This is a genomic window from Psychrobacter sp. CX21, from assembly GCF_057396255.1.
Window position 1 is genome coordinate 1 of the sequence record NZ_JBXYJG010000015.1, and the last position, 83710, is coordinate 83710.

General features: G+C 40.1%; 63 protein-coding genes, 1 tRNA gene, 1 rRNA gene and 1 pseudogene. 31 read left to right on the forward strand and 35 right to left on the reverse strand.

The annotated features are described in order from the left end of the window. Positions 1-52: 52 nt before the first annotated feature. The 3 genes from AC2SLP_RS09160 to AC2SLP_RS09170 all read right to left on the reverse strand — a co-directional run bounded on the left by AC2SLP_RS09160 (position 53) and on the right by AC2SLP_RS09170 (position 4042). Positions 53-1590: ribosomal RNA gene (locus AC2SLP_RS09160) — 16S ribosomal RNA — on the reverse strand. Between the two features lie 615 nt (positions 1591-2205). Next, positions 2206-3060, reverse strand: a complete 855-nt coding sequence (gene pssA / locus AC2SLP_RS09165; protein ID WP_486536367.1) for a CDP-diacylglycerol--serine O-phosphatidyltransferase — start codon at positions 3058-3060, stop codon at positions 2206-2208. A 106-nt stretch (positions 3061-3166) separates the two neighbouring features. Beyond that, on the reverse strand, positions 3167-4042 hold the full coding sequence (locus AC2SLP_RS09170; protein WP_486536368.1) for a 23S rRNA (adenine(2030)-N(6))-methyltransferase RlmJ: 876 nt from the start codon (positions 4040-4042) through the stop codon (positions 3167-3169). 116 nt (positions 4043-4158) lie between these two features. On the opposite strand from AC2SLP_RS09170, the gene AC2SLP_RS09175 reads away from it, so the two are divergent. The 3 genes from AC2SLP_RS09175 to AC2SLP_RS09185 all read left to right on the forward strand — a co-directional run bounded on the left by AC2SLP_RS09175 (position 4159) and on the right by AC2SLP_RS09185 (position 6960). Further along, positions 4159-4995, forward strand: a complete 837-nt coding sequence (locus AC2SLP_RS09175) for a 2OG-Fe(II) oxygenase (RefSeq protein ID WP_486536369.1) — start codon at positions 4159-4161, stop codon at positions 4993-4995. Positions 4996-5133: 138 nt separating this feature from the next. After that, the gene (gene dapE, locus AC2SLP_RS09180) at positions 5134-6339 is read left to right on the forward strand and encodes a succinyl-diaminopimelate desuccinylase (RefSeq protein WP_486536370.1); all 1206 of its coding nucleotides are present in this window, start codon (positions 5134-5136) and stop codon (positions 6337-6339) included. Positions 6340-6531: 192 nt separating this feature from the next. Beyond that, positions 6532-6960 carry a hypothetical protein gene (locus tag AC2SLP_RS09185; protein WP_486536371.1) on the forward strand — a complete coding sequence of 143 codons (429 nt, stop codon included), beginning with the start codon at positions 6532-6534 and terminating at the stop codon, positions 6958-6960. A 99-nt stretch (positions 6961-7059) separates the two neighbouring features. On the opposite strand, the gene iscX is transcribed toward AC2SLP_RS09185, so the two are convergent. Together iscX and AC2SLP_RS09195 are read right to left on the reverse strand one after the other, a co-directional pair. Next, positions 7060-7266: a Fe-S cluster assembly protein IscX gene (gene iscX, locus AC2SLP_RS09190; RefSeq protein WP_486536372.1), complete on the reverse strand. Its 207-nt coding sequence runs from the start codon at positions 7264-7266 to the stop codon at positions 7060-7062. Between the two features lie 315 nt (positions 7267-7581). After that, positions 7582-8193, reverse strand: a complete 612-nt coding sequence (locus AC2SLP_RS09195; RefSeq protein WP_486536373.1) for an acyl-CoA thioesterase — start codon at positions 8191-8193, stop codon at positions 7582-7584. A 346-nt stretch (positions 8194-8539) separates the two neighbouring features. Between AC2SLP_RS09195 and AC2SLP_RS09200 the strand changes: the two genes are divergently transcribed. Continuing rightward, a complete protein-coding gene (locus AC2SLP_RS09200; protein ID WP_486536374.1) occupies positions 8540-8830 on the forward strand; it encodes a co-chaperone GroES in 291 nt (96 codons plus the stop codon). A 115-nt stretch (positions 8831-8945) separates the two neighbouring features. Continuing rightward, positions 8946-10595: a chaperonin GroEL gene (gene groL / locus AC2SLP_RS09205; RefSeq protein WP_486536375.1), complete on the forward strand. Its 1650-nt coding sequence runs from the start codon at positions 8946-8948 to the stop codon at positions 10593-10595. A 252-nt stretch (positions 10596-10847) separates the two neighbouring features. Here groL and yaaA read toward each other — a convergent pair whose 3' ends face one another. Next, on the reverse strand, positions 10848-11651 hold the full coding sequence (gene yaaA / locus AC2SLP_RS09210; RefSeq protein ID WP_486536376.1) for a peroxide stress protein YaaA: 804 nt from the start codon (positions 11649-11651) through the stop codon (positions 10848-10850). 605 nt (positions 11652-12256) lie between these two features. On the opposite strand from yaaA, the gene AC2SLP_RS09215 reads away from it, so the two are divergent. The 4 genes from AC2SLP_RS09215 (at position 12257) to AC2SLP_RS09230 (ending at position 16607) form a co-directional block, all read left to right on the forward strand. Continuing rightward, positions 12257-13390 (forward strand): Re/Si-specific NAD(P)(+) transhydrogenase subunit alpha, encoded by a 1134-nt coding sequence (locus AC2SLP_RS09215; protein ID WP_486536377.1) that lies wholly within the window; start codon positions 12257-12259, stop codon positions 13388-13390. A 225-nt stretch (positions 13391-13615) separates the two neighbouring features. Next, entirely contained in the window at positions 13616-13957 is a 342-nt protein-coding gene (locus AC2SLP_RS09220; protein ID WP_486536428.1) for a proton-translocating transhydrogenase family protein, read from the forward strand. 17 nt (positions 13958-13974) lie between these two features. After that, positions 13975-15363, forward strand: a complete 1389-nt coding sequence (locus AC2SLP_RS09225; RefSeq protein WP_486536430.1) for an NAD(P)(+) transhydrogenase (Re/Si-specific) subunit beta — start codon at positions 13975-13977, stop codon at positions 15361-15363. Positions 15364-15893: 530 nt separating this feature from the next. Further along, positions 15894-16607, forward strand: a complete 714-nt coding sequence (locus tag AC2SLP_RS09230; RefSeq protein ID WP_486536378.1) for a DUF3108 domain-containing protein — start codon at positions 15894-15896, stop codon at positions 16605-16607. 373 nt (positions 16608-16980) lie between these two features. Here the strand turns inward: AC2SLP_RS09230 and AC2SLP_RS09235 are convergent, their stop codons facing one another. The 4 genes from AC2SLP_RS09235 to wrbA form a co-directional block, all read right to left on the reverse strand. Beyond that, entirely contained in the window at positions 16981-19104 is a 2124-nt protein-coding gene (locus AC2SLP_RS09235) for a TRAP transporter permease (protein ID WP_486536379.1), read from the reverse strand. An 89-nt stretch (positions 19105-19193) separates the two neighbouring features. Continuing rightward, positions 19194-20198, reverse strand: a complete 1005-nt coding sequence (locus tag AC2SLP_RS09240) for a TAXI family TRAP transporter solute-binding subunit (RefSeq protein ID WP_486536380.1) — start codon at positions 20196-20198, stop codon at positions 19194-19196. A 172-nt stretch (positions 20199-20370) separates the two neighbouring features. Then, positions 20371-20826 (reverse strand): hypothetical protein, encoded by a 456-nt coding sequence (locus AC2SLP_RS09245; RefSeq protein WP_486536381.1) that lies wholly within the window; start codon positions 20824-20826, stop codon positions 20371-20373. Position 20827: 1 nt separating this feature from the next. Beyond that, positions 20828-21439: an NAD(P)H:quinone oxidoreductase gene (gene wrbA, locus AC2SLP_RS09250; RefSeq protein ID WP_486536431.1), complete on the reverse strand. Its 612-nt coding sequence runs from the start codon at positions 21437-21439 to the stop codon at positions 20828-20830. A gap of 435 nt (positions 21440-21874) precedes the next feature. On the opposite strand from wrbA, the gene AC2SLP_RS09255 reads away from it, so the two are divergent. The 3 genes from AC2SLP_RS09255 to AC2SLP_RS09265 all read left to right on the forward strand — a co-directional run bounded on the left by AC2SLP_RS09255 (position 21875) and on the right by AC2SLP_RS09265 (position 25676). Next, positions 21875-23497, forward strand: a complete 1623-nt coding sequence (locus tag AC2SLP_RS09255; RefSeq protein WP_486536382.1) for a YihY/virulence factor BrkB family protein — start codon at positions 21875-21877, stop codon at positions 23495-23497. A 108-nt stretch (positions 23498-23605) separates the two neighbouring features. After that, the gene (locus tag AC2SLP_RS09260) at positions 23606-24868 is read left to right on the forward strand and encodes a cation:proton antiporter (RefSeq protein ID WP_486536384.1); all 1263 of its coding nucleotides are present in this window, start codon (positions 23606-23608) and stop codon (positions 24866-24868) included. Positions 24869-24962: 94 nt separating this feature from the next. Further along, positions 24963-25676 (forward strand): hypothetical protein, encoded by a 714-nt coding sequence (locus tag AC2SLP_RS09265; protein WP_486536385.1) that lies wholly within the window; start codon positions 24963-24965, stop codon positions 25674-25676. An 82-nt stretch (positions 25677-25758) separates the two neighbouring features. On the opposite strand, the gene AC2SLP_RS09270 is transcribed toward AC2SLP_RS09265, so the two are convergent. Continuing rightward, the gene (locus AC2SLP_RS09270) at positions 25759-26304 is read right to left on the reverse strand and encodes a GNAT family N-acetyltransferase (protein WP_486536386.1); all 546 of its coding nucleotides are present in this window, start codon (positions 26302-26304) and stop codon (positions 25759-25761) included. 342 nt (positions 26305-26646) lie between these two features. Between AC2SLP_RS09270 and ribF the strand changes: the two genes are divergently transcribed. Then, complete coding sequence (gene ribF, locus AC2SLP_RS09275; RefSeq protein WP_486536388.1) at positions 26647-27708, forward strand: riboflavin biosynthesis protein RibF; 1062 nt, start codon at positions 26647-26649, stop codon at positions 27706-27708. Positions 27709-27799: 91 nt separating this feature from the next. Here ribF and AC2SLP_RS09280 read toward each other — a convergent pair whose 3' ends face one another. Both AC2SLP_RS09280 and acs read right to left on the reverse strand, forming a co-directional pair. Then, positions 27800-29092: an NAD(P)/FAD-dependent oxidoreductase gene (locus AC2SLP_RS09280; protein ID WP_486536389.1), complete on the reverse strand. Its 1293-nt coding sequence runs from the start codon at positions 29090-29092 to the stop codon at positions 27800-27802. A gap of 204 nt (positions 29093-29296) precedes the next feature. After that, a complete protein-coding gene (gene acs, locus AC2SLP_RS09285) occupies positions 29297-31237 on the reverse strand; it encodes an acetate--CoA ligase (RefSeq protein ID WP_486536390.1) in 1941 nt (646 codons plus the stop codon). An 847-nt stretch (positions 31238-32084) separates the two neighbouring features. Between acs and AC2SLP_RS09290 the strand changes: the two genes are divergently transcribed. The 3 genes from AC2SLP_RS09290 (at position 32085) to AC2SLP_RS09300 (ending at position 34495) form a co-directional block, all read left to right on the forward strand. Further along, positions 32085-33287 carry a BaiN/RdsA family NAD(P)/FAD-dependent oxidoreductase gene (locus AC2SLP_RS09290; protein WP_486536432.1) on the forward strand — a complete coding sequence of 401 codons (1203 nt, stop codon included), beginning with the start codon at positions 32085-32087 and terminating at the stop codon, positions 33285-33287. Between the two features lie 48 nt (positions 33288-33335). Further along, the gene (locus AC2SLP_RS09295) at positions 33336-33734 is read left to right on the forward strand and encodes a DUF6559 family protein (protein ID WP_486536391.1); all 399 of its coding nucleotides are present in this window, start codon (positions 33336-33338) and stop codon (positions 33732-33734) included. Between the two features lie 137 nt (positions 33735-33871). Continuing rightward, a complete protein-coding gene (locus AC2SLP_RS09300) occupies positions 33872-34495 on the forward strand; it encodes a hypothetical protein (RefSeq protein ID WP_486536392.1) in 624 nt (207 codons plus the stop codon). Between the two features lie 34 nt (positions 34496-34529). Here AC2SLP_RS09300 and rtcR read toward each other — a convergent pair whose 3' ends face one another. Further along, positions 34530-36275 carry an RNA repair transcriptional activator RtcR gene (gene rtcR, locus AC2SLP_RS09305; protein ID WP_486536393.1) on the reverse strand — a complete coding sequence of 582 codons (1746 nt, stop codon included), beginning with the start codon at positions 36273-36275 and terminating at the stop codon, positions 34530-34532. 299 nt (positions 36276-36574) lie between these two features. Here rtcR and AC2SLP_RS09310 point away from each other — a divergent pair, with 299 nt between their 5' ends. The 6 genes from AC2SLP_RS09310 to rtcA all read left to right on the forward strand — a co-directional run bounded on the left by AC2SLP_RS09310 (position 36575) and on the right by rtcA (position 42816). Then, complete coding sequence (locus AC2SLP_RS09310; protein WP_486536394.1) at positions 36575-37807, forward strand: RtcB family protein; 1233 nt, start codon at positions 36575-36577, stop codon at positions 37805-37807. Positions 37808-37881: 74 nt separating this feature from the next. After that, complete coding sequence (locus AC2SLP_RS09315; RefSeq protein WP_486536396.1) at positions 37882-38370, forward strand: hypothetical protein; 489 nt, start codon at positions 37882-37884, stop codon at positions 38368-38370. A gap of 10 nt (positions 38371-38380) precedes the next feature. Then, on the forward strand, positions 38381-38824 hold the full coding sequence (locus tag AC2SLP_RS09320; RefSeq protein WP_486536398.1) for a hypothetical protein: 444 nt from the start codon (positions 38381-38383) through the stop codon (positions 38822-38824). A 404-nt stretch (positions 38825-39228) separates the two neighbouring features. Then, positions 39229-39687 (forward strand): DIP1984 family protein, encoded by a 459-nt coding sequence (locus tag AC2SLP_RS09325; RefSeq protein ID WP_486536399.1) that lies wholly within the window; start codon positions 39229-39231, stop codon positions 39685-39687. Between the two features lie 358 nt (positions 39688-40045). Further along, positions 40046-41404 (forward strand): AAA family ATPase, encoded by a 1359-nt coding sequence (locus tag AC2SLP_RS09330; protein WP_486536400.1) that lies wholly within the window; start codon positions 40046-40048, stop codon positions 41402-41404. Between the two features lie 245 nt (positions 41405-41649). Then, positions 41650-42816: an RNA 3'-terminal phosphate cyclase gene (gene rtcA / locus AC2SLP_RS09335; RefSeq protein WP_486536401.1), complete on the forward strand. Its 1167-nt coding sequence runs from the start codon at positions 41650-41652 to the stop codon at positions 42814-42816. Between the two features lie 71 nt (positions 42817-42887). On the opposite strand, the gene AC2SLP_RS09340 is transcribed toward rtcA, so the two are convergent. The 3 genes from AC2SLP_RS09340 to AC2SLP_RS09350 form a co-directional block, all read right to left on the reverse strand. Next, positions 42888-44378, reverse strand: coding sequence for an amidase (locus AC2SLP_RS09340; protein WP_486536402.1), 1491 nt, complete (start codon positions 44376-44378; stop codon positions 42888-42890). 579 nt (positions 44379-44957) lie between these two features. Beyond that, the gene (locus AC2SLP_RS09345) at positions 44958-45668 is read right to left on the reverse strand and encodes a pirin family protein (RefSeq protein WP_486536403.1); all 711 of its coding nucleotides are present in this window, start codon (positions 45666-45668) and stop codon (positions 44958-44960) included. A gap of 250 nt (positions 45669-45918) precedes the next feature. Then, a complete protein-coding gene (locus AC2SLP_RS09350; RefSeq protein WP_486536404.1) occupies positions 45919-49461 on the reverse strand; it encodes a DNA translocase FtsK in 3543 nt (1180 codons plus the stop codon). 283 nt (positions 49462-49744) lie between these two features. Here AC2SLP_RS09350 and trxB point away from each other — a divergent pair, with 283 nt between their 5' ends. The 3 genes from trxB (at position 49745) to AC2SLP_RS09365 (ending at position 52729) form a co-directional block, all read left to right on the forward strand. Continuing rightward, positions 49745-50767 (forward strand): thioredoxin-disulfide reductase, encoded by a 1023-nt coding sequence (gene trxB, locus AC2SLP_RS09355; protein WP_486536405.1) that lies wholly within the window; start codon positions 49745-49747, stop codon positions 50765-50767. Between the two features lie 319 nt (positions 50768-51086). Beyond that, positions 51087-51872, forward strand: coding sequence for a leucyl/phenylalanyl-tRNA--protein transferase (aat, locus tag AC2SLP_RS09360; protein WP_486536406.1), 786 nt, complete (start codon positions 51087-51089; stop codon positions 51870-51872). Continuing rightward, the gene (locus AC2SLP_RS09365) at positions 51869-52729 is read left to right on the forward strand and encodes an arginyltransferase (RefSeq protein ID WP_486536407.1); all 861 of its coding nucleotides are present in this window, start codon (positions 51869-51871) and stop codon (positions 52727-52729) included. Before aat ends, AC2SLP_RS09365 begins: the two co-directional genes overlap by 4 nt. 159 nt (positions 52730-52888) lie before the next feature. Here AC2SLP_RS09365 and rimI read toward each other — a convergent pair whose 3' ends face one another. The 12 genes from rimI to AC2SLP_RS09425 all read right to left on the reverse strand — a co-directional run bounded on the left by rimI (position 52889) and on the right by AC2SLP_RS09425 (position 65843). Then, complete coding sequence (rimI, locus tag AC2SLP_RS09370) at positions 52889-53521, reverse strand: ribosomal protein S18-alanine N-acetyltransferase (protein ID WP_486536408.1); 633 nt, start codon at positions 53519-53521, stop codon at positions 52889-52891. A gap of 263 nt (positions 53522-53784) precedes the next feature. Further along, positions 53785-54717, reverse strand: a complete 933-nt coding sequence (locus AC2SLP_RS09375) for an electron transfer flavoprotein subunit alpha/FixB family protein (RefSeq protein WP_486536409.1) — start codon at positions 54715-54717, stop codon at positions 53785-53787. 67 nt (positions 54718-54784) lie between these two features. Continuing rightward, positions 54785-55534, reverse strand: coding sequence for an electron transfer flavoprotein subunit beta/FixA family protein (locus tag AC2SLP_RS09380; RefSeq protein WP_486536410.1), 750 nt, complete (start codon positions 55532-55534; stop codon positions 54785-54787). 536 nt (positions 55535-56070) lie between these two features. After that, complete coding sequence (locus tag AC2SLP_RS09385) at positions 56071-56283, reverse strand: cold-shock protein (protein WP_486536411.1); 213 nt, start codon at positions 56281-56283, stop codon at positions 56071-56073. 346 nt (positions 56284-56629) lie between these two features. Further along, complete coding sequence (locus AC2SLP_RS09390; protein ID WP_486536412.1) at positions 56630-57055, reverse strand: hypothetical protein; 426 nt, start codon at positions 57053-57055, stop codon at positions 56630-56632. Positions 57056-57247: 192 nt separating this feature from the next. Next, positions 57248-58264 carry a ketol-acid reductoisomerase gene (gene ilvC / locus AC2SLP_RS09395; protein WP_486536413.1) on the reverse strand — a complete coding sequence of 339 codons (1017 nt, stop codon included), beginning with the start codon at positions 58262-58264 and terminating at the stop codon, positions 57248-57250. A gap of 241 nt (positions 58265-58505) precedes the next feature. Next, complete coding sequence (gene ilvN / locus AC2SLP_RS09400; RefSeq protein WP_486536414.1) at positions 58506-59000, reverse strand: acetolactate synthase small subunit; 495 nt, start codon at positions 58998-59000, stop codon at positions 58506-58508. After that, on the reverse strand, positions 59000-60715 hold the full coding sequence (locus AC2SLP_RS09405; protein WP_486536433.1) for an acetolactate synthase 3 large subunit: 1716 nt from the start codon (positions 60713-60715) through the stop codon (positions 59000-59002). The genes ilvN and AC2SLP_RS09405 overlap by 1 nt, the downstream gene beginning before the upstream one ends. Before the next feature lie 883 nt (positions 60716-61598). Then, positions 61599-62468, reverse strand: a complete 870-nt coding sequence (gene queF / locus AC2SLP_RS09410; protein WP_486536415.1) for an NADPH-dependent 7-cyano-7-deazaguanine reductase QueF — start codon at positions 62466-62468, stop codon at positions 61599-61601. Positions 62469-62827: 359 nt separating this feature from the next. Further along, the gene (locus tag AC2SLP_RS09415; protein WP_486536434.1) at positions 62828-63601 is read right to left on the reverse strand and encodes an ABC transporter permease; all 774 of its coding nucleotides are present in this window, start codon (positions 63599-63601) and stop codon (positions 62828-62830) included. 107 nt (positions 63602-63708) lie between these two features. Beyond that, a complete protein-coding gene (locus tag AC2SLP_RS09420) occupies positions 63709-64674 on the reverse strand; it encodes an ABC transporter ATP-binding protein (protein WP_486536416.1) in 966 nt (321 codons plus the stop codon). 524 nt (positions 64675-65198) lie between these two features. Beyond that, complete coding sequence (locus tag AC2SLP_RS09425) at positions 65199-65843, reverse strand: c-type cytochrome (protein ID WP_486536417.1); 645 nt, start codon at positions 65841-65843, stop codon at positions 65199-65201. 420 nt (positions 65844-66263) lie between these two features. On the opposite strand from AC2SLP_RS09425, the gene AC2SLP_RS09430 reads away from it, so the two are divergent. Further along, positions 66264-66340: transfer RNA gene (locus AC2SLP_RS09430), tRNA-Arg, on the forward strand. 569 nt (positions 66341-66909) lie between these two features. On the opposite strand, the pseudogene AC2SLP_RS09435 reads toward AC2SLP_RS09430, so the two are convergent. Next, positions 66910-67068: pseudogene (locus tag AC2SLP_RS09435) on the reverse strand (enoyl-CoA hydratase/isomerase family protein); the annotation flags it as partial. A gap of 73 nt (positions 67069-67141) precedes the next feature. On the opposite strand from AC2SLP_RS09435, the gene AC2SLP_RS09440 reads away from it, so the two are divergent. Continuing rightward, entirely contained in the window at positions 67142-67360 is a 219-nt protein-coding gene (locus AC2SLP_RS09440; protein ID WP_486536418.1) for a hypothetical protein, read from the forward strand. Positions 67361-67831: 471 nt separating this feature from the next. On the opposite strand, the gene AC2SLP_RS09445 is transcribed toward AC2SLP_RS09440, so the two are convergent. Continuing rightward, positions 67832-68278: a hypothetical protein gene (locus tag AC2SLP_RS09445; RefSeq protein WP_486536419.1), complete on the reverse strand. Its 447-nt coding sequence runs from the start codon at positions 68276-68278 to the stop codon at positions 67832-67834. 111 nt (positions 68279-68389) lie between these two features. On the opposite strand from AC2SLP_RS09445, the gene AC2SLP_RS09450 reads away from it, so the two are divergent. After that, positions 68390-69136 (forward strand): NAD-dependent deacylase, encoded by a 747-nt coding sequence (locus AC2SLP_RS09450; protein ID WP_486536420.1) that lies wholly within the window; start codon positions 68390-68392, stop codon positions 69134-69136. A gap of 113 nt (positions 69137-69249) precedes the next feature. On the opposite strand, the gene AC2SLP_RS09455 is transcribed toward AC2SLP_RS09450, so the two are convergent. From AC2SLP_RS09455 to AC2SLP_RS09465, 3 genes are all read right to left on the reverse strand, one after another. Beyond that, positions 69250-69852: a TPM domain-containing protein gene (locus AC2SLP_RS09455; RefSeq protein WP_486536422.1), complete on the reverse strand. Its 603-nt coding sequence runs from the start codon at positions 69850-69852 to the stop codon at positions 69250-69252. A gap of 182 nt (positions 69853-70034) precedes the next feature. After that, the gene (locus AC2SLP_RS09460) at positions 70035-71261 is read right to left on the reverse strand and encodes a TPM domain-containing protein (protein ID WP_486536423.1); all 1227 of its coding nucleotides are present in this window, start codon (positions 71259-71261) and stop codon (positions 70035-70037) included. A 357-nt stretch (positions 71262-71618) separates the two neighbouring features. Beyond that, positions 71619-72230 (reverse strand): LemA family protein, encoded by a 612-nt coding sequence (locus AC2SLP_RS09465; RefSeq protein ID WP_486536424.1) that lies wholly within the window; start codon positions 72228-72230, stop codon positions 71619-71621. A gap of 494 nt (positions 72231-72724) precedes the next feature. On the opposite strand from AC2SLP_RS09465, the gene AC2SLP_RS09470 reads away from it, so the two are divergent. The 3 genes from AC2SLP_RS09470 to AC2SLP_RS09480 all read left to right on the forward strand — a co-directional run bounded on the left by AC2SLP_RS09470 (position 72725) and on the right by AC2SLP_RS09480 (position 82330). After that, positions 72725-74269, forward strand: a complete 1545-nt coding sequence (locus AC2SLP_RS09470) for an alanine/glycine:cation symporter family protein (RefSeq protein ID WP_486536425.1) — start codon at positions 72725-72727, stop codon at positions 74267-74269. Between the two features lie 308 nt (positions 74270-74577). After that, a complete protein-coding gene (gene metH / locus AC2SLP_RS09475) occupies positions 74578-78393 on the forward strand; it encodes a methionine synthase (RefSeq protein ID WP_486536426.1) in 3816 nt (1271 codons plus the stop codon). 532 nt (positions 78394-78925) lie between these two features. Continuing rightward, entirely contained in the window at positions 78926-82330 is a 3405-nt protein-coding gene (locus AC2SLP_RS09480; RefSeq protein ID WP_486536427.1) for a restriction endonuclease subunit S, read from the forward strand. A 108-nt stretch (positions 82331-82438) separates the two neighbouring features. Here the strand turns inward: AC2SLP_RS09480 and AC2SLP_RS09485 are convergent, their stop codons facing one another. Beyond that, a complete protein-coding gene (locus AC2SLP_RS09485; protein ID WP_486535535.1) occupies positions 82439-83653 on the reverse strand; it encodes an IS256 family transposase in 1215 nt (404 codons plus the stop codon). Between the last annotated feature and the right edge of the window lie 57 nt (positions 83654-83710).

Here is an 83710-nt window from a genome sequence, read left to right on the forward strand (position 1 = left end):
CTAAAACTAAAGAACAACTTGTTGTGAATTCTTGCTGACCGAATGCCGTTTATAAGGAGGTGATCCAGCCGCAGGTTCCCCTACGGCTACCTTGTTACGACTTCACCCCAGTCATCGACCACACCGTGGTGAGCGCCATCCTAAAAGGTTAGGCTACCCACTTCTGGTGCAATCAACTCCCATGGTGTGACGGGCGGTGTGTACAAGGCCCGGGAACGTATTCACCGCGGCATTCTGATCCGCGATTACTAGCGATTCCGACTTCATGGAGTCGAGTTGCAGACTCCAATCTGGACTACGATAGGCTTTTTGAGATTCGCATCACATCGCTGTGTAGCTGCCCTCTGTACCTACCATTGTAGCACGTGTGTAGCCCTGGTCGTAAGGGCCATGATGACTTGACGTCGTCCCCGCCTTCCTCCAGTTTGTCACTGGCAGTATCCTTAGAGTCCCCGGCATAACCCGCTGGTAACTAAGGAAAAGGGTTGCGCTCGTTGCGGGACTTAACCCAACATCTCACGACACGAGCTGACGACAGCCATGCAGCACCTGTATTCTAATTCCCGAAGGCACTCTCGTATCTCTACAAGATTCTAGATATGTCAAGACCAGGTAAGGTTCTTCGCGTTGCATCGAATTAAACCACATGCTCCACCGCTTGTGCGGGCCCCCGTCAATTCATTTGAGTTTTAACCTTGCGGCCGTACTCCCCAGGCGGTCTACTTAGTGCGTTAGCTGCGTCACTAAGGGATCAAGTCCCCCAACGACTAGTAGACATCGTTTACGGCGTGGACTACCAGGGTATCTAATCCTGTTTGCTACCCACGCTTTCGAACCTCAGTGTCAGTATGATGCCAGGAGGCTGCCTTCGCCATCGGTATTCCTTCAGATCTCTACGCATTTCACCGCTACACCTGAAATTCTACCTCCCTCTCACCTACTCTAGCCTAACAGTATCAGATGCAGTTCCCAGGTTAAGCCCGGGGATTTCACATCTGACTTATTAAGCCACCTACGCTCGCTTTACGCCCAGTAATTCCGATTAACGCTTGCACCCTCTGTATTACCGCGGCTGCTGGCACAGAGTTAGCCGGTGCTTATTCTGCAGCTAATGTCATCGCTTATGGGTATTAACCATAAGGTCTTCTTCACTGCTTAAAGTGCTTTACAACCAAAAGGCCTTCTTCACACACGCGGCATGGCTGGATCAGGGTTGCCCCCATTGTCCAATATTCCCCACTGCTGCCTCCCGTAGGAGTCCGGGCCGTGTCTCAGTCCCGGTGTGGCTGATCATCCTCTCAGACCAGCTACAGATCGTCGCCTTGGTAGGCCTTTACCCCACCAACTAGCTAATCCGACTTAGGCTCATCCAATAGCGAGAGCGCAAGCGCCCCCTTTTCCCCGTAGGGTGTATGCGGTATTAATACGAGTTTCCCCGTGCTATCCCCCACTACTGGGCAGATTCCTAAGTATTACTCACCCGTCCGCCGCTCGACGCCTGATAGCAAGCTATCATCGTTTCCGCTCGACTTGCATGTGTTAAGCCTGCCGCCAGCGTTCAATCTGAGCCATGATCAAACTCTTCAGTTTAATCTTGCTTGTAACCTTTCACTTAATTAAAAGTAAGATAGATTACTAATCTTGGCTCATTTAATACTAGCAAATTGCTTTTCGTATGTTTCATATAATGAATTAACTTCGAGTTTTTCTGCTGTATTAAATGATAATTTTTTATAGTTAGTCATTATCCATACCTATTAATAGATACAAACAATCCCAACTTCATTTTTAGCATTCTTAATCAGCAAAAATCCACACAAGTTGTTCTTTAGTTCTAGCTTTTAAATAATGACTAGCTTGTCGTCCAAGACTAGTGTATTTCTTGCTTAACACCTCTGAGATCATCTCTCTTCGTGCCGAGCAGGCTGACTATTATATAGATTTAAATATCGTTGTCAACATTTTATTTTTAATTCTTTCTAAGAAGATTTGCTTCAAAACTTTTAAGTTTATGTTGGCAGTCCGTCTTAACGAGGGCGTATTATAAAGGGTTTAGTTTTTGAGTCAACTAGTTTTTACTTTTTAATCGTTTCATTCTAAGAGTGAGAGTTTTATAAGTATTTAACATATATGAATTAACTTATATACATTTTCTGACTTATACAACCAGTACAAATCTATACGTTGTATGGAGTAGCTATTATATTATGTATGCTTAACCGTAGCTTTAATAGTGGACACGATTCCAGATAATGCATAGATAATACCAATTGCCAAAATTCCAAGAGGAATATCAGATAGCACAATCGCCATGATTAGCACTCCAATAATTAACGCGACAAAAGGTACTTTCTTTTTATCGAATTCTTTAAAACTGTAGTATTTGAGATTGCTTACCATCAACAATCCGCAAATCGCTACCCAAGCTGCACACAAATACATAATTTGAGTGTCGTAGATGCCTACCCAGCTATTATGATCAATAGCCACCATGACTGAACTTGTAACAAGAATTGCAGCTAAAGGACTTGCCAAACCAACAAAAAACTTTTTATCCACTTCACCAATTTGCACATTAAAACGCGCTAAACGAAAAGCTGCACAGGCTGTAAATATAAACGCACATCCGATACCTATCCTTCCTAATGGCTGTAAAGCGAAACTATAGATAAGAATTGCAGGCGCCACACCAAAGGCTAACATATCCGCTAATGAATCGTACTGCTCTCCAAAAGGGCTTTGTGCATTAAGCATACGGGCGACTCGACCATCAGCCCCATCTAATATGCCTGATAGAAAAATAGCCAACGAAGCTTTATAAAACTCGCCTTGCATACTCGATAATATAGAGAAGAATCCAGATAACAACGACAAGGTAGTAATTAAGTTTGGGGCTAAATAAACACCACGGCTGACCACAGGATTACCGTCTGCTACTTCTTGCTCAATAACTTCAAACGTTAAAGCATCGAAACCTTCACCGATTAAATCATTCGGATGTACAGATGATGGTAAATCAGACGTTTGGCTTTCGGTATGTGAGTGATGTGGGTTCTTCATACTAAATCCTTTATTGATAAATAACCAAAGTACTCACTTTGTATAAATTTATAATAATGTAAGCAGCTACTATTTATCTATTGTCTATTCAACTAACGACTACTCGTTACTCACCAACTAGCCAGCGAACATTGACAGCTTGGCTTTTAGGCAATTCTGGTGCATCCTCAGGGCGCATCAGTGGCTGAATGAAATTTAAAATCTCGCGTGCATGTTTTTCGAACTGCCAAGGTGGATTAATAATTAACATACCCGTACCGTTAAGCCCAGCAGCAACATCATTGGGATAAATATTCAATTCACATAAAAGCTGTCTACGTATATCTGTACGCTTCATTTTTTTATAAAATAGTTCTACAGCATCAATATTCTTAATCGGAAACCATAACGCATACACACCTTGCGGCCATTTTTGCATTGAGAAGGTCAATAGATCAATCAGCTGAGAGAAATCTTTATGCTCTTGTTCATAGGGAGGATCTATTAAAATAAGACCTCGACGCTCCTCTGGCGGTATTACTGCTGGTATACCTTCAAATGCATTGCGATTGTGGATACCTATGGGCAGCTGATAAAGCTGATAATTAAGCGCATCATATTCTGAATTCTTGTATTCAAAAGCTTCAGCTCTAATCTTAAGGTCTGGATTTTTTTCAACATGATGGGCTATCCACCAAGGTGACCCTGGATACACATGCTTGTCATAGGTTTGACGAGCTTGATGGATATCATCAATATATTGACGTACTGCATCTGGCGCATCAGCCAAATCTGCGCCAAGAATTCTTTGGACGCCAGACTTAGCTTCTTCTGTTTTTCGTGCTTCATCACTACTTAAAGAATAAAGACCTCGCCCACCGTAAGCGTCTAAGGCATAAAAAGGCTTGCCTTTCTTACTCAATTGATTAAGTAGTTGAATAAGTAGAATATGTTTTGCGACATCGGCAAAATTGCCGGCGTGATAAGCGTGTTGGTAGTTCATAAGATTGCTTGTATTATAAAGAATGTTTGGGTATCTAAATTTCGTTATATGGTAGCATAAGCGGTTATAAAATAAGTATATTAAAAGTTAATACTATTATTTTAAGGTATCGGTTCATGACTACAGTCGGTAAGACGCTTATTGATAGTAACATAGCGCCCATTGATAAGGGATTGCAAGACCCCATTACTGTCGCTATTCCACCGCCTTTAACCCCTGAGGAGGTTGACACCTCAAGAGAAACAGCTGAATATATTATGCAAGTGCTAACCACTGAGGATAGTGTAGTAGATTTGGGCGTCATTGACTTATCATTGACCCAGCAAGCATTGTCACAATCTGACTTTGAGGCTAACTGGGCGCAGCGTCTAACAGACGACATTATAGATAGCTTTGTCGGTTCCGGTTTTATTGTGCTGGATGAAGTGTACTCGACTAAAGCCCTGTTAGCGCTGCAAACAGAAAGCGGATTTGTTGATTATCGAGAGGCGTTACTTACTGAGGGCATACGTAAAACAGATATCCGTGGTGACCGTATACGCTGGATTACCAAAAACTTTTATGCCGGTTTTTATTATTTACAAAGCATCAATGAATTGGCGCAACTGTTTAATCGCACCTTATTCGCTGGTATCCGCCACAGTGAAGCACACTATGCTTGCTATCCTGCTGGTTTTGGTTATAAATGGCATGCTGATAATCCTGCTGGGCGTGATGAGCGGGTCATTTCTGCGGTATTTTATTTAAATGATGAGTGGCGTGAGGTGGATGGCGGTCAGCTGTCTATTATCGACTCGAACAACCAGCAGCATCAGTTGTTGCCTAAAGCCAACCGTTTGGTTATCTTTGATAGCGATCTGCAACATCAAGTCGAAATTGCCCATCGCCAGCGCTACTCTATTGCCACTTGGCTACGCCGTGATGACGCATCAATCGTTGCAGAGCCTTTATAAGGCTATTATTTTTCAACCTTAATGTCTACTGATAATGTATTCTATACAGCCCTTAAACTTTAAGAACTCACAACGACAACCTATACTCTGACAGCCTATTGCTATCAGTATTTATATTTTATACCTCTAAGGGAAATTATGAGCGCTAAAGACACTATTGACCAATCAACCCATCAACAACAAACCTTAGCATTAAGTATTGAGCTCATGCGCCGTGACTCCGTCACCCCTGATGATAAAGGCGCTCAGGATGTGTTGGTAGAGCGATTAAGCCCATTAGGATTTAACAGCGAATTTATGTACTTTGGTGATAAGCAAGCTACTGGTCTTAATGCCGAGGTCAAAAACTTATGGTCAAGACGTGGTAACCAGGACCCTGTGGTTTGTTTTGCCGGTCATACTGACGTCGTGCCCACAGGCAACCCTGATAACTGGAAAATACCACCTTTTGAACCAACCGTTAAAGACGGCTATCTTTGGGGTCGTGGTGCCGCTGATATGAAAACAGGTATCGCTGCTTTTACCATTGCCGCTGAAAACTTTGTCAAAAATCACCCTGACCATAACGGCTCGATTGCGATGTTAATCACCTCAGATGAGGAAGGCCCTTCTATAAACGGTACGGTAAAGGTGATGGAGGCGCTAGAAGCACGTCATGAAAAAATCACTTATTGTCTTGTCGGCGAGCCATCGAGTACGGACACGCTAGGTGATATTATTAAAAACGGTCGCCGTGGTTCGTTGGGCGGTATTTTGACTGTAACAGGTAAGCAAGGTCATGTCGCCTATCCGCATCTGGCAGTTAACCCCATTCACGCCCTTTTGCCAGCACTGACCGAGTTTGAAAATGCCGTGTGGGATAAGGGCAACGACCACTTCCCTGCCACGACCATGCAAATTTCTAACCTTAATGGCGGTACAGGTGCTAATAATGTCATTCCAGAAACAGTTGACGTGGTGTTTAATTTTAGGTTCTCAACAGAGACGACAGAACATGAGCTTCGTGCCAAAACACATGCCATCTTTGACAAGCACTTTAATAACAGTGACGCCACCTACGACATTCAGTGGAAGTTATCAGGCAATCCCTTTTTAACTGCTGAGGGTAAATTAGTGGATGCGTGTAAAGTCGCTATTAAAGAAGTCACTGGTACCGATACTCAGCTATCGACCTCAGGCGGGACCTCTGACGGCCGATTTATTGCGCCTACTGGCGCCCAAGTGGTTGAGCTTGGTGTGCGTAATGCCACCATTCATCAGGTCGATGAGAAAGTTGAAGTAGACGATCTGGGTAAATTGGCGCAAATATATGAGCGTATGTTAGAGGAGTTGCTGTTGGGTTAAGTTGAATATGTGTCAACTACTTCGATTAACCAACCCTAACCCCTGCTCGTCATTCGCAAATAGAAAATGAGCTAAAAAAACTAACTGGAGATAATATTGAAGTTAGAAGAACAGGAAGGCTTATTTTTTAGTGCGCTTTATCAGCTTCAAAACTTACAAACCAACCAATAAATCTAAACTAAAAAAATTAGTATGAACGGTATTTCAAAATCTTTACCTCATCTATTGATAAACGTTATATTGACGATAAAAATCTGTCAATCCATAGCAGAACGTTCTAATTTTTCATCATATAATACAAATAAAGTAGAAGCTATAACGGTTTACAACACTTCTATATTAGAAGATGAGGCGACTGCCATTGTATCTATTATTGAGAAATATAATGCTGATATGGTATTTATAACTCCTAAACCACATGAACCAAAAATTGAAGTTGGTGTTTGCTTTTATAACAAATTACCCACTGATTTAAAAAGCTGTATTGAGAGTGAGTTAAGTCAAGCCATAGGTAAAAACGTTGTTATAACACCTACGGCGCATTTAGTCCTTCCTATCGGCGGTTTAGATGAGTCTACTTATAAAAACAGTCCTTATGTTTATCAAAATCTCAATGCTTAATATTTAGGAATAATAGCATGGCCTAAAAAAGCCAGTCTCTTTTAAAGAAACTGGCTTATAATTACTTTATTTTATATACCTAGATTTTATACAGCTAAACTAATCCGCTTCATCGATCCAATTCATTTGAATCGCTTCTAAGATACCTTCGTTTGACTTTTGCGGGTCGTCATCAAAGTTTTCGAGTTCTGTTACCCAGCGATGTAAGTCAGTAAAGCGGATGTATTGCGGGTCGGTCTCTGGAAATTTCTCAACAAGTTCAATGGCGATGTCTAGGCTGTCTGTCCATTTTAGTTTTTGGTTCATGGTTATGTCCTTTTATAAGCTATTCATTGTGAATTTGAGTATTAAATATCTAATTGGTGCGGTAGTCTTTAATAACCCCACCCTACCATCTATTTGACTATGTGTTTTATTTTAGCATTCATTTTCAAGTTTTGCGCCAAGGCGACAACGAAGGTGCGGTTTAGCCTCGATTGTAGCGGATATACTTGGTGCAGCATCGTGGTACGGGCGCTTGAAAAGTGGCGGTATCGTGGTAGCAGGAACGACACGTTTCATTAGCGCCCGCCACGATGCAAGTCAAGATAGTAGCGAAAGCGAGATTGGCTCAAATTTACTCTATTGACGTTTTATAGCCATTTGATTGGTGTTCCATGTGGTTATAATCTCCGTTAAATACTCATCTTTCATGCCAAAGTCTTCTGGCTTTAAGACGTGATCGTTTTCTTTTAATACAAATTTAGTTAATCCAACTGCCATTAAATTGTTTTTGACATAGAAATGATGCTGGAAATATATGTATTTTTTATCCCACCCTTCTAAGGTGCTGGTCACAGTCATTTTGTCCAACAGTTTGATTTCTTTAAGATAAACCATTTCTTGCATCGAGATTATCCACTCAAGATCTCCCAAACTTTCTTTATTGACCAGCGTCATTAACCAGCCTGTTATATTTAATTCTATAAAAGAAAGATATCGGTAATTTGGTAGGTGTTTACGAAATCCCATGTCGTGCGGTAGCACTCTGTACTTTCTTATAAATGGATCAAACCACGCTTTTGTATCTTCAGATAATTCTGGTACTTGTGCCAATGTTTCTGTGTGGTTGCTCTGCGTGTGCTGGCTTTGTGTGTTAGTTGATGGGTCTTGTACTTCGGTGTGCTTCTGCGCATCTGCAAGCTCTCGCGCTAACAATTTTTTTAAAACAAAGAAACGGATGAGCATGTTCATGATCGAAAATCCTTACGACTTTTAGGTTGATGTCTTTTGTGGTTTGTCGTGTACTGATTGTTATGTACTGTTTATTGAGGACGTGTTTGAGTCATATGGTGGCTGCTAAGTCTATACCGCCTTTTTGAAATTGTCAGCTTTGATTTGTGGTCTTTAAAAAAGTTATCAATTATTTAAATCATTTTAGGTTGAAAATTATGTCACTAAACCCCATTTTTAATACAGCCCCATAGCTCAATCCCAAGGTTAATGTTGTTTAGTTAACATTTAATCAATAATAATAGATTTGGGCGGTATGGGTACCTTATCAATTATTAACGTAATCAAATTTTTTATGGAGAGACACATGAATATTCGCCCTTTGCATGACCGCATTGTCGTACGCCGCGTTGAAGAAGAACAAAAAACTGCCGGTGGTATTTTATTGCCTGGCTCTGCGCAAGAAAAACCGTCTGAAGGTGAAATCTTAGCGGTTGGAAATGGTCAAATTCGCGATAACGGTGACGTTCGCGCTTTGGATGTGAAAGTTGGTGATAAGGTTTTATTCGGTCAATATGCGGGTCAAACTGTTAAAGTTGACGGTGAGGAGCTGTTGATTATGAAAGAATCTGATGTACTTGGTGTATTGGAAGGCTAATTGCATTTATCTCAGATAAATTATTTCAATATACCTAATTCTATCTGTGAAAACTTATTATATTTAAAACTAAAATACTTACTAATTAACGATAATAAATTGGAGAATAATTCTCATGGCAAAAGACGTAAAATTCGGTTTAGACGCACGCAATCAAATGATGGACGGCGTAAATATTCTTGCCAATGCGGTTAAAGTGACCCTTGGCCCTAAAGGTCGTAACGTTGTTATCGATAAGTCTTTTGGTGCGCCTAGCATCACTAAAGATGGTGTTTCGGTAGCCAAAGAGATTGAACTTGAAGATAAGTTTGAAAACATGGGCGCGCAGCTTGTGCGTGAAGTGGCAAGCAAAACTAATGATGTCGCCGGTGACGGTACAACAACGGCGACGGTATTGGCTCAATCTATCTTAGTTGAGGGTATGAAGTCGGTTGCTGCTGGCATGAACCCAATGGATCTTAAACGTGGTATCGATAAGGCGGTACGTGAGTCTGTGGCAAAAATCCATGAACTATCTACCCCTGCCGATGATGAAAATGCGATTGCTCAAGTAGGTTCAATTTCTGCAAACTCTGATCCTAAGATTGGTCAGCTTATCTCTGAAGCAATGAGTAAAGTTGGCAAAAAAGGTGTTATTACTGTTGAAGAAGGGTCAAGCTTTGAAGATACGCTTGAAGTGGTTGAGGGTATGCAATTTGACCGTGGTTATATTAGCCCGTACTTTGCCAACAACCAAGACAGCTTAACCGCTGAGTTTGAAAACCCTTATATCTTATTAGTCGATAAAAAAATCAGCAACATTCGTGAAATCGTACCATTACTTGAGCAAGTCATGCAGCAAAGCAAGCCGCTATTAATTATTGCCGAAGACGTTGAAAACGAAGCGCTAGCTACGTTAGTGGTTAACAACATGCGTGGTGGCTTGAAGACCTGTGCGGTAAAAGCACCTGGGTTTGGTGATCGCCGTAAAGCGATGTTAGAAGACATTGCAACCCTAACAGGCGCTACGGTTATCTCTGAAGAGATTGGCTTGAGCTTAGAGACTGCAACGATTGAGCAACTGGGTACTGCTAAGAAAGTTACTGTTGGTAAAGAGAATACCATTATCGTTGATGGCGCTGGTCAGAAGACGGATATCAATGCGCGTGTTGAGTCTATAAACCGTCAGATCGAAGAATCTACTTCTGATTATGACAAAGAGAAGCTTCAAGAGCGTGTGGCTAAATTGTCTGGCGGTGTTGCGGTTATTAAAGTTGGCGCAGCAACTGAAACTGAAATGAAAGAGAAGAAAGACCGTGTTGACGATGCCCTGCATGCAACTCGTGCTGCGGTTGAAGAAGGTGTGGTTCCTGGTGGCGGTGTTGCATTAGTACGTGCTATGGCTGCGATTAGCGACCTAACCGGTGATAATGACGACCAGAATGCTGGTATCAACATCTTACGCCGTGCGATGGAATCGCCTTTACGTCAGATCGTTACTAACGCTGGTGATGAAGCATCTGTTGTGGTTAACGAAGTTAAAGCGGGTTCTGGTAACTATGGTTACAATGCGGCAACTGGCGAATATGGCGATATGTTAGATATGGGTATCCTTGACCCTGCCAAAGTTGCACGCTCTGCCCTTGAACATGCAGCTTCTGTGGCAGGTTTAATGCTGACTACTGAAGCAATGATTACTGACAAGCCTGAAGCTGCTGATCCTATGGCTGGCATGGGCGGTGCTGGTGGTATGGGCGGCATGGGTGGTATGGGCGGCATGATGTAAGTTATGCATATTTGCTGCATAACGATTCCTCTTTGTTTGACGAGCTTAATGTACTATCTTCGCTCGTCATCTTCGATAAATCGTTTATAGCTACAATATGAATTAAATTAAATTGTAGTTATTATACACAGCTGTTTATACGCTTAATCGCGTTAATAAGACCCCAATAAGCAATTGCTTATTGGGGTTTTTATATTGGGTACTATGATAGATTTATTGACAGCGTTATAAGCATCGTTACCAACACTTTTATCAACGCTCATCCCGTCTAAACATCAACGTCTTATCATCAGACGCTTCATCCACGTAATAATAACCATCTAAGTTAAAGCCTTTTAAATCTTCTACCTTGGTGATTTTATTTTCCGCAGCATATCTCATCATTAGTCCGCGTGCTTTTTTGGCGTAAAAAGCGATGACCTTAAACTTACCATTTTTTTCATCTTCAAAACGTGGGGTAATAATAGGTGCATTCAATGCTTTTTTCTTAATGGATTTAAAATATTCATTAGAGGCAAGATTAACAAGCACATTGTCTTCATCTTTAGCCGTATCTTGCATATATTGATTAATGATAATGGCAATATGCTCGCCCCAAAACTCATATAAGTTGTTGCCACGTTCGTTTTTAAGCTTTGTACCCATCTCTAGCCGGTATGGTTGGATTAAGTCGAGGGGTCTTATTATGCCGTATAATCCGGATAAGATGCCTAAATGCTTATCGGTATAAATAACAGCGTCTTTATCCATGTTATAGATATCTAGACCTGTATAGACATCTCCATCGAACAAAAATCCTGCTGGCTTTGCATTGTCATCTGTAAAAGGTTTTTGTTTACTCCACGCCCACTCTTGATTTCTTTGAGCATTCAATTGTGCTAGGTCATCAGAGATGCCCATCAATTCTTGCAAATCTGTTGGTTCTTTAGACTTTAAAATCTTCATTAAAGATTGAGCGTGTTCAATCAGTGCTGGTTGACTGTAATAATTACCAACTTTTACTGGAACTGCATCACTTTCATTTAAGCTCTTCGCAGGCGATAAAACAAAGTACATAGATATGTCCTTAATTAAACAATTTGATAAGTTATAAACGTGATTTATAGTTTTTATAAATATGTCTGTAGATTATCATAACTATGTGTTTCTATACAGGTAGAGACTTAAGACTTAATTTAGAGAGTTATGTACAAGGTTATTAATAGGGGGCTTTGAATAAAGAGAGAAAAAGATTATATGAGTTAAAACTCATATTTGAGTTGAATTTTAAATAAATACCTTTTAGTTTATTATAGGATATAAAAGAACCTATAAATTTGTATTTAAATTAATCTATGTAGATTCATAAAATAATTTAAATGTTAAATCTATTAAATTAAGTTGTGCAGATTGTTATCAAATGTAACTCACCGGTCATAATTCTTGAATGAAATTTATAGGTTTATGTTCTTATAATAAATATCAGTGATATATATTTAATACTCATTTATTTAATTTATAACCTTTGGTTTTACTCACGTAAACCAGAGGTTTTTTAACCGTTAGTTTATTTTAATTATTAGTTTTTTTAGTGAAGGGTTTTTACCCACTAATAAAAACGTATAATACTTGAATGTTAATAGATCAAAAGATTTATAACCATTATTTAGCTAGGAGCGAACATGATAATAGGCACTATCCAAGCAAAACAGGCCCACGAAGGCCGAGTTGCCATAACTCCCGATGCAGTGAAAAAACTTATTAAGCTTGGACACGATGTCATTATTGAATCTGGTGCTGGGCATCATGCGTATTACGATGATGGCGCATATTCAGCTGCAGGCGCTAAAGTGGTTAGTGAGTCTGACGTCTTAAAAGATGCTAATATTGTGTGTGTGGTTCAAGATTTAACACCCGAGCAAATCTCTCAACTATCGAGCGGAAGTATAGTAGTTGGTATGTTAGATCCATACCGTAACGAACATCTTGACGCGTATGCAAAACAGGGTGCGACTACCTTTGCCATGGAATTACTACCTCGTACCCTATCTCGTGCTCAAAATATGGATGTACTGTCTTCTCAAGCCAACCTTGCTGGGTACAAAGCAGTACTAATGGCAGCGAATGAATACGCCCGCCCCTTCCCCATGTTTATGACCTCAGCGGGTACAGTTAAACCAGCAAAATTGATTGTGCTGGGTGTTGGCGTTGCAGGTCTTCAAGCCATTGCAACTGCGAAGCGTTTAGGCGCAGTCGTAGAAGCGAGTGACTTACGCCCCTCTGTCAAGGAACAAGTAGAGTCACTTGGCGGCAAATGGCTGGATGTACCGATGAGCGATGAAGAAAAAGAGAAAGCGAAATCTACGGGTGGGTATGCATGGACACCGTCTGAGCAATATATGAAAGATCAAGCAGCAGTTGTCGATAAAGCGGCATCGAACGCCGATATCATTATTACTACGGCGCAGATACCTGGCCGCAATGCGCCTCGTCTTATTCACAAAGCCACGTTGGATAAAATGAAGCCAGGCTCTGTATTGATTGATATGGCGGCAAGTTCAGGTGGTAATGTTGAAGGTACGGTATCCGGTGACACTATTGTGACAGATAATGGCGTACGTATCGTTGGTGCTGCCAATATTCCAGCCTTATTGGCTGCGCAGTCTTCAGATCTGTATGCAAACAATTTAGTAAACTTTATCACCACCCTTTTTGATAAAGAGAATGACAATGCATTGGCCATTAATCTTGAAGATGAAATTCAAGGTGCATTGGCAGTGACTCATAATGGTGAGGTGCGATTAAAGCGTAAATAGATAGATAGCTTGGTAACTTGGTAACTAAATAGCTATCTAGCTTGAGGCCATGTTCAAATGTTTGGTTCATATGTTTTATTACTAAATGCTTGAGGGCTCAAAGTACGCGTTTTTAAGACGCTTACATTTATAAGAACACGGTATGCTTACGTAAAAAATTTAGAAAAATTTTAGGAGAAGACTATGCTTGCTACGGTATTAGCAACCGCACCATTGGGGGCAGCCATAACTGGTGGCACCCCATTTGTCGCGATATTTACCATTTTCGTACTTGCAATATTTGTGGGCTATTATGTAGTTTGGGGCGTGACCCCGGCGCTTCATACCCCGCTCATGGCTGTTACTAATGCCTTGTCTAGTATCGTTATCGTTGGTGCTATGCTCCAAACCATTTATATTGGTGGTAGTGCATTATCCATAACCAGCATACTTGGCGCATTCGCCGTATTCTTAGCAAGTATTAATATTTTTGGTGGTTTTGCTGTCACTGAACGTATGCTCGCTATGTTTAAACCCAAACCTAAAAAAATTAAACCTGTAGCGGACACTAAGGGAGGTGATGCATGAGTCAGGATTTATCTCACATGAATTGGATCGCCGCCAACGCTGATTGGTTCTATCTCATCGGTGCTATACTTTTTGTTTTAACTTTACGGGGTCTATCCAGTCCAAAAACTGCCATTCGTGGTAACCGATTTGGTATGGCAGCGATGGCAATTGCGGTACTAACCACATTTTTCTTAGCTGAAGGTCCTGTTCTATGGCTTATCATTGGTGCTATGATTTTGGGCGCTATCGTTGGTATGTGGAAAGCTAAAACAGTTGCGATGACACAAATGCCTGAGACTGTGGCGTTGATGCACTCTTTTGTTGGTCTTGCAGCAGTTGCTATTGCTTTAGCCACTGTGTTAAATACGACACTAGAACATAGTACTATTGCTCGCATTGAATTATTCATTGGCTGCTTTATCGGTGCGATTACTTTTTCAGCGTCTGTATTTGCGTTTGGTAAGCTCGCTGCTAAAAAATGGGCGAAAACAATCAGCGGTGCATGGGTCAAGCCAGTTCAACTTATCTTGTTTGTGGCCATGCTAGCGTTCGGCGGCATTTATTTTGTTACTGAATCAATGCCTGCCTTCTATGCCATGACTGTCTTAGCTGTTATATTTGGCTGGATGTGGATTGCCCCAATCGGTGGTGGCGATATGCCAGTCGTTGTATCACTATTGAACTCTTTTTCTGGTTGGGCAGCTGCGGGTATTGGTTTTACGCTTGGCAACTCAATGCTTATAATTGCAGGCTCACTAGTAGGGTCGTCTGGCGCTATTTTGTCATACATTATGTGTAAGGCTATGAACCGCTCTTTAGTGAATGTATTGTTTGGTGGTATCAGTACAGCTGCCGTGACTGGCGGTGATGATGACGGTGCTCCCAAAACATATAAGTCAGGCTCAGCTGAAGATGCTGGATTCTTAATGAGTAATGCAAGCGACGTTATTATTGTTCCAGGTTATGGTATGGCGCAGGGTAGAGCACAAAACGCCGTTAAAGAGCTGTATGAGCTATTAAAAGAAGAAGGTGTCAACGTACGCTTTGCGATACACCCTGTTGCGGGTCGTATGCCCGGTCATATGAACGTACTATTGGCAGAAGCTGATGTGCCTTATGATGATATCTTAGAGATGGATGAGATTAACTCAGACTTCCCAAGTACAGATGTGGTATTAGTAATTGGTGCAAACGATGTTGTAAACCCATCTGCTAAAGACGATCCAAACTCACCAATCTTCGGTATGCCAATTCTTGAAGCTTCTAAAGCGCAGACTGTGATGGTTATTAAGCGTTCGATGAGTACAGGTTACGCAGGTCTTGATAACCCACTATTCTATCTTGATAAAACCATGATGATCTTTGGTGATGCTAAGAAAATGGTGGAAGAGATGGTTCGTACAATTAATGGTAGCGGACACTAGTATCTAATTGCACTTATTAGTAAATTAAGACAGCTTTGGCTGTCTTTTTTATAATCTAAAGTTTAGAAAATGTGGAATTATAGGGTTATTAAAGTAATGCCGATACCTATAAAACGATATTTAGTTACTTAACTTAATGAACCTACCAAATTGGTAAGGATTGCTTACAAAATACCCTAAATGCAGACGTTGTAAATGTAACAAGGTATGACCATATATAAGGTATAGTCTACAATCAAAGTGTGTAGATATCTATGTTAAGAGATATAATTCATGAATAAATATCTAATTCTTTTTTTATATCAAACTCATGTTTATATAGTCAAAGAAATCTAACTTGATGACAAGGCAGGCGAATGCAAGTACTACCTTAGTAAGGCGAGAGAGGTTAACACTCTAAACGTTTGGTATTTCGCTGACTACAGTGTTAGATTTTTATGCATATTTACTAATTTCGATTCAATTACTCTAACTACACGATACAATTTTGATTTTACACATATTCAAATAATTATTTCGAGGTCATTTAAATGTTTAATAAATTAAATAATAAAAAAGTTACTAAACTTGTGGCTGGTATGGGTCTAGCAACTGCTGCAGCTGTAACGTCAACTGCTGCTATTGCCGGCACATTAGCGCCCGCTACTGCTGAATATAACTTTACGGTTGATAACAAATATAAAGGTACAGCAACGCGTAGCTTGACTAAATCTGGCAACTCATGGAATTACAAAGTAAATGCTAGAGTGGCTGGTGTTGCTACCGCAAATCAATCTAGTAACTTTACCTTAAGTGGTAACAACGTCATACCAAATAGTGCAAGTACATCTTATAGGCTATTTGGTGTAGGTCGAACCCATAAGATGAACTTCAGTAATGCGGGTAAACGTGTGACCAGTACCTATCGCGGTAAGTCTCACAACTTATCAGCGCCTTCTACAGCTTATGATGACTTAAGCTTAGAGGCTCAAATTAGACAAGACTTGTTATCAGGTAACTTCTCTGGTAACTATTACATGGTCAAAAAAGACAAGGTTGAGAGAACCCCGTTTAGAAAGTTAGGCAATACCACTGTGACTGTACCTGCAGGTACATATAATACGGTTCGAGTTGATCGTATACACGATGATAACTCTCGATCAACCAGCTTTTGGCTAGCGCCTAGTTTGGATTATTTACCAGTCAAAGTTACGCAAATTAATGACGGTAAGAAGATGGAAATGGAATTGACTAAAGTTCGCTAAACTTGGTTGAAGTAACTTAAATCTATTGCCTTTATAAACTACAAACACTTATTTAAATATAAAAAAGGAACTCTTTATAGAGTTCCTTTTTTATTTGTACCGGCTATTTTATCAATATAAGATTCGACTTTATAAATACATCTATAGTCAAAGAAGTCTAAAATGGTTACAAGTCAACCGAGTGCAAGTACTATTCATGTAGGCCTAGCTAGGTTAACGCTGTGACCGTTTAGTAGTTCTTTGACTATATTAAAAAACCATTAATTTAAAGTCATCTATTTACAGACATTTATCAATGACAACTGCTAGTCATTGATAGATTACATATAAACGTTAGACTTAACAACATACTAAAACAGCTAATTAATGGGTTTTAAACGGCTTTTAAATGGTTATGTTGGTTTTTAAAACGCTGTGATTGTAGCCAATATATAACAGCATATAAGACCACACCTATAGCATAGCTGACATATTCATGAGGTAAGCTTAATACCTCTTGAACCACATTAGGTATCATAAGTAGCAAACTGATCATTATTAATAAGATAACTTCCAGCAAATTGGTTTTGACTCGTATCCAGCGCTGAGTCGCTGAAGAAAATGCCAACATACCCAGTACCGCCATACCGAAGATAAGAGCAATTTCGAGGGGATTTGTAATCCATTCCCAACCTGAAGGATCTCTTGGATTAGCTGGATCAACACCTTCTATTAATAATAACTTAGGGTTAAAAAAGAACATAAACGGTAAAATTGCGGTGCGTATATCATAAGCAAAGCCTTGTATCCCTGTTTTGATAGGGTCAGATTTTGCGATACCTGCAGCTGCATAAGCCGCCATCCCAACCGGCGGTGTATCATCAGCAAGGATACCGAAGTAAAATACAAATAAATGGGCAGCAATAGCCGGTACCATATATCCTAAATCACTACTTAATCCTAGGATAACTGGCGCGGTTAAAGAGGCCATTACGATATAGTTTGCGGTGGTTGGCAAGCCCATACCCAGTACAAGACAAACAACGGCAGTTAGTGCGAGTACTGCTAGAATATACCCTCCAGACAATACTTCAATAACATCCGCTAATATGAGGCCAACTCCTGTAATCGTCACTGAACCCACAACAATACCCGCTACTGCAGTAGCAATCGCAATCGGTACCATGTTTTTAGCGCCATTGACCATACCAGAAGTGATGTCATGAACCGCTATTTTAAAATTCTCAACAAGATTTAAACCATTCTTAGCCCATAGAGATTTAACAAAAGGCTGCACAACCATGATTGCCATTAATACTAAAATGCCGTTAAATGCTGCACGCTGTGGTGACATACGCAGGACAACAAGCGTGTACATGAGATAGAAGACAGGTAATAAGAAATGCAGACCACTGACAAACACGCCCCAAACTTTAGGCAAGCGATCTTTAGCCTCGCCTTTAATTCCTAACTTTTTTGCCTCTAAATGCACGATATAAAACAAGGCAATATAGCTCACAAAAGCTGGAATGGCGGCGGCCATAATAACGCCTGCATAGTCCATGCCCAAGAACTCAGCGATAATGAATGCCGCTGCCCCCATAATTGGTGGCATTAGCTGACCATTGGTTGAGGCGGCAACCTCTACAGAAGCAGCTTTGTGACTTGGAAAACCCAGGCGCTTCATGAGCGGAATGGTAAAGGTTCCTGTTGTCACTGTATTGGCAATAGAAGACCCAGATATGATACCCATCATACCAGACGCTGCTACTGACGCTTTGGCAGGACCACCATCAAAGCGGCCCAAAGCCGCGTAAGCTAAATCGATAAAATACTTGCCCGCCCCTGCGCGCTCGAGTAAAGCACCAAATAACACAAATAAGAACACATAACTTGCACTAACCCCTAGAGGAACACCGAAAATACCTTCTGTGGTCAGGAACATTTGTCCCATCATTTTATTAATGCTGGCCCCTTTATGCGAAATCATATCTGGCATAAATTGACCAAATTTAACATAGGCTAAGAATACTATGGCAATAATAGCCAATGCAGGGCCCAGTGCACGACGTGAAGCCATCAGTAGCAATAACGTACCCGCTAAAGCAATCCACACATCCATTGGTAGCCAAGCACCAGAGCGCGCATTTAACGCATCATAAAATATAAATATGTAAAGTGATGTTGCCGCTGCAATAAAACCTAACGCGTAGTTCCATATTGGTATGCTAGACATGGTTCTTTTGGTACGAAACATCGGATACATCAAAAATGTCATCAGCAATGCAAACGCCAAATGGATTGATCTAACAAACACATCATTAAATGGAATTAAAACTACATACAGCTGAAAAAATGACCACAAAAAAGCAATCACACCAATAAAGATATAGCCAAACGAATTGGTAGGTAATACACGCTTACCTTCTAACACATCAGCAGTGTCTGTATGAGCATCATCCAAGCTATTCAAAGAGGCGTTATCATTCATGCTAGCCTCAGAGGTATTATTATTCATGACATTCTCCAAGAATAATTTTCAAAAAAATAAGCACAGACCAAATGATCTGTGCCTATTCATTAATTAACGCATAATAACAATATACCTTACTGAGCGTTAGCTGACATAATACCTTCTTTTTCAAATACCGCTGCTGCTGCAGGATGTTGAGGTACAGCTAAGCCTTCTAGTAACGACTCTTTAGTAATGTTTTTATAAGCAGGATGCGACTGTTTGAATTCATCAAAGTTGTCAAGTATCGCTTGTGTGATCGTAGCGACCGCATCTTCTGCCATATCTTCGCGAGTTACCAATACCGCTTTAACACCGATACTTGGTGTGTCCGCTTCTACCCCTTCATAGTATTCAGCAAGGATAGTGCCTTTCGCGTAATATGGGTTTTCTGCAACCAGCTTATCAACACCTTCACCATCAATGGGCACTAGGTCGATATCTACTGAGTTTGATGCATCTTTGATGTTAGCAGTTGGGTGACCTACCATGTAAAAATAACCATCAACTTTATTGTCTTTAAGCATGGTTGGGCCTTCTGAGGCTTTAAGCTCATTAGCAAAAGCTAGGTCATCAATACTAATACCACTAGCATCAAACACAGCTTCAGCCGTCATGCGGTTACCACTACCTGGTACATCAACGTTAATCTTTTTACCTTTAACGTCCATTAATGTTTTAATACCAGAATCTTTACGTACTACTAATGATAGTAACTCAGGATAAATGGCTAATACGCTGCGTAGCTCTTCAACAGGTGCATCGGCGAACTTACCCTCACCATTTAAAGCTTGAAAAGCTGTATCACTTTGAGCGATACCAAAATCTAGCTCGCCGGCTTTGATGGTGTTTACGTTATATACTGAACCACCTGTTGACTCAACAGAGCAGCGTATTGGGGTTTCGGCAGCTTTTACCATACGGCAAATTGCGCCGCCCGTAGGATAATATGTACCTGTAACACCACCCGTACCAATAGTGATGAACTTAGTATCGGCTGTAGATGCATCCGCGCCAGCTGTATCAGTGGCTGATTCGGTGCAACCTGTCACCATAAGCATACTTAGAGTAATCGCTGATAACGATGTTAATAGTTTCATATTAATTATCCTGTAATATAGACTTCAATTAAGTTTGTAATACTAATATACATATCAATTACATTTAGTATCAATCGCTAAATAATATTACACTTTTATGAGTAAGTCTACTTTAGATTTTCCAAAATAGAATTTAACAATTAACAAAACAATGTCATTACAGCATTGAAGTCTAACTAGGTGTTCGTTTATTCATCGAAGGAAGACGTTTTAATAATTTAAACATCCAAATATTAATCAGCAATATCAATACCGTATCAATTAGATATACCCATAAGACGTTAATACCACTATCATAAAATCTTGAAAACGTCGTCACTCCACTTGCGCCCAAATATACTAAGGTGAACATACTACCTAAGAGTAGCGCATAAGCAGACTTACCCTTAACTATCCAAGGAGTTAGAATAAATGCAGGCACTAACCATAGCAGTTGCCATGCAATACCTCCTATTAAGTCCGGTTGCGTTATTAATAGTAGGTTTAGCATGAGCGGCAAACCAATGGCACGATATAACAGCCATGTCATCCAAGTAACAAATAACCAGCGCTGATATTTAGTAACCTCATTTGTAGTACTCGATTTCATTTCTTTTGAACCATTATCTGGATTTACATCAGTTCCCATATTAAGACCAGCTTGCATTGATTAACGCTCGGCTAGAATTGGCCAAACGTTTACCTTGGGATATTGCAAGAGCACGCTCATCTTTTGTGACAGGCTCGTTATGCTGTGACCCACTTACGTGACTGGCACCATAAGGGGTACCGCCTCTATTAGTACGACCAAGCTCTGGATTTGAGTATGGTAATCCTAAAACCATCATACCGTGATGTAATAATGGCATCATCATGGTTAACAATGTCGTTTCTTGACCGCCATGCATTGATCCTGTACTGGTAAACACAGTCGCAGGCTTATTTTGTAAATTGCCAGCCAACCATAATGTCACCGTACTGTCCCAAAAATGCTTCATTGCGCCTGCCATATTACCAAAGTGCGTAGGGCTACCTAAAGCCAATCCCGAACACTCGCGTAAATCTTCCATCGTGCAGTACAAATCGCCGTCTTCTGGTATAGCGGGTTTAATTTCTGTGGTTTCGGTGGCCACTTTTGGCACCGTGCGAATACGCGCCGTCATACCCGCATCTTCGATACCTTGCGCTATGGCGTAAGCTAATTCTTTGGTAGTGCCATATTGAGAATAATATAATACCAATACATAATTAGATTGCTGCATTCTTGTACCTGCATGGTTTGAGTTAGAATGTTCTGATTGAGTTGTTGTAGTGTTTTGAGTTGTCGTAGTGTTTTGAGTGCTCATAGTGTTTTGATTGGACATAGTGTGTAGTGCCTTTAAAGAATGATAGGAATAGATATATAGAAATAGATATATAAAATTCGTTTGATATTCTAAAACTTAATAGTACTGATACTCTTTTATCAACGAATCTATTAATCAACGACACTGTTATTATACGAAACTATTAATTGATAAAAATGATGATGAATCAAATATTGATTAATGAAACGATTGCATGCGTTTTCAGACCGCCTAATGTGTCATATATTTTGATTATTATGCCACAAACATGACTGAAATTTAGAAACTTACTAACGCTTATTGATTTTTTTGATAAACTACCCACAACTTCCATGAAGAAATATTACTGACATGACTAACTTGTTAAAAAAACTTCCATTTTATGATCATACTTGGTTTAGCTTTGTTAGATTTTTGGTACGTCATTATCTAGAAGATAATTGCCAACAAAAAGCGGCGTCGCTTACTTACACCACCATGTTATCTATCGTACCGATTATTACGGTACTATTAATGATCTTATCTTCTGTACCAGCTTTAGAGTCAGTACGGGAGCAGATCTCTCAACTCATCTACAGCAATTTATTGCCTCAATCGAGTATTCAAGTCAGTGAATATATCAATAATTTTGCAGAAAAATCGAGTAATCTAACTGCCATTGGCGCCATGGTGTTATTCGTCACGACGATCATGACATTAACTACGATAGAACGCGCGTTTAATCAAATTTGGCGGGTAGAAAATCGTTCAGGTGGCTTTAAAAGTGTGATTCGCTACTGGACAATCATAACCTTAGGCCCACTGGTTTTAGGTACTGCCTTTATTGTCTCCAGCACACTACAAAGTTTAAATTTTTTAAATCAACAAATTGCAGGCTATGGAATTGATTGGACCTTTTGGGTTCAAGCTGTATCATACTTGATCACTATCGCCGGCTTTATTGGCATGTATTGGTTTATTCCTAAAGCGAAAGTACCGTTTAAGAGTGCCGCTATAGCGGGTTTGATTGTTGCCATTTTATTTGAATTAATCAAATATTTCTTTGGTACGGTCATGTCGAACTTTACCAGTTACGAAGCCATTTATGGTGCATTTGCAGCGTTACCAATTTTTTTACTATGGATTTATTTGTCATGGAATCTCATTTTACTTGGGGTAGAGATTAGTTATACCTTAACTATTTATGCCACGGGTGAAGTGTATCCGCGTCATCCCTTATTAAGCTTACTCGATATGCTAAACCTTACCTATGATCGTTATAAAGAAGGTGAGTCGGTAGGTGAAGAAGAATTAAGAAATGTATTGGGACGCAAAGAGCTACCTAAATGGTTCACTTATCTAAACTACCTGCAAGACAGCAACCTAATTACCATTACTCAAAATGGCGATTACGTTCTTAAAAAGGATTTAAAAGGTATTACCCTTTGGGATTTTTACCGCACTCTACCCTACCCTTTACCTATTAAAGATGAGCTTGACTCCATGGATCCTAGTCGTGATGACCCTTGGATAAACTTATTAACCCAGCGCCTGATTAATACTGAGCGCTGTGCTAAGCAGGAATTAGATCTATCTTTACATCAAATATTTGAAAACAGTGAACCGCGCAAAAAAGTCCCCGCCCATAAGCAGAAATTCGATTCTCAATATGCCGATAGCAAAAAAGACTTAAAGAATTATCGCTCTGCTATTTCACAGGCGAGATCTAAAGATAATAATTCCGAACCTAAGTATGAACCCGAGGCCTTTGAGGCGGATGCGCCTGTTGTAGAGGACAATACTCACACAGAAGCGGTGATACCAAAAGACGGTACAGACATAGACAAAGCAAACCGCTTAGAAAATACCAATAATAGCGTCCAATCAGATGCCTACTCAAGTGTTTGGTCTAGCAAACGCCATGGGCTACTAGGTGTACTAAATTCACCAAAAGATGCCCCCATTATTACCGAAGATGACAACCCAGACAGATAGCACAATCAAAGCATCCGTTGATGCTAAAAAATACAAAAATTCGTGTTCAGCATTAAGCAATAAATTTAATCAACAGACCTTAATATATAAAGAAAGTAGATAAATCATATGACGCAAAATTCTGGACTCAGCATACTTGATATTAGTGCTATATTTTTGAGCATCTCTGCCCTTCTCGCTTACGTTAATAAGCGCTTTATTGGTCTACCTACCACCATAGGTGTGATGGTTATCTCTCTACTGGTGTCAATCTTTGCTATTTTTTTAGGGCTCCTAGGCTTTGATGAGCTTGTTGATTATGAAAAAAGCCTACTATCACAGTTAGATTTTACCGAAGTTTTATTGGATGGTATGCTCTCAATGTTGCTGTTTGCAGGCGCTTTACACGTTAATATTAGGGACTTACGTGCTTACAAACTGCCCATTGGTTTATTGGCCGTATTGGGAACATTAATTTCATCATTTTTGATTGCCAGCGCCATCTATTTGACCATGCCACTTTTAGGGTTTGAGCTTGAGTTTATATGGTGCTTATTGTTTGGCGCGCTCATTTCACCCACTGACCCAATTGCAGTAATGGGCATATTAGCCTCGGCAGGTGCGCCAAAAAGCTTAGAGACTGTGATTGCTGGCGAGTCTTTATTTAATGATGGTATCGGCGTCGTTATCTTCGTATTACTTTTGGGTATTTTGACCAGTGGCGACATACCAACAGGATCTTATATCGCCCATGCGTTGGCCGTAGAAGCTGGCGGCGGTATTCTTTTTGGTCTTGTATTAGGAAGTATTATCTATTACTTATTACAAAGTATTGACAGCTATCAAGAAGAGGTACTTATTACTTTAGCAGGTGTTTTAGGCGGTTATGCATTGGCCAGCCACTTCCATCTATCTGGCCCTTTAGCTATGGTGATGATGGGTTTAATGCTTGGTAATCATGGCCGTGCTTATGCGATGAGTGATGAGACCCGCCATTATGTTGATTTGTTTTGGGAACTTATTGATGAGATTTTAAATGCGATCTTATTTGTGCTCATTGGTTTGGAGGTCGTGGTAATTGCGTATTCTGGTAATTTATTTATAGCTGCTGGGCTTGCAATCATTATTGCTTTACTTGCCCGATTCATTGTCGTAGGCATGACCACCAAATCCTTAAGTAAACAGCTTGATCTACCTGAAGGGGCTTGGAAGGTTTTGACTTGGGGAGGACTGCGCGGCGGGATTTCAGTTGCTTTGGTACTACAACTGCCTATAGGACCAGAAAGAGATGTTTTATTAACCTTAACCTATGCCATCGTCATCTTCTCAATTTTGGTTCAAGGCTTAAGTATCGGCAAAGTTGCAAAAAGTGTTAGCGCTAGTGAAACATAATTCGCTAGTGAAAATCAGACGGCCAATGAAACTTAGTCTTAAATGGGTTTTCGTCTAGGATTTTTAAGCTTAGGTCTTTAATTAAGGAAATTGTATGCTAAATTCTACTAAACAACGTCATCTTAAACGTATGAATAAAATGGTAATTAATACGCTACTCATTGGTTTGAGCAGTCTGACTGTTTTAGGCATTGTTAGCGTTGTTGGCTGCGACCGTAATGACTCAAAGCCTGATGATGTCGTTAATGCAGAAGACAGCACGCTTGAGCCCACGACATTAAGTGAAGATTCAGACAATTTTGACAATAACAATAATAGTGCCGGTGATGGCTCTATGACTACAGAAACGACGAGCGAAACTAATACGACAAACAGTCTAGAAACCTCTAATTCTGATGTCACCGCTTCTAACGCTGCAAATGATGCTATGTCTGAGGCGAATCAATTAGATATGAATGACTTGATGTTAAATAAGCCTAGTATTGTTATAAGCATGGTGTCCAACTTTCAGGCAGGATCGCCAGAAGCTACATTAAAAAAAGCGCTTAATACGATATATTATGGTAATGCAAAAGATGCGGTTCAATATTACGAGACCGATATTGAAGATTTTGCCAACGAGCTTGAACAGACTCAGATATTCTTTCAAAAAACCGTCCAACAAGTGGTTATCGAAGACGTGACATTTAACGAGGACAGAACTCAAGCCGTTATCACTGGCAAAATCTCATTAGTCGGTGTTGATAAACCTGATGTTGCGGAGTTTAGCTTAAAAAAAGTTGACGGCGTGTGGAGGTTGTTAGGCTAACGGCTTATTTACTTAAGTCTATTATTGTTGTATGGCTATATTCGATAACGTTTTTATATCAAATTTAGCGTTATAAACATACTTAAACAACTTTACCTAGGGTTATAACGTCAGCAGTAAAGTCACCCATATCACAAATATCAGGCATAAGCCCCCATCGTTTAAATCCATGCTTCGTAAATAAATCAATACTCGGCGTATTGTGCGCAAATATGAGCGCTACGATATTTATGATGCCAAGTGTTGGGGCTTGTTTTATCATCCACGTTAATAAGCTATCCGCAATGCCCATGCGCTGAAAATGATTGTTGACATAAATACTGATTTCACTACTGATATGATATGCAGCACGGCTTTTTAAATCACTAAAGCTGCCCCATGCTACCATCTCATTTGATGCCGTTTTGACCACATATATCGGTCTTTTTGCATTACTTAAGTGAGCATCAAACCACCCTTGCTTATCTAAAATACTGATTGTCTTCAAATCCGCCGTTGACTTTTTTGAAGCTATACTTTGGTTATATATTTCAACAACTTGTGGTAGGTCATCAGGCTGTGCTAATGATATAAAGACGTTGGGTTGGGTATTATTATTCAAAAATAACGGGATTTCGGTAATTTGCAAGCGTTATACTCCTAAATTAAGCACGCACAAGTAATGAGTTTGTAGAGTTAATAGACTCTTTAACAGGCGCTTTAAAAATTCTTTATCAGGCCCTTTATCATATACTCTAAACCATCTCATATTCAGCAAACCACTAAATGGTTACGATATCAACCTCGCTAAGTCTGCATGAGACGTACGTGAACACGATTGCTTTTATGATCATTTTAGACTTCGTTGACTATAACCATAGTTTTGTTTTATTTTAAACTTCGTTCATTCTTATTTTACATTATAATAGGCATCAACTATCTTATTTTGAATAGAAACTGATACTAAACTGACGCTAACCGCAAAGGCTTTATGAAAACAATTTTTTTAGACTTGGCTAAACTTGACCAAATAGATAGCGATACGCTACCCGTTAAAAATATCATGACAATTGGCAACTTTGATGGTGTCCATCTTGGTCATCAGGCGATGCTAACTAAGCTTAAACAAACCGCTCAGCAAAGCCAATCTGCAACCATGGTTATGATATTTGAACCTCAGCCTCGTGAATACTTTGCGACACTAACAAATGATCTTAGCGCCGCACCTGCCCGTTTGACCTCACTACATGAGAAGCTGCACCTACTGGAAGCGGTTGGCATAGATACAGTTGTGGTTGCAAAGTTTGATGAGGCGTTTCGCTCATTATCGGCTACTGCTTACACAAATATATTAACGCAAAATTTAAATGTCACCGCTTTAGTATTGGGGGATGACTTTAAGTTTGGTCAAGACCGCAGTGGCGACAGTCAATTTTTGCGTGACTATGGTCTTATAGTTACGAACCTAAATACGATTACAGATTCTAAGATAGACAGTGACGGTCAAAACATTCAACTAGATGACGACCGTATAAGCTCAACAAGAATACGTGATCTGTTAAACCAAGGTGATTTAACAACTGCCAATCATTTGCTAAACCGCGATTACAGCATCACTGGAATGGTGGTTGGCGGCGATAAAATTGGGCGTACGCTTGATTTTCCTACTGCAAATATAGCGCTGAATCGTATTCGTCCTGCTTTACATGGCGTATACGGTGTGGATGTCACGGTTGTAAATGAATCAGGGGACTGCGTACCCAATGCATTTGAAACCTTTGCAAAACCGAGTCAACAAGGCATCCAAGGCTTACGCCCACACAGCTTATTTGGTACAGCGAATATTGGCATTCGACCTTCTGTCGATCGTCCGCGCGATTGGCGTCTTGAAGTGTTCTTTCCCGAATTTTCTGGCGATCTATACGGAAGTATATTGAATGTACGTTTTCTGCATTTTTTACATGGGGAGCGTGAGTATGAAGGTTTGGATGCCCTTAAAGCGGGTATTCAACAAGATGTTGTAAATCTTATTAACTGGAGACACAGCCATTGAGATTAAGAAGTCAATCGTATTAATAAATCTCTAGTCGCAATAAAGCAAATTTTAAAGCTTATTTGGCTAAACATTTATTTAAAGATATTTATTAAAGTCGATGCGTTTTAATCCATTCGATTTGATGTATTCCTAGTATTGACTTAGTGGCAGCTAAAGCAGCATGGTAGCAGCTTTCAACACGCCCTTCATCGCACCAATCACCCGTGACTATCCATCGTTTGTCTGTATCAACATACGCCAATTGGTTTGAATTTTGAATATTTAGTTCAGTTGCAGCATAGCGCCAACGATGACAGTCGATATGTACTGGTTTTTGATGTTGTGTCCAGCCCATTATCTTTTGAGTCTCTTGCAATAGAGTGTCGATTATACTGTCCATATCCTCGTTGACATGTTTTTGCGCCCACTCATTACCTGAGTAAACAGTCATACTTGGCAATATATGCTCGCGTCCTGGCTTGCGGTTCTCTATAAATATTTTACTTAACACTGGTGAGTCTTCACGACTATTTCTCATTTCAAGTACATCCCATTCGATGTCATTCAAAATTGATTGAGCACCATCTTGAGAATCTTGCCATCCAAGCATTAATACATAACTTGCAAGCATGCTGTGCTGTTTGACCTCCTGTTTAAATTTAAAAGAGGTCTGATCAATAAGTTCATAAGCCTGCGCTTGCGGAGCAGTACAAACTACCCAATCAAACCTTCCCAAGTCCTTTCCAGTCTCATCGAATAGCTGGGTAGTTGTCGACTCAGTACAAGCGTGCTCAGCATTTGTATATCGAGTACTGGTAGACTGAATACGAGTAGATTCATTTATATTAGAACTATCTAAACCATCTTTTAAAGGTACCACTCGAGTCTTAAAACATAGCGTCGTGTGCTTAAGCTTATTTGCAATTTGTCGTCCTAATGTAGTCATTTTTGGGCAACTGATATATCTAGGATGATTCAAGCTCCATTGATCCGATGGCTTTATAGAAGCGTCAGTATGAGCATCATTTTCTAAATTTATTGGGTTTAGTGTTGCAGTCTTTGCAAGCCACGGGGTAATAGCGCCCTGTTTTAACCAAGGTTTAAGATAAGTTTGAAACGCATCGGACTTAGCGGTAAAAAACTGCGCACCAAAATCAAACTGCCACTTGCCAGACAGATTAGACGTCTGTTCAAGGCTTTTATAGCGTGTAGCAAGGCGACCAACCCCTGCTGATTTTTCAAAGATTTTAATGACTATAGGAACGTTAGACTGTTGAGCGTATTGCTCTATTAAATCGGCAGTAATAAGCCCGGTTAATCCTCCGCCTATAATAGCGATTCTACAAGGCTTACTGGGAGTATTATCTAAAAACTGTGACTTGTAATTAACTGAAGATGTCATAAGAACAACGCTGATTAAAGTATAGAATAAAAGGAAGGATTTAAATTAAGTATTCGAAGTTATAACTATAGCTATTCAAGAACTGCTAGTTTAAAAAAAGCCGTATCTATTTCAGCATAAATAAACCCTCCATTCAATTCAAATTTATTGAATAAAATGGAGGGTTTATGGTTTTTACTTTATTGTATTTATCGACTAAGCGATTTATTGACCCGACTTAACTGTATTTATTAAATCATCAATTACTGTCGCATCTGCTAAAGTCGATAAATCTCCTAAGCCCTCATACTCGCCTGCTGCTAGTTTGCGTAGAATACGGCGCATTATTTTACCCGAACGGGTCTTAGGTAAGGCATCCACAATGTAAATGGCATCTAAGTTTGCAATAGGACCAATCTCGGTGCGAACGTGTCGATTAATCTCGTTACGTAAGCGCTCACTATCCTCTTCGCCATGTCTTAGAATAACGTATGCACAAACCCCTTGACCTTTTAGGTCATGCGGCATACCTACAATAGCAGACTCTGCTGCAGCCGGATGCGAGACCAGCGCACTTTCAATTTCAGCAGTACCTAAACGGTGACCTGATACGTTAAGTACATCGTCGACACGGCCTGTAATCCAGTAATGTCCATCTTCATCACGTAATGCGCCATCACCTGTAAAATAGCTACCCGGATAGGTACTATAATAAGTCTCTAAGAAACGGTCATGATCGCCATAGATAGTGCGCATTTGTCCCGGCCAGCCACCTTTGATGATTAAATTACCTTCTGCTGGCCCGTCAAGTTCAGTGCCTTCTGAGTCAACAATAGCCGGTTCGATACCGTAAAGCGGATTCATGGCCGAACCTGGCTTCATATCAACAGTATTAGGAATAGGAGACATCAAGATACCACCGGTTTCTGTTTGCCACCATGTATCAACAATAGGGCAACGGCTCTCACCTACCACACTGTAGTACCAGTTCCATGCTTCAGGATTGATGGGCTCTCCTACTGAACCTAAAAGCCTTAGACTTGAACGATCAGACTCTCTGACATACGCATCACCCTCTTTCATCATCGCCCGAATGGCGGTGGGTGCAGTGTATAAAATACTGACATCATGCTTGTCAATAATATGACCAATACGCGCCCATGTTGGATACTGCGGTACCCCCTCGAACATGACAGACGTTGTACCGTTTGCTAGAGGCGCATACGTCACATAACTATGTCCTGTAATCCAGCCCACATCCGCTGTACACCAAAACACATCATCGGGTTTGACATCAAATACATCTCTAAATGTTGATACTGCATAGGTCAGATAACCACCAGTCGTATGAACGACTCCTTTAGGCTTGCCAGTAGATCCAGAGGTATATAATAAAAACAACGGATCTTCGGCATTCATCGTTTCAGGTTTACAGTCTTCTTGAGCGTTATCAATCACAGTGTGATACCACACGTCACGGCGTCCACTCATTGGTACCGAATTACCCGTACGATGCACTACAATGACTTTTTCAATACAATCGGTGCCATCTACATCCAGTGCTCTATCGACATTGGCTTTGAGCGGTGTATGCCGACCGCCACGTGTACCTTCATCAGCGGTAATGACTAATTTGGCTTGGCTATCAATGATACGACTGGCAAGACTCTCAGCTGAAAACCCACCAAAGACAACCGTATGTACAGCGCCAATACGTGCACACGCTAACATTGATACAATGGCTTCTGGCACCATTGGGAGGTACAAAATAACTCGATCACCTTTTGTGACACCCATCTTGCGCATGGCATTACCCAAACGGCAAACCTCAGCATGCAGCTCCTTGAATGAAATAATTCTGTGTAGTGACGGGTGGTCGCCTTCCCAAATAATAGCAGGCTTATAAGGATTGACTTCTAAATGACGGTCTAAACAGTTTACGGATACGTTCAGCTCACCATCTTCAAACCATTTTATTGAGAAGTTATCTAAATCGTAGTTAACGTTTTTGACTTTGGTAGGGGTTTTTATCCAATCTATCAGTTTCGCCCGTTCTGCCCAAAATGACTCATTATTCTCAATTGAGTCTTTATAGGTCTCAGTATATTTTTCGGGATTACAGTTTGATTGTGCAGCAAAGTCTGCACTCGCTGGAAATTGATTCATATAAAAGTCCTTTTTTATTTCAATAAAATTACTATCAGTAACTCAACGGCATAAATATATTAACTCACATCATTACTGCTCACACTTCCTGTTATTTACAGTCTTTACTAACTTTTTATTACTTATACTAGCATAACAAATTTGAGCGCTATTAAAGTATTTAAGAATGGTTATTCAGATAGTAGTATTTAAACCCTTGAATTTAAAACTTCAATTTCTAAAGCCTTGTATCTAAAGCTCACTATTTAGACATTCTAATTAAAATCAGATAATAAAAGCATCTATAATGAATATAGTCTATTTGATTAGATGTTAAAATGCCTACCTAACAAATTAACTAACACCTTAATTGCCATATTTAATAAATGATATTGACACATAATAAGCCAACTTATTCATTAAATGAAATGATTAAGTATGGCAGTTTTGTTGGTATTATACCGTCTTTTGCATCAACACTTTTCTCGTTACGGCTGCGTTATATCTCTGATACTTATATAGATTTAATAGATTATATAGTTTTAATAGATTTTGGTACAGTTGTAAACTTATAAATAGCTTACAGGAGTTATTAACTAAGCTTTCTTACAAAAAACGTATAATAAAACAACTTTTAAGTTAAGTTTATATTCAATGATTTATTTATTGCCTATTTTTCATTCATGTATTTTCGTCCATATATCGTTCACATAAAATTAAACATTAAGCTGAATCTATGACCACCCACCCCATCATAACTTCAAAAAAATCTGATAATAATAGTACGCCTGATAATAATACAGACGCCTCTATTCTTTACGTCGATGTACTTATCATCGGTGCTGGTGCTTCGGGGCTATATTGTGCCATGACCGCTGCCAAGCGTGGCCGTTGTGTGCAGGTTATTGACCACGCCAATAAAGCGGGTAAAAAAATACTGATGTCTGGTGGTGGACGCTGTAACTTTACCAACTATGTCGTAGAAGCAGAGAACTTTATTGGTGATAACAACCACTTTTGTAAATCAGCTTTAAAACGCTATAGTCCTTGGGAGTTTATTGGACTGGTTGAGAAACATAACATCCCCTATCATGAGCGAGATTATGGACAACTATTTTGTGATGACTCTTCTAAAGATATATTGAATTTGTTGTTAGATGAATGCGCGCAAGCGGGCGCTAAAGTTAAATTAAAAACCAGCGTCACTTCCGTATCTTCTATAAGCATATCTGCTTTAGGTACTTCTCCCTTAGGTATAAACTCCTCAGATACAACTTCCTTAGATCAAGATACTCATCACGGATTTGAGGTTGTCACCTCAGACGGTGTTTTCCACTGTGCTTCTTTGGTAGTAGCTACGGGTGGGTTGTCCATCCCGACGATGGGAGCTACTGGCTTTGGCTATCATGTCGCTCAGCAATTTGGACATGACATCATACCAACATCAGCAGGGTTAGTGCCTTTCACATTTACAGATAAACTTGGCGAGGTTATAGCAAATCTTGCTGGTATTAGCTTGGACGTGGTTGCTTTTAATGATCGTATAGCCTTTTCGCGGCCCATGCTATTTACCCATCGGGGTTTGTCCGGTCCTGCCATGCTTCAATTGTCAAACTACTGGGAAGTTGGGGAAACCATTCACATTAACCTATTACCTAATATAGATGTCACCGCACTATTAATCAACGCTAAGTCATCACATCCTAAACAGTTAATTCGCAGTGCATTGGCGGATTACTTTCCTAAAAAGCTGCTATTGGCGTTACAAGAATTGCACTGGTCTGAAGCTAAAGATACGACGCTGGCTAATATCAAAGATGAGACATTAGACGGTATTGGCGATAGAATAAATAACTGGACCATAAAGCCATCAGGAACGGAAGGATACCGTACTGCGGAAGTAACACGGGGTGGTATAAATACGGATGAGGTATCTTCCAAAACTTTTGAGAGTAAGCTTATGCCCAATCTATATTTTATTGGTGAGGTGCTTGATGTGACCGGCTGGCTTGGAGGTTATAACTTTCAATGGGCATGGGCAAGTGGCAAAGCATGCGGAGAAGTGGTCTAAAATTTGATATTTGGGCTTAATTGAATCAACACAAGATACTTTAAAACTATGAAAATATTTGAAAACTATCAAAAGAATAAAGCCATACAAACCTATATTAAGAAATTACCTAAGGTATTATCTAAAGATTATGGTAAGTCTAACTATTATACCCCTGCTCAAGTAAAGAGCAGTATGGATCGAGCAGGCTTAATGAGTGTTTATGCTTACTACGCAATGGTGTTGTACTGCGATAGACCTCATTTGGAGCAGTATGCACTCCAAACCTCCGAGCCATTTGATTATGACAGTATAAAAACTGATATTGGTGATAGCTTTTTCGATGGAAATAGCGACTTTACGCCTAAAATGATTGACTCATTAACGGATCAATACAATACAAGTATTCCATTTGATAATACTAACCCTGAAGGTCCCTTCGATATGGATGGTAGTGGAGATGGGTAAATTAATAAAATTTAAATCGGATTGGTTTTTTAAAAAATCTTCAGCGTTTTTAGTTAAGATATTGGTACCTTCTCACATGGTAGTTCATTTCGTGAAAAGGGTAAGTAAGTCTTATACATGAACAAACTGAGGTTCACATGAAATATCTAGTAAAAATCGCCATGCTTTTTTTAGTTTGTCTATCCATTCAAGCGTGTTCAATAAAATCTTATAATCAAGATAATCTAAATAAACCAGACTATAAATTCACGGTAGTCCGAGAATGTAATACAGAAACTTGCTCTTTTTATCGTATACAAAATAACAATAAAACTGAAATTATCAACTTTGATATAGGTAGAGTTAGTGAGGTTAAGAAATTAAATAATGATTTATATAACTTTAATCTATCTTGTGGATACGCATGTGGTCTAAAGTACTATGTTACTATAGATAATATGTTTGTCACTCAAGATAATGAAATACTCGTTGATAATCAAAAAAAATGTATTGTATATGCCGATTGGAATGAGAAAAAAATATATTCACGAGATTTAAAAAACCCCGCTTTAGGAAATCAGCTGCTATATGACTTCTCAACAGACGATAGATATATAAACAATACTGACAATCTTAGAGAGTTATTAGAAAGGGAGCCACTACATCAATTATTTAATGAAGATGCCGTTATTGATGATTCTGGTACGTTACATTTATATTTATTAGGTAGAGAGTCGGACTTGCTAGAACTTCATGTAGAAAATGCTTGTACAATCTTTTAAATCGCATATTAAAGTTCGTAATTACATACTTACGCTATAACTCATCAAACTTAAGTCCGAATTTCATTAAGTATTTACGTAGCCTATCACTGTCATTTGGATTTTTTAGGTTATTACGTGAGCTTGAGAATAAATAGCGTCCTGCCGCTGCTTGGCTCTTATGCTGATGACATACTGAGATAACATAGGCCAGTTGTACCCTGTCAAAAGGATCTAAATCAAAAGCATCTAATTTATAGATACCACTATCATCAAATTCGCTGTTAGCACTATTATTAGTATCATTATTTGAATTACCAATATAATTATTATTAGCAAAGCCATTCAATTCTGCATGTAATACGCCATCACTTAGTTGTTCTAACTGGTGTTGCGCTGAGCTTAGCGCATCAGTATTTAGCATATGGCTTTGGTTGGGAGTAATTGACCAGAGGTTTTTCAAACGCTCAATTTCAGCCTCTACATCTTCGGTTCTGATGACTTTACTGTCCGTTAATGTGGTAAGACGCGTCATACTGGCGGATAAGTCTCTAAAGTTACCTGCCCAAGTCGCCTGCTCGCTAGTAGCAAAGTCTTCGTAAAGATTGCGAGCTTCTTTTTCAAAGCGATATTGATTTTGATCTTCGCTACCCAGTCTTGCCAGTTCATAATCAATATTGACGGACAAATCTTCCAATCGATCTTTAAGCGATGGTAAAAAGAAAGTCCAAGTATTCAGCCTAGCGAACAAGTCTGCTCTAAATTCACCCGCTACAACAGCTTGCCGCAAATCCTTATTAGTACCCGCCATGAGCTGAAACGACACTGTTACTGGGCGGTCGCTACCCACAGGGTAGAATCGTTGTTCTTCTAAGGCTGTGAGTAGCATCGCCTGTTCATCCAGCCCAAGCTCTCCTATTTCATCTAAAAATAAAACACCACTATCGGCCGATTTTAACAATCCATCCCGATTAGAAGAAGCACCTGTAAATGCGCCTTTAACATGACCAAATAAGACACTCATTGCGGTATCGCCGCGAAGCGTCGCACAGTTCACTTCCACAAATGTGTCAAGCTTACCTTGAGTAGGACTCGTATCGGCTTTGAGTTTTTTGAGGGCATAAATTTGGCTTGCCAGTTGCGACTTCCCAGCCCCTGTTGCCCCCATCAATAAAATAGGCGCTGTTGAACGTGTGGCTACCTTTTCGATGTCTTCAATTAGCTTTTGATAGGCTTTATTTTGGGTTATTAAATTGGCTTGTAAAGTCTGCCAGTGTTGAGCTTTTTCGGCTTCAAAACGCTCTCGCAGTCCATCGTATTTAGAAACATCTAAATCAATGGTTTGAAAACGCCCTTGTGGGTTATTTTTGTCAGGTTTTGGGCAGGGCGAGGTTTGTATTAAGTCTGCCGGTATAAACCCAGCTTCAACCAACAAAAACCAACATATTTGGGCAACGTGTGTGCCCGTGGTGAGGTGAACCAAATAATCCGTATTATTGGCGAATTCAAAACCAGTTACGAAGTCATACAACTGTGCATACACCTCGGCAAAATCCCAAGGATGCGCTAAGGTTAAGGGATGAGCCACTACTTCGGTATTGGGTGATACTTTTTTTACATCATCTTCAATGATACTCAAGAGCCGCTTGTTTTGAGGACTATAAAGAATATGAAGCTCATCAACCAACAATTCATCGTGTAAACATAGGCTCACCGTCGGGCGCCAACGTTGCCATCGCTTATCGTTAAATCCATTGTCTAAAGTCGTTCCTAAAAAACCGATGACGGCAGTTTTATTCATTTATGACCTACTAGTGCTAATTGAAACTAGATATTATTTATATTTTTTTATACGAATATAGAAATATAACTATATCAGATTCAATGAACTCCTTGTCAATTATATTAAATTAAAATATTTATAATTTATTTTTCTATTAAAATCAGTACTTTATATAAATTTTAAATATTTATATAAAGGTTGGCACGTGCTTCGCAGTATTAATAATGCAATAACCAATATTAATTCTAATCCAATGTATTCATTGAACTATTTATAATTTATTTTTATTAATCGAACTATTTAATAAGGAGCAAACCATGCAACCTACCACTCATAATATACTTCAAGAAGGTGGAGCCCCTATTCGGCTTTGGACAAAGGGCGTGCCTGTTGACCCCAAAGCACACGAGCAGCTTATTAAAGCGTCTCAAATGCCATTTATTTATAAATGGCTCGCGGTAATGCCCGATGTGCATGTAGGTATTGGCGCCACTATCGGTACAGTATTACCTACCAAAGAAGCGATTATTCCTGCTGCTGTTGGGGTGGATATTGGCTGCGGAATGATGGCGGTTAAGACCACATTGACTGCAAGCGATCTACCCGATAACTTGCGTGGATTGCGTCTTGAACTTGAAAAGGCCATTCCTCATGGTCGTAGTAAAACCCGTGGTCGTGGATCGCGCCGTGATGTGGGCGCTTGGACCAATCCTGATGAAGCAGTATTAAATGGTTGGAGCGATTTGCAGGCTGATTTTGATTATCTGTGTCAAAAGCACCCTCGCCTAAAAAACACCAACAATCTAAATCACCTAGGAACGCTAGGAACAGGCAACCACTTTGTTGAGGTTTGTCTGGATGAAACCAATCAAGTTTGGATTATGTTGCACTCAGGTTCACGCGGTGTGGGTAATGCTATTGGACGCTATTTTATTGAATTAGCGCGAGAAGATATGCGCAAATTGTTCATCAATCTGCCCGATAAAGACTTGGCCTATTTTGCTGAGGGTACAGAGCATTTTGAAGATTATTGGTTTGCGGTAGGTTGGGCGCAGCGTTTCGCTTACAAGAACCGTGAAATCATGATGGAAAAAGCGATTAAAGCTTTGCATGAAATTATCCCTAAACCATTCGATGCAGCCGTCAAAGCGGTAAACTGTCACCATAACTATGTAGCAAAAGAAGAGCATTATGGTGAGGAAGTATTCGTAACCCGTAAAGGAGCGGTACGTGCCAAAATGGGCGAATATGGAATCATTCCCGGCTCTATGGGGGCTAAATCGTTTATCGTACGAGGTAAGGGTAACGAAGAGTCGTTTTGCTCCTGTTCGCATGGGGCTGGGCGGGTTATGTCACGTACTCAAGCCAAAAAAGAGTTTACAGTTGAGGATCAAATTGCTCAAACCGAAGGCGTGGAGTGCCGTAAGGATACAGCCGTTATTGATGAGATTCCTGCCGCGTATAAGGATATTGAAGACGTCATGGCGGCGCAAAGTGATTTGGTAGAAGTTGTGCATACGCTTCGGCAGGTGGTTTGTGTTAAGGGATAGAATCCCTCCCAGCCTTTCTCTATATAGTGAAGGAGATAGACTCAAGCTAATTGTTCATTTTAGGATTACAAACTATGAAATACCAAGAATATAAAGATACTAACTTAATCCCAGAACTTGTTGATTGGAAAGCTTGTAATGGTGAAGACTTTACTATTGAAGATTGGTTAAACTTTCATTTAAAACCTCAACTTACTATAGCTTACACTACTGTTTTCTGTCCTGAGTTTGAAGAATATAACGGTGGTTTATTTTTTAAAGGTGAATACAACCGCAATACAATGGCTGGTGATATTGAAACGCACCACTATGGAAATTTTATCGATTATCAGTCTTTTACTAACTTCAGAGAGGTTGCATATTTCATGCAGTCCTCCTATGAAGATAAGCTGCATCCTGTCCAAGTAGAATTCATGGGTAAGATGTTAGAAAAAATTTGGGGTTATCAGCTTATAGCACAGTTTCCACATTTAAACCCACAAGTGAAATATTGCGGATTAGATGTGAATCCAATAGAAGATGCTAACGTTACTTTTTGGGCACAGCCACCATTAGAGAAATAAGGATAAGACTATGTGCAACGAGGTCATTATAAGTACCGACTACCCCATAGATTTAGCAAAACTCAATCAAATGAATGTGTATTTTGAGCAAACTGTTGCTGAAAAAAACACAGTCAACCTTAAATACGACAATGTCTATCGCCTTGCTACCTATGGCGTCAATTACTGTAGTTGCGGTTTTAGAATATATGATGGTAATGCTTTTGACTATGAGTTTATCGGTTTGCAAGACTGGCTTGAAGAGGACAAAAATGATAGTAATATTCTAAATACAAAATTTTTGTTTCAGGTGATTAAGAATATCGTGAATAAAGGCTATCAGTTTGATAGTTTTACGGTTTGGAATGGTGATGAACAAAAACCGCCTGTAAAGTCGATGGTTGTGAATGTTAATGACGTGGATAAGACTGAATTTATGTTATTTGATAGTGCTTATTTTAGCTATGTTAAATAAATGCAGTTATTATAATCATATTTAGATTTTAAGTAGTGCATTTTAAAACGTTATAAAAGTACGCTAACCTATAAGGCTTGGCAGGATGCCTATGCAAACTTTCATGAACCTTATGAGGCTTTGGTGTCTAGTTGCAATGGTTTTAAGGGCAAACAAGGGTTAGTTGAATTACTGAACCATGATAATACTAACGGCGATTATGCAAGAGTATTTGACGTCTGCTGAATAGAGATGTGTCCTTACTATTTTCGCTTAGGCTATTTATATGAAATAGCTATTGCTTAAGCTTAACCATGCGCCCTTAACACCATACCAGCGTCTACGCTACAAAAATAGTTAAGTCTGCTTACCGAGAGTATCGCCTTAATAGAACTAAAAATAAATAAACAAACTGGAGAATAAAAATGAAACTTGCCGAAGCCCTACTCATCCGTAGCGATATGCAAAAAAAGCTGGCGCAGTTAAAAGGGCGCATCAAAAATAACGTTAAGGTGCAAGAAGGCGATACACCAAGTGAAGACCCAAACGAGCTGATGATTGAGGCGAGCCAAATTATCACCGAGTTGTCCGGCTTAATTGAACGTATTCATCGTACCAACGCGGCGGCGACCACTGATAACGGTGCGTCTATGCTAAGCTTACTTGTAGAGCGTGATACGCTTGAGATACGCCATAAGCTGTTAGTTGATATGATAGAGGCAACACGTAACGAGGAAGACCGTTATAGTTATCGTGAGATCAAGTGGGATGTGATTGTTTCGGTATCTAGCTTACAAAAACAAGCCGATGATATCGCCATAAAATTGCGTAAGCTCAACCTTGTGATTCAAGCTAATAATTGGCAGATTGAATTGCTCGATTAAACTTATATTCAAATAATACTCTATCAAATAACCATTTGATAGACTACCAGTTTGGAACCGACTGGGCGAGTGTCAGACCCGTACTTCCACAGCAGGGGGTTGAAAATATACTGCAGTGGCCTACCCGATGCGTCGTGGGCAGGCGTTACTTTTACACCTTATGCCTCGTACTCATCACACTGTACTATGCACTTGTTAGACCTTACTACCAGACACTGACAGTCGGTTTCAATTTTATTAAGACAATAAATAATCCTTAACCCTGCTAGACCTCATCAAACGTTAGCAATGTTAAGGACTTTTAAGAAGTAACGCAGTATGATACTGCATTTTATATAAAGCGTTTCGATGGTGAGTTATGAAGATTTTAGAATCAAAGTATTATGTCGATCGGCAATACCTAATTACGGATCAATGTGATGGTAACCGTATTGTGGTGGACAATCGCTTATGGGCATCAAAATACCAGCCTTATAGTGATTTGCTCGATCATTTGTTTGGTGGGGTATACATCGGCAGTTCGGATTTGGTTATCGCTCAAGATAAGCTTAATCAGTTGGTTCAGTGTACGGATTTCACTCATTTGGACTATTCTAAAAAGACGAATGCGTTTTTTGAAAAAGAGCTGTGCTATTTTCATCCAGAATATGAGATTTTTGTTGTACTCAATACAAATTTGTCTAATGACTATGAAAATGAGCTGTTCGAAAACGGGTTGCTTAAGTTAGAAAACGTCTATTTTGACAAAGGACGCGACAATATTAAGGCAGATGTGGATGCTTTTTTTGATGCGTTTGTCGATAAGTATCAACCCAAAGAGCCAAAAGTGTCTATATTGGTTAAGACGAATGATGGCTTTGAGCTTAATACCCACAAAATCATCCCCTACCCTATTGATATAAGTCTGATGTACAACGATGACTTCGCCGATGTTCATGCGCATATTGTCGAATCACTATCTACGACGCATAAAGGCATTGTTTTGCTACATGGTATTGCAGGCTCGGGTAAATCAAATTATATTAAATGGTTGACAAGCCAAGTGACCGATAAAAAGTTTATCTTTGTGCCCAGTACCATGATTCATATGTTGGCAGATCCTGGGTTTATTACGCTACTCATTGAGAATAAAGGCTCAGTATTGGTATTAGAGGATTGTGAGAATTATATTGGGGAGCGTACTCCAGAAAATAGCAATACCGACATGGTGTCTTCCATCTTGAATATTGCAGATGGCATGCTATCTGATGTGCTAGCTTGTCAATTGATTTGTACTTTTAATTCAGATATTTCACAGATTGATCCTGCGCTGATGCGTAAAGGACGCCTGATTGCTGAATATAAGTTTCATGAACTTGAAACGGCTAAAGCCAATGCGTATTTGGCAGCCTATGCAAACAAAGCTGATGCGTCAGATACTGATACTGATACTGATACTGTTACTGATTATAATGATCAAGACACGGACGAGTCTGATACCTTATACGATAGTGGTGAAGACAGTATTGACCAAAAAGACAATGAATCAGACGACGCGCGTATTGCGGCCAAAGCTCAAGATTTTGAGCATAAGTTAAATGGTACAGATCCTTTGATGCAATCTGAGTTGCCATTAACGGTGGATTCTCCAATTTCGCTTGCCGAACTGGTCAATTTGACAGACAAATCATATCGTGAAGTAGTCAAAAAGAATCGAACCATAGGTTTTATCCATTAGGGCATGGCTTCAATTCGTACAATAATATTTAAATGGGCTAAAAGATATAGTCAATGAAGTCTAAAATGGTGACAAGGGCAACCGAGTGCAAGTACTATTCATGTAGGCTTAGCAAGGTTAATGCCGTAACCGTTCAGTAATTCGCTGACTATAAATAGCCGCCTATATCTGGAAACTTAGATAACCCTTAATAAACATAAATAACCTTAATAACCTGGAATAACTTTAAATAAAAAGTAGGCACCATGACGGATGCAGCAGTAAAAAAACGGCTCAAAATAGACGGCAGCATAGGAGAAGGCGGTGGACAAATCATCCGTACAGCGCTGGCGTTATCTATGCTGACAGGTACGCCGATTGAAGTGAATAACATCCGTGATGGTCGTGCAAAACCTGGTTTGATGCGTCAGCACCTTATGTGTGTTAAAGCTTCAAAAGAGATATCTAATGCAACCGTTACTGGCGCTCATTTAAATAGCACAAGCTTAAGGTTTGAGCCCAGTGAGGTGTCGGCAGGCGATTATGTGTTTGATATAGGCTCGGCGGGTAGTACCAATCTAGTGCTACAGACCATACTCCTAGCGCTATTGTTTGCAGCATCAGCGAATCGCTCAAACCAATCTTCAACCATTACGATAAAGGGCGGTACACACAATCCATTTGCGCCAACTGCTGATTTTGTTCAGTATGGGTTTGTACCAGCATTGTCTAAGCTTGGCATGCAGATAGATTATGAATTGATTAAGTCTGGATACGCGCCTATCGGCGGCGGTGAAATCAGGGTCAAGATTAGGCCTTACCTACGTCGTGCCACTGCGACACCTTTTAATCTTACTAAACGAGGGAACTTGATTGCCATTCATTTGGTCGCTAGTCATTTAAATCTTGATAGTGATATCTGTCAGCGTGAGCTGCTAATTGCGACAGATAGATTATCTAAGTTAAATTTAGATACGGCTTTGATAACCACGCATATAGAAAAGCAGTCAGGTATTGGAGAGGGTAACTGCTGTTATGCCATAGTGACACATACTATTAACGACGTTAAGACTGAATCTAAAAACGTTGAAGCAAAGCATGTAGTGAAAAAACATTTTAATCAAGATAGTATGCCTGTACATCAAGAAGTGTTTACGTTACTGGGAGAAAAACACACATCGTCCGAGAAGGTAGGTACGCGATTTGCTGGTTTAGTAAAACGCTATCTTTACAAAACAGATGCAGTTGTGGATGAGTATTTAACCGATCAATTGCTATTACCTTTGGCTTTGTCGGGTGGCGGTGAGTTTTCATCTCGGCTTATAAGCAATCATAGCAGGACGCAAGCGTGGCTGATTCAGCAGTTTTTGCCCGTTAACATAGAATTTGAAAAGTTTAACGAGCATTGCTATAGAGTTAGGGTTTATGATTAGGCGCTTTCTTTAGCGTATCAATGACTTAAACGCCTTTATTAACTGTAGGGTTAGGTATACTGCTTAGTTTATTATATTGCTGGTTTGGTAAATAAACCAGCCTTTTCAAACTGCGCGGCTAGCGCGAGTAAGCGAGCTTCATCGTTCATTTGACCAATAAATTGCATGCCAATTGGCAACCCTTTTTGGCTCATCCCTAAAGGTACTGACATTGCAGGCAGACCTGTGATATTACCCAAAGTGGTAAACGCCATTTTACTAAGGACAGGCGCACTGAGCTTTTCTACCAAATTGGAATTGTAAATCCATTTGCCAATATTGATCCCTTTATCAACTAAGCCTGTTATATTCAAAAGCACCTCATCGAGACGGCTAGGTGGTATGACACCGTGTTTTACAGCGGCAGTAGGTACGGTAGGACATAAAATCATGTCGTACTGCTCAAGGAGTAATCCTGTTTGATATTGCACGTCATGCCAGCCCTGCTTGGCTTTTAGTAAATCCATGACGCTTAGTGAGCGACCTATCATGGCCATATTGAGGGTTTGGGGTTCAAGATTGCTAACATGCGATTTGCCATAGCGTAAGGCGATGTCTTCAATATGATAGGCCGTATGCGCGCAGACTACTGTAAAAAAGTCTCGCCACATTCTATCTTTATTAATGTTTGGTACGGCCTGCTCAACGCTATGCCCCATTTCTTCTAGCTGACTGGCTGTCATTTTAAGAACGCCTTCGACTTCTTTATCTACCGTAGCACCTGGGAATAAAGGTGTTGGCATAAGAGCAATGTTAAGCGATTTGGGCGGGGTATTAGTAGCTTGTAAGAAGTCGTCGTTACCTGAGGGCGTGCTCACAAACGCTGAGCCTATCTCACGCCCTGACGTTGCATCGAGCATTGCGGCGCTATCTCTCACACTGCGAGTTATGACGTGGTCGGCAACAGCCCCCTCCCATCCTTCTGAGGTTAATGGACCACTTGGATTACGCCCGCGGCTGGGTTTTAATCCGAACACACCGCACCACGCTGAGGGAAATCGAATCGACCCCCCACCATCTCCACCGCCTGCCATAGGTACGATGCCCGCGCTCACTGCTGCGGCACTCCCACCAGAGGAGCCGCCACTACTATAGCCTTTTTTGAAAGGATTGTGCGTTGGCCCAAAGGATTTGGGTTCGGTTGTAATCATAAGACCAAACTCAGGCGTATTGGTTTTGCCAAATGTGTTGACACCTGTCGCTCGCATCCGCCGCACCAACTCATTGTCTTGATTGGGCACAACATGGATACTACGGCTTCCCATCTTAATAGGCTCGCCTGCAAATAAGAAGTTTAAATCTTTTAATAAATAAGGCACACCGCTAAAGATACCATCTGGCAAGCCTTGATTGGCGGCATTATAAGCCCGCTCATCAAACCGATGAATAATGGCGTTTAATTGCGGGTTGAGTTCGTTTGCACGATGTATTGCAGCCTCTAAGGCTTCTTTGGCACTGATATCGCCTGATTTTATAAGTGTTCCCAGTCCAATGGCGTCGTATTGTGTATATTCTTTAAACATAGAAATCCTTGTCTATTTGTGCGTAGTGCGCTTATTTTTATGGTATATAACAAAGCAAGAAATGAAAAATATGGTTTAAAAAAAAGGTTCGAAAATCGTAGTTTAAAAACTGTTTAAAAGCTATCTATCTCTTAGTCTTATATTAAATCTGATAATTTACCTATCGAGGAAAACGTATGCAAACGCTACAAGTAATTGACTTTGCAAGTTTGACAAAGAGAGGTTGTTTTTAAAAAAGGTATTACTTAGCTTTATATTCTACAAATTTAATAGCTATAGTCTGCGAATTATTAAACGGTTACGGTGTTTACTTCGCTAGGCCTACAAAAGTACTACTACGACTCGGTTGCCTTATAACCATTTTAGACATCTTTGACTATAGCTTATAGCAAAGGCAATAAAAAAGCCAAACCCTAAGGTTTGGCTTTTGGCATTACAATATTTGATGCAGAAATATACGGATTGCTACATAAGCGTTCTATAAAGTTGCAGTTCATTTAGCTTACGTAAATTGTCTCAACTTAATAGTATATTGTTAAGTAATTTATATTGAATAACAATGTATATAAGTTATCTAAATTATTTAACGGGTACTTCCATCAGCAAGACATACGCATCTTCTAAAGCTTCAACATTAAAACCCTCAGTATCTAAGATACCCATACCGTCACGTCTATTAAGCACTTCATCACCAATTTTTACGCTACCTTCAATGACAAAAGCATAGACACCGTTTTGAGGGTTTTTTAGCGTATAGTTCGCGGTAACACCTTTATCCAGATTACCCATATGGAACCAGGCATCTTGATGAATCCATACACCTGCATCATCAGGATTAGGAGATAATATTTGGCTAAACTCGTTAGGCTTCAACATATCAGCAATCTTAAGCTGCTGATAACGTGGCTCAACACCGTGTTTGTTCGGTGTAATCCAAATTTGGAAAAACTTAACAGGTTCGCCAGCTTCTCCATTCATTTCACTATGCGCAATGCCAGTACCCGCTGACATTACCTGAATCTCACCACTTTCAATAATACCATTTGTACCAATGGTATCTTTGTGTGCAAGCTTACCTGATGTTGGAATTGAAACAATTTCCATATCACGGTGCGGATGCGTACCAAATCCTTTACCACCTTCTACATGGTCATCATTAATTACGCGTAAGGCACCAAAGCCCATACGATCAGGATTATAGTAGTTAGCAAAACTAAAGGTGTGTTTACTTTTTAACCAACCGTGGTTGGCATCACCGCGAGTATCTGCTCTATGTATTATAGTTTTCATAATTATTCCTTATTATTTAATATAAATTAATGGCTATAACCATTTAACACGCCTATTATACCATAAAGATATTCTTAACTTAACACCATTACTATTAATATATGATTAAGTATCTTAAATTCTGCATTCTATTTAACTCATTAATAAGTAAGGTTAATCTTATTTTATAGTACGCGTAAAAAAAGTGGCCTTAGCCACTTTTTGGTTTAGATTTAGACCATTTTAATCATACTAATTTAAGTATATACGTTTACATTAGCAGTTCGCGTTTTCCGCCCTTGCCCATGGGGCTAACTAATCCAGCTTCTTCCATAGAATCTACAATACGGGCAGCACGGTTATAGCCAATACTGAATTTACGCTGAATACTAGAGGCTGAGACTTTCCGAGTCTCCATTATAAAGGCCACGGCTTCATCGTATAAAGCATCATCTTCGCCTGAAGTATTGCCTGCCCCACTATTGCTTGGACTCGATAATTCAAAATTACTGGCCATATTATCGATATAATCTGGGGCACCACGCTCACGCCAAGCATCACAAACACGGTTGACCTCTTCATCGCTCACATAAGCACCATGCACACGATCCGGCTCAATCTGACCAGGTCCTAAGAACAGCATATCGCCATTACCTAGCATATCCTCTGCACCCCCTGCATCTAATATAGTGCGAGAATCCACTTTGGAGTTAACACGCAGTGCGGCACGTACGGGAATATTGGCTTTAATAAGACCTGTAATTACATCTACAGAAGGACGCTGGGTTGCAAGCATAAGATGAATACCTGCAGCTCGTGATTTTTGAGCTAAGCGAGTGATTAGCTCCTCTGCTTGTTTTCCAACTTGCATAATCATATCAGCGAACTCATCGGCGACGATTACAATCATCGGTAGCGTTTTAAGCTTTGGTGCTTTATCAATACTTACGCTCTCATTAGGGCGCCATAGTGGATCAATCATGGGCTTGCCAGATTGCTCTGCTGCCATGACTTTTTTATTAAATTCGCTTAATTTACGAACCTTTAATAGACTCATTAATTGATAACGGCGCTCCATCTCGGCTACACACCAAGCGAGGCTACTTGCCGCCTCATTCATGTCAGTCACGACAGGCGTTAATAAATGCGGAATGTCATTATAATTAGCAAGCTCTAGCTGTTTTGGATCAATTAGAATTAAGCGAAGCTCAGAGGGTTTGTATTTGAGTAGCATGGAAAGTAGCATTGAGTTTACCAGTACGGACTTACCTGATCCTGTCGTACCCGCTACCAGCATATGCGGCGCTCTAGCCAGATCGGTTATGATGGGGTTACCCCCAATGTCTTTACCCATCGCCATACTGATTTGAGCATTGGGATCTTTATACTTTTTGGTTTCTAACAGCTCTATTAGCCTCACCATTTCACGCTTTTTATTCGGCACTTCAATACCGATATAAGGCTTACCGGGTATGACTTCTACCACACGTAATGATGCCATTGACAACGAACGAGCCAAATCACGAGATATGCCAGTCACCTTGCTAGCTTTCACCCCTGCTGCCAAATCAACTTCAAAACGTGTAACGACTGGGCCTGGTATGGCATTCACAACGTCAGCTTTGACATTGAATTCTTGTAGTTTAATTTCTAACAGCTCTGAGAGTTGTTCGAGCTCCTGAGCGGTATAGCTGGGTTTACGATCAGGGTCTGGCTTGTCCAAAATCGACAGCTCAGGAATGGGCGATAAGCTTTCCCGATGTTTTGCAGTTTGCATGGCGCGGCTGGCGCTCGCATATGCTGAATCATCGTGAATGTCTGGCAGTTCGGGTTCTTCGCTATAACGCTGTTCTGGTACCATGTCTTCAATATGATTACCCGAATCACCGTCTGGCGTCGCAAATCTTATTTCAGGTACTGCCGGTTTGCTGGACACTTTTGGTTCATCTGAAAGTGCTGATTCGTCTACAAGCGTTGGTGGCTGCTTTGGGTTAGATGGTGGTGTATTGGTCGGCGTTAGGTCTACAAATGACTCAACCTCTTTAACCTTATCTTGCGCAACCCTCTTTTCAACCACATCATGTTGTAAGGAGTCAGATGTAGATGCAGACGATGATTCAGTTGCTTTTATAACAGGATCTGTAGCATGAGCACTATATGCCTGCTTGGGTACATCCGAATTGATAGGCGTATCATTATCATTATTTGTATAGCCACTGCCACTAGCTTGAGTGTTGAGACTGGCATTACCGGCTGTATCTACATTAAGTTCGCTATGCGTGTACTTATTTTTCGAACCATTTAATGCGTGGGTTGAGTGAGTACGGTTGTCTTTACCTGTTTCAGTCCCTGTCTCTATCTCTGTTCCTGTTCCTGATTCTGTCTCATTCATATGGCTTTGAGTTGGACTTTGCATGGCTCCGGTGACACGAGTTGCTCCAGTGACATGAGTAGTTCTATCAGAAGCTAGTTGTTCAGCTGCCAGTGAATCAGTTAATCCATCGCTATCATAGGCAGGGTCTAACGAAACGGTTTCTGTTTTAGAATGTAGTGCAGTCTCTGATACAGCATTTGGACTAGCGACATCGTTCGTTTCTGGCGATGTGGATGCAGGTTCATCGTGTAAGGAAGCTTGGTTCGCTTGACTGGATAAAGTCGTATTATCAGCGACGGCAACAGGTAATGCATCTTCATCGAGCAAACTGTCAATGGCTTCAGGATCATTCCAAGCAAAACTAGGTTCTTGTTTCTTACTTGTCGCTGATTTTGGCTGTTGAAGATTAGCCGCAGCTTCTTCTTCACGAAGCGCAAGTATGCTCTCACTTAAACCTGAATTTACCAAAAACTCATCCAGAACATTGTTAAATTCAGAATACCTTACCGTTTGACTCTGACCATTTGGCGCTGAATTTGAGTCAGCCCCTGGGCTATTCGTTATTAAAGATGATTCTAGAAATGTATGTACAGAGCCATTATCTAATTCATTTACATTTTGATTATTTTCATCCAGCCTATGCGTATTGGAAGCATGCGTATCCGTTTGCTCTTTAAGATTGAGTTTGAGCTGATTGCTATGCGCAGATGATTTTGAGCGAATACTATCAAATAGATTGTGCTCTTTTTTCAGTGCTCTTTCATCGCTTGCTAACGCTTCATCTGTACCTGCTGCATGCTCGTTCGAACCATCGTTACGGTGAGTATCAGCATAGTCGTTTTGATCATTATGTATGTCATTACGGCGCTCTTTAATACCGCTGCCTAGCCAAGATAAACTTGTAAATTTAGAAAACAGCTGTTTCCAGCGCACATCAAAGGCGAACGTAATCGTAATCAACGTGAATAATAATAGAAACAAGCCTGCCCCATACGGGGTAAGTAAGGCTGACAAACGCGCGGCTACTTCTGACCCGAGCACACCACCAATTCGAGCCACATTAGCATCTGCAAGACCTAGCAGCTGAGGAATGATAGCTACCAGACCTGCACTACCAAGGATTAAAAAAATATAGGCGATCAATCGGATCAAACCAAATGTTTGTTGACGCTCCCACCAAAGACTCAAAGCTTCATAAGCTAAAAATATAATGACCCACCAAGCCGACCACCCCAAAAAGGTATAAAACAGATCTGCAACCCACGCGCCCACAGCGCCGCCCATATTACTAACTGTCGTCATGTCGCTACTAATACGCGACCAGCTAGGATCGTTCGGGCTATAGGTAATCAAAATAACAAACACATAGGCAGATACTATGACGGCAAGTGCAGTAAACATGGCTTTTTTGGCAGTATAAATTTGTTGAGCCGTTATCATTACGCTATCTCATCTTAAACTGGTAAAATATGGAACTCTACTTATCATAAATCTTGTATGGCATTCTTCAATAGGACTTAACCCTAGCACCATAACCCTCTATAATAGCAAATTACGCCCTACTTTCGTGCATAGGATGATATTTTTATTCCATTTATAAATATAATAAATTAAATTCATTTGCTATTTTAGTCATCAACCCGCAAATACATTCTTATAACGATAACCTCGATACTTATAGCTATTGTGCAAACCCAACTACTTTAAAAATTAAGGAAGCGATATGACACAAGACACCTCTTCAAATCGTCATGAAAAACTCATTATACTAGGTTCTGGTCCTGCTGGTTATGCAGCAGCTGTCTATGCGGCGCGTGCCAATTTAAAACCTGTCATTATTTCAGGTATGCAGTTGGGCGGTCAGCTTACGACAACTACCGAAGTTGACAACTGGCCTGGCGATGCGCACGGGCTTACAGGTCCTGATCTAATGGTACGTATGAAAGCGCATGCTGAACGTTTCGGTACTGAGATTTTAAACGATCATATTAATTCTGTTACCTTAACTGAACGCCCTTTCAAACTTGTTGGTAACTCTGGCACGTATAGCTGCGATGCGCTCATTATTGCTACAGGCGCTTCCGCGCAATATCTAGGCATTGAGTCAGAAACTAAATTTAAAGGTTTAGGCGTTTCTGCTTGTGCAACCTGCGATGGCTTCTTTTATAAAAATCAAAAAGTAGCCGTTATTGGTGGCGGTAATACAGCCGTCGAAGAGGCGCTATATCTATCTAATATTGCAAAAGAAGTTATCTTAGTTCATCGCCGTGACAGTCTGCGCTCAGAGAAGATACTACAACAAAAGTTGTTTGAAAAACAAAAAAATGGCAATGTAACTATTGAATGGAACCATAAAGTCAAAGAAGTGGTCGGCGATGATATGGGCGTCAATGGGGTTGTCATTGAATCGACTGAGGATGGTAGCACAAAGCATCTAGATGTTATGGGTATGTTTGTGGCTATTGGACACAAGCCAAATACCGATATGTTCGTTGATCAATTAGATATGAAAGATGGCTACCTTATCGTCAATAGCGGTACTAAAGGCAATGCCACTCAAACCAGTATTGAAGGCGTTTTTGCAGCGGGTGATGTGGCCGATCATATCTATCGTCAAGCGATTACCTCAGCAGGTACCGGCTGTATGGCAGCTCTAGATGCTGAAAAATACTTAGACGCGATTGGCGAAGCAGACGCTCAAGATCATACCTATGCGTCTACACTGACGCAAGACGCAGATGCGTAACTTTCGTATGCGCGTTTTGAACTTATATCTATCTAAGTTATAAGTTCTTAAATAAGCGGTATAGTCAGCAAAATACTAAACGGTTACGGTGTTAACCTCGCTCGCCTTACTATAGTAGTACTTGCACGCGGTTAGCTTGTAACCCTTTTAGATTGATTTCACTATATATTAAATTCATAGATATTAAGGCGCTAGACTCATAGCGCCTTATATTTATAAGTACTATTTTTCTTACAACTATGTTAAAAAACAACTATGTTAAAAAACAACTTTGTCTAAAAGTAACTTTATTTAAAAGCAATTATATTTAAAAGCCACTATGTTTAAAAGCAATTATGTGTTCCCCGACCCTATTGAGGCCGATCCCGATGGATTGGGTCTTATTGCGATGGGCGGTGATCTTGAGTCACAGACCCTATTAGACGCTTACGCCCAAGGGTTGTTTCCATGGTTTAATGAAGATGAGCCAGTGGCATGGTGGAGTCCAGAGCCTCGGTGCGTTCTTAATCCAAATGATTTTAAACCCAGTAAATCTTTAAAGCGTCTGGCTAAGTCGAGCGACTGGGTCTGGCGGGTTAACACTGCATTTGAAGAAGTTATACATGCCTGTAGCTTACCCCGTAGCTACGCAGACGATACTTGGATTCATGACGAGATGATCGAGGCTTACATTCACCTATATGAGCTTGGGTATGCGCATAGCATTGAAGTCTGGCAGGATAACGAAATGGTTGGTGGATTGTATGGTTTGAAGATTGGCAAATTATACTTCGGTGAGTCTATGTTTCATCGACAAAGCAATGCCTCAAAAATAGCCTTTTGGGCTTTAAATAAATTGTGCAAACAAACTCAGGTTGAGTTAATTGACTGCCAATTGCCTAATCCGCATCTTAAAAGCCTAGGGGCATCCATTATGCCAAGAGCGCTTTTTCTAAAAACTCTTGAACAATTGGTAGCGCAGCCGAGTCTAAACTGGCACGACTTTTCGTCACAGAGTTATACCGTACAGGGTCTTGTCTCTAATACATTCGACGTATCCACTTCAAATCCTTTGTGTCCCTCGCATAAAGGTAAGCTATCGACCTCCAAAGAGGATACGCCATGAATCGTTCTGAACCTGAAAACAAAACGCCGCCACAGGATGCGAATGATCTGCAAACGCAAACCAGCCGTAACAATCTAAATCAGATGTTATTAAAGTTATCGCTGCCAAGTCTATGCAGCTATATTCCTGAGCATATGTCACAATTGGCGTTTATATTAATTGAGCCTGAGGACTCCATTGACAGTGTATTTTACGCTCAATTAAGCCACAGTGGCTTTAGACGAAGTGGCAATGCGTTTTATAAGCCGCATTGTTCCCACTGCATGCAATGTATCTCCTGCCGTGTCATTGTTGATGAATTTAAGTTGTCCCGCCGCTATCGAAAAATTTTAAATCGTAATGCCCATGTGACTCTGTCTATAAACGCTGCACATAGGGCCACTCAAGAACATTATAATTTATATCAAAAATATATTTCAGCTCGGCACGTCGATGGGGATATGTACCCACCAAGCCTACAAACTTTTGAACAATTTTTAATGAATAGCCCTGCTGACAGTGTGTTTATGGAGTTTAGAGAACCCAATAGAAGACTCATAGCGGTGGCAGTGACTGATAAGATAGATAACGGCTTGTCAAGCATATACACTTATTTTGATTCTGATCGCAGTTTTAACTCTCGAAGCTTAGGGGTGTATTGTATTTTGCAACAGATTCAATTAGCTCAAGAGTTGGGACTTCCCTATTTATATTTGGGGTTTTGGATTCCAAGTGTCAAAAAAATGCGTTATAAGACTGAGTACGCTCCTATTGAGCTGCTAATTAACGATCAATGGCACTACTTTGAACAAGCGCCTGATAGTGATGACATTCTAAATCAGCTTAATACCTCAGTGGTTAACTTTTTGATGCGATAAGTATATGTATGACCTATATACAGTTTTTAACTTTCTATAGAGTCTTAAATTGTCAGTCAAAAAGCTTTCAGTCAATAACGCACTCTAAAATTAAGTGGCAATAGCATTAATCTATTCCACCTTTTACATATTCCCTTAACCTTCACCTTAGACTTATCTCTACCCTTCCCGTTCATATTGCATAATTAACGCATCCGTATTACTACTCGGCGCCTTATCGTTACCAGTGGGGATTGAGTAATAGTTTTTACGCGTATGAATGATCTTAAACCCCAACTTCTTATAAAGCGCTATGGCTTGAAAATTATCAGCACGAACTTCAAGGAGTATTCTTTCAAGGTTATTGTTTTGCATACTATCTATTAACACTTGTAGCAACTTTATCGCTAAACCTTGACGTTGATAACTTGGATGGGTTCCAATACGTAATACTTCGGCTACTTCGAATACCATACTTATAATACAGTATGCCATTACCTGCTTATTAGCATTTTGCTTTATGTATGTATTTGAATTTACATTTTCAGCAAGGTCACTATTTTTATCAGTATCAGTATCAGTATCAGTATCAGTATCAGTATCAGTATTAATTAGAATGTCATCTGCTAGAACACACCAACACTGATTTATGTCTAACTTTAATAGCTCTTGAATTTGTTGATAGCTCCAGCTATCGAATTGAACCAGCTTTTCTATTTCAATAACTTGCTGCAACAGCATCATATCAAATTTATGCGCTTTAATTTGATTAGCAGTGATCTGATAAATAGAAGGTTTGGGAAAATTTTGCATAGACCATACTTCACTTATTAATATATATAATATTTAACGAGCTTATTCTTTAAGCTTAATGTCTATAGTCGGCGAACTTATAAAGAGTCACGGTGTTAACCTCGTTAAGCCTACTCCAGTAGTACTTGCACTCGGTTGCCTTGTGACTACTTTAAAGTTCTTTGACTATAGTATAAAGCAGAACAGAATGAAGTTAAGCCATAAAAAAAGCCTTCAACATAGCGTTGAAGGCTTTGGATCAAGATAGCGCGTGTCTTAATGTATTACAGCTTGCTTGTCAGCTCAGGTAGCGCTTCAAATAAGTCTGCTTCTAAGAAGTAATCAGCAACGCTAGCAATCGGTGATTCTGGGTCATTGTTAATGGCAACAATAACTTTAGAATCTTTCATACCTGCTAAATGCTGAATAGCGCCTGAAATACCAGCAGCGATATATAGGTTTGGTGCAACGATTTTACCCGTTTGACCAACCTGCATATCGTTAGGTACATAACCAGCATCAACAGCAGCGCGCGAAGCACCAATAGCAGCACCTAATTTATCAGCTAATGGCTCAATGTATTTAGTAAAGTTTTCACCATTAGCTAAAGCACGACCACCTGAAACTACAATCTCAGCTGAAGTTAACTCTGGACGATCAGATGCAGCAAGCTCTTCTTTAACAAAACTTGATTTACCCGCATCATGTGAGTTATCGAGTTGTTCAACAGTAGCTGAACCACCCTCTGCATCAGCAGGATCAAAGGCGGTTGTACGTACAGTGACAAGTACTTTATCTTCAGAAGTCTTAACAGTTGCTAAAGCGTTACCGGCATAGATAGGACGCTCAAACGTATTGGCATCAATAACTTGCATAATATCAGTAATCATACTGACATCTAATAGCGCAGCAACACGTGGCATGAAGTTCTTACCATTGGTAGTTGCAGGCGCTACAATGTGGCTATAATCATCAGCAAAATCTTTCACTAACATAGCTATGTTTTCAGCCAATTGATATTCGTATGCTGGGCTATCTACACAAAATACTTTAGAAACACCTGCAACTTTTGCAGCTTCTTCAGCTACTGGATGACAGCCTGAACCTGCCACTAAAATATGAATGTCATCACCCATCTGTGAGGCAGCGGTTACCGTATTTAAAGTGGCTTTTTTAAGCTCTTTGTTATCATGTTCTGCATATACTAAAATTGCCATGAGAATATAATCCTTTCAAAATTTAATATGGGTTTATGAGGTTAAGCGATTGAATGAGGGCAGTATCTTAAATAACTTTAGCTTCATTTCTTAGCTTGTCGACTAACTCATCAACTGAACCCACTTTAATACCTTCAGAACGCTCAGGTGGTGGCGTCACTTTAATGACTTCTTGCTTTGATGACATATCGACACCAAAGTCCGCTGGGGTCTTTTGATCTAATGGTTTTTTCTTAGCTTTCATAATGTTAGGAAGCTTCGCATAACGTGGCTCATTAAGACGAAGGTCAGTAGTAATTACAGCTGGTAATGGTAACGCAACCGTTTGTAAACCACCGTCAATTTCACGGGTAACATTTACAGTGTCGCCCTCGACGCTGACTTCGGAAGCAAATGTACCTTGACCGATACCCATTAGCGCTGCAAGCATCTGACCTGTTTGGTTGTTATCATCATCAATAGCTTGCTTACCAAGTAAGATAATATCAGTCTCTTCTTGTTCAGCAATACCTTTAAGAATCTTAGCAACTTGAAGCGGATAAGGTTTGTCATCAGTTTCAACTAACACACCACGGTCAGCACCCAACGCTAAAGCAGCACGAATCTGTTCTTGGGCTTCTTTAGGACCGATTGATGCGACAATAATCTCGTCAATAACGCCAGCTTCTTTCAAACGTACTGCTTCTTCAACCGCAATCTCACAAAAAGGGTTGATAGACATTTTTGTATTGCTCAGGTCGACACCTGAATTATCGGCTTTAACACGAACTTTTACGTTATAGTCAATAACACGCTTAACAGCGACTAATGCTTTCATACGTTCCTCGTTTATTTTGTTATGAATTATCTTAGAATAAAAAAATTATATGGCTTTCATTACTAACTCTATAATATCTAGAATATTTACAAATTAAAATTTCAATTTGTAAGAGTTTAATTAACTTCTACATTCCGAATACTATTCATCATTTATTTAATTAATTAAGGTGGTATAGATAGAGCAGGTTATATATCCACACAGTTGCAGAGATGAAATGATAGTGAATAAGGTGCACAAATAATTATTATTTATTGAACGTCAATATATTGCGTGACAGGCTTTGATAGGTCAAGCTTTCGACGTGAATAAAGGGTCATAAATTCTTAATGACGCTTTAAATAGGATTTTCATTAAATTATTTTGTAGCCACCTAGGGGCAACTTTCCAAATTGACGTTATTCTAAACAGTATAAATAGCCTTAAATATTGATAAAAATTACGAAAAAAAAAGACAACCTTAAGGTTGTCTTTTAAATACATCATCATCTATTTAGATAATTAATGTATATATCATTAGGTATTACCTAAAGAAATTATTCAGCTTCGATTTGCTCAGCTTGTGGACCTTTTTGGCCTTGGCCTAGTACGAAAGATACTTTTTGACCTTCAGCTAGGGTTTTGAAACCACTACCTTGAATAGCACTGTAATGAGCAAAAACGTCTTGACCACCATCGTCTTGAGCGATGAAACCAAAACCTTTAGCTTCGTTGAACCACTTAACAGTACCTTGAACACGTTCTGACATAACTTTTCCTAATATATAATTGATTTAACTATAGTCATGATGCTTAGTAGATTAATTACAAAAGTAATATAACCCGTATAAGCGTAATTTAGAGTAGTCTTAATTAGAATATGACTAATCTTGGTTCTAATCACTAACTCTAATAAATAACTACTTATTTACACTTCTACTTAAACGCAGTCATGTTTGAACAACTAGCATTGCTAATCATTCAAAAAGTAACTTACTTACTGTCAGATAGTATAACAGCTTTAAACTGCTTATCCTAGTTTTATATGAGGTAATATATAATCGATATATATGCTTTTCGTAATAATGATGTAACCTTTTAAATTAATTGATTCATCTACTTATTAAATGATAGTACGGATGTCATGAGTACTGCCATACATAAGAGCGCGTAACACATAGCAAAAGACTGGCTAAACGCTATATACGATTTAGGAATGATGAGCTTATCAGTCGACTCAGGCATACCACCTTTGCGTAAGAGCCGAGACCCATATATCCAGCCAAAAACCGTATATATAATATAAGCAAATGGCACAGCCTTTTGTATTGATTCTAAATCTAGCCAGTAAATAGCCACTATTGATACGAGCAGCCACAGCGTCTCTATTGCCGAACTAATGGCGAATAACTTAGACTTTGGTAATTTGCCTTGCGTTTTTTTGAGCATATTACCTTCAATAATAATAAGCAACGCGACCAAAGCACTACAAGCGATGTAAATCAATGCAACATTAGTTAGCGTAATATCTCGTATCTCCATTATTTAATAACATCCTTTTATTTAAGTGTTTGAGTAGGCACGTCAATATTTTCGTTACATTAAAAAAACCCACATCTCAATTTAGCATGTGGGCCTATATTTTACGTATAGATCATATATTAAATAAAATCGAGAAATAAACATTTAGCTTAAATTTTAAGCCTGCTTGTTTAAGATGATATTAATGAGAAACTAGTTCTTATCTTTATCAATGATTTTATTACCACCAATCCATGGCATCATACCACGCAGCTTAGCCCCTGTTTTTTCGATTTCATGATCAGCATTATTACGGCGACGCGCTGTCATTGATGGATAATTTGTTGCGCCCTCTGTAATGAACATCTTAGCGTATTCACCAGACTGAATGCGCTTTAAGGCATGACGCATGGCTTCACGAGACTGCTCATTAATAACTTCTGGACCTGTTACGTATTCACCGTACTCAGCGTTGTTACTGATTGAGTAGTTCATATCCGCAATACCGCCTTCGTACATAAGATCGACGATAAGCTTAAGCTCGTGTAAGCACTCAAAGTAAGCCATTTCTGGTGCATAACCTGCTTCTGTTAACGTCTCAAAACCCATCTTAACAAGTTCTACAGCGCCGCCACAAAGTACCGCTTGCTCACCAAATAAGTCAGTCTCAGTTTCATCTTTGAAAGTAGTTTCGATAATACCTGATCGACCACCGCCAACTCCAGCTGCATAAGATAATGCCACTTGTTTAGCTTGACCTGAAGCATCTTGATAGATAGCGATAAGATCTGGAATACCGCCGCCTTTAGTAAATTCAGAACGAACCGTGTGACCTGGTGCTTTAGGCGCTACCATGATGACGTCTAAATCTTCACGCGGTACAACCTGATTATAGTGAATAGCAAAGCCATGAGCGAATGCTAAGGTTGCGCCTTCTTTAATGTTTGGCTCAATAACGTCTTCGTATAAAGATTTTTGGAACTCATCTGGCGTTAAGATCATAATTACTTCAGCAGATTGAACAGCGTCAGCAACTTCAGCTACTTTTAAGCCAGCATTTTCAGCCTTCTTCCAAGAGCCAGAGTTTCCACGCAACCCAACTGTCACATCAACGCCTGAATCTTGTAAATTCAATGCGTGTGCATGACCTTGAGAACCATAACCAATAATGGCTACTTTCTTACCTTGGATGATTGATAGATCACAATCTTTATCGTAATAAACGTTCATAATTTGTCCTTTAATAAACTTTCAAATTGATTTGAAATTAATGAATGATAGGGTAATACAAGTGTTATTTATCTGATTATACGTGCTTATCGTGTCAGGTTATAAAAAATAATTGTTTTTAGCACTATTCCTAATTATTTACTTTTTATACATCAGTTGCTTTTTTAATCCAATTGCATTTATACGCAATTAAAAAAAATTAAATCATAAGGATAGTTAAAATACACCCATGACTTTGAATTTATACACTAAGCGTACGCTCGCCACGTAAGATACCAATCACACCTGAACGCACCACTTCTAGAATACGTTCACGCCCAATGACTTCTATAAAGCCATCAAGTTTTGCTTCATCGCCTACTATTTGTAGCGTATAAATACTTGAGGTAACATCTACAATTTGCGCACGGAAGATATCAGCACTACGTTTTACCTCAGATCTTGCACTGCCTGTAGCTCGTACTTTAATGAGCATTAGCTCTCGCTCTACATGGGCATTGTCTGTTAAATCAATAACTTTAATGACTTCGATAAGTTTATGCAAGTGCTTGGTGATTTGTTCAATCTTATCGGTACTGGCATTGGTCGTTAAGGTTAAGCGAGAGATAGTATCATCGTCAGTCGGTGCGACGTTAAGGGTTTCGATGTTATAACCACGTTGTGAAAATAGCCCCACTAGACGTGAAAGCGACCCCGCTTCGTTTTCCATAAGTACAGAAATTAAATGTTGTTGCATTAGGTACGCTCCCCTTTTGATAACCACATATCGCGCATAGATTGTCCGGCCACTTGCATGGGATAAACATGCTCGTTACGATCAACATAAACGTCAATAAAGACCAGCTTATCTTTCATCGCCATCGCTTCTGCTAGTTGTTCATCAAGCTTTTCAGGATCAGTAATTTTAACACCAACATGACCATAGCTTTCGGCAAGTTTTACAAAATCTGGTAGAGACTCCATATATGATGATGCGTGACGACCTTCATACAACATATCTTGCCACTGTTTTACCATACCTAGCTGGGCGTTATTTAAGCATAATATCTTAACCGGTAGTCCGTATTGGAAACAGGTTGATAACTCTTGAATATTCATCTGAATAGAGCCTTCACCCGTTATACACACTACATCACGCTCAGGTTCAACCAGCTTAGCGGCCATTGCGTAAGGCAAGCCAACGCCCATTGTGCCAAGACCACCAGAGTTCAACCACTGACGCGGCTCATCATACTTGTAATACAAGGCGGCAAACATTTGATGCTGACCCACATCACTGGTGATAATTGCTTTACCGTCGGTAAGCTCATAGAGTTTTTCTACCACTGATTGAGGCTTCATGCCGTTCTCGGTACTGGTATCAAAACGTAGTCCATGCCGTTTACGCCACTCATTAATCTGTGACCACCAGTCTAATAGTGCAGGTTGGTCTAGCTGCTTGTCATCACCTTCTAACAGATCATTCATATGAGTTAGAACCGCTTTTACATCCCCTACAATAGGAATATCGGCATTAATCGTTTTAGAAATAGAGGCAGGATCGATATCTATATGAATGATAGTAGCGTTTGGACAGAACTTTTGAACGTTATTAGTGACTCGATCATCAAAGCGTGCGCCAACGGCTAATATCACATCAGCATGATGCATGGTCATGTTCGCTTCATAAGTACCGTGCATACCTAGCATACCAATGAACTGACGGTCAGAGCCTGGGAAGCCTCCAAGACCCATCAATGTATTGGTCACCGGTAGATTTAATTTGTGCGCAAGCTCAGTCAATTCTTTATGTGCATTGCTCAAGATAACGCCGCCACCTGCATATAGTACAGGACGCTTTGAGGCAAGAAGCGTTTCAATCGCTTTTTTAATTTGGCCTGTATGACCTTTCACGGAAGGCTGATAAGAGCGCATGTTTACTGACTTTGGATAATTGTATTCAAACTTTTCATGCGGCGCTGTTGTATCCTTTGGAATATCAATAACAACTGGGCCCGGACGGCCAGATTGAGCAAGATAGAATGCTTTTTTAACAATCTCTGGTATTTCGCTGGCATGTCTCACCTGAAAACTATGCTTAACTATAGGACGAGATACGCCTACCATATCCGTTTCTTGGAATGCATCATCACCAATCAGATATTTAGGTACTTGTCCGGAAATGACTACCATAGGAATTGAATCCATAAAGGCAGTGGCAATGGCAGTGACGGTATTGGTAGCGCCAGGGCCTGATGTGGCTAAGACAACGCCTGTATTACCCGTTCTACGTGAGTACGCATCAGCCATATGTCCAGCAGCTTGCTCATGACGTACCAATAAATGCTCAATGGTGTCTTGTTTAAAAATTGCATCATAGATATGCAATACAGCACCACCAGGGTAACCGAAGATATATTCTACGCCCTCATCTATAAGAGATTGAACTAGCATTTCACCCCCTGACAGCATAATTGGCCCTTCGCCATGCTCTAGGAGTTCACGCTTTTTACCAAAGTTAATTGCAGCGTGTGCGGTTTGTGTGTGCCCTGTCATATTAGGACTTTGAGTTGTTTGAGTCACTGTCATCACCTTTATTTATTGCGGGATGTTTTAATGTTTTGAAAGCATAAAAGCTTCCAAAAAACATATTTTAAACGGTTATCTCAAATCATATCTAGCTTAATTATTAACTCTATAGACATGACAAAAATACCATCAGGCATTAGCCATGTGATATACGGATAAAGGTTCAGTGAATAAACTATACTCTAGAAGAGAGCTCTTACGTGTCATCTTATAATCACGAATAGTCAGATCAAGCAATCTGTGCTATCTAATAGAGATGACGTAAGACAGTTTTAAGAATTTAACGAGATTTATGCACGGTATAAACAATACGTAAGTAAAGCTTGGTACACAATACGGGTTAAAAGGTATAACTATTTATACCCACCACTCCGAATATACAAAACTATTGTAAATCCAGACTGGCAACTTAGCCACTGTAGACCGATAAGTCCTTGAATTGAACTAGCACATAAAATCGTGCTATTCAATCATCACATTAAAAGTTAACACCATAATGCGGATGGTAATCCAACATCGGTAGTTACTTTAAGTTACCTAACTCGGTAGAGCAGGATAACTGACTAATCAAAAAACCCATGATGTTATGTTTTGATTGTGTTGTCAACTAAATAAATTTAATAGGGCGTCAAATGTTTATTTATTTAACATTGAGCGCATCGGTATCGTTATTGACTCTTTTAAGGCACTAGAGTCTGATCTCAGACGCTAGGGTCTAATCTCAGACGCTAGGGTCTAAAACGAATGAGTGGCTAAATCGTCTAACCTACTGGCGTACCAACCGACTCGGTAATGGCAGTAAATTCATATCACTGACTCTACAAGGATTGATGTCTATACCACCACGGCGTGTATACCAAGCACGTACTATCAAATTTTCTGGAACATATATTTGGGTTAAATCGCTGAAAATTTGTTCAACGCACTGCTCATGAAAGCCATTGTGCTGACGGTAGCTTAGAATATATGCCAGTAAACTTGCTTTATCGATTGTACTTTTAGAGGTCATTTTAATGCCTAACGTACCCCAATCTGGTTGATTGGTCACCGGGCAATTACTGCGTAAAAGATTTGAATACCATTCGTACTCAATTACTTCTGAGCCCACGTTACCATCCTGACTTTTAAGTAAGCTAACATCTGGATGTTCAACCAGTTCGACTTCTATATCTGTGTCATCTAAAGCATCATCAATGCATTCACCCTGCGGATGGGCTATCAAGAAGCCTGAATGATGCGGATCATCTTTGCTAATCGTATCAGGATGAAACAAATCCACATCGACAGCGTCTTCAACGCAAGCTGACAAATCGCTTGCAATGGTTTGTTCAACAGCTTCCCAACTCGCAAACTTAGTGAAATTTAAACTATTGAGATAAAGCTTTAAAGATTTGGATTCTACAATATTAGTAGAACTCGCAGGAATGGTAAATCTTGCAATAGCAACCTGCGTCACGCCTTGATTGTTAAGCCAAGACACTTCAAAAGCATGCCACCAATCAACACCTTGCTTAAGCTGATTGGAATGCCAGTTAATTTCATTTCGGCCTTTAGATCGGGGTATGGCATAAAGCGTATCTGGCTTATAAGTGGTCGGGTAGCTTGTGCTCTCTCCTAATACGCCATGTATACTCATAAAAATTCCTACAATAGATATCGAATATGGATGTTATTAGGGTCTGTTGAACATTCAAATGTGGAACTGGCGGTGGCTATTTTTTAGGCAATATGCAGGGAAATTTTTGACGCTTAGTCATTCTAAGTTAAAAAATTTCGCAATATATTGGCAAAAAATATACCCGCCCCGCAGGGCTGATGCTAAAATTGTCCCAAACGTTGTTGTAACCCTAGCTATGGTCCAATACGCTTCGGGCATTATCGACGATTTACGCCTAGTCTGGAACAATTTTAGCTATCAGCAGTCCTAATATTTGAATGTTCAACAGACCCTAAACGTATTTGTTATAAATTCTAAAGTGCAAAATACAGTTAAAGTTACAACCTAATGCGTGAGCCATCTTGTAACTGACGATAAGCGATCACGTAAAAAATAAGACAAAACAGAAAAATAGCAAACATGGAATACCACACATTCACATCAGAATAACCCAATATTCCATAGCGAAAAGAGTTAACCATATAAACTATTGGGTTTAATAACGATACGTTTTGCCAAAATGAAGACAAATTCTCTAAAGAATAAAACACACCGCCTAAGTACGTCAGTGGTGTCAGTACAAAGCTTGGAATAATAGAGATATCATCAAATGAACGCGCAAATACCGCATTAATAAACCCACCTAATGAAAATAACACTGAGGTGCCAATGACTGTAAATAGCATTATGAAAAAATGCTCTATACCCAGCTGGGTGAAAAACTGAGCAACGATAGAAACGATCAACGCGATCATTAACCCTCTAAAGATACCGCCACTAATATAACCTAACAATATAGAATGCTTGGACACAGGTGATACCAACAGCTCTTCGATGCTGCCGTGGAATTTTGCACTAAAAAAGCTAGAGACCACGTTTGAGTAACTGTTAGTAATGACTGACATCATAATAAGACCGGGGACAATAAACTGCATGTAAGGCACGCCGCCCATTTCACCGACACGTGATCCTATCATCTTGCCGAAAATTACAAAATAAAGACTCATGGTAATCACTGGGGGCAGCAACGTCTGAGGCCAGATCCGTAAAATACGCCGAACTTCTTTGATAAGAATGGTGCGAAAAGCAATCCACTTTTGCGACAAGCTCAAGCCTTCATTGTCGTTAGGCTTACGTACTGTATCTTCGTTTGCTGTCTTTTTGTTTACTGTATTTACGTTTGATGTATCTTCATTTAATGCATTACGTTGCAAATCACTCATAGTCCCGCCTCCTTCATACTGTCCTTACCTTCTACCCCTTTTTCGACCAAACGCATAAACAACTCTTCAAGACGGTTGGCTTTATTTCGCATACTCGATACTTCAACCCCTTGCAGGCTAAGTTGTTTAAACACACTATTTAATGACTCCCCTTCGGTGAGGGTGACTTCAATAGTTTGCTCATCGGGTTGGGTGACGGCGGTTATGCCGGTTAACTCTATGGTTTTAGTGTAGGGTTTATGCAAATCAAGAACAAAAGTTTCAACTGACAATTGCGCTAATAAATCCTTCATTTCCGTATTAATACGAATCTCACCATGATCTAAAATCGCAATTCGGCGGCACAATTGCTCCGCTTCTTCTAAATAGTGAGTCGTCAATATGATGGTTGTATTTTCTTCCTCATTTATCTGCTGCATAAAGTCCCACATCGAACGCCGCAGCTCGATATCTACACCTGCAGTAGGCTCATCTAAAATGAGTAATCTTGGCTTATGAATAAGCGCACGAGCAATCATTAACCGCCGTTTCATACCACCTGAAAGCTCCCGTGCTTTGTTATCACGTTTATCCCAAAGACCCAAAGCAGTTAATAACTTTTTGGCTCTAGGCTTAGCGTCTTTAGCGGCGATTCCAAAGTAACCTGCTTGGGTAAGCAGTATGTCTTGTACCTTTTCAAACTGATTGAAATTAAACTCTTGCGGCACGATACCTAAATACTGTTTGGCAATAGAGGGCTGTGTTAACAAGTCTGTACCAAAGATAGACACACTACCTTCTGTAGGCTTAAATAATGAGCTAATAATGCCTATCATGGTGGATTTACCAGCGCCATTGGGTCCCAATAAAGCAAAAAAACCGCCTTGAGGCACCGTTAGACTGACATCTTTAAGGGCGGCAAAGCCATTTCCATAGACTTTGGTTAGGTTCTTAACTTCTAAGGCAGGCGTAGAATGAGTCATGGGATCCCTATTTCAGAAAGTTGTTTGTTAATGTTATCTTTTTATTCGCTCTAAATGGCTAATGGCTCTAAATTGATGTTTGTTCACAATGACAATTTGCTCAAAACTAAGTCGCTTGACACTCATAGTGTCCGCATAACGTCTTAACTGTTTGTAGTGATGTTATACGAGTTGAGAGGTATATGGAGATAAAATTACCGAATTAAACCTTAGCGTTTATAAGATTAGTACAACGCCAAATAATTAAATCCCTAATCAGCTATACGTACAAAAATTTAAGCCACAGACTTTAAATCAAATCATCTAAATAAGTATTATTTGAACCTGAATAACTTGAGTAAAGAACTAGAACCTAAAAAATCCAAATTAAAAGAACTTAAACAATAAACAAAAAGGCACTTACCATAAAGTAAGTACCTTGATTGATTATTGACTTGGGTACAGCCACTAATGCCCTATCTTATCGTTATTAATAAATCACCTAGGTTAAGTTCAGTATAACAACGGTAAAGATGAAGGAGTTATTAACTAGACTGTTCTATCATGAAGTCCACAGCATTGGTAACTTCTTCATCAGGAATGTCCGCACCTCCACGTGCCGGCATATTACCGCTCTCACCTTGGAACCCATTTATAGCATGATCATAAAGCGTGTCTGTGCCTTTAGCAATACGAGGTCCCCAAGCGCCACTATCACCAATAGGAGGCGCACCGGCTACACCCGTTGCATGACAGGCTTGACATACCGCATTATAAACCGCTTCACCATCGCGAGGATCATCCGCAGAACCCGCTGAACTTGAGACTAGGGTAATATCACAGTTTCTATCACCAGCAAAACAAACGTTGCCATAAGGGCGTATACGATCAATTAAGTTAGGATATAGAGCAATTAGTTTTTGAACATGCGGTGGATCCTGAGGAACTTCAGCTTCGGCTTCTTTAGTAGCTTCAGCGGCAACTTCTTGGTCAGCTTCTACATCACCAGTGACTGCCGCCTCGTCAGTAGCTTCATTAGTTTCACTATTAGAAGAAATGGCTGCCGTGCCTTTAACATCAGCAACTTCTTCAGACTGTGTGGGAAGTTCGACCAGATCGTCCGCTTGAACCATAGAATAACTAGATAGACCAAGGATAGCAGCGGCGGTTAGCATCGCGATTTTTTTCATGCGTCACAATCTCATTTTAGAGCAACATTTCTGGGATAATCTACCAAATAAAGTAGTTAATAGGCCTGGAAAGTCGCGTTTGATTAGAAGAAGTAATCAAAAATTATTAATAACTAAGTATCATAAGCTCTTTTCCCTAATATTATAAGGGTAAATAGCATTTAAAAGCCATATTTGTATAGTGACTCTTTCGACAAAAGATAAAATTGCCAAATATCTTCTTATTAAAATGTATAAAAAACTCTACTAAACTCTATTTAGTCGATCACTATTTTTTAAGACTAACTTGTATAACCCGATAATGTAGCAAAACATAGTCAAGCTTGCATCCAATACCTACGGGTTATGTTAATTAAGTATTATCGAAGGTTAACATTGGTTTTATGACAGAGTTTTGGTAAACTACACGGCTCAAATCATGCGCTTGTAGCTCAGTTGGATAGAGTATCGGTTTCCGAAGCCGAGGGTCGTGGGTTCGATTCCCGCCAAGCGCACCATTATAAATTTTCTCATCCTATTTATTTAACTACGTTCTATTGTTTGCTTATATCCTCTTGTTCACGTGTCCATACATTGAGTCGATAATGGTGTAGAGAGATAACACAAATAAATAAATAGATAAATTGATAGATAAATACCTTCCTCTCCCTCAACTCTTTGCTAAGCAGTGGCTTTAGCTCAGCATATTTGGTTAAAAAATAAGTTTTGATGGGCTAAAAATCAGCCTACATTTTATTGTAATAAGTTATTGTGGGGTATATTTACACAACACCTATCACGGATATAAACCTATTGAACCCACTAACCCTATACACCTACTTGCCTTTAAATATAGCATGACGTTTTTCTTTAAATGCACTTATGCCTTCTGCTTTGTCTTCAGTAGAAGCCAGCAGCGAAAAGGCTTGACGCTCAAAATTCATGGCTGTCTCTAACCCCATTTATACCGAATTGTTCAAGGATCGTTTAGCTTGACTGATTGCAAATGGGCATTTCTAGCAATTTTGGTAGCGATCGTCCTCGCTTGCTCCAACACATTGTCATCACACAAGTCTATCATTACGCTTCAATCATACATTTTGGATGCTGGCATTATCTCCCCTGTATAAACCATCCGCGCTGCTCTATTTTTACCAATCAATCTAGGCAGAATTTGCGTGCCCCCTGCCCCAGGTATAATGCCTAACTTGAGCTCTGGCAGGCCAAACTTTGCATCAGTATGTGTTACTGCTAAATCTCAAGAGAACAATAACTCCATACCACCGCCATGACAATAACCTTCAATAGCCGCTAAGGGAGTGTTGCATTCCCTAATTCGGCGCCATGCTGCCATGCGAGCATCAAGTAAGGCTTGTTTTGGACTCAGTGTCGCAATTTCGTCTATAAACGATCCTGAGTGGAAACAACCCTTAATCGAAGGCACCGAAAAATATCTAAAGAATGTGAGTGATTTAGGACTGGATGCTGAAGGCACTTATGAAGCAACAAAATCTGCTAGTGCGGCTTGTGAAGTGTAAGTTTGAGGGTCGTATTTAAAGATGAAGTACAGTAACAATATTTACCTTAAAGTTTTCTTTCATGTTTTATTTAACGGCCTCTGCAAATCATTAAAACGCTTAGCCTAATATTTAAAAATGATTAGAGTGTGTCCCTATTTGGATTATGTGGCTAAAAATGAGATAGGTTTTTGTCAAACACGAATAATTTCGAAGATAATATAGGCATATTAGCTAGAAATTAAACATAGTTTGGAGAAAGTATAGCCATTTTTAGACCATAACTTATTTCATTTGCAAATAGGGACACGCCCTAGGTTATAAAGCTATCAAGCCTGCGAATTTGAATAACCTCATAGAGGTGTGGCTTCAAAGCTTTTTTATTTTTCATGTGCAATTCAATTCAATTTGTACATGACACCTGAATTAATTCGACGTTAAAGAACTTTAAGCTTGTAAGTTTATGCCAAAGTTTTTTAGTACATTTAAAAGCTAAGGCGTATTCACCATGCCAATTAACTCAATCTTAAGCTCATCCTTACTTGGCATACTATGAAAGTTAATCACTGTTATATCACCAAGCTTACGACGACCCAATGCTGCGTTTTTATCCAGTGTTAGCATCGCAACTTTTTTAGAGCCAGTTTTTAGCATCAAATGATGATTCTTGACGGTCGCATTCAAAGATGGAAATAAATTGACTACGCGTTTTTTTAAGGTTTTTAATTGGGTATTCGAAGCTTTACTAAACTCCCCCACTTTACTTCTAAATTTTGGCGATGCAGATGATGCAGATTTAGCGTTCTTAGTATTCTTTAAACCACTTGAACGCTTGAAATTGTTAAGTTTTGGCTTTTTAATTAATGCCAATGTGAACAACACAATCAAAGTAACTAAGATAATACTCAGTAACAGGGTTCCACTAAATTCATGATTCATGACGCCTCCAAATCTGTTACTGTATTAAATAGACAGTTATTAAATAGACAACTAATAAATGAAAAACTGCTTTAATTCATTTATACCAAATTTTATGACATTAAGTACATTATGAATAACTTATCTAATCATCATACCGCTACTGACATTATAGCCACATCAGAGCGCATTTGTATATTAACAGGTGCGGGAATATCCGCAGAAAGTGGCATTCCTACGTTTCGTGATAAGCAAACTGGACTTTGGGAGAACTATCGTGCCGAGGATTTAGCCAACATCGAGGCTTTTGAGCGTAATCCTGAAATGGTTTGGACCTGGTATCAGTGGCGACGCGGATTGGTAAAGGACAAGCAGCCTAACCCCGCTCATTACGCAATAGCGGACTTGATGACCTGGGCTGATACAAATGATAAGACTGTCTATTTAGTTACTCAAAACGTTGATGACTTGCATGAGCAAGCAGGAGCGAAAGCTACCCATTTACATGGCCATCTATGGAAAAATAAGTGTAGTAACTGTCATAAAGCTTATGATGCACCTATTGATTACGACAACGAACAACTTTTTAGTTGTCCTGAATGTGGCGGGAACATTCGCCCAGATATTGTTTGGTTTGGTGAAATGCTTCCACAAGATGAATGGCAGTTTGCCGAACATGCAGTTAATCACTGCGATGTATTTATAAGTGTTGGTACATCAAGTTTGGTATATCCTGCAGCAGGATTAGCACAAGTAGCAAAACAAAACGGTGCTAAACTTATCGAGATTAATTTAAATCCCACTCAAAATCCTATAATAGATGTGGTTCTAGAAGGTAAAGCAGGCGAAGTACTGCCTAAATTGGTAGAAAGCTTATAGGTATTCGTTTATAAATTACTATTTATTATAGATATCTGTTTATAAATAACAGCTTGTAGATATAGTGACAATTTAATAGCTGCTTTCTGAGAGCTACTTTTCGTTATTGATAACTACTTTAGAAATACAACTGTATCTGATAATTCATTACCTTCTGGATCATGCTCAAGATGATAGTGCTGTCTTAGTAATTGACCAATCTCTTCTAGTAAGTCCGATAGGCTCTTTTCGACATTACCTTTTGACATTCCCGCTATGGCTTTGTCACACATCGCTTGCCATACCGTTGGGCTTACATGGGAGTTGATACCCCTATCAGCTACAATTTCGAGGGTATGCTCACAGATATTAACGTACACGAGCACGCCTGTATTTTCTTCTGTATCCCAAACACGGTACAAACTAAACAGATCTATCGCACGCTCACGGCTACCAATGCGGTATGCCATATTTATCGGAATATGATTCTCTATAATTAAGAAAACTTCGCCACGGTGACCTTTTTCAGCTTGTGCGACATTTGCAGTTAATCGCGATAGAGCCTCATTTGAAACCCAGCGATTATGTAATATAGGTACAAACAATGCTTGTCGCCACCACCTAAAAAAGCTAGGTTCACTAACCACGTCATGTCCCTCAGCAATATTAGGATGCGTTAAGGGAACATCAGAGTTGTTATCTTGATGATTTGGTGATTGCTGTGATGGGTGTTGCATAATTCGCGTTACCTTAAGCCTAGAGTCTACTTCAATGTGATTAGCGTTTACTTAATTTATAAACAATAAATATGTGGTTCATTGGTATGGTTGTACGAACATGGCTTGTTAGCCTTTAAGCTGTTCACATATGAGCGATTCGCTGTTAGCATATGTTCGCTGTATGCATATGATTGTGATCACTACCACGACCCGCCAGCACCGCCACCACCAAAACCGCCGCCGCCGCCGCCGAAGCCGCCACCACCAAATCCACCGCCGAAGCCACCACCACCCAAGCCGCCGCCAAATCCGCCACCTGGGAAGAAAACAACTCCGCCACGTCGACCGCCACCACGGCCCCCTCTTCCACCGCCTTTCCCGCCACCGCGAGAAATTAGAAAAAGCCATAAGAAAAAGGCTAAAAATAGAGTCGTGATAAATCCGCCACCGCTACTCAGGGACATTAATATAAAGCCACCTGTAGCGAATAAAGAGCCTAATATACGACCAAAAACTGACGTCAAAAACATACCAAAAATAAACGCAATAATTAAAGTGCCAAATAATGAGGGCGCCTCTGCATCCATGGCTTGACCTCGTTGGCGCTCTTTTACGAGTTCATCAGATTGGGCTAATATATCTGGATCAGCCACTAACCGCTCTTCAATACGGTTAATTCCTTTTATAAGACCGCCGGCATAATTACCCTGCTTAAAAAAGGGTGTGATATCCTCATCTATAATACGATTAAGGGCAGCATCAGGCAGCACACCTTCAAGCCCATACCCTGAATGTATATAGACATCTCGATCATTTACTGCCACCAATATGAGCAATCCATCGTCGGTTGCGGCCTCCCCTAACTCCCAGCGCTCGGCAACCTCCAGACTATACTGGAATATATCCATACCATTGGTCGATGGTACGGTAACTAACGCCGCTTGCGCTAATCCTTGATCATAAATATTGCGTAATCGTTGACTGAGAACTTGCTTTTCTTGAGGGGATAAAATATTGGCTTGATCAACGACAGGCGAGTTAAGGATTAATTTATCATTATCGACACTCTGCGCCGTAGACTGACGCGGCGCAGGACTATCCACCGCTACTCCAGTTGATGAATTAACATCATCCGTAGAAGCTTCTCCAATTTCGGACAGGTTAGGCAGGTTGTCTCTAATAGCTTCATTGCCTAGCACAGCATCATTGATTGCTTCGTTCTGTCTACCAGCTTGGGTAATTGCAATCAAATCTTCGACACTTTGGCTTGACTGTACGCCAGAGTTATTTGTGTTATCTAGAGTGTTTACATTATCTACGCTCTGATTTGCAGTCGCCGTCGCAGTGTCAGCATAACTTAAAGGCATTGCAAACAAACTAGCGCCTATTAATGTAATGATTGACAAGCGTTGCTTTAAGTTTTGCATATTAATCGTTACCACCTAAAATTATAATGCCATTACCATAAAACTAGTATATGAATAACTGTATTGACTTGAAGCCAAGACTCAGTGAACATTATCAATGAGTGTCTACAGTAATAATATGCTTTTAAAATTAGCTCAATGAAAAAGTTTTTTTAAGTTAAGACCAACTTTAAGGTTAGACGCTTGATCATATATAGAGTAAAAAGGAGGTAGTACAATGCATTTGTAATATCGGTTATACAAACAAGTTCTATCTAATAACGCGTATTACTTTATAAATTTGTCTAATTGTTAGACTACCTCTTTTCACTCTTAAATTAAAACCAACCTTTGCATTAGTTTATTTGTACAAGCAGGTTATTCCCCAAAATTAACTTCTGGTGCAGTCGATATCGCTGCTTCGTTTTCAACTGTAAAATTAGGCTTGGTGTCCATACCAAATACTTTGGCAGTAATATTAGTTGGGAATTGACGAACTGTTGTATTATAACCTTGTACCTGCTCAATATAACGGTTGCGAGCGACGGTAATACGGTTTTCAGTACCTTCTAACTGTGCTTGCAAGTCTTGGAACAATCTATCTGATTTGAGCTCTGGGTAACGCTCTGATACTGCCATCAAGCGAGACAAGGCGCCTGACATCTGCGCTTGAGCTTCTTGATAGTTCTCCATCGCTTCAGGATCATTTAACACCTCTGGTGTTAGCTGGATACTACCCGCACGTGAACGCGCTTCAGCAACTTGGGTAAACACCTCTTGCTCTTGATCCGCATATTGCTTCACAACTTTAACTAAGTTAGGTACCAAATCATCACGGCGCTGATATTGGTTAACCACCTCAGACCATGCTGCGGTAACTTGCTCGTCCTGAGCTTGAAGATTGTTGTATCCACAGCCGGATAAGCTAACCGCAGAAGTAGCGATGGCGATAGATAGCATTAATGGTTTTAAAATTGATTGACGTGTCATATTAAATTTCTCCAAATCTTAAGCTAAAAATATTAAAGTGAACTTAACGCTAATGAGTACTAATAGTAAATATAGGGACTGTAAATTTTGGATATCAATATTATGCTCAAAACCCTATCCACTGAATAAATTGTAAAATTAACTAAGCTTTACTCATCATGAACCTTATAAGCAGGTGTTTATTAAGTTTGATGATGTTTTTATAGCTTTAAATCTATACAAAATAACTGATATAACCATATTTAATTTAAAAAATAATCTGGCATTTTAGTTTTTTTTGTGGCAAATTAAAGTTACGTAGTGGTAAATTTGTGTAACATTTGAACAAATACTCTTACATTGACACAGGTTTATTTCGAGTGGTGTTTGTGTTTATCTAATTGCATTGATGGGTTTTTTTAGATTCTATTAATTAAATAAGCGCTGTACACCTATGTGATTTAATTTAGTTGAACATTCCAGACCCGTTCAATTTTCTACACTAGGATAGAACTATGGAAGGCATTGTTAGTGCTTTAAATGGCATTATTTGGAGCCCAGCGCTCATCTATCTGTGCTTAGGCGCAGGTTTATTTTATTCAATTTTAACCCGTTTTGTTCAGGTTCGTCTTTTTGGCGAGATGATTCGTCTTTTATTTAAACGTAAACCTGATAACGATGGTATATCCTCATTTCAGGCTTTAGCAGTTTCATTAGCTGGTCGTGTTGGTATGGGTAATATTGCAGGTGTTGCCGCTGCCATCGGCTTCGGTGGTCCAGGTGCGGTATTTTGGATGTGGGTTGTAGCTTTTTTAGGCGCTTCAACTGCTTATGTAGAATCAACGCTTGGTCAGATTTATAAAGAACGTGATGTTGTCACCGGTGAATACCGCGGTGGTCCCGCTTATTACTTCGAAAAAGCTTTGGGTCAAAAATGGTATGGCATTTTGTTTGCGATTGCCTCGATCATTGCTTGTGGTATTTTCTTACCAGGCGTTCAGGCGAACGGTGTGGTTAACGCCGTCGCACAAGTTGCTGGTGAAGGCTCTGCCATGAACTTGTTTGGTATGGAAGTCGGCTCTACCCGTATTATTGCACTTGTTATTATCCTTGCCGTGCTTGGTTTTATCATCTTTGGTGGTATTCAGCGTATCGCCAAATTCACCGAATATGCCGTACCTTTTATGGCGCTAGGTTATATCATACTCGCACTGCTTATTATGTTTACTAACTTTAGCATGGTGCCTGAAGTGTTCGGTATGATTATTGGCGATGCCTTCACCGCACAAGCTGGCTTCGGTGCTGCTATTGGTTGGGGTGTTAAACGTGGCGTTTACTCAAATGAGGCTGGTCAAGGTACAGGACCACATGCTGCGGCGGCGGCCTCTGTTGATCATCCTTCTCAGCAGGGTTTGGTACAAGCGTTCTCAGTATATGTTGACACCTTATTGGTTTGTTCTGCAACCGCCTTTATGATTTTGTCGACTAATATGTATAACATCCAAGGTGAGTTACCAGACGGTGAATTTTTAGTTCAAAACGTTGCTGCGGATACAGCTATAAGCTCTCCATCATTTACGCAAATGGCGATGGAATCTGTTTACGGTACATTTGGTAATACCTTTATTGCAGTTGCTGTATTCTTCTTTGCTTTTACTACTATTTTGGCCTACTACTATATTGCTGAAGTTAACATCTCTTACTTAACGCGATTTGGTGGTAAGAGTGCAACCAAGGGCGGCTTATTCGCCGTTAAAATTGTCATTATGTTTATGGTGGCCTATGGTGCGCTAAATACTTCAGGCTACATTTGGGGTCTTGGCGATGTTGGTGTTGGCTTAATGGCTTGGTTAAATATTATCGGCATTATTATTATTTTCTTTGTGGCTCGTCCTGCACTTGATATTCTTAAGGATTATGAAGCACAGCTCAAAGCAGGCGGCGGTACGACTGCTAAGCGCTTTGTGTTTGATCCTGCTAAGTTTGGCATCAAAAACGCCACTTACTGGGAGGAGCGTCATAAACAAGCGGAAGCTGCTAAGCGTAAAGATGTTTTATAATACTTAATTTATTAAACATGTTTTAAATCAGAATATTCAAATCGTTTTAAAGCCCATTATTAATATATTGGGCTTTTTGTTATTTGCATGAATAATTTTACCTCTAGCCTGATCCTATATGAATATCACAAGACATCATCAAAATAGGCAAATATATAACTCAAATGCGGCAGGAACGCTTAATATGCTAAACTAGTAGTTTATAAATACTATTTTTATCAATTTTAATATGCGTATATAAAATAAGACCTTATTGCCCCTATTGAGCCGCTATTTTACTAATATTTTACTTTTTATAAGAAAGCCCTATGACGACCTGTGCACATCCTGAACATAACCTAGACAACGCTGCTCCTAAAGACAAAACACACAAACAGCACAACCCCGATAATTTTAACCTTGTTCTGCCGAGCGAGTTGCCATTTAAAGACAAGCAGCTTACCGCTCGCGCACGCATTGTTGCCGAGCTTGATAAACGTATTTTAATGCTCGATGGCGCAATGGGCACCCAAATTCAGACCTATAAACTACAAGAGGCGGATTATCGAGGCGAACGTTTTGCCGATATTGAGCAAGACGTACAGGGTAATAATGATTTGCTGGTACTGACCCAGCCGCAAATGATCAAAGAGATTCATATTGACCACCTAAATGCTGGTGCGGATATTATTGAGACCAATAGCTTTAACGGTACGCAGATTTCGATGGCAGATTATGACATGGAATATCTGGTGCCGGAGATTAACCGTGAGGCGGCACGACTTGCTCGTGAGGCTGCCGATGAGTTTACGGCTCAAAATCCAGATAAGCCCCGTTTTGTGGCAGGCGTGATTGGTCCTACGTCGCGTACGTGCTCGATATCTCCCGATGTCAATGACCCTGCGTTTCGTAACGTCACCTTTGATGAACTGGTCGACAACTATACCGAGGCAACCTATGCGCTGATTGAAGGCGGCGTTGACCTGATTTTGATTGAAACTATCTTTGATACACTAAACGCCAAAGCGGCAATATTTGCAGTCACGGGCGTGTTTGAAGCATTGGGTTTTAAATTACCGATTATGATATCAGGTACGATTACCGATGCATCAGGGCGTACGCTGTCAGGGCAAACCGCCGAAGCCTTTTATAACTCGATTCGTCATGCCAAGCCATTATCGGTTGGCTTTAACTGTGCGCTCGGTGCAGATGCGCTAAAACCGCATATCCAAACGTTATCGGACGTTGCCGATACTTATATCTCAGCACACCCCAATGCAGGTCTGCCTAATGAATTTGGTGAATATGACGAGACGCCCGAAGAGACTGCCGCTCTGCTAGATGGTTTCGGTAAATCAGGCATTTTAAACATCGTTGGTGGCTGTTGTGGTACGCGACCAAGCCACATCAAAGCGATTGCGGATGTGATGGCAAAATATCCACCGCGCAAAATACCAACCATTGCCCCTGCCTGCCGACTATCTGGTCTTGAGCCGTTTAACATCACTGGAAACAGCTTATTTGTTAATGTGGGTGAGCGCACCAACGTTACCGGTTCACGTAAATTCCTACGACTCATCAAAACAGGCGAATTTACCGAAGCATTAGAGGTGGCATTAAATCAAGTTGAAGGCGGCGCACAAATTGTCGACGTCAACATGGATGAGGGCATGCTCGACTCCAAAGCGGCTATGGGGCATTTCTTAAACCTCGTCGCCAGTGAGCCAGATATCAGCCGTGTACCACTAATGATTGACTCGTCAAAGTGGGACATTATCGAAGAAGGCTTAAAACGCACGCAGGGCAAAGCGATAGTTAACTCTATCTCTTTAAAAGAAGGACATGATGAATTTGTCGAACGTGCCAAGCTGTGTATGCGCTACGGTGCCGCCATTATCGTTATGGCGTTTGATGAAGACGGTCAAGCCGACACCTACGAGCGTAAAATCGAAATCTGTAAGCGCAGTTATGACGTACTGGTCGATGAAGTGGGCTTCCCCAGTGAAGACATCATCTTTGACCCCAATATTTTTGCGGTCGCCACCGGTATCCCCGAGCACAACAACTACGGCGCTGACTTTATCAACGCCACCCAATGGATAACCGACAACTTACCCAATGCCATGGTCTCAGGCGGTGTCTCTAACGTGTCGTTTAGTTTCCGTGGTAATCCCATTCGTGAAGCCATCAATGCCGTGTTCCTATATCACGCCATTAAAGCGGGGCTGACTATGGGTATCGTCAACCCCGCCATGTTAGAGGTATACGACGAAATTCCAAAAGACGCCCGTGAAGCCATTGAAGATGTGATGCTTAATCGCAATCAGGGCGAGAGCGGTCAAGACGCCACCGAACGTCTAATGGATGTGGCGGAAAGCTACGTTGCTGGGGGTAAAAAGAACGACGGCACGGTGGACTTATCATGGCGTGAGCAATCGGTCGAAAAACGTATCGAACATGCCTTAGTTAAAGGCATCACCACCTATATTGATGAAGACACTGAAGAGGCACGCCTGAAATACCCCAAACCGCTACACGTTATCGAAGGTCCTCTCATGGACGGCATGAATGTGGTCGGTGATTTATTCGGTGCCGGTAAAATGTTTCTACCGCAAGTGGTCAAATCTGCCCGTGTGATGAAACAATCGGTCGCTTGGCTAAATCCTTATATCGAAGAAGAAAAGGTCGAGGGCGAAGTCAAAGGTAAAGTGCTGATGGCAACGGTGAAAGGCGACGTGCACGATATAGGTAAAAATATTGTGGGCGTGGTGCTCGGCTGTAACGGTTATGATGTGGTTGATTTGGGCGTGATGGTGCCGTGCGATAAAATCTTAGATACTGCCATTGCGGAAAAATGCGACATCATCGGGCTGTCGGGTTTGATTACCCCAAGCCTTGATGAAATGGTGTATGTTGCCAAGCAAATGCAAGAGCGTGGCATGACGCTACCGCTGATGATTGGCGGGGCGACCACTTCCAAAGCGCATACCGCTGTTAAGATTGAACCCAACTATCAAAACGATGCGGTTATCTACGTCACCGATGCCTCACGCTCGGTGGGTGTGGTCACCAAACTGCTGTCCAAAGAACACCGTGTCGAGCTCATTGCAGAGACTCGTGCAGAATACGAAAAAGTTCGTGCCCGCCTTGCCAACCGTAAGCCCAAGGCCGCCAAATTGAGCTATGCAGACGCTATCGAAAAGGGCTTCCAATTTGATTGGGACAGCTACACGCCACCTGTACCTAACACGCTCGGGCAAGTCATCTTGGACGACTACCCGATTGAGAACCTACTGCCATACATTGACTGGACGCCCTTTTTTATCTCGTGGGGACTCGTGGGCAAATACCCGAAAATCTTTGATGATGATGTGGTTGGCGAGGAAGCCAAAGATTTATTTGGTAACGCGCAAGATTTACTACGCAAACTTATTGATGAAAAATTAGTCATTGCCAAAGGCGTGTTCAAACTTATGCCGGCACGTCGTACTGGCGATGACACCCTAACCGTGTACGACAAAGCGCCTACCGATGGCGGACAACCTACCCATCACTTTGAGCATTTGCGTCAACAATCTGACAAAGCCAGTGGTAAGCCCAACTACAGCCTAGCCGACTTTATCTCACCATCGGACACCACTACCGACTATCTCGGCGGATTCACCGTATCTATCGTGGGCGCGCACGAACTGGCAGATAATTACAAAGAAGCAGGCGATGACTACAACGCCATCATGGTTCAAGCCCTTTGTGACCGCCTAGCCGAAGCCTTTGCCGAGCATTTGCATAGCTTGATTCGTACCCAATATTGGGGTTATCAGCCTAATGAGAGCCTGACCAATGAAGAGTTGATTAAAGAGAAATACGTCGGCATTCGCCCTGCCCCCGGCTACCCTGCTTGCCCTGAACACACTGAAAAAGGCAAGCTGTTTGATTGGTTAGACACCACCAATGCCATTGGCACAACCCTAACCGAAAGTTTTGCCATGTGGCCTGCTTCTTCGGTCAGTGGCTTTTATTACTCGCACCCTGAAAGTGTGTATTTTAATGTAGGTAAGATTGGGCGTGATCAGTTAGAGGACTACGCTGAGCGTAAAGGGTGGGATATGCAGACGGCTGAGAAGTGGTTGAATCCGAATTTGTAACGGTATTTTTAAGCAAGCTTCGTATTGGATATTTATAATGATTAATAAAGATAATTTCAAACACGTACTTAGATTTCTAGGTTTTGATGAGCAAGGTGATATTTTTAGTAATCGCTACGCTAATAGCGTAACTCTACAAGTAGATTTTGCACAAAAAAAACTTATCTATCCATAAAGTGAGGGCTTAACGGTTAATGAACGGCAAACCTGTAACTTCTCACAAAATGAAAACTTTGTCGTTTTTGAATGTGTTCATCGACTCCTAGCTCAAGGCTATAAACCAAAACACATTGAGCTTGAACCAAAATGGCAACTTGGTCACGGTGCGAGCGGTGGACGTGCAGATATTTTAATTAAAGATAATAAAAATGACACCTTATTAATTATTGAATGTAAAACCGCAGGTAACGAATTAACCAAAGCTTGGCAACGTACCCTACAAGATGGTGGACAGCTCTTTAGTTATGTCAAACAAACCAGTACAACGCAGTTTATTTGTCTGTATGCTTCTGATTGGTTAGACAATAGCGTTGTGTCAAAATATTATCTTATCTCTCTTATCGACAATGCCACGTTAGTTAACGAACTTAAAGAATTAAGTGATGAGCCTGTATTAACCTATGCCGATAGCAAACTTAAAGCAGTTGAAGATATTGTTGATACATGGAAACAGACGTATCAAAGCGATTATACAACACGCGGATTGTTTGAAGACGATATACAACCTTATTTTATAGGGAAAAACAAATATACGCTTAATGACTTACAGGCGATTAATAGCCGTGATATTCAAGGTAAATACAATGAGTTTGCGACGATTATGCGTCAACACAACGTTTCTGGACGTGAAAACGCTTTTGACAAATTAGTCAATTTATTTTTATGTAAAATTGTTGATGAAACCAATAATCCTGATGACCTTAAATTCAACTGGAAAGGCATTAGCTACGATAGCCCTTTTGATTTACAAGACAGACTCCAAGCGTTATATCAGCAAGGCATGAAAAAGTTTTTAGATGAAGAGGTCACCTACGTTCGAGAAAGTGAAGTAGTAGAAGCCTTTAGGTTTTACAAGAATGACCCTGTAGAAACTCAAAAAGCAATTAAAGCGATGTTTCGTCGTTTAAAATTCTTTACTAATAATGATTTAGCGTTTATCGACGTACATAACGAACGGCTTTTTGAACAAAACTCTGACGTACTATTAAAAATAGTTAAAATGCTACAAGACATGCGCCTTAAAACTACCGAAGAAAACCAATTTTTGGGTGATATGTTTGAAGGTTTTCTTGATCAAGGTGTCAAACAGTCTGAAGGGCAGTTTTTTACTCCTATGCCGATTGTTAAATTTTTGATGAAGTCGTTACCCCTTAATGAATTAATCGCCAATAGCGAAGACATACCCAAAGTCATTGATTATGCTTGCGGAGCAGGGCACTTTTTAAACGAGTATGCCTCAACTATTCGACCAATCATCGAAGCGGACGACGATAAACAATTATCTGATTATTACGATAGTATCATCGGTATCGAAAAAGAGTATCGACTATCTAAAGTTGCTAAAGTTTCTGCCTTTATGTACGGTCAAGATGACATTAATATTGTCTATGCTGATGCGTTGGGCAAAAATGAAGCCATCGAGAACAACAGTTATTCTGTGTTAGTTGCAAATCCGCCCTACAGTGTTAAAGGCTTTTTGGACACGCTTACGCCACTTGAGCGCAAACAGTACGAACTAATTAACTATATAAACGAAAAAAAGTATGCCGTTAATAACAGCATCGAAACCTTTTTTATCGAGCGTGCTAAACAGCTTTTAAAAACGGGCGGTATTGCATCAATTATCGTGCCTTCCTCTATCTTGACCAAAGGCAAAGCCAGTAGTACCTCAAACGCCAAAAACGTTTATGTGGCTACTCGTGAAATCTTACTTAAATATTTTGATATAGTTGCCATTGCCGAGTTTGGTAGTGGTACGTTTGGCAAAACAGGTACAAATACTGTGACGTTATTTTTACGTCGTAAAGAGACCACACCACCAACCCAAGATAAACACTTTGAAGAGCGTGTTAATCATTGGTTTAATATATCTCATCAAGCACCAATTTCAACAAGTTCAATCAATAACATCACCGCAATAGACAGCAATGCAGTTTTTGATGATAGGCATTGGATTGACGCTTATTGTCAGCACTTATCTTTGGATACTGATGCGTATAAAACGCTGTTGCGAGGTGTGCCGAGTGAAGCTCTGCTTGAAACAGATTACTTTACCAGTTATATCAAAGAATTTAATAAATGGTCAGAGATTAAAAACCTGAAAAAACGCAAATCTTTTAAAGATTTATCAGCTGATGATAAACGAAAAGAGCTAGATAAACGCTTAACTGCCTATTTGCATAATAATGAAAAAGACAAACTTTATTACTTTGTGCTAGCAAGCCAAAACCCTCAACCTGTGGTTATCGTCAAAAGCCCAAGTAAAACCAAAGCAATGAAAGCATTTTTGGGCTATGAGTGGAGCAGTGCTAAAGGCAATGAGGGTATCAAGTATCTAGGCGGTGTGCCGTTAGACACCAGCGAGATTGACAGCGTGGACGAAGACAGTGGCGAGGTGGCGTTTGATGAAGAGGACAAACGAGTACTTAGCAATTTATATAACTTGGACAACATTAATACGCCTTTATATGACCCACATAATAAAGATAATGACGCTAAGATTAATCGTCTAATTAATCAAAACTTTTTACAGCAAGATATTGATATACCTGAGACTTTGAAAGACTTTGTGACGACTGCTAATTTGGTGGATATGCTCGATTTTGAGGTGGTCGATTTTACTAAAGCATTTAGCTTAACGCCTAAACTGGATTTGAAGATTGATACGAAATGGCGAATTGAAAGAGTCATTGATTTGTGTGAACTTGGGCGTGGTAGAGTCATTAGTCATAAATATATCGATGAGCATAAAGGTATATACCCTGTTTATTCGTCACAGACAAAAGATAATGGTGTTATGGGTTATATAGACACCTACGACTTCGAAGGAGACTACGTCACATGGACAACAGACGGAATCTATGCAGGAACTTGCTTTTTTAGAACGGGTAAATTTAATTGCACCAATGTTTGCGGTACTTTGAAAATCATTGATGAACAAAAAGTTAACTATTACTATCTTTCAAATGTGCTTGATATATTCTGTAAACCATATGTTGTTCAATCTGCAAACCCTAAACTTATGAATGATGATATGGCAAGAGTCAAAGTTCCAATACCACCCTTAGAGATTCAACAAGAAATAGTTGACGCTTGTGAAGTGGTTGATACAGAGGTTGAGCAAGCCCAAGAAAATATTAATTCTTCAGTAGCAAATATAGAAAACATCATTGTAGAAAGCTTAAACAATCCTACTTCACAATATCGTTTAAATGATAGCGATAAATTTACTATCGGTATAGGCAATAGATTATTAGCAAATGAAATAAGCGACATTCTTGCATCAGGTCTAATACCCGTTTTTAGTGCCAATGTATTAAAACCTTTTGGTTATATCAATAGGGCGTACTTTGATAATTATACACAGCCATCAGTGCTATGGGGTATTGATGGTGATTGGATGGTAAATCACCTACCTGCGAATCAACCTTTTTTCCCTACTGACCATTGTGGTTATATTAGAGTTCAAACCGATGAGATAAATCCTAAATATCTTGCTTACTTATTGCAAAAGGCAGGAGAACAAGAGCGTTTTTCACGTCATCATCGAGCATCTTCTGAAAGAATAAAAAACTTAAGTCTATCGCTACCTGATATTCAGATACAAAACGAAGTAATCAATAAAGTTATTCTACTTGAAACTAAAATAGTCGATGCTCAAGCCATTATTGATAATAGCCAAGATAAAAAACGCACGATTATTAAAGACTATTTGTAAATTTTACCTAACGTCGCCTTGGGGTGCGGTTTAGCCCCGATTGAAGCGGATATACTGGCAGAATTAACAAGTTGCGAGAGCCCATCCTGAATTCTGTGTAACTGCAATTTAGATTAAATGCTTACTAACACGCTCATCGAACATAATCATAAATCGATTAAGAGCAGACGTCCAGTTACGGATGGGCATCGACCACTTTTTAGACGCCTGCTGAGTCGCTAGATAAACAACCTTTAACGCCGCTTGATCAGATGGGAATATCTTACGCTTATTCACAGCGGTACGAATCACGCTATTTAATGACTCGATAGCATTGGTCGTATAAATGGCTTTTCTAATGTCTTTCGGGTAATCAAAGAACACGGTTAAGCCCTCCCAATTATTGCGCCAAGAGGTAACCACATGCGGGTATTTATCGCCCCAGATCTCATTAAACTGCTCAAGGCTAGCCTCTGCCAGCTCAAGCGTATCAGCACCATAAACCGCCTTTAAACCAGCCGCTACTTTTTTTCTATCTTTCCATGGTACAAACTTCATAGAGTAACGTACCATATGCACAATACATAGCTGAACCTGTGTGTTTGGATATACCGTATTAATTGCCTCGCTAAAGCCTTTTAAACCATCCACACAGGCAATAAGAATATCTTGAACCCCACGGTTTTGTAGTTCAGTGAGAATACCTAGCCAGAACTTAGCGCCTTCATTCTCCGATAGCCACATACCCAGTAGCTCCTTTTTGCCCTCAAGATTGACGCCTAAGGCCAGATAGATGGCTTTATTAATGATTTGCTTGTCTTGACGTACTTTAACGACAATGCAGTCTAAATATACGATAGGATATAAGCTACTTAGTGGACGATTCTGCCATGCTGTGATGTCATCTATGATGTTGTCAGTAACCCTTGATACGAGACTGGTTGAGATATCAACGTCATAGATATCTTTGATACTCTCAACAATCTCAGTGGTTGTCTGGCCTTTGGCGTAAAACATGATGATTTTATCATCGAGCCCAGTGATACGAGTTTGATGCTTTGCAACCAATACAGGATCAAAGCTTCCTTCACGGTCTCTGGGTGTAGATACTTCAATCTCACCTGTGTCACTGCGCACTGTCTTTTTGGTGTGACCGTTGCGCTTGTTTGGGGTATCCGCCTTTTCATGCTTAGGATAGCCTAGATGCTCTTCCATCTCGGCTTCTAATGCAGTGTCAATAAATGACTGCATGAGCTCTTTTTGAAATGCTTTGATGTCTTCAAAGCTGCCAACGTGTTTGGCCATTTGTTCGGCTAGTTTTTTTAGTTCTGTTTGTTTTGTCATTGCTTATTCTCCTTTACTATGGATTATAAGCAGTTACACAAAGTTTGGGAAAGTCTC

Bases quoted from the DNA above. Each gene is read 5' to 3' on its own strand.
- AC2SLP_RS09425 (WP_486536417.1), bottom strand. From the start codon at position 65,843: ATGAAAAAAATCGCGATGCTAACCGCCGCTGCTATCCTTGGTCTATCT.
- AC2SLP_RS09365 (WP_486536407.1), top strand. From the start codon at position 51,869: ATGAATCGTTCTGAACCTGAAAACAAAACGCCGCCACAGGATGCGAAT.
- AC2SLP_RS09350 (WP_486536404.1), bottom strand. From the start codon at position 49,461: ATGATAACGGCTCAACAAATTTATACTGCCAAAAAAGCCATGTTTACT.
- AC2SLP_RS09230 (WP_486536378.1), top strand. From the start codon at position 15,894: ATGTTTAATAAATTAAATAATAAAAAAGTTACTAAACTTGTGGCTGGT.
- rtcR (WP_486536393.1), bottom strand. From the start codon at position 36,275: ATGAATAAAACTGCCGTCATCGGTTTTTTAGGAACGACTTTAGACAAT.
- AC2SLP_RS09290 (WP_486536432.1), top strand. From the start codon at position 32,085: ATGACCGCTGCCAAGCGTGGCCGTTGTGTGCAGGTTATTGACCACGCC.
- AC2SLP_RS09300 (WP_486536392.1), top strand. From the start codon at position 33,872: ATGAAATATCTAGTAAAAATCGCCATGCTTTTTTTAGTTTGTCTATCC.
- acs (WP_486536390.1), bottom strand. From the start codon at position 31,237: ATGAATCAATTTCCAGCGAGTGCAGACTTTGCTGCACAATCAAACTGT.
- AC2SLP_RS09455 (WP_486536422.1), bottom strand. From the start codon at position 69,852: ATGCAACACCCATCACAGCAATCACCAAATCATCAAGATAACAACTCT.
- AC2SLP_RS09215 (WP_486536377.1), top strand. From the start codon at position 12,257: ATGATAATAGGCACTATCCAAGCAAAACAGGCCCACGAAGGCCGAGTT.
- rimI (WP_486536408.1), bottom strand. From the start codon at position 53,521: ATGCAAAATTTTCCCAAACCTTCTATTTATCAGATCACTGCTAATCAA.
- AC2SLP_RS09175 (WP_486536369.1), top strand. From the start codon at position 4,159: ATGACTACAGTCGGTAAGACGCTTATTGATAGTAACATAGCGCCCATT.
- pssA (WP_486536367.1), bottom strand. From the start codon at position 3,060: ATGAAGAACCCACATCACTCACATACCGAAAGCCAAACGTCTGATTTA.
- trxB (WP_486536405.1), top strand. From the start codon at position 49,745: ATGACACAAGACACCTCTTCAAATCGTCATGAAAAACTCATTATACTA.
- AC2SLP_RS09260 (WP_486536384.1), top strand. From the start codon at position 23,606: ATGACGCAAAATTCTGGACTCAGCATACTTGATATTAGTGCTATATTT.
- AC2SLP_RS09255 (WP_486536382.1), top strand. From the start codon at position 21,875: ATGACTAACTTGTTAAAAAAACTTCCATTTTATGATCATACTTGGTTT.
- rtcA (WP_486536401.1), top strand. From the start codon at position 41,650: ATGACGGATGCAGCAGTAAAAAAACGGCTCAAAATAGACGGCAGCATA.
- ribF (WP_486536388.1), top strand. From the start codon at position 26,647: ATGAAAACAATTTTTTTAGACTTGGCTAAACTTGACCAAATAGATAGC.
- AC2SLP_RS09225 (WP_486536430.1), top strand. From the start codon at position 13,975: ATGAATTGGATCGCCGCCAACGCTGATTGGTTCTATCTCATCGGTGCT.
- AC2SLP_RS09185 (WP_486536371.1), top strand. From the start codon at position 6,532: ATGAACGGTATTTCAAAATCTTTACCTCATCTATTGATAAACGTTATA.
- AC2SLP_RS09200 (WP_486536374.1), top strand. From the start codon at position 8,540: ATGAATATTCGCCCTTTGCATGACCGCATTGTCGTACGCCGCGTTGAA.
- ilvC (WP_486536413.1), bottom strand. From the start codon at position 58,264: ATGAACGTTTATTACGATAAAGATTGTGATCTATCAATCATCCAAGGT.
- dapE (WP_486536370.1), top strand. From the start codon at position 5,134: ATGAGCGCTAAAGACACTATTGACCAATCAACCCATCAACAACAAACC.
- AC2SLP_RS09405 (WP_486536433.1), bottom strand. From the start codon at position 60,715: ATGCTGTCAGGGGGTGAAATGCTAGTTCAATCTCTTATAGATGAGGGC.
- AC2SLP_RS09280 (WP_486536389.1), bottom strand. From the start codon at position 29,092: ATGACATCTTCAGTTAATTACAAGTCACAGTTTTTAGATAATACTCCC.
- AC2SLP_RS09295 (WP_486536391.1), top strand. From the start codon at position 33,336: ATGAAAATATTTGAAAACTATCAAAAGAATAAAGCCATACAAACCTAT.
- AC2SLP_RS09345 (WP_486536403.1), bottom strand. From the start codon at position 45,668: ATGAAAACTATAATACATAGAGCAGATACTCGCGGTGATGCCAACCAC.
- AC2SLP_RS09235 (WP_486536379.1), bottom strand. From the start codon at position 19,104: ATGAATAATAATACCTCTGAGGCTAGCATGAATGATAACGCCTCTTTG.
- AC2SLP_RS09320 (WP_486536398.1), top strand. From the start codon at position 38,381: ATGTGCAACGAGGTCATTATAAGTACCGACTACCCCATAGATTTAGCA.
- AC2SLP_RS09265 (WP_486536385.1), top strand. From the start codon at position 24,963: ATGCTAAATTCTACTAAACAACGTCATCTTAAACGTATGAATAAAATG.
- queF (WP_486536415.1), bottom strand. From the start codon at position 62,468: ATGAGTATACATGGCGTATTAGGAGAGAGCACAAGCTACCCGACCACT.
- AC2SLP_RS09380 (WP_486536410.1), bottom strand. From the start codon at position 55,534: ATGAAAGCATTAGTCGCTGTTAAGCGTGTTATTGACTATAACGTAAAA.
- AC2SLP_RS09390 (WP_486536412.1), bottom strand. From the start codon at position 57,055: ATGGAGATACGAGATATTACGCTAACTAATGTTGCATTGATTTACATC.
- AC2SLP_RS09445 (WP_486536419.1), bottom strand. From the start codon at position 68,278: ATGAATCATGAATTTAGTGGAACCCTGTTACTGAGTATTATCTTAGTT.
- metH (WP_486536426.1), top strand. From the start codon at position 74,578: ATGACGACCTGTGCACATCCTGAACATAACCTAGACAACGCTGCTCCT.
- AC2SLP_RS09310 (WP_486536394.1), top strand. From the start codon at position 36,575: ATGCAACCTACCACTCATAATATACTTCAAGAAGGTGGAGCCCCTATT.
- AC2SLP_RS09325 (WP_486536399.1), top strand. From the start codon at position 39,229: ATGAAACTTGCCGAAGCCCTACTCATCCGTAGCGATATGCAAAAAAAG.
- aat (WP_486536406.1), top strand. From the start codon at position 51,087: ATGTTTAAAAGCAATTATGTGTTCCCCGACCCTATTGAGGCCGATCCC.
- AC2SLP_RS09420 (WP_486536416.1), bottom strand. From the start codon at position 64,674: ATGACTCATTCTACGCCTGCCTTAGAAGTTAAGAACCTAACCAAAGTC.
- ilvN (WP_486536414.1), bottom strand. From the start codon at position 59,000: ATGCAACAACATTTAATTTCTGTACTTATGGAAAACGAAGCGGGGTCG.
- AC2SLP_RS09195 (WP_486536373.1), bottom strand. From the start codon at position 8,193: ATGAACATGCTCATCCGTTTCTTTGTTTTAAAAAAATTGTTAGCGCGA.
- AC2SLP_RS09240 (WP_486536380.1), bottom strand. From the start codon at position 20,198: ATGAAACTATTAACATCGTTATCAGCGATTACTCTAAGTATGCTTATG.
- AC2SLP_RS09485 (WP_486535535.1), bottom strand. From the start codon at position 83,653: ATGACAAAACAAACAGAACTAAAAAAACTAGCCGAACAAATGGCCAAA.
- AC2SLP_RS09450 (WP_486536420.1), top strand. From the start codon at position 68,390: ATGAATAACTTATCTAATCATCATACCGCTACTGACATTATAGCCACA.
- iscX (WP_486536372.1), bottom strand. From the start codon at position 7,266: ATGAACCAAAAACTAAAATGGACAGACAGCCTAGACATCGCCATTGAA.
- AC2SLP_RS09465 (WP_486536424.1), bottom strand. From the start codon at position 72,230: ATGACACGTCAATCAATTTTAAAACCATTAATGCTATCTATCGCCATC.
- AC2SLP_RS09460 (WP_486536423.1), bottom strand. From the start codon at position 71,261: ATGCAAAACTTAAAGCAACGCTTGTCAATCATTACATTAATAGGCGCT.
- AC2SLP_RS09170 (WP_486536368.1), bottom strand. From the start codon at position 4,042: ATGAACTACCAACACGCTTATCACGCCGGCAATTTTGCCGATGTCGCA.
- AC2SLP_RS09245 (WP_486536381.1), bottom strand. From the start codon at position 20,826: ATGGGAACTGATGTAAATCCAGATAATGGTTCAAAAGAAATGAAATCG.
- yaaA (WP_486536376.1), bottom strand. From the start codon at position 11,651: ATGTACTTTGTTTTATCGCCTGCGAAGAGCTTAAATGAAAGTGATGCA.
- AC2SLP_RS09315 (WP_486536396.1), top strand. From the start codon at position 37,882: ATGAAATACCAAGAATATAAAGATACTAACTTAATCCCAGAACTTGTT.
- AC2SLP_RS09385 (WP_486536411.1), bottom strand. From the start codon at position 56,283: ATGTCAGAACGTGTTCAAGGTACTGTTAAGTGGTTCAACGAAGCTAAA.
- AC2SLP_RS09340 (WP_486536402.1), bottom strand. From the start codon at position 44,378: ATGTTTAAAGAATATACACAATACGACGCCATTGGACTGGGAACACTT.
- AC2SLP_RS09470 (WP_486536425.1), top strand. From the start codon at position 72,725: ATGGAAGGCATTGTTAGTGCTTTAAATGGCATTATTTGGAGCCCAGCG.
- wrbA (WP_486536431.1), bottom strand. From the start codon at position 21,439: ATGCAGCAATCTAATTATGTATTGGTATTATATTATTCTCAATATGGC.
- AC2SLP_RS09375 (WP_486536409.1), bottom strand. From the start codon at position 54,717: ATGGCAATTTTAGTATATGCAGAACATGATAACAAAGAGCTTAAAAAA.
- AC2SLP_RS09330 (WP_486536400.1), top strand. From the start codon at position 40,046: ATGAAGATTTTAGAATCAAAGTATTATGTCGATCGGCAATACCTAATT.
- groL (WP_486536375.1), top strand. From the start codon at position 8,946: ATGGCAAAAGACGTAAAATTCGGTTTAGACGCACGCAATCAAATGATG.